We start from the raw sequence: 115,343 nt of genomic DNA on the forward strand, positions 1-115,343 counted from the left end.
GGAGGATACAGGGATCGAACCTGTGACCTCCTGCTTGTAAGGCAGATGCTCTCCCAGCTGAGCTAATCCTCCGTGAAACAATATTAATGTTTGTTGGTAGTAACAGTAACAACACAACTATTAAATTGTATCATTACCACTTAATTGAAGTCAAGACTTTTTTATTAAGCAACACCCCAACAGCTTATGTGCAACGTCATTTTCCGACAAAAAACATTATACCGTATCTTCGAAAACATTACTAGTCCAATTTTGAATTTTTTTGATTTTATTTCTAAAGCGTCGATTTTAACCGATTGTTTCACTAGACATTGAAATTTCCCTTGATTGTCCAACAAATATTATCGAAACACCAGACAGCTAAAAGAAGTATTCCTAATCACTTATTCCTAATGACAGCTTATTTAAGAAGCGACTTTATAATTACTGCTTGGTTCTTTACCACAATTATCAGCCAACAATTCCCCTTCCCCATTAATTTAAGTGATCATACACGCTAGAAACAAGCTGATTTGTATTCAGTCAAATAAAAAAGACGTATCGCAATTGATCTTACCTCGACTCACAATCATGTTTCAAATTGGCCAATTACTTATTTCGATTCCACTTCCATAAAAAAGGATCCAGTCAAAAACTAAAATTAATTAGTTTCCAACTGGATCTTTTACTAGATATAACCCTTATGAGGGGGTTCGGGGGGGTGATTCTGCTAGAGGAGGGGGGCCTCAGCATTATCAATACTGTAACCGCAAGGTCAAAAACAATGACCTTGTTTTTGGTTACACTTATTAACTACGCAAAAAAATGCACTTTTTATCGAACATTTTTAATTTTGTTTTTCAATTTTAGTTTTACCATGCATGTATGGTCGAAGAACTTCAGGAATGGTAACAGATCCATCCTCATTTTGATAATTCTCAAGAATTGCCGCCACAGTTCTGCCCACTGCCAAACCCGATCCATTTAAAGTGTGGACGTACTGTAATTTACCATCTTCATCCCGATACTGAATATGTGACCGACGGGCTTGAAAATCAGTTGTATTTGAGCAGCTAGAAATTTCCCGATACTTATCTTGTGCCGGGAACCAAACTTCCAAATCGTGAGTCATCGCTGCTGTAAAACTCATATCACTCGTTGTTAGCGTAATAACATGATAAGCCAACCCCAATTTTTGCAAGTTAACTTCTGCTTGATGAGTAATTTCTTCCAATGCAGCCCACGAATCCTCAGGCTTGGTAAACTTCACCATCTCAACCTTATTAAACTGGTGAAGTCGAATCAATCCCTTTGTGTCACGGCCGGCACTCCCTGCTTCAGAACGAAAGGCTGGTGATAGTGCTGTAAACGAAACCGGTAATTTCTCTTCAGGAATGACTTCATTTCGGTAATAGTTGACTAATGGGACTTCAGCAGTTGGAATCATTGTTAGGTCTGTGCCAACAAGTTCATAGCCGGCCTTGCTTTCCAAGAACTTAGGGAATTGACCCGTTCCATACATAGAATCATCATTAACCATGTATGGTGGGATTACCTCTTGATAACCAGCTGCAGTGTTTTGGTCCAGATAGAAGTTATAGACCGCCCGTTCCAACAACGCACCGTCACCGATATAATAGACAAACCGACTACCGGATACCTTAGCTGCCCGTTCGAAATCCAAGATGCCAAGATTCTCACCGATATCCCAATGATGCTTTGGCTTGAAACCAAATGACGGAATTTTTCCAATTCGTCGTAGTTCAACAGATCCTTCTTCGGTTAAAGATACTGGCACCCCATCGGCAGGAATATTGGGTAAGTGAGCGGCCAAATCATGTTCCTGCTTTTCAATATCCCGCAATTGCTCATCGAGCTGTTTGATCTGTTGACCAACCTCTTTCATTTGGTTAATTGCTTCGGAAGCATCCTGCTTGTTGCGTTTTGCTTGTGAAATCTGATCAGAAACATCATTTCTGCGAGCCTTTAGTGACTCGGATTGGACAATTAAGTCACGTCGCTTGGTATCATACCCTAACAACTCATCAATTGTCTCCGGTTTAATCCCCCGGGTTGCCAATTTTTCTTTTGTAAAATCCGGATCTTTTCTAATCTTTTTAATATCTAGCATTCGAAATCCTCCTTAGAATATAAAAAAAGACCCTATCGTCACTGGGACGAAGGATCCTTTTCGCGGTACCACCCAAGTTCTTGGTATACAAAGCCAAGCTCTCTAAGTATGGTAACGGCATACGCCCGTGCAGCATTGCCTGCCCGTTTACTTGTGCTGGAATATTCGATGACAATTCACACCAATCATTGTCTCTCTGAAATCTACTAAATAGGCACAAAACGTTTTATCTAAATTGATTATAACCAATTCATTTTTAAATCACAAGCCACTAAATAGCAAGTTGATCAATTTTTTGGTCAATTAAATCGATCACAGCATGCTTATCCGCATCCTTTTCGACAAAGTCATATTTATCGCCATCAATTTGAATCTTGGCTGATTTATCATAGTGTGCATACCAATCTTGATAACGACTGTTTAAGTCCTTGTAATACTGATACAAGCTTGGGTCGTTATTAATTTGTTCGTATGGTCGACCACGCTTTTGAATTCTTTCCAACATCGTTTCAAAGGAAATGTTGATGTGAATCAGCAGATCAGGATTCTTACTATGCGGTGTTTTGGGTAACTCCTGCATCATATTTGCTAACAGAGAATCGTAAATATTAACTTCCGTCTCAGTCGCCCGACCGAGGTCGGCATTAAGATGAAAGAGCAGTGAATCTTCAAATATGGATCGATCCAAAACGCTTTCCCCATTCTTCCAAGCCCGTTTAATATCATCCATTCGGCGATTTAAAAAATCGATTTGTAACAGAAAAGCATACTTCTTCGGGTCTTTATAAAATAATGGTAAGATCCGATTATGCTCAACGGATTCATAATATGCAGGTGTTCCCAAATGGGTCGCCAACATGTGGGTTAAAGACGTTTTTCCGGCACCAATTGTTCCAGCCAATACAAGCATATGTTAAATTCCCCTAACTTTTAAACTAGTACTACATATTGTACTAGTTTTGTCAGGTAGCTTCAACATCTTGTATTGCTTTTATTGAATGTTTGAAATATCAACCACCTGAATATTATCTTTGCCGCCATATGCTTCAAACCAAGGAGTGGCATTATCCGAAAGAATTTGAGTTAATTCGGTTACATTACGAGTCCCTTTGTGTTTCAACCAATCTACCAATCCATCACGCCCGTCACGGGCAAAAATATCAACGCCTTCAAGCCAAGTTGCCCGGCCACTTAAAACACCATTAAATTTAGCACCGGCATCGCCAGCAAGTTTTAATTCACGCTGAAAGACGTTCGTTGGTACCCCGGCACTCAGAAAAATAAATGGCCGAGTTGCTTCATCGCTTAATTGCTTCAAATAATCTTTGGCCTCGGCTTCGGTATAAGCAGAGTCAGAAGCATCTTTATTCCAGCCGGCAACAAACTTTGGATTAAACGGAATTTCCATTTTTAAGACATCAATATGATATTTATCTTGAGTAAATTCCCTCATTGACTTCAAAACAAGTTCCGGCTTTTCCTTGGCAAATTCCAACGAACTGCTATCATACCGATCATCATAGGTGACAATTTCCAAGAAAGTTGGTGTCTCGGCAGCAACACCTTCAATCCCATATCGTTGGGCAAAAGCCTTCTTTTGATCATTAATTTCATCTGGATCATTTGGATTGAAGTAGAGCAACACTTTCAATGCGTCAGCACCACGTTGGACCATAATCTGTGCGGATTGATCGGGAATCAAGCTTGGCAATCGACCAGGTTCGTTAGCATCATACCCGGTTTTTTCATATGACATAATTAGTCCGGTATCAACAGACTTGGCTTCAATTCCTTTGAACCCCATTTGATCATCCAGCAAGATGGCCGAACTATACGGACTCAAGATTTCTGAAACAGTTTGTTTGAAATTATAGACCATATCCATGCTGAAAAGTTTACCGTATTTGGCGGCTGCTGTTTTCATCCCTTTGACAAGTGATCCACGTTGATCCAACGCCAATGCATCAACAATCCCATCATCAGTGGTTAATTTAAGCATCCGCGCGTATTTTCCCTTTGAAAGTAATTTTTTTGACATAATATCCACCTCGTTAAATTAAATATACCAATCGACAAAATTCTACCAAACAATAGTGGTAAATAGCAAGTTTCCAGCCTAAATAAAATAAAAAAGCCTATTCGTTTGAATAGACCAATTCATAATTAATATACTACTTTTCATTTAAATCCGTTAACTTTTGATCCTTATGGGCGGGGGAAACATCAACCTTATCAAGCGGAATGATTTTCGTATGGTGCTTAATTTTGTAAACAATATAAAGAACCAAAACCAACGGCACACTCATGTAGGTCACCAAAATTTGTTTCCAATCAAACGTTGCAAATGACTGAGGGTTTTGACCAACAATGACGATAATACATAAGATCAAACACAATACTGGACCAAATGGAAACAGTTTGGCATGATATTTAAGCTCGCTCAGCTGATGTCCCTGCTTAACGAATGCTCGTCGGAATCGATAATGTGAAATTGCAATCCCAAACCATGCAATAAATCCGGTTAGTCCAGAAGCAGCCACCAGCCACATATAAATTTGTGGACCGGCAATACTAGAGATAAATGTTAATAGTGAAACAACCGTTGTCACAATTAACGAGTAATAAGGAATCCCATTGTGGGCAGTTCTGCCAAGTGCTTTTGGTGCATAGCCACTATTTGATAAGGAGTAAAGCATTCGGGTTGAAGCATACATCCCTGAATTAGCAGACGAAATCACGGAAGTTAAAATGACCGCATTCATAACACTAGCAGCCGCAGCCAAACCAGCTCGCTGAAAGACCAGGGTAAAAGGGCTAATTGCAATATCAGTGGTACTGGAGCCCAATAATGAATGACTTGTGTAAGGAATAAGGGCAGCAATCACAAAAATTGTTAAAATATAGAATAGAATAATTCGCCAAAAGACTTCATTAATTGCCTTAGGAACACTATGTTGTGGGTCCTGAGATTCGCCGGCAGTGATCCCAACCAACTCAGTTCCTTGAAACGAGAACCCTGCAACAACAAAGACACTAATAATCGCCGGAACACCGCCAACAAATGGGGCTTGTTTTAAGGTGAAATTACGCATACCCACAAAATGGCCACCCATAATTCCAAAAATTGTTAGCGCACCAACAATGAGAAAAATAATGATAGTTGTTACTTTAATTGCTGACATCCAGAATTCGGTTTCGCCAAATGTTGAAACTGACATCGCATTAATAAAAAATATCAGAACCAGCGCGATTGCACTCCAAATCCAGGCTGGCACGTTTGGCAGCCAAAATTTCATGACCAGTGCTGCTGTACTAATGTCAACAGCAACCGTAATCGCCCAATTAAACCAGTAATTCCACCCCATTGCAAAACCAAGCGCCGGATCAACGTACTTAGCCGAGTATGCGGCAAACGAGCCTGAAATTGGCATGTTGGTTGCCATTTCACCAAGACTTGTCATTAAAAAGTAGACCATTAATCCCATCAAGCCATAGGCAACCAAGGCCCCACCTGGACCAGCATCACTAATTGTTGATCCACTAGCTACAAACAACCCGGTCCCGATACAGCCACCTAAAGCAATCATCGAAACGTGGCGGGCCTTTAACCCTCTCTTAACCTGTCCAGGCTGTTCACTTGCTTTTTCGCTCATAAATTTCGTCTCCCATATCGTTTATTTCCAAAATCTAATTTGGCCTACAAAAAAGTCTCTTTCAATAACCATATTGAAAGAGACCGCAGGTGTTTCTCAACATCTTGATAGCGCTCCGTAGTATCAAACTACGACAGTCCTTAATCTCTTAAATTAAGACCCAACAACCAACCAGAAAAAGTGGTTACTCATTTCGGCATTCATCCCTTTTTATTTCAGTCATCACTTCTTTTCAAGTTCCTGAAATATACTTTTAATAAATGCGCCTCTACTCGAATATATCGATAAATTAAATTATTTAAATTTCAAACAAGAGAATTGTAACTCAAATCCCCATAATTAACAACCGACACGGACTAGTTACTCAAGCTGATACTCAAAAACGATTTTAGGTTTACCAACAATCGGATCGATTAATTTAGCAACTGGAATAAAGTCCAAGCGCTTTAGCAATGCAATCGAATTGACATTGTTCGCAAAAACTTCCGCAGTTATTTTGTGAATCTTTCGCCGGTATTTTAAATCGTTAATAACTGTTAAACACGCTTCCGTCATAATCCCCTGGTGCCAAAAATGTGGGGCCAGAAAGTAGCTTACCTCAACTTGATTTGGATCAGGCAGCCCATCAAAGCCGACCTTCGCTAACAGCAAAATAGCCCCAATTAGCTTACCATTCAGCTCAATTGCCAACGACCCTGGCGCCTTAATTTGCCGCTTTAGCAACTCTTCAATCATTGCAGGATTGCTCATTAGGCCAAACCCGGCTCCCTGCTGAATTTCTGGATGCGAAACCAAGTCATAATAAGCTTGAAAGTCAGCCATTTGTAGTTTACGAATATGAAGACGCGATGTGTGAAGATCGATATCCATGCTGCCTTCCTCCTCACACTTTGGTATGTCTAATGAATGGCAATTGTGCCACTTGAGTTGCGTAGTTAGCGTACAACATCTCAGATACCAGCAACCAACTATATGCGACTAAGCAGGCGCCAATCGTATCGGTAGGATAATGCGCATTCAAATAAATTCTGGAAAACATCACCACTACTAAGACAACTACCATGAGAACTCTCAAAATGACGCGAATCGAAACGTGCTCAATGATTGGCACAACAACAATCCACAACACAGCAATCACCAAGAAGATACCAAGCACATGGCCACTGGGAAAGCTATAGCCACTATCGGTTCCAAGGTGCAGCGGTGGCCGATGACGTTTAATCAGATTTTTTATCAAAAAACCAACAATATCACCACCAGCTAATGTAAATAATGCCCACAGCGCGGGAACCTTGTATTTAAATCCCCACAGAAAAAAGGCAATTACAAATATCCACAGAATATCCATTTTCGGGCTTGCCAATAATGACACGGTTCCATAAAATTTTTCCATCACTTCACTTGGAGAGGCCCCCTGAATTGCGGTGGTAAAAACTGAATCTAAAAATTGTAAATAGTCAAAATTAAATGCCACTGAAAGAGACAGAATAGCGGTAATACATAGACTAACAATGAATTTAACCACTCGATTAGGATCTCTTTGCATCAGCATGTAATCGTCATTCCCATACATGTTCAACAATCCTCTCTAAATTAAAACTCAGAATTGAGTATATCACATTCTAATTAGTGATTTTTTCATTATGGGAATCTTAGGATTTCTTTTAATCATTAAGATCTTGGGGATAAAGCACATCCAAATTTTAGTTTTAAGCCAAACAAGCATGACTATTTCTGTACAATAATTGTTTAGTCGTAACCAAGCGCCTTATTTCCTACTCAACTGTAATATCACCATCATTTGTATCAAATCGGTACTGAACACCTTTAACATTATCGATCCCATAGCTTCGTCGTGACCGACCAAACAAAGTAACATCCGAATCATCACCCTGAGCAATTACTCGAATTGGTTTTTCACGGTTAATATGACCACTGATATCGCCATCATCGGTTGAGGCCTCAAACCGCTTGTTGATCAATTGATTCCTAAATGTCATATCACCATCACTCGTATTTGTTTTGACACTATCAAATGTATTTGAGCTTAACGTCACATCGCCATCATCAGTTGACAACGAACTTTGACCTTTGTTAAAAGTACTTTCGGTAATTGTAACGTCACCATCATCACTGCTTTGCAAAAGTGCGGGTGCCTTGACGCCTCTGAGAGTGACGTCACCGTCATTTTGTAAGTTAAATGATTTCTTAATATTAGTATCTGTCATTGAGACATCAGCCTCACCAGTTAAATCAACCTTGTTAATCGTTAATCCTTCTACTTCAACAGAATCTTCGGGATTACCGGTTAAGGACGCTAATTTGGCCTTCTCGGGAATGGTGACCGAGATAGGGCTATCATTGTTGTAATCATCCTCAAAGCCGCCAATAATCCAAGAAAAATGCCGGTGATGAGATGCACCACTAATTGTTAATTTCCCGTCAACTTCATTAACCTGATTTCCGTTTAAATAACGAACAGTGACTTTTGAAACGTTACCCCGGCGAATTGAAATATCGTCATCAGCAGTTAAGTCAATTTGGTTAATATTACTGAATGATCGTTGTCGATAGTGACGACCTTGAGCTTTTGAGTCAACTGCTTTAAACCCGTTATCCCAGTAAATTCCTTGATTACCACCGTGGGCAAATCCAAAACCGGCAAAAAGCAATCCAAGAATCATGATTGAAAAACCAATGATAAACATTTTTTTCATTTTTGATCGTCCTTTCTCTGCGCACGATTTTTCGAGGAAATCTTACTGTAAATCCATTTTGAAAACAGAGTAATACCATGAATTAAACCGTCAATTGACCACTTAAAAATCGGTGTCAACATCAGCAAGGCTCCCACCACGGCTAGCCCAATCCCAAAGTAAAAGAGACCAACCCAGAAATGACTAAACAACATACTAATGCCAAGAATGAATGAGCCTAAACCACCAGCGATGATCGAAACAAAAATGGCAATCACGGACACAATTAATGCAAACGTCACAGCAATGGCAACAACAAACATTGCCGCAACACCGACTGCCAATGGTATCGTGACTGGTGTGGAAAGTAGCGCCAAGACAATTATCCAAATGGTCTGAACATCGCTTTTGGAACGCTGGGTTCTTGAATCAGATCGTGATGGATTTTCTAACGTTTTAATCGAATAGTCCGCCAAGACTTTTCTTGCCAGCTGCCGGGGTGTTCCAAGTTCTGCAACGCAATCACTAAACCTCACAAAACCACCATCTTGTAAATACTCGGAATAAAAGTCAACTACTTCGCCACGTTCTTCATCGCTCAATTGGCCAAGCAGGGCTGTAAGCTGTTTAATATAATCATTCATGATCCACACCATCTCCCAACATTTTATCGATACTTCCTTTAAAGACCTGCCAGTCCTGTTTAATCATTTCAAACTGACGTTTTCCTTCCGCTGTTATCTTGTAATACCGCCGATTGCGGCCCTGATAAGGCTCGTCATAAGTCGACAAGAGATCATTCTTTTTTAATCGCCGAAGAACCGGATACATAGTTGATTCTGAAACTGAAATTGACTCCTGAACTTTTTGGGTCAACGAGTAACCGTAGTAATCATCATGCAGGAGAATTCCCAGAACACACCCATCAAGTAATTCGGAACTGATTTGAATCGCCATACTGCCACCTCCACAATACTATATTTCATATAATATAATTTCATTGATATCTTAGACGAAAAAGGAGAGAATGTCAAATGAATAGAGTGTGGAACCAAGTGCTTATATGGCAGGGGTTTGCTTGGTTTCACACATTTCGGCTAGATGGCCAGTCCAATATTCCAGGTAGAAAATGTTGGATTAGAGATGCTTATATGGCCAGTATCTGCTTGATTTCACACGTTTCAGCTAGGCAGCCAGTCCAGTATTCCAAGTAGAAAATATTGGACGAGGGACGCCTACAAGGAGAGGAACTGTTTGGCTTCACACATCTCAAACAAGCGGGCCACCCCCTCGTCTTGGGAACAAGCTTCTGAAGTTAAGCTATTCTGGATTGCACCCACCATACGCCGTGCTTTCAACCACATTTCGATTCACCATCCCAACTAATGGCAACAAAAAAAGAGACCAAGCAAAGATCATTGCCCGAGTCTCACCGTGATAAACCATTAAAATTTCTGGTGTCCCTTAATAAATTCATGTTCAATTCGCAACCGAATTTTATTAACCAATTCCGCTACAATAAACCCTAAAGCAATCGAACCAGCAATCCAAACAACTTCTGACAAGTAACTAAATGCTGATTCATAACTGCCCATCGCAAAACTCTTAATTGCATTATATGCTTGCCCACCGGGAACCAGTGGCACAAGTCCCGGAACATCGAACAGAATGCTGGGCATTTTTTTCCATCGGGCAATTAAAACCGAGACAACCCCGATGCAAAGGCCGCCAAAAAAGTTGGCTGACCCTAAACCACCCCACGCGTTGATAATCACATAGTAGACCAACCAGCCCAGCAAGGCATTAAAGCCAGCAATATTTAATGCTTTATGTGGTAAATTCACAATTAAGCCGAAGCCCACCCCGGAAAGGTACACACAAAAACACTTAATAATAAATAATTCCATAGTTGTTCCCTCTCACATGAAGTGTAGTGCAATTGCCACGCCAAATCCTAGTGCACAGGCACTAATGAGCGCTTCAATTCCCCGAGCCGGTCCACTGATCAAATTACCGGATAAGGCATCCCGAACCGCGTTTGTTAACGGGATCCCCGGAACCAACGGCATCATTCCACCAACAATAATATCATCAGCTTGATGCCCCAAGCCAAATTGAACTGACAGAATGGCTAAAGCAGCAACGGCAGCCGCCGCTAAAAACTCGCTCAAAAATCTGATTTGGACATAAATATTTAAGAAATAGAGGACTGCCCAACCAACCATACCAACTAAAAAGGTGATCCAAAAATCGGCCAAATTATTTCGAAAAACAACCACCAGCGTGCCACTCACAATCCCGGCACCAATTTCTTGAACCCACAGTGGAAAGGTTCCGACGATATCGTCAATATGAATTAATTGATCATAGAAGTTTTGGATATCAATCTGTTTGGCAGCAAACGATCGCGAAAGTTCATTGACTTTGGCAACTTTTTCCAAATCAAAGGACCGCTTATCAATTGATCCAACTTGAGCGCCAACATCCGAAACACCACCCGACATAATAATCCCAGTGACGGTAACATAAACTTTGGCATCTTTTAACCCAGCATTATGGGCAATTCTCAGGATTGTATCGTTGACCCGAGTCATTTCAGATCCAGATTCAATCATAATTGTTCCTGCAAGGATGCAGGTATCAAGTACCATTTGATCGTACTTACGTTGCTGATCAGCCATTCTTTCACCCCATTAAACGCCTCAAACTAACCGATCGGTATCATCCAATACTTCAGATACGGACGGCTTGACTTGAGCATAATTAACGATAAAAAGACTGGGGTATATTACATTATCCCAGCCTCTCATCCATTCTTCCTGCCCCAGCGTTACTTTCTTTCATAAATAGATCAACATTCAATCGTTCAAACCTACTGAAGCTGACACAGCTACTTTACAAATACATAATGCGCTGTTTTGTAACCAATTACTAATTTCTTTTTATCAGTCAAATTTTGAACCGTCACTGATCCCTCAAACGGATCATGAGAAATAATTTTGAGCTTATCACCAATATCAAGCTTAATGTCACCTAACAAAGTTAATAGATCATGATTATCAATAAATCGATTAACCACAACGGTCTCACCGTCTTTAGCCGCCGTTAGAATTTTATCATGGTCCTTCTCATAATTCCCATACCGATCAGGAATAATGCCACCATGTGGGCAGCGCTTGGGGTGACCCAAAAAATCATCAAGATGATCAATCATTTTGTCACTCGTGACATGTTCCAGCAGTTCTGCTTCATCATGAACATCTGGTAGATCAAAATGCAAGGTATTGATTAAAAACGTTTCCCAAATTCGATGTTTTCTAACCAGTTCCTCAGCATATTTTGTTCCTTTGGCTGTTAACTGAACACCCGAATAAGGCTTATGAACAACCAATTTCTCCTCGACCATCTTATTAACCATTTCGGTGACTGAACCAGCTGCAATGTTAAGGCTGATGGCAATTTGCTTATTGGTTACTAATTTGTTAGCACCACCAAGCTCAAAAATAATTTTTAAATAGTCCTCTTTCATTGGAGTCATTTAAACAAAAATCTCCTACTTTCTATGGAATATCATTACCACGATCATAAATAATATCTTCGTGTTCGCCACGCGTTGTTTCCGCTTGAATCGTGACATGACAGATATGATATTTTTCTTTCAACAGTTTAGCAATTTCAGAATAAATTGGTTGCGCTTCACTAATCTTCATATCATGCAGATTCACATGGGCTGAAAAAATAATGTTAGTTTCATCAATCGACCAAGCATGAACATGATGGACGCTAAAGACCCCATCAATTTCAAGCAAATCACGTTTAATTGCTTCATAATCAATATCCGGTGCCCCCTGCATCAAAATTCTGAAGGTCTGTCGAACAAGCGGAATCGACTCATAAATAATGTACAAAGCAACTAACATCGTGACAACGGGATCAGCTAAAGTCCAATTGTATAAATCAATTAGAACCCCACCAATAATGATGGCGATTGAAGACAATGCATCACTCATAATGTGCAGGTAAGTTGCCCGCATATTCAAATTACTCTTGGACCCCGCGTTTAAAAGAAAAGCTGACAATAAGTTTGCAACAAGTCCAATAATCGCAACAATTAACATCAATGTCCCGTTAATTGGCTCAGGATGACTAATCCGCTTAACGGCTTCAACAATTAAAAACACACAAATTAAAACCAACGCAATCGAATTTACAAATGCTGCAATGATCTCTGCACGCTTGTAGCCAAATGTATTACGGGCATTTTGCTTACGTTTACTAATTTGATTGGCTGCGTAACTGAAAACAATTGAAACCGAATCTCCCAAATTATGAAAAGCATCCGAAATCAATGATAAACTTCCTGATAACGCCCCACCAATAAACTCTGCAATCGTAATCACCACATTTAAAATTGTGACCCAAAAGAAGCGGTTGCCTGATAATTCTTCGTGATTATGATCATGTTCTGGCATCAAATCACTCCAATCCACTTTTCATTATGGCATTACTGAAGTGAAATTTCCATAATTGGTTAACAATTTTTTTAGGGATGCAGAAAATAAAGATTCACTTCCGAACGAGTGTTCCCATTTTTAACCGGATCGATTCAATGAAAAACATCCTGACAAATGAAAAGGCCTGATGAAAGCCCAAATTGTTCGGGTTAACGGTTTTAGTGAAGGATGAGCATACAAAAAAGAAGCTGTCACAAAACAAAATGTCATGTTTCAGCTTCTTCGAGGGGAATCGGCCACTCTGTTGGTTTTAATCAAATGTCACTTCGTTTATATTCGAATACTGATCCAATTTGTAATTGGATACTCAAAGTGCTTCTATTCGCACGATGGAACTCTTTAACTGTCACATCACTTATGCAATCCAACATTCATACAAACGACAATCTAATTAATGTCAATTAAGAGTGCCAATAACCCCTCTATGGTTAGAATATCATCAGATTTTAAATATAACAACGACTTTGTTTACAATTGGCAATGTTTAACCAATCTTTTAACATCATCGATTGAGGAACCATTTTCAATAAAACAATGCACCATATCAAGCCAATACATGTCATGATCATCCAGTTCCGTTGATGAATCGTCAAGTTGTGGTTTGGATGGGACTAAGCCATTCTTAATGTAATCAACAATTACGTCCGGACTAACGTTGAATTTTTCTGCAGATTCAACCAAAGTGAGTTTCATAATCATTTCTCCTAGTTCATTTAAATTACAATCAGTCTAACAGTATTCGCAAAGAATGCAAGCGGATTCTTCTAGAGTTGATTAGAAATGCTTAACTATCTTAGTCTGATCAAATTAGTTCAATTTGACAGGTGACTATTCTGAAACAATTCGCCAATTTCCTTCAGCAGCTTTAGAAATTTGGTTTAAGAAGTGCAAAATCGAAGCGGCCCGATCTTTATTGTGTTTAGTCAGCAAATTTAGTCCTTTGCCGGTAATCATCGGATTACTTAAGGAAAATTGCTCATCTTTCTTCTCCCCTGTTGAAAAAGCAACGACCGTATTGCCGTCATCAATTTGTGTGATGATAAAGAACATACTAAAGTCGTCATTATCCTTCATATAAGCCGGCATTGCCCAAATGCCCTCACTAATTTGAATCAGTTCTTCATTTTCGTACCGGTAATCACGATGATTCTGTTCGGTAATTCCTTTATCAAGAACAAACATCATCTTATCAAAAACCGGATTGCCGAGTTTAATATTATCTTCCATGGTAAGCCTCTTTCTATCGATGTTTTTTAGCATTGTTAGTTGTCAACTTTGATATCATGACAGTTGAAACAATTGCGACGATTGTGTTCGCTGCAATGGTTACACTACTAACAACGGCAAGTGCGGTATTCTTTTTCATATGTTATTGTCTCCAAAGTTGATCAATTTAAGATCCGAAATCCAATTATATCAGACCAACTTTGAGATGCAATCAAACTATGAAATTAATTCCGGATTAAGTTGACATAACGAATCAACCGGCTGTTGCCCCGTTCACTTTAAACCAACTCGCAAAATAATTTTTCGATTAGGGGGAGTGGTTTTTTTGCTGAATCGGCCAACCATTAAGTCTCCAGATAGATAATTCACTAAAACGAACAATTCAAAAGCGAGCCGGTACTCATCACTTAATTTTCAGTTTTTCACCATAACTACCTTAGTCGCATTATCAATCTTTGCTCTTGATAAAGAAATTAACCGTATCATCTGAAGAAGGAAATTTAGTAGCCAATTATCATGTCAAAAAACATCGTTATGATTCCCAAGGTTGAGAATGATAGCAATGTTTTTGATAGTTGAAAACAATTGTCAGTGGCAATGGTGATACAATCCTTCAACTTATTCTCGATACTTTTTAATTTTAAACAAGTCATTTAGGAAATGAACAATTCCCATTACGATCCCAGCGCCCGTTGAACGAACAATATAATTCATTGAAGTTGTCGCTGAGGTTAGCTGAATGCCATCGCTCCAATCAAAGATGACATTGATTAGATACATCAGGAGCCCAAATCCAATTCCAAATTCAATTGCGCGCCAAACACTCTTTCTAATTGCATTTGGATAATCCTGGGCCTCGACTTCCCGATCGATTAAGTGAAGTTTAGTTGTGGCGTAAAAAACATAAAGATTAACTAAAACAAATGACCCAAGTAAAACAGCAAAGAACAGGAATATAAAAGCCTTCTCAATGCTTTGATCGGCGATAAAGCCCGCAATGACAGCTGATAATAGATTACATACTAATAAGATGAAATAGGCATTGCTGGCAATTCGCCCAATCTCCTGTCGCTGCCGTTCATCTAAGACACCGGAAACGCCATACAAGTGTTTAATGATCCAAATACTGATGTTTTCCTTATTTTCATAACATTCACCACTCTTAATTAATTCAGTTTGATTTGTGATATTTAATTCGCATTACCCGTGGCCCAACCGTTAACAGACCCATTACCAGGCTCCAGATAGCTGCCAAAATTGGATTGGTCAGATCATATAAAAATACTGATAATGACTCGTGCCCCATTCCGTAATTAATAATAAAATAGGCTAAATATGCACCAGGGAAATAAAAGATCCAGGCTTTAATGAATTGAATCATCTCCCATTTTGCCATTCGAGCAGCTTGACCGATGGGATATTCTGCGTCTAATAAATGATGATGGTCAACGCCGAATTCAATATACAGCAGGATTCCCCAGGTAATAGCGACGCCATTGGCTGCCAACCAGATTAATACGGTCTGTCGAGAACCGCCCAATGCTAGGAAAAAACTGCCGATGCTTGAAAAAAAGGAATATAACGCCAAGACGATAAACGCATTATTTCCAACCCGATTCAACTCAGAAACAACGTGTTCATCGCCGATTCCCGGAACGCCATAAAACCACTTAATTGCTCTGACACCAAACGATTCTTTATTTTTCATCATCCTCGACCTCCCAGAATAACGTATTTAAATCTGTGCCCAATTTTTTGGCAATGCTGATACACAAATTCAACGATGGATTGTACTTATCATTCTCAATCAAATTAATCGTTTGTCTCGCAACACCAATTTTTTCAGCCAAGCTAAACTGCGATAATTTTTGTTTTTTTCGATATTCTCTGACTCGGTTCACAGCATAACCACCTTCTTTCAAGATGTTGGAAATGATTGTCATATATATATGTCATTTCTATATGACTAATATACCCTGATCATTTTATTTTGTCAATTATATGTGACAAAAACTGATCTTATCATCTTGTTAATTACTCAACCTAAAAATCCTTTTTGACATCCTTTTTTCAACTAAACACAATGATGACAACAAAAAAACTGGGACAGCATAATCTGTCCCAGCAATGAATGTAATCTATTCAATTTAAAATTTATTTTAGTAATTAAATGCCAAATTAAACATATAGTAAGCTCTCTTGCTTAGCCGGCTTCTGCATATGATGATACAAATGGTCCCCAATCATTTGGGTTCCCACCGTTTTAAAGCCTTTTCGAGCATATAATTTTTCCGCATTTGGATTTTCATAATCGACGTTCAAACCAACCACTGATTTACCATCATTCAACGCCATTCTTGGGACGGCGTTTAGTAATTTACTACCAATTCCGTGCCCTTGATAGCGTGGATCCACGGCAATCGAATCTAAATACCATTCATCGGTATTGGTTTCGGAATCAGGGATATATGGTTCTTTAAAATCGGCACTCTTTTTGGATAAATTGATCAGCACCTGATTAATTGCGTCCTCATTTTCGCTGGGGTAACCAAACACCACCCCAACAACTTGACCATCGGCCTCGGCCACCACGGTTGATGCTTTACTAGACAAATAGGTATCTGTCTGGTAAGCCCTCGTGATGACCTTGGCTAATCCAGGTTCGGGAACGTCTTCTAATTCATCAAGTTCCATTTCATCAAAAATAATATCAATTAATGGGGCTATCTGGCCCGCATCATCCTGCTGTGCTTCTCTAACGGTTATCAAAAAAATCCTCCTAATAATATTAAACGTATTCTATGTGTTAATTGATATCTTACTGAAATTTTCATAAATTGTCAAAGGACACCGTTAAATTAGCCTTTTTGTTTAGGAGATTTTTCAAAGTGATTTGTATCGCTTTCACGAAGGCTTTCATTTTCTTTGGCAGAATCTAAAAACTGGTTCCGCTCGATCGTATCCAATTCATTTCGAATCTGACCTAAAATTTCAATCTCCAGTTTTTGAATTTCTAATGTATGTGGCAACTGATTTTGTGTAAGATTGTCTAGCTTTGCGTGCAAAATCCGCAACTCGTGTTCTGATTTCAAATTAACATGATAGTCATTTTCTGAGTTCATCCGGTCACGATCAGCAGCTCGGTTTTGACTCATCATAATGATTGGGGCTTGAATTGCAGCAATACAGCTCAGTCCTAAATTAAGTAAAATGAACGGAAACGGGTCGAAGTGAATACCAAATAATTGAGCACCGTTTAAAATCATCCAAGCAACCAGAACCAGTGTAAAAATACCAATGAACCCCCAGCTACCACCAAATCGAGCCACTGCATCCGACACCCGTTGACCAAATGTTAACGTTTTTTCCAAATTGTCGTTCACATCGATGATATCGTAATCATCACTCTGCATGGCTTTGGTTAGCCGTCGGTTAATCTTGCGGGTCTGTTTGACATCGGAATTAACCATCCCATCCACTCGCATTAATTGATATTTCAGTAAATCGTGGTCACAAATAAAATCGGTCACTTTTGCCGATGGATACTCACCCTTAATTAAATTACGAGTTGCTGGTTCCAGATCCTTTAAAAATCGACCATCAAGGACCATATGACGCTGATGGTCAACTAAGCAAATTGCGGTTTTTTCTTGATCCATCTTTTTCATCTCCAATTAATCCCGAATTATCTTCCAAAACATTTCATGTTAATCATAATTAAAACCTCCGATTCAAACAACCATGACAATTGAAAAATAAACGGACATTTTCTGTTTAGCCTCAAAATAGTATGTAACAAAAAAACGCCTCACGATATTATTATATCAGTGAGGCGCCCGAGTCATTCATGATTTAGTTTCCAGTCGATTAAAAACTAGTTGTCTAACCAAATAAAACCGATGTCAAGAGGGTTTATGCTTTGACTAAGTCTTTTTTGGCCTTGGATAAAGCGGCCTTGATCGCACGAATGTGTTCTTGAGCTTCCTTATTATCCTCAGCAGCTTTTATCCATGAAAGAACAGATACGTTGGCTTCCATTTCAGCAATAATTTTTTGGACAGTCTGGTCAGATGATTCCCCATTGGTAGACATATTCTAGTCTCCTCCTTTATTTGATACCGCTATCATAACGTGGTTACTTACTAAACACAACCGGAATACCTCGGTTTTCATCTGATTCTAATGATTGTTTTAAAATAATTGTAGTTCATTGATCTAACAACGTTACGAAGTGAGCAATATGAGTAACTCTCTAATCTATTAATTGGGTTATATCCTTTGCCAGCGGACTTTTAAACCGCATTGATTTTCTTGAAAATGGATCAGCAAAATCTAACATCGTGGCGTGAAGTGCCTGGCGGTCAATCCCACGATTCATTGGCCCATGATAAAGTTGATCACCAAGTAATGGATGGCCAATTTCCGCAAAATGAACTCGGATTTGATGAGTCCGGCCAGTATGCAAAACAACCTCCACCAGCGTCCTGTCAATCATTTCCTTAAGCACCCAATACTCAGTGTCAGCCGGCCTGCCATCTTGAGAAATCAGTTGCCCAAAGCCATCGGGATCTTTGGCAATGGCCTTTTCAATATGTCCATGACTGGGAAGGCCAATTCCAGAAACAACTGCTTGATAACGTTTGTGGAGTTGCTTACCTGCTAACATTTCATTTGCCAAGCTATTAGCCAACCGATGCTTCGCAACGAGGACCAATCCACTGGTAAACCGGTCAAGACGGGTAATAATGTGTGGCACCAAATTTTTGGCGCCCTCTTGAATCAAATGGCCTTTGATTCGATTAACCAGTGTATCCTCTCGATTTGCCGGGCCAGGAACAACGGTCAGCCCCGCCGGTTTGTTAACAACCAGCCAGTTTTCATCTTCAAAAACAACGTTAATCGGCTGGTCACTAACAACCACTTGGGGATCACTTTTTTCGTCCGGCAAAACAACCTCAACTTGATCCCCCGTTTGAATAATGACTTCGCTGGTTGCCGGCTGACCATTAATATTAAAGTGGCCATCCGTTTTTAACGTTTTATACATTCGATGGCTGATCCCATGACCATTCAAAAATTTTTTTAGTGTTTTAGGTTCAGTGGCAGTCTTTTGCCATGTAAATTTCATGTCGATTAATTCTCCAATCTTCTAAATAAAGCCATCCGGCATCGTTACAAATCACGATTGTGTTAAAGCAGCCCATTATTAAATTTCCCGTTCCAATACCAGCATGTCCAATGCCCGAATGCCATTTTCATAAATTGGATTTTGATACTGTCGGAAAAAATTCGGAATAATTTGAACGAATCGAAATCCACTCTTTTGGTAGAAAGCAAAGTTATCAATACTTGAGTTGGCAGTTCCCACCATCATCACCTGGCAATCTTGATCAACACAGTAGTCAATCAACTTCTCCAATGCCTGTGAACCAATTCCTTTTCCCTGCCATTGTTCCTCAAGGCCAATATTTTTAATTTCAGCCACTTTATCGTCAATCAAAATCACTGCGACACCAATCAATTCATCTTCCGAACAAATTTTAAATAATGTACTAATTTCCAAGTAGCTCTTAATCATATGAACATCGGGATCGGCGAGTTCTAATAGTGGTAAATAACGTTGCTTATCTGAATGAACTTCCTCAATTCTGATTGCCATTTACTTGTCCTCATTTTATTCATTAATGCTGTTTTAAAGCCTTTATATTCTAACCCAACTTATTTTAAAAACCAATTCAAATTCTGATGAATGATCTTTTAAACAGAACAATCGGCCAACTCAACCAATTTCTTATACAACGGTAACACCAAATGATTTTGTAACCAATTCTGATCTACGTTATAATAAGTGTGCATGAAGTGATGACGACTCTTCTAAACCACATGAGACGTCTCATAAGTGCATGGGGGAAGGGGTGAGAACATGTTCTTACTACCTCCCCTTTTTTCATTATAACTTTCTGCATATTGGCAATTGCTGGCAGTTAGCTGGTAATTTACGGTATCATTAGGCAAGTAGCAATTAGTTTTGTTGGCTAAAATATGTGGAGGTAATGATAATGGCAGACAATAAATTTATCATCAGCACAACGGAACATATTCCGGGTAAAGAATACGAGGTTCTCGGTGAAGTCTTCGGCCTGACGACTCAATCTAAAAACGTTGTTCGAAATATCGGTGCCGGCTTTAAAAATTTAGTTGGTGGCGAAATTAAAGATTACACAAAAATGCTCGATGAAGCGCGGGACATTTCTGTTCAACGCCTTCGGGAAAACGCTCAAAAAATGGGTGCGGATGCCGTCGTGATGATGCGATTTGATTCAGGCTCAATTGGAACCGACATGCAATCAGTAGCAGCATATGGAACGGCAGTTAAGTTCAAGTAAAACACATAATTATAAGTAAACATCGGCTAATACCCCTGGCCTTTAGGGATATTAGCCGATGTTTACTTATATGGCCGGGGTTGTTTAATGTACCACGTTTTGGCTTGGTTGCCACAAATTATTTAATCATAATTACTTGCTCATAAAGCCGAAATATACAATCACAATCAAACTCAACACAATTCGATACCAGCCAAATACTTTGAAGTTATTATTTTTAATGTAGTTCAATAAGAATCTGATTGCCAAGTAGGCGACCACGAACGAAACGATCATCCCGGTTGCCAAAATCATCGTTTGTAATCCTGTGAATACCCCACCATGGGCAAAGTACTTATAAACTTTTAACAAAGAGGCGCCAAACATCGTCGGAATTGCTAAGAAAAATGAAAATTCAGTTGCGACATATCTCGATGCTCCGATCAAAATTGCACCTAAGATTGTTGCACCTGATCTTGAGGTCCCAGGAACCAATGACAATAGTTGAAACATCCCAATGATCAATGCAGTTTGATACGGAAGCGTATTTAAATCAGTAAATCTGGGACGGCGATTCGCGTTCCAATTTTCAATGACGATAAACAGAACCCCATACACTAGTAGCATAGCGGCAACAACGGCCCAATTCATTAGATGTGCATCCATCCAGTCATTTAATAGTAGCCCCAGAACAACTGAGGGTAATACCGCAACAATCACTTTAAACCACAGAACCCAAGTCCGATTCTTTTCAATCGCTGTTTTTCTCGGCGATAGTGGATTAAGTTTGTGAAAATACAGGACAACCACCGCCATGATGGCACCCAGCTGAATCACAACGTTAAACATATCAGTAAATTGAGTTGACTGCGACATCTTAATAAACTCATTAACCAAGATCAGATGACCAGTCGAGCTAATCGGCAAGAATTCAGTAATACCTTCAACAATTCCTAAAATAATCGCTTTTATCACATCTAACATAGAAAGACTCCTCGTATTGATAAATCATTTAATTTATCATTAGCATGCCATAAAAGATGCCATGAAAGTTACCATTTACCAATAAATTACAGAATAAATACCAAACATTTACATTGGTTACCTGATATTAGTTTCAATTTTGATCAGGAATACGGAGATAATTTCCAGCTGGCTATTCGACATTGTTTTTTAATCAACCATTATGAGCTGGCGAACAAATTCCGACCATATCAGCCCGCCAACCAATATTCAAACTCGAATATTGGTACTGGTTTCGGCTACTAAGCCGAAACGTGGTGAAAGTAGCAGCTTCCGGCCATATAAGCCCGCCAACCAATATTCAAACTCGAATATTGGTTGGCGGGCTTATATTCTGGAAGCTAAGCGCTACTTTCACCACTCTGGTCTGTAAACTTTCCGTAAATCCTCTGTAAAAGTTTTGCCAATGCCCGTTAAATCGTTCCTTTGTACGATATTATAAAACCATGCCGGCAGCAAATTTTACAGAATCTGGAGATGAATTTTCATGACTTTGATATGGAAACAGCCGCTCTTCTTGACCGCCGTTGCCCTCGGAACCGCCGTCAGTTTCAGTGTTTTCACCGCATCTACTGCCCAAGCCAGCAGCAAACCCATTCACATAACATCAAATAAGAAATTGACTAGTAATCCACAAACTCGCAATGTAACGTTCACGGGAAAAAGCGCCCTCTACACAAAACCTGATTTCGAAAATAGTTCAATTATGATCGCTGACAAAAAGCAATTATCCCAACTTGCCAAGTCAAATTCTTCGGCAGATAACTTTATTGCTTCCAAAGTAGCAACCACCAACAAAGGTACTGTTTACTACAAAGTTAAATCATATAGTGGCAGTTACAGTGGTTGGATTTACGGTGGAAAAACGATTGGTAAATTTAATGGTGGTCTCAGCACCTTTCAAACATTTACCACCACTCAACCATCACCCGATCTCACACAATACAACTACACAATTGCTGCACCAGGCTTGAGTAACGACGGCAAAACCATCACTTATCAATCACCTATTAATACACAATATGGGATTGGTAAGGCCATTGGGGATTCTGTTACATACAAAAATGCCAGCTTTAAAATTGATCAAACCGGAACTCGAACCCGTGAAGGCGACACTTGGGTGCATATTACCGCAATTGATCCTGCCAATAGCAAAGCCAACGGATGGATTTCCTACAAAGGATTGGCCCAGGCAGAATCCCCGATTCCTGACAACGCGGTTCGAATTGACCTTGTCAACACTGATGGAAAGCTAATCCGCTACATCAATTACACAAAATCCGGTGCCCAAAAGGGACAGCCCCTTGGTGTTAGTGATAATCTCTCTTATTTACTCAACTTAGACGATCAGGCAAACATTCAAGCTAAAATTAGAGACGCACTAAAGGGAACCGGCTACTCTTTAGAGGCTCTGACAGCCAATCAAACCGGTTACCTAGCAGCAGCAACTTTTGGCAGCAAAACAAGCCTCACGCTGACTAAATCAGATCCAATCGCTAGTGACGCAATTCGGGTAAACATCACCAATGATAACAACGCTGTGGTTGCTTCCTTTGACTACCAAAAAGCCGGTGAGCAACCAGGCCAATCACTTGGAAGCATTACCAGTGGCAGTAATCAGCTTTCTCAGGATGACCAATCTGCCCTACAAACCAATATTAATACCGCCTTAAATAAATCAAATTACCAATTAAGTAAACTTTCAGCTGACCAATTGAGTGACCTCGCTAATGCCAGGTTTGGCGATTCTGTCTATCTAAAAGCAACAACCGGTTCTGGTGCGATTGCCGATAATGCTGTTCGAATCAACTTTGTCGATGCAGCCAGCAAAAAAGTCATCAAATCAGTGGATTATGTGAATACGGATGCCGATGATCCTGCAAAAAAGGGCGCTACTTTAGGCACTCAATCAAATGGTGCTTGGGTGCTTGCTGATGAAGACGTTACCGGGATCACAGCGCTGGCAAAAACCAATTTATCAGGAACGGGTTACGGCCTGACAGGTGATAAATTATCAGCAACGCAACAAGCAACTTTGGGCGCAGCAAAATTTGGTTCTTCTGTTAATATCGATGTCAATAGTACCAATAGTGGCAAAGGAAGTTCACTCGTTCCATACGGTTATAACAGTAATGCTGCCAGCAGTGATTCCCGCCAGATGGCTGCGACAACTGACCAATACGTTAACGCGAGTTGGGAGTTCACCGGTACTGACAACGACGAGCCTTATTACAGTAAGTTAAGTGCAACCCAGATCGCCAACTTAAATGATTCCGACAAAGCCAAACTAACCAGTTCGCTTAGTCAGGCAAGCGATGCTGACCTGACAAAAATCAACGATGAATTTAGATCGGCAGCAACGCTTCAGTATATTAATCCTGGCAGTCTCACGCTCAGTAATGACAGCCAAAATGGCACAAATTTAACAGCCGAAACTATTATGGCTTATCTAAATGGAAAAACTGAACTAGCCACACTTCAATCGCCTAAATACCCAGTCTTCCAAAAGAATAATGACGGCACCGTTACGATTAACTGGCAAACCATTCAATACCACGCTAGTCACGCGGATAATGGCATATCCGGTAACCGGGTAAAGGTTTATTACACGTATAGTGACTAGCTGTTAATTGAATAATCCAGTGATCTGCCGATATAGCTTGGCGATACTTATCATCAAATACCGCAGCCAATATCACAATCATTTTTTATCACAGACGCTTTGCTAAATTGTCAGTTGTATCTTAAAAGATAAACTAAATTTATAGAAAAACGAGGATTTCAGATTATGAAAGGACATTTTAAATTACTATTAACGGCTGGGTTAATCGTGGCAGCCTTATGTTTTACGGTCAGCCCCGGCAATGCTCAGGCTGATGTGATTGAGACGCCGGCTCCTGCAACTAATATCAAACAAATTAATGCCGGCAATGTCTTAACCGATTATACTCAAAAGAAATTGAATGCAGTTGATAACCAGTCCCCCATCGCCAACATGGATCGAAAATATAATCAGACAACGATTGATCCCACCTCAACAAATCCAGGAGATACCTTTTCAACAATCAACGGCAGTACATCATCGAATAGTTTTAAAACCAAATGGTACTTACCCGATGGTTTTAACGTTACCAATTATCAGCATGGTAATTTTCAAAGTGTGGCGGTTGATGATGCCGGCAATGTTTACTTTGTTGAATCCAACGGCAGCGATACCAATCTAGGTGTCATTATTAAATTTAACATCGCCGAACTCCAACAACTCGGTGCTGATAAAGATGTCATGGCTCTCTGGAATGCATTTAACTACTTTAACCCCTATACTGATGAAGGAGTTGCCCACAATCAACAATATGAAAATGACTATCAGCAAATGAAAGGGCCATTTGACCAAATTAAATTACTGAACCAAAGCCTTGATCAAGAAAAGTCATCAATGAACACAGTACTTAATAACGAAAAAAACGCCCAAAAATGGGCCAAGCATTGGAAAAGACGAGCTCAAAAATCAGATAAACCAGCAAAAGCCAAATTGGCTAAATGGCAGGCAGCTTACAAGACTGCTAGCCAAAAAGTAACCGGTTATCAAAAGCTAATTAAACAGACCAGCGCCAAAATTGCCGGTTATGAAAAACAAGTTTCAACCGTTAAACAACAAGATCCTCAACTCTTCAAATATGCGGATATCGCCCAGGCAGCCCAAATCAGTCCACAAGTCGACATTGGTCACGGACAAACCTTAACCTTTAATCCTCAAAATAAACATCTTTACATGGTTGAGGATAATACGCTAACTGATTTGCGAAACCGTGATGAAAATAACACGGTACTTGAACTGGATCCTGAAACGATGAATCCAATTCGTCAATATAACTTTAAAATGTTCCATGGCGATTCAGCCAATTTACAATTGCATACCCTCGCCTTTGATAAAGACGGTAATGCTTATTGGGGTCGAAAAAATGGCATGGGCTACATGTTCTTCTTTGGCCGCCTAGATGAACATTCCGTTCACTTCCAAGCATCCCCATCCTATGTCAAAACCCGCGGAAGTTCACCTAATCAGGGAACCAGTGCCAATCCTGCCAATGATCGACTATACTTTGTCTCTGACGATATCTTAACTTCCATCCCAACTGGAGAAATTCGTGACGGCAGTTTTACGCCAAGCGATATTCATTACTCAGTTTTCAATTCAAAAAAGGAATGGGAAAGCTTATCGTTTGACCAAAATGGTCGCGGCTATCTGTTAGCGTTGTGGCCGGCACAGTTGATGACGTCAACGGGGGAATTAGATTAGAGTGTGAAAACGAGCGCTTAGATCTCAGAATATAACACCTCTAACCCCAATATTCCGGGTTTTGGGATATGGGGTTAGAGGTGTTATATGGCCGAGATCTGCTCGTTTTCACACGTTTTGGCTTAGTAGAATTTACCCACATCTCCAATTACACGGAACCAAAACATTTTGATGCGGCAACGTACCCACCACCAATCATCTCTACCATAAGAATCCCCCAAAAAGTGGCTGCGTAAAGTCAATAAAAGATCCCGTAAAATCAGTTTACAAAAACGCTGATTTTACGGGATCTTCACTTTGGAGCTGAGGCGCTATCATATAAATTTTTGATTATTGCCTCAGCCTCTTTTTTGCATAATTACAATGATTACCGAGTGAAAAAGTGGAGCGAAAGGCAACTTTCTGCCGCCTTCATCCACTCTTTCTTTTTTAATTCCCCAGCAACTACGCTAACGTCTCCACCTTTACCGAAGCAGTTTTCAAAACACTTGCGATCACGTCAATTCCTTTCAGCAAATCTGCCTGACTCATTACAAGCGGTGGCAATAATCGCAACGTATTATGTTCTGCCGGCAACGTCAACATTCCTTGTTCCTGCAATTTTGCAATCACATCGGCAACTTTTACTTTTGAGTCCAAATGGATACCAATCATTAAACCTAGACCGCTGATCTTAGTCACAATTGGTAAATCAGCAATTGTCTGATCAATTTGATGAAACACAGCTTGGCTCTTACTGGCTACCATTTGTAAGAAATCTGGTGTTAATTGCTGTAAAACTGCCTTTGCAGAAGAAAGCGCGATTTTGTTGCCGCCAAAGGTCGTGCCGTGTGAACCAGGGCCAAACGCCTCAGCAAGTTGTTGCTTACCAAGCATCGCTCCAATTGGTAACCCGTTCCCTAATGCTTTAGCACAGGTAATGATGTCTGGATCCATATCAAAATGTTCATAGGCAAATTGAGTGCCCGTTCGGCCAATTCCAGTCTGAACTTCATCGATAATTAGCAGAACACCCTGATCGTGACACTTTTTAGAAATCGCATGTAACCAGTCCCCATGACCAGAATTAACGCCACCTTCACCCTGAATAACTTCTAAAATCACGGCCGCGTAATCACTTGTGATTTGATCGACAGCGCTCGAATCATTATAGTCGGCAAAATCAATTCCTGGCACTAATGGTGCAAATCCAGATTGAATATTAGGATTCCCGGTTAACGACATTGATCCATACGTCCGACCGTGAAACCCATCATTGAAGGCAAGAATTTTCGCTTTGCCTGTATACTTACGGGCTAATTTAAAAGCTGCCTCGTTGGCTTCAGTACCTGAATTACAGAAAAATGCCAACATCCCCTGTGGGCACAACATCTTAGCAACCTCGTCCTGCAAAGCACTTGGATATAAATTGGAAGTGTGCCAAACCTTTCCAAGCTGATTCAGGACACTTTGTTCAATCCAATCATTGCTGTAACCAAAGCTGCAGACACCAATGCCACTTGTAAAATCCAAATATTGCTTGCCATTCTCATCGGTTAGATGCCAATCATGGCCTGAAACGATCTCCATCGGATATTGCTTATATGTTGGAAAAATATGTTTCATTATCTTTTTCTCCTATCTTTTAAAACGCGTTCTGATCATCAACATGCGTTAACAGACAATTTGTTTTGCCATCAAATGTGTTCCGGCGTGTTTAATTTCATTTGTAATTTCAACTTTTTTGACGCCATTTTGAATGGCCTCAAACGCTGCTAAAATTTTGGGCTTCATGCCTGCTTTAATCACATTATTAGCAAGCAACTTTTGTGCCTTATACTGTGTCAAACTGTCAACAATGTGATCGGCAACCATGACACCGGGAACATCAGTCAATAGAATTAATTTATCAGCACCAATTAATCGAGCGATTCCAGCAGCGGCAGCATCACCATTAACATTTAAGAATTTGCCCGCTTTAGTGACAACCAACGGTGCGCAGACGCCAATCTGCTGCTGTAGAACTTCAGTTATGTACTTTTGATTGATGCTGGTGACTTTACCAACCTCACCATAAACATTTTGATCAAGATAATCACCAAAGACCACTGGATGACCAGTTGCGTTTAGGCCCATAACCGGCAGTTCATTAGCAGTGAGATGCTGACACAATGCTGGTTGCACTAACCCAAGGAGAACCGCTTGAGTCACTTTAATTGTTTCTAAATCGGTCACTCGAATTCCGTCAATCTTTTTAACAGGTAAATTTAATTTTGAACTCCAGTTGGAAATTTGGGGACCACCACCATGAACAATCAAAATTTGATCGCCCTTTTGATGCCACTGATGTAGCTGTTGATAAAATTCCGTTGAAAGATGATCGGTTGCGTTACCACCGATTTTGATCACAATCGTCTGACTCATAAAAGGTCACCTCGTTAAATTTAAATAATGGCATAATAGTTATCTATTCAATCGCTGCGACTGAAGAATCGGTCACTATGATCAGTCTAATTTTGAAAAGGACACTAAGTTCCTTCATCAAACCTTTAGCTCCGGTAGGCCGCATTAATTTGAACATATTTATAAGTCAAATCACAACCCCAAGCAGTGCCAAATGCATCACCAACATTCAGATCAACATCAATCGTCACCTTTTTGGCCTTTAAGCTTTCAGCAATCTTATCCTCATTAAAGCCGGTTCCCATACTATTTTTTACGAGTTGGATGCCATTTACTGATACGCTGACCCCATCCACATCCAAATGAACGTTGGTTTGTCCCAATGCTTGCATAATCCGGCCCCAATTGGCATCTTCGCCAAAGATCATTGCTTTCACTAAATTTGAACCAACAATTTCTTTAGCCGCCTGTTGCGCCTCATTGCGATTAGCAGCGCCAGAGACGTTAACCTCAACCAACTTGGAAGCCCCCTCACCATCACCGGCAATGGCCTGTGCTAATTTAGTTAAGACAGTTTTAAAAGCTGAAACAAAGGTTGGATAATCCGGATGATTTGTTGTCAGCGGTTGGTTTTGAGCCATCCCATTAGCCATCACAATCACCATATCATTAGTTGATGTATCGCCATCCACTGTGATTTGATTAAACGTCTGATCAACTGTCGTACTTAATAATGATTGTAGTTGGTCACCGGCAATCGCCGCATCCGTGGTCACAAAGCCCAACATCGTCGCCATATTCGGATGAATCATTCCGGAGCCTTTGCAAAAACCAGTCAATGTGACCGGCTGATTGTCAATTAAACACTTAACGGTAATTGTTTTAGGATGGGTGTCTGTTGTTAAAACTGCCTTCGTCACCGCATCTGTTTTAGTCAAATCCAGTTTGGAAATGCCATTCTCAATCTTGACCATTGGCAGTAATTCACCAATCACACCTGTTGAAGCAACACCAACCAGCTTGGGATTAATGTCTAATTTTTCAGCTGCTAACTGTTGCATCGTTTCTGCATCAGTCATCCCCTGGTCACCATTACATGAATTTGCATTTCCCGCGTTCATTACCATTGCCTGTAAACAGTGGTCAAGATTAATGGTTTGTTTAGTCAAAGTCGTCGGGGCAGCTTGAAATTGATTAGTGGTATAAACCCCAGCGGCTGATGCCGGCACCTTGGAATAAAGCCATCCCAAGTCATCGCCAGTCGCCTTTAAACCCGAGTGAGCCGCGTCCGAATAAAAACCATTTGGCCACTCAAATTTACTAATTTCAATTGAATTTTCACTTTCCATCTGCATGTCAATCTCTTCCTCTCAAAATGAAATGTTAAGGTAAAAACGTTTGTAAGTTCAGGCCACTTGATTCTGGATAGTCAAACAGCTGATTAAAGTTCTGGATTGCCTGGCCGGCTGCCCCCTTTAATAAGTTATCAATCACACTATCAATTGTTACAGTGTTCGTTGCTGGATTATAGATGGCACCAATATCGCAGTTATTAGTCCCAACCACTTGTTTGATATCCGGTAAAGCTTCGCCCAGAAAATGGACAAATGGTTTATCATTATAAGTTTGAGAAAATGCTTTATCGATCATAATTCCGTCAACCCCCGGTTTAGCCTTCGCGTAGATTGTTGCCATGATTCCCCGCGTAATTGGAATTAGCGTCGTCATGAATTGAATGGCCGAAACATTAATATCCCAACTTTGCAGTTCATTGACAATTTCAGGAATATGCTGATGCGTATTAGGTTTATAGATCTGCAAATTATCATTAACTTGAGTGAAATGTGTCAGAGGCGATAAAGCCTTTCCTGCCCCGGATGTTCCTGACTTGGCATCAACAATGATCGAGTTGAGTTCAATTAGATGCTGTTGGATTAAGGGTGCCAATCCCAACAAGGTCGCTGTCGCGTAACATCCCGGATTGGCGATGTATGAATGGCCGCTTGCTAATTCAAACTCCGCCAACCCATATTGGGCTTGATCAAGATCGCGCTGAGACGCTGCCGGCTTATGATACCAGTGTTCATAGTCACTCTGGTTGAGCCGCATATCACCGGATAAATCAATAACCGGAAAGTTTGCTTCTATATAATCAGATGCAATTTTTGAAGTCACACCAGCTGGAGTTGCAAAAAAAGCGACTTGATTATCGTTAACGATATCAGAGTCTTCATATGGAAGAACTTCAGTGTGATCATCGTGGAAAATTGGTAGGATTGTATTTAATTCGGTTGGTTCATTTAAGTTATGATCGTAAATATGAATTTTGGTCACGTTGGGGTGATTTTGCAGTAATTGGTACAGTACCATTCCTGCATATCCCGTAATCCCCACTAATGCTACTTCCATCAAATCGCCTCTGGTTTATTCGTTATTTTCGTATATTAATGAATTGAAAACAGCTTACAACGGGATAGCATAAAATGCAAGTCTTTTTAGATTTATTCATTAATTTATTTTCAAATCAATATTTATACATCTTTATGATGATTATTCACCTAGTTACGTTAAAGACGATTATCGAAATAACGAATATTTATGTACTGATCAGCAACAAAAGGGGCTGGGACAAATGTAATTTTGTCCCAGCCTCTGTTCGTGTAAACACGATTGTTACCGAGCGAAAACGCGGGACAAAAGGCAACTTCCGGCCGTGTAACCGAATTATCCAAATATCCAAGTTCAGAATATCTCGCTTAACTTGTTACTTAGTAAAAACGTGGGCCAGCAAGCAGACCCCAGAATATAAGCCCCCTAACTTAACATTCCAAAATCGGGAATATCAAGTTAGGGGGCTTATATTCTGGGGTCTAACCGCTTGCTGGCCCACTCTGTTTACTAAGAAGGGGTCCAAAATATATCTTTAGCAAAATTAAGGTTGATTTATTCGGTCACTAAGTCTAAATTAAATCGCTTTTATCAATAATATGCACTCAAGCAATGCACATCATTAATCCACAATCGCCATCGCAACAAAACTAATCACGATCTTTTGGTGCCCCCACTTTTTCATCAACTTCTTCGACTGCCGGAATTTTATCTAATGCTTGACTTAAATCAGCGATCAAGTCATCTGCATTTTCAACCCCAACTGAAACCCGAATTAAGTCTGGGGTAATGCCAGCCTCTTTAAGCTCTTCTTCATTAAGTTGCGCGTGAGTCGTTGAAGCCGGGTGAATAATTAATGATTTGGCATCGGCAACGTTAGCCAACAGTGAGAATAATTTCAAGTTCTGAATCAATTCCTTGCCGGCTTTTTCGCCGCCTTTGAGTCCAAGAGTGAAGATTGAACCAACTCCCTTTGGGAAATACTTCTTAGCCAAATCATGATACTTACTATCCTCAAGTCCCGGATAATTAATCCAAGCCACCTTGGGATTGTTATGAAGAAAGTTAACAATCTTCTTAGTATTCTCAACATGGCGTTCAACCCGTAACGATAGTGATTCCAATCCTTGAAGTAATAAGAAGGAATTAAATGGGCTGATGGTTGCCCCAAGATCCCGGAGTGATTCTGCCCGAACCTTGGTCGTAAAGGCAGCCCCGCCAAGATCAGCAAAGACCAATCCATTATATTGGGCATTCGGCTCAGTGAAGCCTGGATATCTGCCACTGGCTTTCCAATCAAATTTACCATTCTCCACAATAACACCACCCATTGTGGTTCCGTGACCACCGATAAATTTAGTTGCGGAGTGAACCACAACATCGGCACCATGGTCAAGTGGCCGAACCAGATAAGGAGTTCCAAATGTATTGTCAACAATCAAGATAATCCCATATTTGTGAGCTACAGCCGCGATGGCTTCAAAGTCAACCAGGTTGATGCCCGGGTTACCAATACTTTCAACGTAAAGTGCCTTAGTATGTTCGTTAATTGGTGCTTCAAAATTCTCCGGGTCATCTGGATCAACAAAGTGAGTCTTAATTCCCAGTTTTGGCAAAGTCACATTAAATAAATTGAACGTCCCGCCATATAAAGTACTTGCCGAAACAATTTCATCACCTTTGCCGGCGATGTTCAAAATTGCGGCAGTGATGGCAGCTGATCCGGTTGCCAAGGTCACACCACCAGTCCCATTCTCAAGTGCAGCAACCCGTTTGTCCACAACATCGGTCGTTGGGTTGGTTAACCGGGTATAAATATTACCGGGATCGGTCAATCCAAAGCGACCGGCAGCTTGTTCCGGACTGTCAAAAACATAGGATGTTGTCTGATAAATCGGCACTGCTCGTGACCCGGTTTCGTCAACGGTTTGACCAGCATGGACTTGTAATGTTTCAAAATGTAAGTTTTTGTCTAAATTTTCTTCTGTCATATTGATAATCTCACTTTCGTATCTACTAAAAGTTGCGTCCAATTTTGATAAAATTGCTGACTGGCATCCTTCCAGGAATATCGAACCTCGGTTGCATCAGAATTTGTAAAGTAATCGATAGGTAGTTGAATTGGCAGATTCTTCTGAAGATCACGATGATATTCCTCGGCAAGGGTCTGTTCCTGATATTCAGGATGACCGGTCACATATGTGGTGTGATATTTCGGTGCTGATAAAATGATTGGCCCGGATTGCGGTGCAGAGGCAATCACGGTTAAACCGGTTGGAACCACCGTTTCATCAAGCACGATTTCAGTATGTCGAGATTGTGGCATTTTTAGAAGCCCCCCTGCCCCAAAGCCGCGTGCCAACGGTGATTCATGGGCGACTTTGGTTGCGGTAAAGATCCCAAATAATTTAGTTGGCAACAATCGTTTTTGAATTCCAAAATCATGATACAAACCTGCTTGAGCAGCCCAGCACTCATCTAATTCTTCGGTCACATGCGTGCGACCCCATTCAATAATTGTTTGAACTTCATCCCAATAATCAACTTGATCAAATGGCAGGGTTTCAACAGGCGCACCGGTGATAATCAAGCCATCAAAATGCTGATCGCGTATCTCATCGAAGCTAGCATAATCTTGCTGAATCTTATTACGCGGAGTGCCATGGAAATGATGGCTGACAGGATACATAAATGTCAGTACAGCATCTGAATCCAATTGATTAAATCGTGATAAAAATTGTCGTTCTGTATTTTTTCTGGTCGGCATTAAATTCAAAATTAAAATTGATAGTGGTTGATGTAAATCCTGATTAGGCCATTCACCGGCCGCATGTAGAAATCCATTTGTTGCATTTGCTGTCATCCAGATCATCTCCTTAATGGGTAACGCGCTAAGAGCAATCTTTTTAATTGCGTCATTAATTAAAAGCAAAAAAGCTTCCGTCCACATAGCGATAACTAAATATCGCTACGGGACGAAAGCTTCGTGATGCCACCCTGATTTGTTGTCATTTCACAATAACAACCTCGACAGGTACTCCCTTTAAGTTGGAATACCCCGCAATGTATCGGTCGCTACCGGACACCCTAGCCTTTGAACCGGATGTCAGACTCAGAGCTCATCTTCACGTCGCTGCAAATTGCTTCTTTCACCAAACAAAGCTCTCTGTCAAATTCGCATAAACGCTACTCTTCTCTTCAACGTCTAATGTTTCTTTAATAATTGTCATTACTTTATCATCGTTAATCCAGGCTGTCAAGCTCTTACCAAAAAAAGTTTTCTATTTTTCTGCTATCAATTTCGCCTATAATAAATAAAAAGAGAGAACCGAGGAGCGAACCATGTCTAATTCAATTTCAGAAGATGAATTAATTGCCGTTTGCGGCAAAATCGGTAAAATTTTACTGACCAGTGGTGCCGAAACGGCCCGGGTTGAAAGCACCGTCGAATATATCGGCCGAGCTGCCCATTTTGAGATTACATGTCATGCCACCATCACAGCCTTGTTTGTCGGCGTTAAAAATCAAACCAAGACGCATTTGGTAAAGGCCCGTTTAGGAGACTTCAATTTACAAAAAGTTGATGAGATCAATACCACCTCTCGCAAATTTGTAACCGGAAAAATCGACTTCACGACCCTTGAAGAAAAGATCGACCAAATTGATCGGAAAGTGATCGACTTCAATTGGCCGTTAAAGATTTTGGGAGCAGGCATGGTGTCGGTTGCGCCGATGCTGCTGTTTAAAGCAACCTGGGCCGATTTATCATTAGCTTTTTTTGTTGGGATCATTGGCTACCTTATTGCTGTTTGGGCGGGCAAACATATCATGACCCCTTACGTTGCAGCCGGTTGTGGGGGATTTATCATTGGCTTCTTGGCAGCATTATTGGAGACACTTAGCATTGCCACGAGCGCCGGTAATATCATTGTCAGCGCACTGATGCCACTTGTCCCGGGAGTAGCCATCACCAATTCGTTTCGCGAAATTATTGATCGGAATACCATTTCTGGACTTGTTCGGGCAGTCGATGCCATCATCATCGCTGGTTCAATTGGCGCCGGCGTCGTCATCGGCATGTCACTATGTTCAATGATCACAGGGATAATTGGAGGTTAGTCATGGACGTTTTAATCGAATTTATCGTGAGCTTTGCGTCTTCAGTTGGATTTGGCCTGATTACAAACGTTCCCCGTCGATCACTCCCGGCAGCCGGGATTACGGGCTCGGTTGCCTGGGTTGCCTATTATTTAGTTTTACAGGTGAACCACGGGCTAATATTACCCAATTTCACGGCCGCAATCGTGATCGGAATTCTTGGCAATATTTCAGCCGTTCTTTTTCGAGTTCCGGTTAATATTATCTATGTTCCCAGCCTCGTTTCACTGGTGCCTGGCGGCATTATGTATTTAGGAATGCGCAGCTTTACGTTGGGAAAAGAATCAAGCACATCACAATACATGTTTAATTCCCTGACAATCGCGATCTCATTAGCTGTCGGGTTTGTAGTAGCGGAAGTTGTTTTTTATCGAATCAAGCCACTACTTACCAGGCTCATCAATCATGCAAAAAAGTTTGAATCTTAAAGGTGAATAGCCCTAAAATTTACTCATCAAGTTGTTGAAGCCATCAGGACCGCTAAAATTTTGGAAATTACCGACTTTGGTCCTCAAGACCCATCCGAAGACTTTGCCTATTTTGCGCAGAAACGACCCAGTTCATTTCTATACGTCGGCTGCGACGTTGCTGACGGTCAAACTCACCCACATCACAGTCCTGACTTTTTGATGGATGAACGTTGTCTTTTAATTGCAGCAAAAGCAATGGGAGCCACTGTCTTACAATATTTGGACAACTAATGTAATGATCCGTGACGACGGCTTAATCACAAATCTTTTCTGTCCGTTTTTTATTAAAAATAATTCTAATTATTCGAATCCAGGGAATATAAATAATTCACAAGAACTTTTTCTCGACGATTGAGATTCATTGCTGAATTGACAGTATTTAAATTCCCGAACAATAACTTTTTATTGATTTTTATGACCATTTAAAATGAATTTTTTCGTCTAATTTAGAATAATTCTAAATTAGTGCCCAATCTTAGCTTGATATATGTTAAAGTAAATACAGAGGAGTCACTCAGATCTTTACCTGGTACTCCCTAACACATATTAGAACTGTCAATTTCAATTCAGTAATTGATACATTATTCGAAAGGTGGAAATAAACATGAAAGTTATTGTTGTTGGTTCATCACACGGGGGATTCGAAACGGTTCGCGGCCTTTTAGCTGAAAAGCCGGACACCGAGATTCAATGGTACGAAAAAGGTGACTTCATTTCTTTTCTGTCATGTGGGATGCAACTTTATCTCGAAGGTGTCGTCAAGAATGTTAACAGTGTTCGTTACGCAACAGCAAAGGGTATGCGAGCTAAAGGCGTTAACGTGTTCGTTCATCAGGAGGTCACCCATGTCGACCCTGATAAACATCAGGTCACCGTTCATAATTTAGATGACGATTCTACCAGGACAGAAAACTACGACAAGTTGGTCTTATCAGCGGGTGCCGTCCCAGCAACCATTCCGGTTCCCGGCAATGATTTGCAAAATGTTTATGCAATGCGTGGCCGTGACTGGGCAATTAAGCTTAAAGCAAAAACAGTTGACCCGGATGTTGAAAATGTCACCGTTATTGGTGCGGGTTACATCGGCGTTGAAGCTGCTGAAGTCTTTGCTAAGGCTGGCAAGCATGTCACTTTGATTGATATGTTGCCACGGCCGCTTGCCCTTTATCTTGACCAGGAATTCACTGATATTTTGACAGAGACGCTTAAAGCTCACAATATCTATCCGGCATCTGGTCAGGCAGTGAAGGAATTTGTTGGCCAAAATGGTAAAGTAACAGCGGTTAAAACCGATCAAGCAGAATACCCAAGTGATTTGGTTATTCAAGCTGCCGGTCTTAAAGCAAATACCGATTGGTTGAAGGGAACCCTTGAATTAGGTAAAAAAGGTCTGGTTAACGTTAACGACCATTTGGAAACCAATCAACCAGATGTTTACGCTGTTGGTGATAGTACCGAGGTGCCGTTTGCCCCAACTGGCAAAAAGCGTCAAATCGCATTAGCCACCAATGCACGTCGTCAAGGCCGGGTTGTTGCCAAAAACATTCTGGGCCACGACATGACAATGCCTGCTATTTCAGGATCATCAGCCCTCTCAGTCTTTGATTATCACTTCGCCTCAACTGGTGTTAAGCAGGGAACTGCTGATGCATTGGGCGTCAAATCTGCCTCAGTCTTTGTTACGGACACGACGCAACCACCATTTGTGCCGGAAACAGCTGGTAATACAAAGGTTTACTTTAAATTAACTTATGATCCAAGTAACAAGCGAATCTTAGGTGCTCAGATCATGTCCAAGCGCGATGTAACGGCCAATATTAATGCCATTAGTCTTGCAATTCAAGGTAAAATGACCTTAAATGACTTGGCATATGCTGACTTCTTCTTCCAACCAGGATTCGATCGTCCTTGGAACATTATGAATGTGGCAGCCCAAAAAGCACTGAAGAATGAACAAGCTAAATAAATTACCATCACTAACCTGGGAGTAATTAAATATAATTGATGTCACAAACGCGTGGCCGAGACAGAAGTAATTTTGTCTCAGCCACGCGTTTTGTATGCTTACAATGATTACCAAGTAAAGGTATGAAAAAAGAACAACTTTCTGCCGCGTAATCACCTTTTGCCCCCCATTGAACTTGATTCATTTGCGACCAGACCAGCGGTTTTCGCCACCAGTTTAAATCGGCGCTTTGACGGCGGCGACCAGATCGAAATGCCATCAAATAATCCCACTGTCGACTAAAATGTAAATGCCTAAAACAATAAAGATAACCGGTATCAAAACATGCTTATACTGATTAAGCCGCTTTTTAATCACTGGGAAATTAGCAATTCTAAAGCCTAAATAACACCATGCAGCCGTCATCAAAGTGAAGATGATGACGGTGACGATTAATTCCGGCACCGTATAGCGGGTAAACAACGGAATATAAACGGTTAAGTTCCCAGCCCCGTTTGAAATGGTGACTAACGAGACCCCCAAGACTTGGGGACGAATTAATTTAGTCACCCATTTTCCTTTTGGCCGGTCATCTTTTTCTCGGCTGATGGTCCGTTTGACCTCGTCCTCTTCAGGATCACGACGGGGCTGCAACCGGTACTGAAGCCAACGTTTAATTCCCAAGAAAATTGGTACAACCCCAAGCCAGCCAACCTTATCCGTTGGAATAAAGCTTAGGCTATAGGCCGCTAAGACACTGACTAAGACTAAAAATTCAAATCCTAAAAATTGCCCCAAAACGATGTCTTTAGTTCTTAATAGGGAGTCAACCTGGGAAAACCAAATTGCCAGTACAAAAGTATCATCAACATTAGTCCCAACAAATGAGACAAATCCGGTAATGATTGTCGTAAAAATGATTATCCGCCCCCTGACTGCCAAATTCGATGCACCCTGCGATCAATGAATTTTAACTCACTTGTTAATCTTTGAACAATTAATGCCAACTTTAGTATAACCCATTTGGCGTCCCGCTTTACGAAAGACTACTTAAGGTCAATATAGAATTATTCAATCCGAATGTTTCAATACCTGTACTGTTTTGCGTTATAGTGTAGTTGGAATCTATTTGCGGATTTATAATGATGAGGAGGAATTTAATTGAAAACAGTCTTAATTCTTGGAGCAGCTGGTCAAATTTCCAGTTATCTCGTTTCCGAACTACTGAAAGAAACTGATTTTAAACTAAAGTTATTTGCTCGAAATGCCACCAAGCGAATCAACGTCACTGATCCCAGTCGTGAAACAGTGATCGATGGTGATTTTAATGATACCCAAACTTTGACTATCGCAATGAAGGGTGTCGATGCCGTTTACTTAAACGAAATGCGTGATCTGCCATCTGTCAAAAAGATCGTCTCGGCAATGGATGATAACGGAGTCAAACAATTTATCGGCGCAACCGTCCTTGGTATTGAAGATGAAGTTAAGGGTGCCTTTGGTAATTGGAACACCAGCATGATTGAAAGTTCCATTACTCGACGTAAAAAAACGGCAGCCGTGATCAAGGATTCCGATTTGGACTACACCATCTTACGACTTGCTTGGTTATTTAACGATGACAAGAACACGGCCTACGAAATCACCGATAGTGGTCAACCCTTTGGTGGGACTGAGGTTAGTCGCCAAGCAGTTGCTAAGTTAATTACCGCCATTCTTAAAGACGAAACCGGTAAGTATGCCCGTCAAAGTTTGGGAGTTAACGAACCAAATACCAACTTTGACAAACCGTCATTTTATTAATTTTGTTTCGTGAAATAACGCTAAAGGATTTGTGTTTAACAATCAGTTACAATAAAATAGCATTAATAACAAGATCCGAATATAAAATGAATTCAACATCTTATTTATTCGGATCTTTACTTATGCGGCAATATTTTTTATGGGAGAAAATATGATGGTTGATAAATTAGCTTTCTTTGACTTGGACGGCACTCTCTGTGATAACGGTCCCCTCTCCGTTACTCAGGCGACCTTTGCTGCCATTCAAAAACTAAAACATGAAAATGTATTACCGGTGATTGCAACTGGTCGCAGTTATTATGAAGTTCACGATTTGCTAAAAATGTTGGACTTGCATACTTTCATTTTGGCTAACGGCTGCTACATTGTTCATGATGACCAAGTAATTCAGAATTACCATTTCCAATTAACCGAATTAAAGAAGTCCTGACACTAGCAGATCAAAATGATGACGTGGTCGGTTATTTTAACCAACAAGGATTTGCAATTTCTGGTATGAATCCAGTCACCCGTGGACATGTCGATCGAATGCGACTCACTCATGTCCCGATCAAGCACGATTTCTTCATTCAGCAACCAGTCAACTTCCTCAATCTATTCATTACGAACACCCATGAAAGAATGTATCAAACTGCATTCAAAAATCAACTCAGTATTTTGCGATATGCGCCCGACGCTGTCGATGTGATGCCAATTGAAATTTCAAAAGCACAAGGCATTCAAAAGATCAAAAAACTAGTCGGTCATTCCAACATTGAAACGTTTGCCTTCGGTGATCAAAACAATGATCTTAGTATGTTTTCGTTGGCTGATTACGGTATCGCAATGAAACAGGCAACGCTGGGATTGAAACAACGGGCTACCTATGTGGCCCAGAGTGATCATGGCGTCCTGGAGGGATTGAAGCATTATGGGTTAATTTAGACTTTGACCTTTGTTTTGTGAATTCCTTAACCAAACATATTACAACAACTAAAAAGATCACTATCTTTTAGCCTACAATGATGATCAGGTTAACAGACAGTGATCTTTTGTTATCATTTAAAAGTTATTCATAAGGGACGTCCAAACGACTGAAAATTACTAACCCTAAAATTCATGGGAAGATTTTCTATTGTTTGCTTGGGTTCTCACTAAATCTTACCAACCAACGCCGTACCTGGTTTCAACGTCTTTTCACCCGGCTTCCAATTGGCTGGACAAACCCGATCGCCATGTTCGGCAACAAATTGGGCAGCTTCAAGGGTTCGTAATACTTCGCTGGCATTACGGCCAATGCTCATGTCATTAATGGTGTATGACCGAACTTTGCCCTCAGGGTCAATAATAAAGACACCACGGTAGGCTTGACCGGCATCTTCATCTAGGACTTCAAAGAACCGAGCAAGTTTGCCTGCAGGATCAGCAATCATCGGATACTGAACCTTGCCAACTTCCTCACTCTTTTCATGCCATGCTTGATGAACGAACTCAGTGTCCTCTGAAACCGAATAGATCTCGGCACCAATCTTCTTGAATGATTGATATAAATCAGCCAAATCACCCAATTCAGTTGGACAAACGAATGAAAAATCGGCGGGGTAAAAGAACATGATTGACCAATGGCCTAATAAATCCTTCTTGGTAACCTGCTTAACGTCACCATCTTGAAATGCGTTTACATTAAAATCTTCAACTTCTTTGCCAATAAAATTTATCATCGATAAGCCTCCAATTAATTTTTAAATCTATATTTAGTGTAAAACAAATTTAGGCTGCTTTCAATAATGATTCTAATTTAATATTCATTATTAATTACATTCCATGTAATTAATATTGGGCAGACGTGTATAATAACTTTATGACATATTTTAAGGGGGCTTTTAGTTGGCAGCATTATTAATATTCTTAGGCTTTTTAGTTGGGGCGTTCATCATTAGTATGGGCGGTGGTGGCGGTGCCTTTTACCTTGGTATTTTGGTCAGCATTGCGCATCTGTCACCTTCAAGCGCTGCGGCAACATCCCTTTTTACCGCACTGCCTGCCCTAATCGTCGGTACATATAGTCATTATCGAACTGGCAATATGAGATTCAGTTACGGCAACAAATTATTAATCACGGCGTTACCAGCAACGATTATTGGGAGTCTGTCATCTCAATATATTCCAGTCATCATTTATACATGGGCAATCGCTATTATTTTATTTATTTTAGGAATCCAGACGATTCGTCAATCATTTTTGAAAGGTTCTAAAAAGAGCCGTTTGAAGCCTTGGACTGTCTATTTGTTTGGCGCGCTGAGCGGCTTAATGGTCGGGATCGCCGGGATGAGTGGCGGCGGCCCAGTTATGGCAGGGTTATTGTTACTGGGATTAAACATGCCCCAATCTGCAGCCACTTCCTCATACGTGCTAATTGCGCTATCAATCATCGGCCTGTTTTTCCACTCCACTCAGGGAAATATTGATTGGCAGGTTGGTCTCCTTGTAATGGCTGGATCACTAGTTGGTGCCGCAATTATGCCACGGATTCTGGCCCACTTTGATCCGCGCAAAGTAACTGCAATTCTCCGCCCAATTATGGGAATTATCATGGTCATCATGGCAATTCAATTCGTCATTTAAAAGTAATCATTCTAAAAAGCGTTATCAACGACTCTAACCCATTCGAGTCATCGATAACGCTTTTTTTAGAATGATTGCATGCTATCCGGGATCGACCACTGCAACGTTAGTTATCTTTGGCTGTTCTCACCTATTTCGTAACTGTTGCTCGGTAACTCAGCTTTTCATTCTCAAATGTCAGCATGTGATCATCAAAATGTTCAATTTTAAAGTTTAAATAATTCAGTGACTTTTGAATTTCCTGTTGCTGTGCTTCAAGCCGTTTCTTTTGTTCCATCAGTAATGATTTTCTGGCAGCTTTAGTGTTCTCGGGCTCACGATACAGTTTAACAAAATCAATTAATGACTCAATTGACATCCCAGCCCTTCGCAATGCTTTAATGTACAACACCCAGTTCATATCACTCTCTGAATAATCACGATAACCGCTGTCATTACGTTGAACTTCGGGGAAGTAGCCCGATCCTTTCCCAATACCGCAATGTATCCTTGGAAACAGCCATTTCTTCACTTACTTTATTAATGTTCATTTATTTTACCTCGCTAATCGATTTGAATTGATTTTGCCTGTTTGGAATCAGTAACAGCCCCGCTAAAGACCATGCCATACCTTTGAGAAACGTGTTCCCAAACATGCGTCACGCTTGGAATAGCATCTTGAGGAGCCGTTCCCGTGATGATTAAATATAATTTTTTCCCATTAAACGGATTAATAGTTAACCTAACATCGGTCATTCGATCAATAAATGCTTTCATGTAACCCGTCATATCCGACCAATAAATCGGTGTCCCCATGACTAACATGTCAGCATCCGCAATCCGATCACAAACCCGTTTGAAATCGTCTTGGCCATCAGTTTCCTGGCCAATTTGCGCAATATGATAATTAACTAAGTTTAACGTTTGGTAGTCTTGATCACCAAACAATTCAGCTGCCAGCCTTGCCGTTTGTCCATCCGGTTCACTGCTGGCATTAATGAATAATCGCTTCATTTGTCTCACCTCTGATGTCTACTATAAACATTGAAGTGCACTTCAACGCAAGCAAAACTAATAAGTACCGAAATAATAGTTTCTTCGACCAAACTGTTATAATTAACATAATCAATTTTCAATTTTTCAAGAGGGATGGGGATTAATATGCGGGGAAAACAAGTCATCATTGCCGCGTTAAGCGGACTACTAGTTATCGGCGCCGGCAGTACCGTTAACGCCAAGTCAAAGGTAAAAAAGCCTGATAACCGAACAACTATTGCCAATGTTGTTTTTAAGCCAACTAATGAAACGGATCTCACAAACTATGTTTATGATACCGTTAATCCATCGGCCGCAGATTATCATAAATACCTAACGCCGAACGAATTTGCATCAAAATTTGGTCAGTCTGACGGTTACATCAATTCGTTTAAACAATATCTATCAAAATATCATCTTAAGACAACCACATTTTCTGGCAATTTGGCTATTCAAGTTAAAGGCCACCGCGTCAATATGAACAAAGCGTTTAAAGCCAAATATATTAAAGAAAAGGGTAAAGAATCCCGAACACAATATCAGTTACCCGGTAAGCTATCCGATCAAGTCGTTGCGGTAATCGGTGTTTACGCTGAAAAGCCGACAACTAAAAAGGTAACTGGCAAGAAAAAGGTAGTAAAAAAATCAACTACTAAGAAACACCTAGTGGCCAGCGCCGACCTGCCAACCAGCGGTGAAAAGCCTGATACTGCTTTGTCTGATAATCAATTTTCCAACAAATATGGTGCCGGTAAGTTTGCCAAACAGTACCAATTGAATCGCCTTTACAATAAAGGATTAACTGGTCAAGGTCAACGAATCGGTATTGTTTCTTACGGTGACTTTAAAACTGGGGATCTGCAAAAATATTGGCAACAAGCCGGGGTTAACGACTCTTTAGACCGAATCCATAAGATTTATACCGTCGACAATGCAAAGACATCAACGAACAATATGAATAAAATGCTAACCGAATACCAAATGGAGGCTTCACTGGATATTCAATCCGCAAGTGCGGTGGCTCCAAATGCCAATATTGATTTCTACATCGGCAATTCCGCAAACAACGCGACGACATCGCCAGCTATTTACTTTTCAACCTTTGCCAAAGCAATTTCTGATAATCTGGATTCGCAAATTTCAACCAGTTTTGCCCCCACCGTTGAATTAACTCGTCAATGGTCCGATCATAGTTCATCACTCAAACAATATAACCATGCCTTTAACCTGCTTCTCCAACAAGCGGCCACTCAAGGGATTACCGTCTTCAAAGCCAGTGGTGATTACGGGCCGCGTGATACCCCTCAAAAACGGGAAAACCATTCCGTAACCTCTTCGCCATATCAAGTCATTGTTGGCGGTACCACCCTTCCTTATCAAAAAATCATTAACAATAAACTTGTCACGGTAAACAAAGAACGGGCCTGGGGCGACACCTACACGGCTTCTGCTGCCGAAATCAAACAGGGTGTCTTTCCAGGAAGTGGCGGTGGTTTTTCCGCTCTTAACCCCACACCTCGCTATCAACAAGGTTTCTCCGGTGTCAACACGTTTAGAGCAGTTGACGTTCTGAAATACGCAAAGGGTAAGATGGTGATTAACAAACATCCCCGAATTATTTTTGGCACTGGGAATTCCAGAAATCTACCAGACATCTCCGGAAATGCCGATATTCGAACCGGCTATGCCACTTATTTTTCAGGTAATCGAATCGCGATCAATATGAAGAAGAAAAAGATCACCCGAATCCCTTCTAAAATTTGGATGATTGGCGGCGGCACAAGTTATACTTCGCCACAAATGGCAGCGGCAAATGCAGTCATGAATAGCGGTCGGCAAACTCGAATTGGGTTCTGGAATCCGCAGATTTATAAATTTGCTGCTCAACCGAATACCCCATTTAACGTCCTCGATGATGCTGATAATAACAACAACTTATACTACACCGGCCAACCTGGCAAGCTTTATAATCAAGCAACCGGATTAGGCACAATTAATTTCGATAAATTATATACTAAGTTTAATAACGAATAATCGATAAAAAAACGATTAGCTTCCAGAATATAAGCGGTTTTAGCCACATTCCTGAACTTGGGAATATTGGCTAAAGCTGCTTTTTTCAGCCGCTTTTGACGAAAAAATCAGGACTAGGTTTAACCGACTGATTAAAACTTGTTTTAGGCGGCCTCGTATCAGAAATCATATTTTTATCAATCCTGCAAGCACCTTAAACAATTTTTTATCCTTATAAACAAAGCTTTAACACTATTTCAGACTGACATCTTCCGTCAACAGATCACAAATTTTCTGTAACCTCATTGAAAAAATGATCGGGTATCATGGCCTTGAATCAAATAAAAATTAATGAGGTGTTCTTTTGAAATTTAGCAAATCACTTTTAGCTTTAGCATTTGCTGGTACCATTTTTGGCATTTCAACAACGAGTACCAACGCCGATACCTATACCAGTCATAACTCCGCTTATTCAGCAAATTACCAAACACCAAAAACTAACCAGACTAATTATAGTCAGAAAACAAATTCCAACCAAACAAACACTAACTATGCAGCTAATAGCGCCAACACTACTGCTGCTCAAGCCGACGCAACATCATCAAAGGCAACCGCAGTCATCAATTTAGCTAAACAGTTAGCTGGGCAAAACATCCCTTATGTGTGGGGTGGCGAATCCCTTAAAGGAATGGATTGCTCCGGCTTAACCGACTATGTTTACCAACAAGCCGCTGGTATTAGTTTGGGACACTACACGGTTACCCAGGAAAGCCATGTCACTAAGGAAACTGTTTCGAATGCCCAACCTGGTGATTTACTTTTCTGGGGTAATCAAGGTGCTAGTTATCACGTTGCTATTTATATTGGAAATAACCAATACGTTGCTGCACCACAACCTGGTCAAAACGTCGAAATCCAAACCATCAATAGCGCATTTATGCCAAGCTTCGCCGGTCATGTTAACGGCTAAAATAACGTTTTTCCAATTGACGTTTCCAAGCACTTTTCTCCCAAGTTGCTCTCAAACAATGTTTCCTGAGTAACTAGCTAAACCAAATCAATTATCAACAATTCAACCCAAAAGGGAATCCACCGCACATTAAGTCGTGAGGTAATGGATTCCCTTTTTTAATCAATTCATTTATCAGCGTAAATTTTTTTAGCAAGCCCAAACGCAGACCATGCTTTTGGCCACCCAGCATAAAATGCAAGATGAGTAATCAACTCAACCATTTCATCCTTGGAAATCCCGTTTTGTTTCGCCATCTTCATATGAGCTTCCAACTGTGGAAACAGCCCTTGCGACATCAAGCTTGCACAAGTAATCATGCTTCGATCCCGAGCTGATAATTCCTTCTCACGTGACCAAACTTCACCAAATAAAACATCATCATTTAATTCCGCAAATTTGGGTGCAAAATCACCCAAATTATTGCGACCAGCAGTTTGTTTTTTTGCCATAATTACTTTACCTCCAATTGATTATAGTCATCGTCAGATACCGGTTCCAACCATTCAGGCGTCCCAGCCGTAATGGCAATGTGTTCAAACCAACTATCTTTAGTGGCACCATGCCAGTTTTTAACCCCATCGTGAGTGACAACAACATCACCGGGTACTAAGTGTTGCGCGGGCTTACCAGCTTCTTGGTACCAGCCTTCACCACCAGTTACCAGCAAGATTTGGTAACCATTATGATGAATATGCCAATTGTTTCGGCAGCCGGGTTCAAAGGTCACGTTACCAACATTGACATTAACGTTAGGATCATTAACCAGTCCTTGTAAATAACTTTGGCCAACAAAATATTTCGCAAATGCGTCATTCTTAGGTCCTGCCGGGAAAATAACCCCGTTTTTTACTGATTCATTTTTTACCATTATTATTTCTCCTCGTTTTTCGTTATCCTTGCTTTGTTGGATACACGGTAAATTCACTGACATCAACATCTTCCGGCTGGTCGACGGCAAAATTAACGACCCGAGCCACGGCATCCGGCCCAACACCAACGGATTGATATAACTGATCCATTCCAGAACGCGTTTGTTGATCACTAATTGTCTTTAATAATTCTGTGTTAATTGCGCCAGGATAAAGCGTGACTGTCCGAATGTTGGTCTTTTCCTGAGCACTCTCCATCCGAATGACTTCCATCAAGTTACGGACGGCAAACTTGGTCGCCCCATAAACACCGGCACCAGGAAATGATTTTAAGCCGGCAACCGACGATGTCGTAATAATCTGACCGTGCTTCTGACTGGTAAAATCAGGCATTACGGCCGCAATCCCGTTCAAAACACCTTTTAAATTAATATCAATCATCGCATTCCACTCATCAATGTGAAGTGCACTGACTGGGGAACTTGGCATAATACCAGCGTTATTGAAAATGACGTCAATGCCGCCAAATTCACTTTTAGCTAACTGAACCAATGCCTTAACCTCAGCAGGGTTGGTAACATCAGTTGTCTGATAGGCTGCTTGACCACCGTTGGCTTTTATTTGCGACACAATTTCTTTTAATCGTGAGTCACGTCGGGCACCTAAAACAACTTTGGCGCCATTTTGAGCTAACAATTTTGCACTGGCTTCCCCAATTCCTGACGAAGCACCAGTAATCACAACAACTTTATTTTTAACTGTCATCAGATTTTTCCTTTCTTTAACGCTATAAATATCTTTACAAAAATCACTGTACATCTTAAAGTGGACTTTAAGTCAATGATAAATTCAAAGAAATGGAGAAAAAATGCAAACCTTAAAGAAAAGAACGACTTATTCAATCGGTGAATTCGCGTCTTTAGTCGGATTAAGCGCCCCAACCATCAGATATTACGAACGCGAGGGCCTTTTAAAAGCCCACCGGGATTCCAGTGAGCGCCGAGTTTTTACTGATGTTGATATTAAATGGGTAAAATTCCTACTACATTTAAAAGGAACTGGAATGAGCATTAACGATCTTAAACAGTACGTGACTTGGCGGGCAATGGGCGACGAAACTATCCCTAACCGACTGGCATTGCTCAAAAATACCAAGACAGATTTTATGAATCAGTATCGCGAGGTCCAACATCACTTACAAATTTTGAATGATAAAATTAATTGGTATGAAGCAAAAGAAACGGGTAATAATCAGGATAGCGAGGCCTTTGCCGATTATTTAAAACGATTGGGACACACGGAATAGGTCGTTGCAATAAATGAGCTAAATTTTTATGCTTGGCAACCACTGGTTAAGTCAAAATAAGCGCGGCGGTTTTTCCCAATGGAAAGAACCGCCGCGCTTATTGAAAGTGGATCACTAATCATTTTGCCAAACCAACTTTTGTATCATCACAAGGATTGCTTCACTCTGTCTTTTTTTGACTACATCTTTTTATGGTTTGCTTCATCGACAGCTCGCATCCCTAAATAGACGATCGCGATCACAGCAGCAACCCCAATAACGATAACCAACCACCAGCCAATACTATACATTGGTGGCGTTACGATAAAAGCAGCTGCTAAATTTACCATCAGAATTACAACTACCAACCAGAACCCATAGGACTTATAGAAATTTTTATTAAATGTCATGCCATCACCCTCTTGAAATTCCAGTAGACAATCATCTTACAGTTTAATTATACCTTGAGGACTAGCGAATGGGGCATCATAAGCTCGCCTTTTCAGACTAGGTTATCGAAAATAAAGCCAGCCAAACAAGCTTAGAGATAAGCCTGATACCCCAGTCCAATTCCCAAGATAATTGCGAAAATTCCCACCGCACCTTCAATTATTTTTGAAGGAATATAACGAACAATAATCGGCCCAATGTAGCCGCCAATCGTGAGTCCCAACAATAAAGGAATGATCGCTGCCCATTCAATTGATAGCATAAAAATGAACATCAATGCCGCACAAATATTATTAATAAATGAAGAAAAGTTACGCATGGCATTATAGGTCGCATAATCTTCATGGACAATTTTGGAAAGAACCGCGACCATTAACAGGCCCGATGCGGCACCAAAATAGCCGTTATAAATACCAACCAGCAAGACGCCACCCCAGCTAAGATACGTTCCCCACTGATAGGTTCTGGCCGGGTTATTTTTTCTTTTTGGCGTTAAAATCATCACACCGGCAAGAAAAATAAAAATTGGCACAACCTTCTTGAATCCAGCATTGGAACTATGAATCAGAATGACTGCCCCGAAGATACTACCAGTCGTACTTAATGCTGCGATCTGCAGCGCCTGCTTCCAATGATGATGGAGTTCTCTTAAAGACGACAAAACAGTGCTGAGGCCAGCGCCAACTTGAGCAACTGTAATGGTGGCATTTGCCGTAATGGGCGGTATGCCAATCGAAAGTAACACCGGGTACAATGTCAGTGAAGCCATTCCGACAATCCCCGTAAGGATGCCAGCAAATAAACTCATTAGGATCAAGTAAATCATTGATAACATCGTTACTATCCTTTCACATCAATGGCACCATTGGACTACACCTGCAATTAACAATCATCGATCATATTATAGCATGGTAGAAAAACGGTGATTTTCATCGTTTGATAATCATATCTTGACTAATCATAAGTCGCTTACGCAAATTTATGTTTCGTAGCGAGTCTTTCTTCAGTCTAAAATAAACCAATGAGGTACAATGATTTGGGGAAGAAAATGCAATCAATTGTCGACTTATCCGGGTAATTATTGAATTGATTTTTTCCATATTCAATTTACCGGAGTTACTAAAAAATTTGAGGCAGCTTTTAAGAGCGTATAAAATCACTTCTAAGATCCAAAGGAAATCGAATTACAGTTTTGATTGAAGCAGATAGTTCATTATAAAGAGGGAGAATATGAATAAAGGACGCGTTGAAGCATTCACAGACGGAGTAGTCGCAATTATCCTCACCATTATGATTCTGGAATTTAAAACACCGGAAACCGCGAAATGGGAGGGAATCATCACCCAATTACCTTACTTTTTTGCTTATGTTGTTAGCTTTCTTTTTGTTGGCGTGGCTTGGTACAATCATCACTACATGTTTGCATTAGCCATTAGAATCTCTAAAAAAGTATACTGGGTGAATAATCTGTGGCTTTTTAGCATGTCTTTATTACCGGTTGCAACTGGTTGGGTCGGAAAATTTTCACAATACTCCGGGCCGGAATATCTATATTTATTTGTATTTGTTTTTTGGAGTTTATCTTATCTGTGGCTTTCAAGTTCAATTAGAAAAATGCCGGAACATATTAATACTTCCGTTAGTAAAAAGATTGGCAGAATGTTTCCTTTTAGATTCTTAGCATCAATCTTTTTCCCATTGTCGGTTGGCGCCACTGCCTTTGGAATCTATTTTTATCCGATACTTGGCATTACAATAACTTTTGTCGGGTTGATAATTCTAAGCTTCTTAACGCCTCCGGATAGTGACAAATTAAACAAATAGAACACACACATTTATCGTGTATATCCAAATACAAAAGAACTGTTGGAAGATGGTTCTACCAATCATTCACAATGAAGTACCAAGAAAAGACCTCACAGTGCCAAGAACATGGCTCTATAAGGTCTTAATATTCTCAAATCATTCAATTATTTATCCAATGTGAGAAGTTAGTGGCAATCCTTATTCCTTCCCCTTCAAAAACAACAGATAATACCCCACTGAAGAAACCGATTGTGCCGTATTGACCTTACCTGTCTTAATCCAATCAACTACCTGATCAATTGGCACCAAGGCACTTGAGACAAATTCATCCTTATCGAAATGTTGGCGGACGCGGTCAACCGGGTCAAATCTAATTAACATCAAATCAGCAAATTGATCCATAAAACCTTCTGATGACGTAATCCGAGTCATCTTTTGGACCGATTTGGCAATATAACCTGTTTCCTCTTTGAGTTCCCGAGCAGCCGCCTGTTCGCTGGTTTCACCAGGATTCACAATTCCGGCAGGTAGTGAAACCGAATCACGATTGACCCCCACCCGATATTCATTGGTCATGACAACCTGGTCATCAGCCGTCATTGCCAAAATGGTAACCGTTGGATCCGTTCGAATTAAATCCCGTTCAACTTTCAAGCCATCCGGTGTTTGCACGTGTAACTGATCAACATCATACACTCTGCCTGAATAAACATTTTTTTGTTCAATAATTTTACCTGGCCGACGCCACGTTTTAAACATGTCAATATCCCCTTCATCCATTCGTTTAAGTCGATGATAGCATATTTACCATGCCAGAAAACGGTTAAAATTAATCATGAATCTTCATCCCTGCCAGCATTTCGATAAACTTAGGATCTTGATGATTCACAATTTCACTATGGCCAATATCCAAAGTGGCAATTTCTTTCATATCATCAGCCGACAATTGAAAATCAAAGACATCCAGGTTTTGAATCAACCGATTTTCATGAGTAGACTTGGGAATCGCAACCACATGCCGCTGTAATAACCATCTCAGTGCCACTTGGGAAGGCGTCTTACCGTATTTATCGCCAATGTTCTTCAATAGTGGCTGAGTAAAAATATGATGTTTGCCTTCCGCAAAAGGCGCCCAGGCTTCTGGTTGAACACCCTTGTTTCGCATATAGTCAATTGCCTCAGGCTTTTGGTTGAAAACGTGAAGCTCAACTTGATTAACGGCTGGGGCCACCTCGTTAAATGCAATCAAGTTTGCCAGTTGCGCTGAATCGAAGTTTGATACCCCAATTGCCCGAATCTTACCGGCTTGATAAAGTTCTTCCAATGCCCGCCAAGCACCAAACGTATCGCCAACCGGTTGATGGAGCAAATACAAATCAATATAATCCAAACCCAAGTTATCTAAGGACGTCTGAAACCCCTGCTTGGCACCTTCATAGCTCATATCTTGAACCCAAAGCTTGGAGGTCACAAATAACTTCTTGCGGTCAATACCACTTTCTTGAATTACGGCACCAACGGCCGATTCATTTCGATAAGCTGCGGCGGTATCAATTAGTCGATAACCATTCTTAATCCCGTCTAAAACCGATTGCTTAGCAACATCGTAATCCGAAATTTGAAAAACGCCCAAGCCTAATTGTGGCATTTTAACGCCATTATTTAATGTGACTGTATCCATATTTTTTCCTCCATTTTTCCTCATCCACGTTATTTCTTAATCCACCTCTACTCTACAACCTTGAAGTGCACTTAAAGCAAGGATTATTCTCAAAAATTTTAACAACAGCCTCAATCAAGTTGGTTTAACAGCGCTCAAGCCTACTCATAATATTGATAATGGCTTAAAATAAAGATAAAAATATCGCTAACTAATATTTCAATCGGAACTAACAAAAGCACAGAAAGCTGGGTGATAGAATGTCAAACGATCAAACCAGTCAGGTCAGCTATCCGATTATTTTACATCCCGAAAGAATTGGATACAGTGTCGAGATTCCTGACATTAATTGCGGTACATGGACCCAGGGCGATATAAAAGCAGAAGCATTAGCGATGGCCAGGGACTTGATTATCACAATGTTAACCGGCGAATTGCAGTATCCATCCCCCACCCCACTCGAACAACTTAAGTTTTCACCAGCCGCTGGTGACATTCCCAAGCTCGTGTCAGTCATGCTGGATCGACATTAATATCAAGCCAAAAGCAATATTAAATTTGAGCACACAAAAAGCACAGCTAGCAAAACAAGATTTACTTGTTTTGCTAGCTGTGCTTTTACTTTGACTTACATTATCGGTTAGCGGCCGTTCGAAAAAACGATCTCAACATTTGAAAACATGCCTTTTAAAATAAGTCCAAATTAGTCCTCTTCTTTATAAACATACTGTCTGGTCATTGGTAGATCAGTACCACTCGGTGCATTTGTCAGTAAGAACTGCATGACATCAATGTTGCCAGCCTCAAACGAAGCTGCGGCGCCTTGGAGATACAATGACCACATTCTTGAGAATGGCTCACCATACTTTTCTTTAACCTGATCGATAACCTTAACATAGTTGGCGTACCAGATTTCCAAAGTTTTTTTGTAATGACGACGCAATGGTTCCAAATCGGTAAGCTGCAAACCAGCGTCCATAATATGAGTCAGGTTTTCAGCCACATTGGGAATATAACCACCCGGGAAAATGTACTTATTCAAGAATGGATCAACCCCAGCACCTTCGTGTTGGCCGGTAATCCCATGAATCAAAGCGCGGCCATCAGGGGCCAGGAACTTCTTGATTTCTTTAAAGTAGAGGCCCAAATTCTCTTTACCAACGTGTTCAAACATCCCCACCGAAGTCACATAGTCAAATTGGTCATTGACTTCACGATAATCAGTCAATAAGACGTCCACTTTATCTTCCAAGTGACGGTCCTTGATTTGCTGCTTAGTGTATTTATATTGTTCCTCACTGAGGGTAATTCCGGTGGCGTGCAGGCCGAACTCTTCAGCAGCCATAATAATTAAGGTTCCCCAGCCACTGCCGACATCAAGAAGTCGTTTGCCGGCCACCGGCTTCAATTTATGCAAAATATGACGATCCTTATTAATCTGGGCCTGCTCCAAAGTGTCAGTATCATGCTCAAAATAAGCGCACGAATAAGTCATTGATTTATCCAGCCATAATTGGTAAAAATCATTACCAATATCATAGTGACTTTGAACATCCTTCTCACTCTCTTTTTCAGAATGAGAAATCTTTGGTAAATGTTTTAGGAAAGGATTGTTGGTCAAAAAACTCCCGGCTTGACGGTAAGCTGATGCCACCAATTCTTGGATACTACCAGTAATTTCGATATCACCGTTCATGTATGCTTCCCCCAAAACAAGCGTTGGTTTGGAAGTCATCTCTTTCAACGGAATTTCTTTTCTGATTTCAATTTTTACTTGTGGCTCTCCGTCACCGTATGTTTCAGTCTTGCCATTCCAATATGTCACCTGTACTGGAATATCAAACGCGCGACTCAATAGTTCACGATAAACCGTTTTCTCTAACATTTCAAAACCTCCATCAATAAATTGGTAATAGTAACAGTTTAACTCTTTTTACCCATTAAAATGCAAGCCTTAATTTCAAAAAAATGAAAAGTAATTGATTAAGGTGCTGGATCAATCAAAACAAAAAGAGACCCACTACAGTCTCATAGCCAATCTCTCGATCATTGTTAAAAGATTAGTTGGTATAGGTGCCAACCTTGGGTAACTTGGCCAACACCGACTTCTTATGCGGTGCCTTGGTAATTGCATCACTCAAATCCTTGCCCGCTACATGGCCATGATGCTTGCCATTAATCCATGCATCGACGTTAGTCACGTCATAAACAATTCCGTCGACGGCGACAAACGCTTTGCGACCGTCTTGACCATCAAACTTTGCTAACTGTGCTTTGGTAAAATGAATTTCTGCCATTATTAATCTCTCCTCATTTATTTAATCAATATTATCCTTCTTGGTTGTTCGGATTACCCGCTGCAACCAATTTAAAATCAGTTTTCTTATCCTTAACAACTGCGTAGAGAATTTGATCATTCTGATCATCAAAATAACCTAAATTAATTGCGGGATAACCATCAATCGTTTCCACTCCTTCAAAGCGATCAAAAATAAATTGTTGGACTAAATGGGCAATTTCCCCTTTCTCCTCAGCTTTTTGAGCGGCAACCGCCAATGTATAACCCTGATCCAACAACATCTTCATTTGATAAACTTTCATCAATGTACTATATTTAAACTTTCGATTTTGGCCCTTGCCTTGGTCACTCGTAATATAGCCCTTGCGTTCCCAATACCTTAACTTTGTTTGGGAAACACCGGTCGCGTTTTCGACATCGCCGATGCCAAGATGCCAGTCATTTTTTTGGAGGATTTTGGCAAGCTTTTGTTGAAATTCCTTGTCCACACTGAGGCCTCGTTTCTCATTTCTTGAATTTTGTAACAGTTTCCATTGCCGATGCAATCACGTTTCAATTATTAAATTGTCTGATATGCGAAGCGCATTTCTTAACATTTAGTATATATTTTTAAATACAGTTGTCAAGATAATTGACAATAATCACAAATGAGTTTATATTAGTCAAGAATCGTTTTTGAAAGACGAAATTATTTAGAGAAAAAGAAGGTAGTAAATCGTGGCTAAAGCGCAAGATATTAACGGGAAAGCTTATAACCGTGGGATGATGATTGTCATTCTTCTGATTGGAACATTTTGTACGGTTTTAAATCAGACCATCCTATCAACTGCATTTCCAACTATTATGAAGGCATTTGATGTTTCAACATCAACGGTCCAATGGCTCACAACCGGATTCATGATGGTAAACGGAATTATGATTCCGATTAGTGCATGGTTAAGTACCCGTTTCAACACAAAAATGTTGTACATCAGTGCAATGTCGATTTTCCTAGCCGGAACAGTTGTCAGCTACATTGCCCCCACATTCGGCGTTTTACTAGCTGGCCGTTTAATTCAGGCTGTTGGTGTTGGAGTGACAATGCCGTTACTTCAAACAATTATGTTATCAATCTTTCCACCCGCTAAACGTGGTACTGCAATGGGACTTGCCGGAATCGTGATTGGTCTGGCACCTGCCATTGGTCCTACCTTATCCGGATGGGTCATTGATAACTGGACTTGGCGTGACTTATTTGGGATGATCGTTCCTTTGATGATCCTAGTCATTGCGGCCAGCTTCTGGTTCGTTAAACCCGTCCTGCCAACCAAGAAGGAAGCAATTGATGTCTTATCAGTTGTTCTCTCAACCGTTGGATTTGGAAGTGCCCTTTATGGGTTCTCATCAGTAGGTGATGACGGTTGGGGCAGTGCCACAGTGATTTCAACCTTAATTATTGGGGCAGTCTTCATTGCCTTATTCATCTGGCGTCAATTAACAATGAAAGAACCTTTCTTGGAATTCCGAGTTTACCGTTCAACACCTTTTACTATCTCAGCTATTTTGAGTTCCGTTACGATGATGGCTATGGTTGGAGTTGAAATGGTTATTCCATTGTATCTCCAGATTGTTAAAGGAATGTCAGCCTTTGAATCCGGATTAACATTATTGGCCGGAGCTGTGATGATGGGAATTATGAGTCCAATTACCGGACGAGCCGTGGATCAGTATGGTGCTAAACGACTTTCGATTATCGGAATGTTCCTGCTTACTCTTGGCTCCATTCCATTTATCTTTATTACTAAAGATACTTCAACCATCTATATTGTCTTCTTCTATGCGGTACGGATGTTCGGAATTTCAATGGCTATGATGCCAGCAACGACAGTGGGAATGAACTCGCTACCAGTTAACTTACTAAGCCACGGAACTGCCGTCAACAACACCCAACGACAGATTGCCAGTTCAGTTGGAACGGCCATCTTAATCAGTATTTTAACAAATGTCACGAATAACAATATGCCGGGTAAGCATCTATTGAAGTCAAATCCTTTGGGATATCAGACAAGTGCCATTAACGCAACCTTAACTGGTTATCATGCTGCTTTCTTAATTTCATTTATCTTCTGTCTACTTGCATTGGTAACGGCCTTCTTCTTGAAGAACCGGGCACAATCAAGAGATTATACGAAAGGACATGGTGAAAAATAATGATTTTACTCACATTAGCAATTAGCGTTGTCCTCTCGTTTATCTTTTTCGTCTATATCGAAAACAAGCCGTTGAGTAACATCTTAACGGTCATTGCCATTCTAGGTGCCGTTGCTTCGACATTCTTCATCGTTAGAAATGACCGGGATCACTTCGGTATGGAAAAGGCTACGACAACAACAAGCCAACAACTTTATTCAGTTGGTAAGTCAAAGCAAATGCAGATGTTATTGTATCAACCAATTGGAACAGCTAATAAGAAACAGGTTTATATTTATCAAACGTCCGCAAATGCTAAGAAAAAGTCGCATACCCAAGCTAAGGATACGACTCATAACAAAGTTATCCGCACAAATGCAACGACCCATATGGTCACGAAAACGACCCGTTGGCAATACAAAAACAATGCCTCTAAGCTATGGTTTGGCATCGCTGATGAAGGTCACAAATTAGTTAAGCGTCAAAACACACTTTACGTTAATAAAAACTGGTTAGTCCTTTCAACTACTCAAGCCAAGGCTTTGCAAAAGAAGATGGCAAATAAAACTTACCAAGCGCAATTAAAGGCTCAAGGTAAAGCATTTGTCACTAAACAAGTCATGGCTGCGATGAAGAAAAACCCAACCATGTCAAAAGCTGCTCAAGCTAAGATTGCTAAACAAGCTCAAGCTGAATTTCAGGCTCAGGCTTTGAAAAAAGTAATTGATGATATTCAAAAATAAACAGAGTGGACCAGCAAGCGTTTAGACTCCAGAATATAAGTCCCCTAACCTTAATGTTCCTGGTTTTGGAATATTAAGGTTAGGGGACTTATATGGCCGGAGTCTGCTTGCTGGGCCACGTTTCAACTATAGAAAAAGTTCAACAAGGTATCCCGGGCTTTAATATTGAATAACTCGGTTACACGACCGGAAGTTGCTTTTTGCCTTCGCTCTGTAGTAAATCGCGTTTACAAAAAAAGACTGGGCAAAATGATTATTATCCCAGCCTCTAAGGATTCAGTCAGGATCGGTATCAGATCTGACTGAATCCTTTTTTGTTATCTTCAAGAACAACTTAATTATTATACTCACTGAATGAGGGCTCTGAATTTCTCCAAGAAGTACTCCAAATCATCATGTTTACCAATTGTAATCCGGATGTACCTTGGAAAACCCCAAGGTGTCCCATCCCGAATAATGACCCCTTGTTCCATCAACCGCTGAGAAACGATCGTGGCATTTGGTGCATCATCCGGTAACTTTGCAAACACAAAGTTCGCTTCTGACGGGGCAACTTGGCAGCCCAACAATCCCAGTGCCTCAACTAACATCGCTCGATCGCCGCGAATCTTAGCCAACGCTTTATCAGATTGTGCCTGATCAAATTTAATCGCTGCTTCAGCACCAGCTAAAACGGTTCGGTTGGTATTAAATGGCTCTGTCACCGTATTATAGGCTTGAATTGCCTGTGGGTCCGCCAAAATATACCCCAGACGGGCACCAGCCAGTCCATAAAACTTGGAAAATGTTCGCATGACAATGACGCGTTTTTTGCCAATGTATGGGACAAAATTAAACAGTTTGTCTTTGTCAGCGAAGTTGGCGTACGCTTCATCAACTACGACCCAAACGTCATCTGGAAGATCATCCATAAACTGCTTTAATTTAGTTTTATCCGTTAACGTTGAAGTCGGATTATTAGGATTACAAATCCAAATTAACTTGGTTTTGCTGGTGAACTTTGCCTTGAAAGTATCCAAATCAAATTGGAAGTCATCAGTCAATGGGATTTCGATCACCTTAGCCCCCATCAACTTTGATACTTCACGATAAAGTCGATATGACTGTTGGGCAATTAAGACCTCATCACCTGTATTTAAAAACATTTTCGAAATGGTTTCAATAATGTTACCAGCACCACTGCCGATCGCAACATTCTCAGGTTTTAATTTAAATTGGTCAGCCAACAACTTTTCCATATTGACAAAGTCATCTTCCGGGTATCGATTTAGTGAATCAATACTGCGGATCATGGCTTTTTTTGCATGGTAATAGGGACCATATGGATTTTCATTAGATCCCAATTTAACCACTTTATTCAAATGATATTTCCGCCGAACCATATCCTCAGTATCGCCCTGAATATATGGTTGGACAATATTAACTTCTTTTCTAAACGTTTGATCAAACTTTGCCAAAACAATCACCGTCCCCAATCAAATAATTAAAATTGACTCACTCATATTATTGTAACGTTCTTATTCGGTTTCCGGTCATTTAATGCCCATTATTGCCGAATCCACTTTGCAACGCTTGGCCAACTACTATTATTAATAATGACCCGGGGCGTAACTTTCAAATCACTCTGATTGGTCACGATGCCATTGTTTAAAGTCAAAATAGCTTTCAAACCAGGCTGCTCAGCTAAAAACTTCTGAACCTGAGGCGTCCCACTCCCATATGGATAAGTAAAAATAGGTGATCGATAGCCAATTTTGCGCTTTAAAACCGTTTGACTGGTTGCATAATCATGCTTAAATCTTACCAAATTGCCTGGCAGATTGAAGACCGGCGTGCCGTTATCAACCAAATAATGCATTCGGTTCGTATGAACAGCAAAGGTTGCCAAACGGCCGGCCTTTTTTTGCATTCGTTGAATTGCCGGCCACGTTGCTAATTTCTCACCAGCTTTGTACCAGCCTGTGTTGCCAGTAATAATTGAATCCGTAAATGGATAATGGTACTTCAGCAGCACTGGGAATGCGTTGTTGATCACCGTACGGTCGATATCGTCAAACGTAATCACAACGTAGCGACCATGAATGGGCTGGCGGTTGGTGACCATATGAATCAATGTTGGCAATGAAATCACCCGAATATGGTGAGTTTGTAAATAGGCCATCTGGTGCTTAAAACTCGATAAATTCACGTTAAAATCGTGAAATTGACTATTAGGTGACACTTCTTCATCAAATTTAACGATATCATTATCGGTATCATCAAGAACCCGGTGATAGCAGAAAACCATCACACCGTTTTTAATCCGTTCATCGTACTTGGAAATGGCATAACTGGGGCGATTGCCGAGTTGATATTTAATGTTGTGACGGACAGTGACCGCCAGTAATGCCAAGAAAACAAGAATAAACGTGGTCAAAATCCACTTTCGTTTTGTTTTACTCATCTTTTTTCGCCTGCCGTTCCAACTTTTTGATCCGCCACCAACCAAAAGTGATCATGATACTGGCAACAACCAAGACGAGAATCGCAAAGACAAAATATGAGTGAAACGACAGGTTGAGCACCAGGTAATCCGAAACTAACGAATCAGAATAAGCATTAAATAAAAAGCAAAAATTAATATAAATAATATAGCCGGTAATTAGCCAAAGACCAATTAAAATCACCGCACGTCGAAACATCGTTAATAATGAAGAATGCTTCCGGATAATCAAATCTGATGGAATTCTTGTCTTTTTCATCTTCAAAGCCCCCGATCCGGACTGCTCCAACTACCAACATGTTTTGGATCCAAGAAAAATGATCCCAAAGCAGTTAGACAGCTAACGAGATTAATAAACCAATAGAAAACAACATACAATGGCAGTAACAGCAAATCCTGCCAGCTAATAAAATCCGACTTCCGCGAATCAGCGAATCCAATTAAGAATTGAACCAGACTGATCAATAATAGTAGGAAAAGAATGACCCCATCCATAATCAAATCACCAGTAAAGGCAACGGTAATCAAATAAAACAGGGTCACGAATGAACAACTGATTGCCCACAAATCACTCAAAATCATGTCTAAGAGCAACCACTGTTCACTCAGTCGACCAGTGATTAACATGCCACGATTTCGAAATAATACTTCAAAACCGCCCCGGGCCCAACGCCGGCGTTGATGAATTAAATCCTTAATGTGTTCAGGAACCAAAATCCAGGCGACCGATTGTGGGCAATAAATGACCCGCCAGTGGTGATGATAAAGTCGCCAAGTGACATCGATATCCTCAGTAATCGCGTCAGCATTCCACCAGCCAACATCGGCCAAAGCTGCCTTGCGATATGCGACAACCACCCCAGAAACAGTCGTAATATGGCCAGTTACAAAAGCTTGACCGCGCTTAATAATATCGATAACGCCAACATATTCCAACAATTCCAGTCGGCCAAAAATACTGGTTCGATTTCTAACAATCGGTTTGCCAGCAACCGCCCCAACTCTGGGATGATCATAAAATCTCGCCAACATCGGCTCAAGAACGTGAGAGTCAACGTAACAATCAGCATCCAAGCAAAGCAAGTAAGTTCCCTGGGCTGCTTTGGCGCCAACATTTAACGCGTTCGCCTTCCCCTGATTAGGTTCAACGTCAATGATTTTAACGGGAAATTGTCCGCTGAATTTAGCGGCTAACTCATGCATGACTGTTAAAGTCTTATCGTCGCTCCCATCATTAATCAAGATAAGTTCAATCTTAGAATAGGTTAAGTTGGCAACTGATTGAACGACTTGATCCAAAGTTTCGGCTTCATTATGAGCTGGAATCAATACTGAAACCAGATCAGCCGGTTGCCCCGCATGTAAATTTCGAAGTGGCACTTTTCGTTGTTGAATGGCAAAGAAAACTGATCCAATAATCCAAACCAGTGAAACAATCACTGGATATAAAATAACAAATGAACTAAGCGTCTGCATCTTAAATCCCCCCTTATGAATCATAAAAATGATCTGTTTTTCCCTTCAGACCTCCAAGATCATTCGCAGCCATCGTCAAAAGAAATAATAATTTCCATTTTCTAAGATAGCGGCTTTTGTGCCAACCTTAAAAAGGTTTCGATAAACTTATTCCCCGCTCGATAGATCTGTTTATCGGTAATTGAACCTGCAGAATCGGCCCAAAACGACACACTGCTGCCAACAATACCATGCAATGATTTTAGTTTGGTAGCAGAATCATTATCCCACAAAGTTGGTTTCCAGTAGCGCTTCATATCGTTACTCATATAGGCCACATCCCTTTTCGAAATTCCCTTTTTCGTAATATTGAAATACAGATAGTAGTCGTTGTAATTCAGCACCTTAAAGTGATTGGCAATCAACCTGGGCATCGATGCCCAAGTCTTACGCCGTTGCTTTCCCAGTGTTCCAAACTGATCGGCGGTCCAATTCCAATACGTCACCTGAATGTGGTGATTAATCGCCTTCAAACTGGTATTCAGGAAGCCATCATTCCAAGCTTCCGGGATGAACCCAAGCTGCTCAACATTCATACTGGTTGCATTTAAGTATTTAATATAAGCAGTATTCTTGGTCATTTTATCCGTAAATTCATCACCGCCCAAATGAAATCTCGCATTCCGTTGGCCAGCAAAGTCATCAGCTACTTCATGATCTATCCGTTTAACAAAGTTGATACTGGCTTGATTAAGATGCAGTTCATCGCCATAACTATTTGAATGCCAACTTAGCTTTTTGGCCAACGCAGCTTTCCCGGACGCTTTGAGTGTGTTAACCAAACCGGTAACATGGGCCGGTGTATCAATCTCTGGAATTAACGTAACTCCCCGCTGCTTCGCTAACCTCAGTAACTGCTGAATTTGCTGATTGCTATAAAAGGCTTGATGCGTCCGATTATTCCGCCAAATACCGTTTTTTTTCGTTGCCCGGCTAATCGTTTGACCAACGACAGCGTTCTCAATTGCAAAGTCCTTATCGTCGGTAAAATGAAGTTGCACGAAACTGCCATGATGATCAGCTACGAATGTGATAAATTTTTCCAATGTACTAACTTGATAATGATGTCTTGATACATCTAATGTGATGCCATTGAACTGACCATTTTTGACACGATCGGCTTTTTGGGCCGTGGTTGCCGTTGAATGACAGCCCATTAATAATAAGATAACTGGTATAACTAGTAACCAACGTTTTCGTAACATTGGCATCCCCTTCTTTAATTCATTATATTTTGAACAATTACAATTGATTTAAAAGCTGAACCTATCGTAACAAAACTAAGTCATAATGCTAGTAACGATATCTAAAACACCGAAATTATTAGAAAGCTTTAAGAAACGTTTTAAAAAGTTTGTAAAATACTCAGATATATATTAACCCACATGACAAAATATAAGCATTTTAACAGCGCGGTATGTTGAACTGAGTCATCAAATAGTAAAAATTGATGTGTGACCAAAAAAGACCTGTCAGCAAAAATTAGATTCTGCTAACAGGTCTTTGATCACATATTTGATTCTAATTATCGGAAATTACTGGTTATTAATTTCAACTGATTCCATCACAACAGCCTTGGTTGGCTTGTCTTGAGAATCACGGTCAACTTTACTAATTTCTTTAACAATATCCATGCCATTAATAACCTGGCCAAAAACCGTATGCCGAAAATCCAACCAAGGAGTTCCACCATTCTTGTAAGTTTCAACAATGTCATCAGGATAACCGGCCGCCTTCATTTGACCAACCATGCCATCATCGACATGCTCGTTAGATACGATGAAGAACTGGCTGCCATTAGTATTCGGACCAGCATTAGCCATGGACAAGGCGCCGTTAATATTAAATAATTCTTGTGAAAATTCATCTTCAAAATTATGACCGAAACTGCTCTCACCACCAGCTCCCGTTCCAGTCGGATCCCCGCCTTGAATCATGAAGTCGGGAATAACCCGATGAAAAGTCACGCCGTTGTAATAGCCTTTTTGAGCTAAGGCCACAAAGTTCTCAACAGTTTTGGGTGCTTGTTCTGGAAATAATTGGACAATGATATCTCCGTAATTTGTTTTGATAGTGGCCTTTGGACCAGTTGCATTTGCTAAATCAAGTTGTGGTAACGTCATTTTATTTTTCTCCTTAACATTCAAGTGTAAAGTGCATCAATTAATTCGGGTTAATCTTCTCAGTTATGATAACAAATATCCCCTAGTTACGACGCTCACGTAAACTTAAGATTACCACACCCAGTGCAAAAAGTCAGCAACAATCCCCGATTGTTAAATCACACAAATTCATTCAAATAAGGTAAAATAGTTGTGATTCTTTTGTTGTGAATCTTCTAACGAGGTATTGAATATGGATAATAATTTGTCTCACTGGCAGAAAAATACGTTTTTATTTCTGACCAGCCAATTTTTAACCGGGATCACTAGTATGATCGTCCAATACGCAATCATCTGGTATTTAACCAAGGCTACGGGTTCGGCAACTGTCCTTAGCTTTGCAACTATTCTGGGAATGCTGCCAATGGTTTTACTTAGCCCATTTGTTGGCCCATTAGTTGACCGCTGGAATAAAAAAGCCCTTTTAATCGTCCCTGATCTCGTGGCGGCCTTATTTGCAATTATCTTATCGATCTCTGGAACGATCTTTCATGAATTTCCACTTTGGCTGATTTTCGTTTCATTACTCATGCGATCAATTGCCCAAACGTTCCAAATGCCGACAATTCAAGCCATTATTCCAACAATGGTTCCTGAAAAACAGTTAACCAAAACCAATGGTCAATTGGGAATGGTTCAATCTGCCAATATGATCATTGCTCCGGCCGTTGGCGCCTTTCTATTTTCAATTATCCCGATGAAAGCCTTAATCTTGCTCGATGTGCTGGGAGCAGCTATCGGGACGATCATGATTTGGTTGTGGGTAACAATTCCCGAACACAAGATTATCGACGGCGCCCTCCATGTTCTGCACAATACTAAATTGGGCGTCCAACAGCTTGTTAACAATAAGGGACTTTGGTACATCACAATCATCGGCGCGGTCTTTACACTACTCTTTATGCCGGCAGCCAGTATGTATCCCTTAATGACAATGTCTTATTTTCACGGAACCGTTGGTCAGGCCGGGCTGATTGAAGTGATTTACTCTGGCGGGATGCTGGCCGGTGGCGCAATTATTGGTATTTGGGGTGATTGGAAAGATCGGATGAAACCGGTTATCATTGCTTTTTTCGCAGTGGGAATTCCAATTGGAATCAGTGGCCTGCTTCCGGGTAATCAAACCGGCTTTTGGTACTTTGTCGTCCTCAATGCAATTGCCGGCTTTGCAACACCTTACTTTAATACCCTGCTAATGGCGATGATTCAGCAAAGCTATCCGCCACATCAATTAGGCCGGGTACTAGGGGTTCTGAATTCACTACTTAGTTTGACCGGTCCACTTGGATTGGTTTTTGCCGGACCACTTGCTGATGCTATCGGTGTTGAACAACTGTTTGTCATTGCGGGAATTGGCACCGTTCTCTGTGGCATTGTCGCCATCTTTATGCCGCTGGTTAGAGGATACGACGTCCAGTTACAGGCTCGACGAAAAACGTTGGAAGAAACTATCAAAGATGACTAACCTTCGTGAGATTGGCTAAACCAACTTTGGGCTCAACCTGATCGCTTCTCAGGTCTAAATCCGAAATCAACCGGTTAGTCAATTTTATCGACAATCTGGTGTAATTCTCGGATATGGCGTTCAGACACCGGACAGGTATTCTTTCCAACTCGATTTAATAACACATGCGGTGGCTTCCCAAATACCCGCCGGACATTGTTGGGATTGACTAAGTAGCTTCGATGACAACGATAAAGGATTTTAAACTTGCGCTCAAAATCAATTAATTGACCGTAGATAGGGATAATCGTTTTATTTGTGTACAAAATTAATTGATTAGCTTTTTTAGGAACTGATTCAATCAGGACAACATCATCAATTGGTATCTCATAATATTTTTCATTTACATGATAGACAAACGTTTCACTTTGAGTCGGTTTGCTAGTTGTTATTTTTCGCAACGCCAATTTAATATCTTGGCGGATAGTCTGTTCAAATTGGCGTGGTCCGACATCTTTAGGGATGAAGTCCATTGGCAAGGTATTATGCGTAACTGCCGGCATGACTAACTCTCGATGCTTCGTCACAAAAACAATCTGAGCGTTGGGCATCCGCCGCCGAATAAAGATCGCTAAATCAATGCCATCGCGAACCTCTCCAGTCAAAATAATATCTAGGAAAAACAGCGCATCCTTACCTCTATTGCGCTCAACATATTCCTTAACCTCGTCAAATTTCTCAGTAGCCAAAGCGACTTTTACCGGCAGCCTTTCAAACTGACTATATCGTTTTACAAAACCAGTTAGATAATCCAATCGATCCAAGTCATCCTCTAATACAATTACGTTCATCATCTATTTCACCAACCATCACAGATTTTTCGACAGTGTCTATAAATTAGATACGAAAAGGAGATTAAAAGTAACGGAAATTTCTAAAAGATAACCAAAATTTATATCAAATTTTTACCTGGAATCTTAAAAGACGCTCTAATCGCAGTCATTGTTGGCAATGCGATTAAAGCGTCTTTTGATTACTCATTAAACCGAAGTTTTCGCCTATTTTGTCGAAGTTTCAGTAAGTGCCCGAATCTGTTCTTCCAATGATGGCACCGGCTTTTGCAAAACATCCGGTAAATCAGTCGTTTCTTCTTCCAAATTATGATTTCGAATCATTTTCTGAATCATTGTCATCATGGCATCAACTTGATCAGGAACGTACTTACGCAAATTAGCCATAAACTCATCATCAGAAACGCTGGCAATTTCAAATTGCTTACCAGTTACTTTTTGAAGGGCATCCGCTAGATCAGTATACGAATGCATTGGACCAGTAAACTCATAGATTTCTTTCGGCTGATCGTTTGTTAGGACCGTAACCGCAGCTTGCGCGTATAGCTCCTCGGGTGCCCAACCAACCTGGCCGTCACCGGCTGAATAGACAAATGGTTCACCATTATGAGTGCCTTCGATAAATGACAGTTCATCTTCCAGATACCAATTATTTCGAAGAAACGAATGGGCAATACCGGATTTATTGATGAGACTCTCAGTGGTCTTATGATCAGCCGCCAAAGGTGCCTCAGTCGTATCAGCATGGGGGAAACTAGTGTAGGCAATAAATTTTACCCCCGCCTTTTTGGCAGCTTCAACAACGTTTTTGTGCTGGTCAATCCGTGACATCGCTGCACCAGGCTGAGACGAAATAAGCAGCAATTTATCAACACCTTTAAGTGATTCAATTAATTGCTCCGAATCTTCATAAGTGCCAGGGCGCACATCGACTCCTTTTGGATATAGTCTTTTAGCTTTTTCAACGTTTCGCGCTAATGCAATGACAGTATCTTGTGGCTTAACAAGTTTTTGTAAATACGGAACGGCATATTTTCCAAAGTGGCCCGTTGAACCCGTAACAGCATAATTCATGGCTAGCAGCCTCCTAAATCATTTAATTAATGTATCCCGTGGATCATTATAAAGCAATCCAGCGGTAATTGTTTATCCAGGGCCTTTAAATTCAGATAGTAGTTGGCACAGTCACAGCTCAGTTTTAGCCAATTTACTTGTGCAGCCACATTCATTTACATAGAATTGGTAAAAGCCGCAATACCAAATCATTATTTATGATAAATCTCTTTTAGACCAGCCAGATCGCCACTTGATAACCTGGTTTCACCCTGATCGACCGGATACATAATTGAATCCCGCTTCGTGCTGTGATCTAATCCCAAGGCATGACCAATCTCATGAAGTGCAACCGGTTTTTGCATACTGGATTGTGGATATTCAGCATTTAATCCGGCTCGCCCACGATTCAAATCGTCATTTCGATTGCCAATCCATGGGTAAATCTGTGGGCCACCGAGCCCTAGTTCAACAGCTCCCGAACCATTTTCAACTCGTTTTTTATAAACATAAAACGTTAATTGATTGGCTTGTGAATCTACTTTACCGGTTTGTGGTTCCAACCTGACAATTCCGGTCTTATTGTAATCACTAACCGCACTCAGAAAAGCCTGTTTAGCTCGATCACCAACACCATTGGCAAAATGATAATAGTACCTGTTAGACAATGTTCGCCCCTGAACGATACTTTCAATTGGCGTCGCGTTGGCATTAGTCTGAGTTGCCTTTTGCTGCGTTTGATTTTCATGGTGATTATCTTTATCAATTTCAACTTTGAGCATCGTTGGTAAATCAATCGCGTTATTCACCCGATGGCCAATTGATTTTAATGAACCCGGCTGGATAAAAATATTCAAGGTTAGCAAGACAATAATCAGTGCAATGAGCCTATTTATCCACTTCATTTATGGTTCCTCCGTCGTAACGATACGTGGTGTCATCTTGAATAAACGACTTATTTTTAATTAAATTCCGGGAAAATTGTCCAGACAATACTGGCGTTTTTTTAACAATTGTTTGCGAAATGTCTGACTGTCGATATTGATCTTGAATCCAATTAATTGGAAAGACAACAAGAATATTTAGAACAAAGAAGATCACCAGATACTGGGTTAACAAGCCAACTGCTGAGCCTAGGATTGCATTACCAATGTGGAAGCCGGGAACTTTGGCAATGCCATTTAAATGATTTCCGAGCATTAAATAAACCGTGTGAGTTAGTCCAAAAAGGAAAACAAACGCGATAATGTCGATAATGTAAATCCATTGAAGATTGGGCTCCGCACCCAGTTTTTTCACAACTGTCATCACCAAATTAGCAGCTGGTTGGAAATAATAGAATGCCACGATAAATGATAAAATCAGCGAGATAATTCGAACTGACTGGGTAATGAGACCAGCTCGATAGCCGCTCATTAAACCACCAACCAACAAAATTAAAATTAATAAATTAAGAACCAATTCTGTTCTCCTTTTTAGTAAATGGTGGCTAACATATCAAAACTATTGCTAAATTTTACCATATTTTAGCCCGTGATGATTGATTTTACCTTGAATGCTTAAGGGAATGTAATTTTGATTAAGAAAGTCTATAGAACAGAGTGTGCCAGAAGGCGGTTAGATTCCAGAACATAAGGCAGCCAACCCTACCATTCCGGTTCTGAATAGTAGGGTTGGCTGCCTTATGTGGCCGGAATTTGCCTTCTGGCACACGTTTCGGCTGGCTAGCCGAAAACCAATCTAATATAAGCCGGGCTGAAACTATCTATATGGCTAAATCTGCTTGTTACGCCACGTTTTTGTTTGATAACGTTTCACCTAATACCAACAAAAAGCATATCCTAGTCCGTCATTAATCGTTCAACTAATTCTGCCACAGTTGGAACATCGTGAATCGTATCAATTCCGGTATTAACTTCAACAATTCCTTCGTCCAAATTGCCCAACCGCATTGCCGGCCGTAAGCCACCTGCTTGGTTAATTTTCGAATCCATATTCATACGCCGGCTTGGTTGCTGAAATGCTTGGGCAAACTGGCGGGCCAATTTAGTGGTGATTGATCGCTGGTCCAGTGAAACCTCTGCAACTTGATCATAGGTACTATCGACAATTAATTGTTTAGCCGATTTAGCAAGTGGTGATTCCCGGGTCACCATAAACCGGGTGCCAACGTATACCCCCTGAGCACCTAACGCGAAGGCTGCCTTCACACCACGCCGATCATTAACGCCACCGGCCGCCAACACCGGGACCGAAACCGCGTCAACAATTGCCGGGACAACGGTAAACGTCCCATATTCGCGAGCGGGCAGTAGCCCACCCTCATCCCGACCTGTTGCCACGATTAGATCAGCTCCAAGTGATTCAGCTTGCTTGGCATCTGCGACTGTCGGCGTCAAAGCCCGATAAATAATCAGTCCATGATGGGCCTTAATCAAGTCAAACAATTCCGCGTTGACGCTTCCCACAACCGCAAAATAATGAACTTGGGCTTCAAAAAGCATTTTTAACATTTCCCGAGTAAAAACGTTATCGGCAATCCTTTCACCAGGCCGCGGAGTTGCTACCATAACACCAAACGGCCGATCAGTTAACTGTCTAACCTTAATGATTTCCTGACGCATCCGTTCTGCTGTTTCAACCGGATCACTTGTCAACTCATCCTGGCCGGCATTGGGGCCAAGGATACCCAAGCCACCGGCTTCACCAACCGCAGCCACGAGTTTCGCGTCAGTCAGCCAAGCCATGGGTGCCTGAATGATCGGATATTGAATCTTCAAAAGATCAGATACCTGTTTTGTCATCATTAATCGCACCATCCTATTTTTAAAGGCTTCCCAAGTAATCGACACTTATTTACATGGTCATTTTACCGCTTACATCGATAATGTAAACGATTTACACATTAGCGTTATTCAATCAAATCAGTCAAATATAATAATATATCAGTGACATTTAATTCGATCTTTATGGACCATACGACACGCAATTCTAGTATAATAATCGTGAATACAGGGATTGGGTTTCGTCCCTTTTCTAAGGAGGCCGACAAGATGGCACTATTATTCTTTCTAATATTCGGTTGGTTTTACCTACTTTTGAAAATTGGCTTCTCAATTATCAGATTTTTCGGTGGTATTCTCGCCCTATTGATTATCGTTGCCATTTTCACCAGAATCATTATCTGGGGATTCTGGCTGGGAGGCATTGCCCTGGTCGCATTTGTGGCTTGGCTGGGTTATGAAATGATCACGAGAAACGCTAGATAAAAGTTTTACCTGACTATTAAAAGACATGGGGTCTGATTAAAATTTAATCAGACCCCATGTCTTTTTAGTCACTGGAAGCTAAGACAGGCATTTCCCATCTTAATCTCGTATTGATTTCAAGATTTATCGAATCAAAATCTAAACTGGACGGTTGATTATTTGATTGCGTCGGCCACAGCTGTATTGACGGCTGCTTTTTCATCTTCAACCAATGCCACTCGGGTTTCAATGACTTTGGTGTCCATCTTAATTTCACGAGTCAAACCTGGTGTGTTCAGTTTTGGTTCAAAGAATGCTTTAAATTCAGCTAATCGAGTTGGGGTATGGAATACCATGGCAATCACCGTAATATAAGTGGCAAATTCCATGTCACCGCCAACCGTATCCTCTAACCACTGCCAATCTTGACGAATCCAATCCCAGGCTGCCTGCTGACCATCATTATTGGCCAGAACGCCACGGAACCATGCACGTAAATCTTGAGGTTTGATCGTATCGGCATCCTCGAATTTACTGATTAATTTCGCAATTAATTCAGGATCCGCCGTCCTGGTCAAAGCGCGGCTGATATCTGACTTATAACTTGCATCCGATGTTTGCCGATAAGCGGATGATAATTTGTCAAACAACGCCTCACTACCAAAGTTTTTAACTTCGTTTTGCAGAACAAAGACCCGAATATCAGCTGACAAACTTTCCAAATGATTCTGGTTTGCTTTAAAGAGTTGATGGGCTGAGGCAACGGCATCCGAGTTTTGCGCGTACAATGCCGCACTCAAAATGTATGGCCGAGTCAGTTGATCATCATTTGATTCGCCAGTTTTAGGTGTCCAGCCCAAACGACCAACCTGAGCGGCACTCAATTTGTCAAACAAGGCCCGCAACTGTCTTTCTTCTTCGGAGCCAGGTGTCGTAAATTTCTTCAAATCGTTGGCAACTTGATACAAAGCCGCGTTAACAACGTTAGAATGGCTATTTGCAAATTGTGATAATAACGGCACAATTTCAGCGTATGATAATTGACGACCCTCGGCTAATAAGCGAAGATCTTGAAGAATTTGAAGCTGTGAAATAGCGTCCAGTGAATCAACATGATCCAGAATATCCTTCAACAATGTTTGATCATATTTAACAATGAAGTGTGAGTTATTACCAACGTTTGCCCGGAACGGTTTAGCATTAGCTTTCCGCAATTGGTCATAATCGCCAAGGGTTAACTGTTTTTGATCGAATATAGCGGGCGCACCATCATAGTTGGCATTCAACGGAATCTGCCATTGGCGGCCGACTTCTTTGCCGTCACCAACAAAGAATTGCTGTTGAGAAATGGTTAATTTGCCGTCAACTACCGCCGCATTCACAACCGGATATCCAGGTTGCTGCAACCACGATTTCATAATGCCGCCAACATCCAAACCAGAAGCCTCACCCAACGCTGACCAGAGATCATCACCGGTCGCATTATGATATTTGTGAGCATTCAGGTAATTCTTCAAACCAGTCCGCAGGTTGTCATCACCTAATAAGGCTCGAACCATCACTAACATTCGAGCGCCCTTAGCGTAAACAATCGCAGCATCAAACAATGAATCAATTTCAGCTGGATCTTCGACTTCAACGTGAACCGATTGAACCCCATCGGTCGCGTCACGCTGCAGAGCTGCCGGAACATCACTTGTTTGGAAAGTCTCCCAAATGTGCCAGTCAGGTTCTAGAGCATCAATAGCAACGTACTCCATCATGTTGGCAAAACTTTCATTTAACCAGAGATCATCCCACCACTTCATTGTGACTAAATCACCAAACCATTGATGAGCTAGTTCGTGAGCAATTACGGTTGCAACTAATTGTTTCATGTCGAGGGCTGTATTATCCGGGTCAAGTAACAGGTAGGCTTCACGGTATGTGACAAGCCCCCAGTTTTCCATCGCACCGGCTGAGAAATCAGGCAGTGCCAGCTGCCAAGAATGTGGCAATGGGTATGGTGTGTGATAAAAGTCTTCGTAGAATTCAATTGAACGCTTAGCAATATCCAAAGCAAAATCCAATTCATTGGCTTTGTGGGCTTTAGTCGCAAAGACCCCCACTTTAACACCACTTTTAGTCGTTGTTTGCTTTCCTTGGAGTTCACCAAAGGCAAAGGCAACCAAATATGTCGACATCCGAACGGTAGTGTCAAAATAATGCACGCCATTTTCTTCACGAGTTTCGGGCATATTACTCAAAACCGTTTCACCTGGATGTTCATCGAACTTAATGGCTAAATCAAAGGTTGCTTTTGCTTCCGGTTCGTCAACACATGGAAATGCCTGGCGAGCAAATGTTGTTTCAAACTGGGTCCCAATAATTTGCTTTTTAACCCCATTAACTTCATAGTACGATGGATAAATTCCCATCATTGTATCCGTTAGCTTGGCATTATACGTAATGGTCAATGTCGTCTGGCCGTCTTTTGGAAGTTTGATTCGAATAGCATCATTCTTGTCATCGGTCGTAAACGGGACGTCTTGCCCGTCTGATTGAACAGTTGTAATGTCTAAATACTTCTGATGAATCGAAATTGCCTGAGATTTTGCATCCCCGGTAATCGTTGTTTTCCCGGTAATTTGTTTCGTTTCCCGATTGATATTCAAAAAAATATCATAATGGGTCGGTTGGAATGTCTGGTAAAAATGTGTTAGTTCTGCCATGAGTATCCTCCTAATTTTATTAGAATACCTATATTATACGACTTTTTATTCAAGAGGTAACGACCTTGAAGTCTGACTAAAGAAATTATTATTGAATCAAAATTAGCTATCTACTTTCAACATTTATCCATTTAAGACTAAGCTATTTGCTTATCACATCAAGCAATTGGTGCATTCCGATCCTTACCTTGGTTTTGTGTAAACATCCAGTTAATAATGTCACCATCCTTAATCGGATAAGAACCGCAAGATAAGTTTGAAAAGCTGCCATTAACGCTATAAAGCCAACCACTCGTTGCTCCAAAGTTTCCCGCATTAAATCCGCCAATTCCTGTCACATAAGCACTTGAGCCGTCATCTAGCGCGTTAAATGGAATATTTTGTTGCGAGCAAGCCCGCTTAATCGCATCATAAACTGTATCCCCCTGCTTAATAGTAACTGATCCATTTAGTAATAGTTGGTTGCCCTTACTAATTGGACCATAAACCATCACCGTCACTTGTTGTGTCGGTGCGGGAGTTGTTGGTGAAGTGCTTATCCCCGGATTTGGCGAAGTACTTACTGCTGGAGCCGTTGGACTTGAAGCATTAATTTCTGAACTTGAACTTTGAGAGGATACTGTAGCTGAACTCGAAGAAACCGTGGGGTTATTGCTAGATGAGGTTGCTGGCAACCCTTGATTACTCTTCGTAGTTGATTGGGGATTCTGCGGCTTGTTGGCATCTCCAGTTTTATCAATCTGATCAGATCCTTTAGTTTTTTTAGAAGTTGGAGATTTCTTTGAAACCTTATTTTTTACAGTCTTTTTGTTCGTTCGCTTCGAACGATTAACTTTTTTTGTATTTGCTTGTTTTTTATTCTGTTTAACCTTCTTCTTTTGTTGAGATTTCTTACTTTGTTTGGCCCTTTTACCATGCTTAGATTTGTGGGTTTTATGATGGCTACTTTGATAATTTGCTCGACCACTCTTCACTTGAATCAGCCGACTGTTTTGGCTTGCGGCTTGTACCGGTGTTGAGGTAATCAGCTCTTGACCAATTGTGCTAAAGAACAGAGTCAATGAGAAAATTAAGGCTACTATTTTTAAGAATCGTTTGAGCAACATAGAATTAAATACTCCTTTTTACTTATTATTCCGATAAACTAACGACTAAAATCATAAATTGATCCTTTATTTAATTTAAAGAAACGATACTGTTCCAAGGCGTAAACGGATTGCTGAGTTGACATGTTCAATGCCCCATCGTGACTTTTCAGAATCCAGTAAAATTGCCCTGATTTCATTTGGTACAGCAGCAATCGGCTAATTGGATTTACATGATTAACACCTTTAAAACTTTTTATTGGATCAATACGGCAAGCTGCCAATCCTGCAACAACACTGGCAATGGCGTTAGCGTTTTCCTTCTTCGTAAAGTGACTTTTTATGAGAAAGCCACCCGTTTTCTTTTCAAAAGCCTCTGTTTTCAACATACGGACTGCCTTGTTAATTGCTGATTGAACCCCTACAACATTTTGGTGCATCCCTAACGCTTGCAAGACCATGCCCGTGATGTCCAAATCACTCTTATTTCCACTAAGCGACCAACCCCCAGATGCATTTTGTGACTTCAATAATTTTGCTATCAGCTCATTTATTTTAACGGAACTTCTTTTACCATAATGATTTGTACTTAAAGCAATTAATCCAAATGCTTGACCGTTAATGCCATCTTTTGTGGCCGTCCGAATGACATCATTCACCAAGCTTTGCCCCTCAAAATGTTTTGGATTACGACCAATTGCAGTTAACCCGATGACAGTTTTTTCAAAGTCCGTAGCTGCATAGTTTCCTTTCAAGCTCTTGAATTGTCGTTTCAGACTGTTATAAAAGAAGGTCTTTTGATTTCTTGATAATCCTTGTGGCGAACGTGAGAGTGCTAATGCATCCCAACTATTCAAAAGAGACTTCTGCGTATGATGCGCAATAAAGTTGACCCCTAGTTTAATCGAACGATCATAGTTGTGATTAACAACCGCAGCGTGAACCGCCACACCTGTATTTGAATAGGTGGGAAGATTTCCCTGACTAAAAGTAAATAATCCAATTGAACTAATCAGCATTAAACTAGAACATAAAATTCTGCAAATACGACTTTTCATTCTGTTTACCTACTCCTTTTAACCAATTAATTTCGAAAAATCCAACTTAGCCTAATCCTTGATTAATAATTTTTTATTTGCGGTCATATATTGACCATTCTTCAATTGAAGTCTTGTCGTTAATCCTCTGTTAACAACCTTTTTAATTTTTATTATGGTTCCTTTTTTTAGGTGATTTTGCTTACGAGTCAAATTACTGCGCCGATACGAATTAATACCATGTGTACCAATTACTTTAATCTTAGATGGATTCTTACGATAATACGCATTTGTCATTTTATTCGCTGAAACATTCAAATATCCTATTTCCCCGTAATAGTTACCATGATTCAAATCTCTCACTTGATATCGGTTCTTGGCGATTTCACGAATAATCAAGAACATCGGTCGATTAACTCGAGATTGTCGTAAGTAACTTTTTATTAAATTATGTTGTGTAAATTGAGATTTACGGTACAAATGAGCCGTTCCCGTTAATAAGATAACTCTCTTGTGCTGCTTAACTGTTTTTGTAGAATGACTATTCTGAGTTGAACCGAGAGTATTGGTCGAATTCACCGGATTGGCACTATTTCCTACATTTCCTGTGTGATTAACAACATTACCGGAACCAGAATTGTTATTATAGCTATCTAGGAGTAATGTCATATTATTAATTGCCAACACACCAGCATTTAAATCACTCTGAACCTGATTCTTTAAAATATCGTTGTTAATTGTGTTGGTATAAGACGTCACAATCTGGTCAATCTGAGTTAACACATTATTGCGACTTGCCAAATTCAGTTTCTGATCATTATTAACAAATTGTTTACTATTCGTTGCAGTTGACAATAAAGCATTAATCGCATTACTTTTGTCTGTCGTTGTCGCAATATCTGAATGGCTTGCCACAACATTATTAATGGCATTAATCCCACTTTGCTTATCTGTAAGAATTTGATTAACAGAACGGTCCTTATTGATTAGATCAGTATACCTTGCGACAATTTGATCAATCGTTGCATTGACCGTTGCCTGATCATCAGCATTAGCACTTTGATCACTGGCAATTGATTGTTTTCTTGCAACAGCGGCACTCTTCAATGCGCTAATAGCATAAGATTTATTCTGATCACTGGCAATTATTTCTTTAGGATTCTTTTGGAAATCATAAATAGATCCTTTACCTGCTTGTTCATATTGATACTGCTCTAACGCGTAAACAGCTTCCGCGGTGGACATTGAGTCTACATCAGCAGTATTTAGCTGCCAGAAAAATCCCCCATCAGATTGCTGATACTTTAATAAACCATTAATAGGTGAGACAGCGCCACTTTGATTTATCAATGGTTTGCCAACATCAACACCACATGCGGCTAATCCAGTTACCAAAAATGCATCTGTATTTGAATTAACTGATACTCCCCAAGGTGAATTTTTATCAACAAATTCACCAGTATCCTTTTGGTAATATTTAGCAGCAACAGCTTTTTCCGCATTTTGAATTGCATCTTTAACACCAGGTAAATCCTGGTGCATTGCCAAAGCCTGCAAAACCATTCCCGTATCATCACAAACACTAAATAAATTCCAAACACCATCTTTTTGCTGTTTTAACAGGTTGGCCACCCAAATTTTAATAATTGCATTGCTCTCATCACCATAATTGTTGGTGCTTAATGCCATGACACCATAACCCAGTCCATAAATATCATTTGGAGAAGACTTTTCCAATGCAGTAACTAAATTCTTACCATCAAAATTCATCGGATCGCCACCTGCAGAGACAACACCAATAATCAATTTTCCATATTCTTTTGCCTGAACATCCGGCTCTTGAGAATTAAGTTCTGCCTTCAGATTTTCTAGAATTTGATCATTTTGCGCACTCGTCATCGGTTGTGAGCAACGGGCCAAATCAAGTGCGTTCCAAGCATCCAATTTGCTTAGATCTTGTTTATTAATATAACCAATTCCATTTGTAATCGCGGTCTGGTAATCGGTCCCCTGGTTAGCAGAATTAATCACACTTACGCCTGTATTTGAGCTATCTGCCTTTACGTTTGGCACCGCTATCCACGAAAAAACAACCATTCCTAAAATCAATACCAAATTACCTACAAATCTTCTAATATTCATTAAAACACCCCTCAATTAGTTTTACTTCTGTGTTAAATACCAACCCATAATGATATCAACACCTTTATAGGTAGACCCAACGCTCATCATAGTTGGATAACTTAAAGAAGTAAATGGACTCTTTTTACCAATTTTACAAGGCCACGAAACGCCACAGAGATAAACACTATTTACATCCAACATGAGATATTAGGAAAATTGCTGTCAACCACTTGTTGTTTCTTGACCGATCGGCATTAATAAACCAATTTTTCTTTTGTTTGCCATGATATATTCGTGGTTAATTACAACAATCTTGTAGTGAAGAATTCGAAATTGGTAATATATTTTTTAACTAGGGATAAATTCACTAACTTGATACCAGATTTATTCATACAAATCATCAAAAAATGGGCTAACATCAAAGTGCGCCACTTTGAGATTAGTCCATCTTTCATTTAGCCATTATAAAATTAATTATTGATTGATCACAATCAACGATTTAATCGCTTTACGCTGATCCATTGCATCATAGGCATCTTGAATGTGATCCAAATCAAACCGCTGGGTAAATACTTTCCCCGGATGAATTTCGCCATCCAAAACTTTCCTTAGCAGAAGCTGCTTATCATCCGTTGTAACCGAAGCAACGCCCCCACGTAACCCAATATTTCGCCAAAAAAGATGATTGGTATTCATTTCCGGCTTTTGAGGAACGCCAACTCGACCAACAACCGCACCCGGTCGGCCGACCTTAGCTGCCGTATCAACGGATTGTTCAGTCCCAACACATTCAAGAACTGCATCGGCACCCGAACCTTGAGTCAAAGACATGACTTTTTTCACCGCTTCATCACCACGTTCCGACACGATATCAGTGGCACCAAACTCACGCGCTAATTGTTGGCGGTCGGCGTGGCGGCTCATGGCAATAATTCGTTTTGCACCACGCAACTTGGCCGCGATCACACCGCAGAGACCAACGGCGCCATCACCCATCACCACAACAGTATCATCCGTTTTAACTTCGGCACTAGCCGCTGCGTGATATCCGGTCGCCATCACATCAGCTAGCGTTACTAATGAATTTAACACATCATCAGAGTAATCACTTGGTTGACCTGGAATTTTCACCAGCGCCCAATTGGCATTGGTAAATCGAAGATATTGACCTTGATAACCGCCATTACCACCTGCTTCTTGATTCAGACAATCACCATCAAAACCGGCAAGACAAGCGGCACAATGACCACAGCCGTGAGTGAATGGTGCGATGACAAAATCCCCAGGCTTAATATCGGTCACATCAGTTCCAACTTCTTCAACAATCCCAATTGCTTCATGACCAACCAACGAATTAGCATCCCGATGAGAAATACCTCGGAACCACCATAAATCAGAACCACAAACGCTTGCCCGGACAATCCGGATAATCGCATCCGTCGGTTTCTGAATGGTTGGCTTTTCAACATCTTGAACATCAACTTCACCTGGCTTGATAAATACTGCTGCTTTCATTCTAAGAGCTCTCCTTCAATTTCATCACAACATTAATCTTAATAAACAGGTCGATCCATACCTTGCGTATCCGGATCAGCAATGCCAACACTGTCATTCTTTAAAAACTCTGGATCAGCAAAAATTCGAAGGACAACATCAGCAATACTCTTTCGTGAACCTGAAACGCCAACGTATTGTTCATCCTTGTGAGTAAGATCGTACTTGACATCCTTGTCGTTTAACCAAGGTAATCGAAGCGTCGTATATGTTAATCCTGATCCTTCAACAATCTTATCGGATTCCAATGCAGTTTTTAAGCCTGTCCCAATTGTCTGCTTATTCCATTCACCAAAAGTACCAGGCACTTCATCATAAATGCCAAGTTCATTCGTATAAATTAACCGTCCAACACCGGCATCCTTCATTGCCGCCACAACATTCTTAGTTTGACGATCATCACTAGTATGATCGACCGTCCCAACAAAGACAATATCCTGGCCCTTAACAGCTTGCTTAACATCCTCTAGATCGTCAAGGCTGCCTTCAACAAGCGTAACCCGATCATTGTTAGCTAAATCAGCTAACCGATCTTTATTTCTCAAAAAGAGCGTTAAGTGAATGTCAGAAAATTGTGCTTCATTTAAAACCCGTTGTTCAACTAGTTGTGAAATTTGTCCGTTCGCCGCCATAATCAGTACATTTGTTGTCATATTTTTCCCCTTGTTTTTCAGTTATTTGAGTCTTGGAAAGTTGCCAAGACCTCTTTATATTCTCAATAATATTTGTTACTGCAGTTACTCATATAAATGATGGTAATTTTTTATAAATGAAAGATCCAGCAGTTGAACCTTTATAAACCAGCCCGCTTTGCTAATTCTGGAGAATAACGGTCACCAGTAACTTTCACCCTTTTTGACAATTGATTAAGTTGTTCCAATTCAGCTTCAGTGAATTGAACCTTAAGTGCACCAAGATTCTCTTGTAATCGACTAAACCTGGTTGTTCCCGGAATTGGGACAATCCATGGCTTTTGAGCTAACAACCACGCAAGTGCGATTTGTGACGGTGTGGCCTGCTTTGCCAAAGCAAATTCGTCAATCACTTTTAATAATGCCTGATTAGCAATTATTGCTTCTTGCGTAAAGCGTGGCAAATTATGACGCCCATCGTCCTCTGTAAATTTAGTATTGGCATTAATTTTTCCGGTTAGGAATCCTTTGCCCAATGGACTGAAGGGGACAAACCCAATTCCCAACTCATCTAAAGTTGGCAATAATTCTGCCTCAGGATCCCGCGTCCATAATGAATATTCACTTTCAACAGCAGCAAGTGGTTCAACCGCATGCGCCTTTCGAATTGTTTTCGGACTAGCTTCAGATAATCCCCAATGCTTGATTTTACCAGCCCGCTTCAACTGTCCCATCGTATCGGCAACTTCTTCAATTGGAACATGTGGATCAACCCGGTGAAGATAATAAAGATCGATTGTATCTACGCCTAATCGTTTAAGGGATCCCTCAACGGAGCGCTGGATACCCTTGGGATTAGCGTCCACAACTTGTTTACCATTCTCAATTCGTAAGCCACATTTAGTTGCAATCGTTACTTTATCTCGATATGGTGCCAGGGCTTTTCCTAATAATGCTTCGTTGGTATAAGGGCCATATATTTCAGCCGTATCAAAAAAAGTTTCACCACTTTCCACAGCCGCTTGAAGTAACTTGACCATTTGGCTTTGATCCGGGATTTCGCCATAGGCAAAGCTCATCCCCATACAACCTAACCCCATCGCATCAACGGTTAGTCCACCCAAGTGTCTTTTTTCCAAAAAATCACATCCTATTCTTGGCCTGTTGGTCTGATGACAATCTCATTTACCGATGCATCTGCCGGCAAATCAATTGCTGCCATAATTGATGACGCAATCCGATCAGGAGAAATGGCGGTTTGCTGATAATACTTTTCAAGTGCTGCTTTTGTTGTTGGATCGGTCACATTCTCAACTAATTCAGTTGCAATGGCACCGGGTGAAACCACCGTCACGCGAACATTACTTTTGGCTGCCGCTTCCTCTTGTCTTAAAGCCTCACTGATCATTAAAACACCAGCCTTAGTGGCACTATAAACCCCACCACCTTGGTGAACCGCATGAGCGGCTACCGATGCCATGTTAATAAACTGACCGGATTTTTGTGCCCGCATACTTGGCAGCGCAGCGTTAATCCCATAAAGAATCCCGCGTAAATTAACATCAATCATCCGGTTCCAATCGTCAACTTTACCCTTAATAAATTCTGAATGTGGCATCAGACCAGCATTATTCATCCAAACATCAATTTTGCCGAATGAATCAAGTGCCAATTTTGCCAACGCTTTAACACTTGATAGATCGGTGACATCTGTGCTCTTATAAACAGCTGTGCCACCTGCCGCCTTAATGTCGGTTACAATTTGCTGTAGTTTAGAATCACGCCGAGCCCCTAAAACTAGTTGATGGCCATTCTTTGCTAATAATTTAGCCGTCGTTTCACCAATTCCACTTGAAGCACCAGTAATAACAATCACTTTACTCATCTAATTTTCCTCCTCGTAAGAGAGCTTTTCTTGTTCATATTTCAACGTATGATCTTCATAATGATCAATTTTGTAATTCAAATAATTAAGCGTTTGATTAATTGCGGCAACCTTATCAACTAAGTCTTGGCGCTGCTCAATCAATAGCGACTTCCGAACATCAGTATTTAGATGATCATCGCGATACAATTTCACGAATTCGATCAATGCTTCAATAGTCATTCCTGCATGACGCAAAGCTTTAATATAAAAGATCCAGTTCATGTCATATTTACTATACTCACGATAACCACTCTGGTTTCGCTTGACAGTCGGTAATATGCCAACACGCTCCCAATAACGCAATGTATCTTTGGTCACATCAAACTTCTTTGCAACTGTATCAATGTTCATGGGGCTAACTTCCTTATGATTTAAATTTAAACTTTACGAACCAAGTTCAGGATTCGTTCAACAGCTGCCGGATCACGGTGATCAAAAAACTGACTTTCATGCTTATCCAAAGATGCAATTTGAGCCATCTCATCATCTGTCAAATGGAAATCAAGACTATTGAGATTTTCTGCCATTCGCTCTTTTCGTGAAGACTTCGAAACCGCAACAATTCCCCGTTGTGTTAACCACCTTAAAATGACTTGACCAACTGATTTACTGTACTTTGAGCCAATTTTTGTCAAAACCTCATTCTTAAAAATGTCGTGTTTACCTTCAGCGAAGGGTGCCCAAGCTTCCGGTTGAATGTCATGAGCCTTCAAGTATGCGACTTCATCTTTTTGTTGCATCCAAGGGTTAGTTTCAATTTGATCTAAAGCTGGTTTAACATCGTTATTTAAAGTTAAATCAATTAGCCGATCGGAAGAAAAGTTTGAGACCCCAATTGCCCGAATCTTACCTTCTTTATATAATTCTTCCATTGCCCGCCAAGAACCATACACATCTCCATACGGCTGATGAATCAAATACAAGTCAAGATAATCCAGTTGAAGCCGTTCCAATGACTTGTCAAATGCTTTCTTGGTTGCTTCGTAACCGGTATCCGACACCCATAATTTAGTGGTAATAAACAAATCTTTTCTGGCAATTCCACTACGTTTGATGGCCTTACCAACAGCTTCTTCATTACCATAAGAAGCCGCTGTATCAATTAATCGATAACCACTGTCAATTGCATCGACAACTGCGTTTTCTGCGACTTGTTGATCTGTGATTTGAAAAACACCGTAACCTAGAACCGGCATTTCAACGCCATTATTTAATTTAATTGTTTCCATTCTTTATTTCTCCCATTCTATTGAATCCCAATTCAAGAGGTTCAACCTGCTTAGTAGTTAATTTATAATTCCAAGGTCATCATAAACCTTGGTGTGAACTCCAATGCAAATCTTTTTCTTAATCAATCTTCATTCAAACACTCAGTTACTGATTTAAATGATGGTTCCTCAGGAAATTATCCAAGTCATCATCATTGTTATCATAGCGAAAACCACTTGTGATCTTTGCACCATCCGCTTGTGTCAACTTTCTCATCTCAGGCATTGAACGGCTGATCGGATCACTTGAACTAGTCGTAAACGGCACAATTATCTTATTTGAAAAATTGTATCTATCAAATAAAGAATGAATAATCATTGGCGGTTGATGCCACCACGTTGGAAACCCAACCAGAATCGTCCGATATCGCTTCAAGTTGGGAATCGTGGTTTTAATAGCAGGATGAATCCCGTTGTCCAACTGATTCTTAGCAACTTTGACTAAATTATTATAGTCATCTGGATACTTTTCCTTTGGTTGCAACCGAACAATATCCGCACCGGTTTTAGACTGAATAACCTCCGCAGCTGCCTTGGTTGTTCCTGACGCCGAAAAGTAAATAATCAATTTTTTATTACCTTGATGTGATTTACCCGTTTCTTGTTTGGTCCTGGATACATCACTTGAGTTCTTTGATGTTGTTGCCGCGTGTGCGAAGTACAATCCTGTCAGCACACCCGCTGCTGCAATAACCCCAACAATGATTAAACTTATTTTACGCATTTGGTCATCTCCTTATCTTTTTGGTTCAGTTGCTTATCCTTTACGTTGAAAAAAGTATAAACCTTGGACTTAACTCCAACGCAAGAGATTATTCAAAATAAAAAATTATGCAGAGTGAGATAAATGGCGGTTGTGCTCTGGAAGGGATTTTACTTCACGTTTTCGCTTGGTAATAATCGTGATTGTACAAAAGGAACGGGACTGGGACAAAATTACTTTTGCACCAGCCCCGATAATCCTTTCGCCCTAATTTCTACCAACAACAGTTAAGGTTTATTCAATACCTGATTAATTTTCCGACGATACCGAATATTAATGACCAGCAATACTAAATTTACCAAGCCTAACATCACTGGTGTCGGCAGGATGATTGTCACAATCAGAATCAAAAACTCAACCGTAAAAAAGCCCAACCCCGCTCGGTGATCCGCAACTTTTTGTGCCGTTATCCGTTGAATCACCCACATCATAAAAAGACTGGCAAATAAAACAATAATAAAAGCCACTTTTATTAACCGACTATTCTCTGCTAAAAGTAGTTGAAGAAATACGGCGTTCAAGATAATCAAGTAAATATCCAACAAAAACAACCAGCGGACCCCCATCACTTGAACAGATGAATGCATTTGAATGTGTAGCTCCCCAATTACCTGATAATAAACAGCACCGATCAAATCAGCTAAAACGACTCCCATAATAAAGTCAAATAATCGAAGTGGCACAATATTATTCAACTTGGCATAAAGGCCTGAAATCATTTCACCTAAAGCAATCATAGTCATCAATCCATATCGTTCAATTAAAGAATCTTTCAAAACATAAGGCATTTTAATGGTGGTATATTCATGTTTCAAAGCCGAGTTCGCAAAAAAGACAGCACTGTAATTGATTATCAATGCCACAATAATCAAAATATATTGAACGGGTTCCCTAACCAATGCACTAGTCAATAAGAATATGAACGCGCCCATATACGTTCGAGACCAAATTTTTGAAGCAGGTCCGTGAGCAGCATCAAAATAACTGATGGCATACCAAACAAAAATGAGCATCAGTTCAATTGGCAGTAAGGCAATAATCAAATACCGAAAGTGGCCTTCAATCGCTTCAGGAATGTAAATCGCGGCTATTCCCGTTAAAATCATCTGAATATTAATAATCCCAATATTAAGTACTGAATCATTTCCATGATTGTCAAAATAACCAGACGTTTCATGCCAGCTCCAGAAGAACCAGCCAAAAATAATAAACGAATTAATCAACGACTGGATTGAAAAATGTTCAACCACGCCATCAGTAATTCGGCCAATAACCACAGCAAAGATCAAATCATAGAAGAGCTCCAACCAGCTGATCTTTCGATTACGAATGACCTCAGTAATATTTCGTGGCTTTCCAAATATTTGAAACATGAATGATATCCCCCTCATCTTTTACAAGTTATTTCTCTTTCACTATAGCAATGATTCATAACAATTTCGTTGCTGGAACCATTTTATTTAATTCATAACATTTCGACTGACCGCAATTAACCATTTAATAATAAAAAAAGCCCAGTAACACAAGTATTTCTGTTTGGAGGAATACCATGATCACTGGGTTCGATGAGTAACTAAACAAATTCATTTAAATGTTACTAAAAAGCAATTCAACTGCTTAATTTAATCAAAGTTAGATTTTTGCAACCGAGGTTTGAACCAATTTTCTGCCGATACAAAAACTCCTCTGGCAGAAATATCGCTGTCATCATCAATCAAGGTTTCAGAAGACCGTCGTGACCTAATTTAATATTTTTAACAAGTTTTTCTTACTCATAACATATTTTCTTTTAAGATGTTTAAGCGACTTAAGATCGGCGCATCTTGATTAACTGTTTTCGTTAACCTGAGTAACCCAGTTGGATACCTGAGAATTTGCTCGGTCAACTTTATTACCATCAACCACTAAAGCACTAGCAAATGTATTTCCTTGATCCCCCTGGTTCCGAATCAATTGTCGTAAACGCTGAACACTGTCACCCTGACCGTAGCCGCCTTGGGTCATAAATGGTGCAAGCCGTTTATTGATAAACTGGTTACCATAAGTATTGATAAATGACACCATTGGGTGGGACAACGTCATCGCCCAAACTTGGTAGCCTAAATAAATTGTTTGATATTGACTTAAATCAGGAACCTGCATATTCAATTCTGGATAATCCTGATTGGTCCGCTCAGAGTTAACCCGTGACAGAGTCTCTTGATAATTACTTGCGTATGGGTCTTTAATAACAATCTCTAAAATATCAGCGTTGGTTTGTTGTTCAATTTTACTGGCCAATAATTCGGTACTACCAGAACGAGAAAAGTAAATGATTAGTTCTTTGGCCGTTGAGGTAATTTTACGAGTTGGCTGATTCTGACTATTGGTATCTTTTCCATCGGAAATGATCCCAGCACCATTTTGCCACTGGGAATCTGTTTTACTGAGTTGCGGGGCAAGGATTAGTTGACCATCGATTTCCCCGCTTGCGTCTCGTTCATTATTCTGTGATGCTTGATTTGCTAGTTTCATTGCAAAGCTGCCTCCAATTTCATAATTCGTTTAAAATGACTTACAAATATTCTTATGATACGTATTCCTTTCTTCCCTCGCACTTCTCATTTACCTTAAACCTTGGAGCTAACTTTAATGCAAGCCTGATTTTGAAATTATCGTAATTTGAGGGTTTTTGAAATCTTGGTCATAAAAAAATACCTCCAGAGTTAAAGTTTTTTACTTTAACTTTGGAGGTATACCTCATCTGAGCCAACTGCTTTTTCAGGAGATACATAATTGAAAAAATGATCAAGTCCCTCACAATAGTGACTATGATCAATTAAGCCTGTCCCAACCATTCAGGAATAAGGGTTTCATACGAATCAATCAATTGTTCCTGTTCGACAAACTGTTGGTTAACCATCAATAAATAACTTTCTTCTTTCCAAAATTGATTATGCGGTTCCACACTGACATGGATTCTATCGGAATCATCCACTTTTCCATAGCCGGCTAGCCACTGAGCCACCTGACTTGGGCTTTGAATGACAGCTAAATTCTGAAAGTCCTCATTTCCAAGATGCGTGGTAAGCTGATCTGCTATCCTAATGCCACTCGTATCCAAATCACCAAGATACGCTAATTTAATCTCGCCTGCCAAAGCTTTCATTACCTTTAGATAAGTCGCATTAAAGTCATTTCCCGATTGTAAAATTAACGGCCACGTTGGATGGCGATGCAGTAACCAGATAAAAACACCATTATTCTCAATAACTACGGCCTTAGCAGTCGCCACTTTCATTTGGAGGATGTCTTTTATTTGCCAAGGGTTAACAGTCACCGGTTGCGGCCAATCCGTTGCAAAAATATTGGCACAGACAAACTCATGGCCAATGATATTAGCAGGTAATTCTGAAATTTCATCAGCGTTAAATTCATTGCTCAACACCCAGTCATAATAGGCATAGATTGCCGGATTAATTTTTCGATCATTAAAGGTATGAGCGACAAATCCACAATCAACCGCCTGTTGTCCTTTCGGTGGCAATAGATGTTTCTGACTAATTTCATCAAATAATCGGTCCAACTGTTCAGCTTGTTTGGGAGCCGGCATTCCAGTCATCCGTTCATATTCATCGCTGTAAATACTCATCTTTAAGCTCCCCAGGTATAGGCTTGTTTGACCTGATTAACATGAAATTTGCCGTCATTTCGATTTTGAGGGGCAATGACTTGATAGGTAATGTTATCAACGCCATCAGACAACAATTTACTTTGAGCACCACTAGGCATGGTTGCGATAAAACTAAACCCGAACTTATTAATGGTCTTAGCAAAAATTCGGGCAGTCTCCGGATCCAGCTTATCAGCAAACTCATCAAACATGACGACGTAGGGGGCATCCGCTTTCGCTGATCGATTAAGAATCATCTTTGGCACTAATAACAACGGTAATACCATGGCCTGGGCTTTCTCAGCTCCCGACCCGCCAGACCTTACGAATCTGTCATCAACAATTTCATAATGATCTTCATCACTCTGACGCCGTTTAATCTTCACAACAAATTCAGACCAGTTTCGAGTATCAAGCAGCTCGTCGGTTTTCTGGACAAACATCGCTTCATCATCAGCCAAGTCTGGATCCGTCGCCAACTTAGCCAACCGACGATCAATTTCCTGATCAAGGGCTGGAAAGGCGTCTAAAGATGGATCCAGTGCTTCTTTAATGACCTGACCGTCAACATCTTTAGATGCCACGAGTTCAATCTTAATTTTAATCCCATCACTATCGGCGGTTCCCTCACTCAGCATCTGGTTAAAATCCTGAACCGAATGATATTGGGCAGTAATCCGCTGAATCACAGCCGTTTTATACGTGTCAACCGCTAAATTTGCGCCACCGTGAATTTGTTGCAGCATCTTTTGAACGTTGGTAAGTTCTGTCTTTAAAATGCCAAACGCTTCATCCACATCAAAAGCTACCAAGACAACATCTTCCATCGTCTCGGTTGTGTGTGGAAACATTTGGTCGGCGATTTGAGAATATCCCAACTCATTAAAAAGGGTATTAACGGCCTGCCTGTCCATCCGATCATCGGTTGAACGATTAATCATGTGGCCGATTCTGTCACTCATTTCACCAATTGGATTATTCCTAATCATTGCCTGGTTTTCAATTAAATAAGCCGTCGCTGTCTCAATTCCGGTCAATTCAGCATCGACAGGTAAATATGGCTGAAGTTGATCCAGTGCTTCAGTCATTCGCTGACCCAGCTGTTGCATTTCCCGTTTCTCATCATCAATTTGTTGATTAAAACTTTCAATTTTTGCATGAGCACCGGTTAATTGAGCTTGGGAACGGTCAATTTGACGTTTCAGTCCATCGTACTCCCTTTGCTTTTGCTGAATCTGATCGTCAATTGTTGGGTCAATTTGTAAAGAGCTTAGCTGTCCTTTAAGGCTTTCAATTTCATGCTGATTATCCTCAAAATTAAACTCTGAATCCATTGCTTCTAATAGTGTCTCCAGTTGCTTTTGAAGCGACACCTTTTCATTTTGAATCGTAACATGTCGTTGACCCAACTGATTTAAGTGTTTACCAATCTTTTCCAAATTAATCGTCTGCTGCTTTAACGTTGGCAGTAATTCGGGCTGACTCAGCATCGCTTTTATTTCAGGATGCTGGGCTAATAAATCAGCTATTTGCTGTTTTAACATTTTGAATTTATCACTAATTTTACCAGCGCCAGTATCGTGAATTGACCGGTTATCGTTATGCAACTGTTCCTTCATTATGCCAGTCCGAAACCCCGTCACATGCCGATCAATACTATCAGACATTTGGTCCTTAGTGTCTGTAAAAACACCCACGGCATCGTTTAAATTGTCACTGTTGCTCACCCATTGTTGATATTGACTAATCAACTGGCTGGCTTGTTGAAAACGGTGAGTTAATGTTTGCGAGATCTCAGTCGGATCAGGATTTTCAAACACTTCCTGCCACTTTAGCTGAATGAGGTTGTCCTTAATTTGAACAATCAATGGCGCCAATTGCGATGTTTTAACATCGTTTAATGATGATTCGAGGTCAGCGGCCGCAACCGCATTTTCCTTCTGTTGCGCTTGAATCTTTTCCTTTTGTGCGGATACTCTTTTATATTGGCGCGCAGTTCGTTCTAAATTTTTAATTTCTCTGGCTAGTTGATCTCGCTGGGATTGAATCAGCTTTTGACGTTCCCGGTTAACTTTAAGTTCAGTCAGTTTGGCCTCGGTTTCATCCAAACTATTTTTCTGGGTCGTAATTGACTTTTCAGCAATCACTGCCGTCTGATTCAATGATTCAATATTGACCTGCTGCCGACGAACATTTCCAGATAATGTACTATAAGGATTAATCAATAATTTATTGAGTTGATTGAAGTTGCCTAAAAAAGTAAGCTGCTTAATTCGGTCAATCCGCTTAAGTGCTTCTTCAATTCTTGCCTGAAGTGATTGCTTATCGTTAACCTGTCGCTGTAATTGGGCTGCTTTCTGAATGATTTCATCATCAATTTTCTCTTGTGAGTTAACCAAGGCTTGACGAATTGGTTCGAATTTGGCATTACCGGCCGTCAACATCGGCGAAGCAATCATTCGATCTGCTTGTGCCAATAATCCCAACTCTTGACCACTTGTAAAGCCAAAAATCTGAAATGCCACAAATTCTCGATAATCGGTCGCTTTTTCAAAGATATGCAGTTGTTTGCCCAGGGACTGGTTTGCCAATCTAAAACCATCTTTATCCAAAGCGTGACCATCATCGGCCGTAGTTGTCACCGTTAAATTAGACTTCGAATCCTCATTAGTTGCCACAAACCACCAAGTCCGACTGCGGGGATCCCCATTAGCCCGATAAGCACCAATCCCCAAAATAACATCACGATACTTTGATGAAAGCTTTTCGTAAGCATAACCAGTTCTGACCTTCATGGCACTACTTCCCCATCCTAATAACATGGCATCAAAGGTTCGACTGTCTTGAGAACTGTTCCGGGGATTAATACTATTACTGAGTTTACCGGTATCCGTTGTCGGATTAAATGACGGAGTTGCGATTGACCCATCAACCAACATTGGAAAGAAACAATTAGCCAACGTGGTCTTTCCCACGCCGTTTTCACCCACCAACGCCAAATTACCATTGTTTGAGACTGGCAAATCAAGTTTGCGGTACAGATTGAAATTTCGCAAATGAAATGAAACCGGGATTAATTTTTTGCTTTTATTCATAAAAAGTCCTTTCAGTAATCCATTTGAGGAATATCGGCAATGTTACTAGCCCTAAATCGCTTTGCAACCGGGGTCCGTTCAAAATAATCTCCTTTGTCCAGCACCAACGCATTCTCCAACAAACCTTTTTTGACGTCCGAGGCGTTGATTGTCCGACCAGGGAAAAGATCCTTGACAACTTGCCGAACCTGTTTTGGAAAGGTTGTTTTGGCCAATGTTGCCCCCATTTTATTCGCTAGGGCGATTGCCACAATAAATGGTTTGGCTTCCCGTTTGTGCTGTTGGCTATCCAGCAAGACTGCATAGTCGTTACCAACCTCTAGTCTAAAGCGATTAAGCGGCTGCCAATCCTTGCTCAACCGCGTTTTATTTTCAATCAATTGTGACCAAAGCTTGGACGATTGTTTGGGTATTAGAAATCGTTGTTGTAACAGGATCCGATTAAGCTGTTGGACAGTGGTTAAAGATTCCGTATCCGATTGATGAGTCAAATAATGAATGAATTCATGCGTAATGCTAATAAAATTGGGGTCAATGTCCCAAAACGGATCCATAATTTCTGTCTGTACGGTGGTGACTGATCCTTCAGGATAATCCGGGGTCAATAGACCAAATCGTTTAACAAAAATTCCATCAATAATTTCATAAATCCGCTGCTCATCCAATTCGGTGACCTCGCTTTGGACCTGATGAATGACACTGGGAGAATCAATGACCATGTCGGATTCGAGTCCATCCATTTGCGGTGAACTGATGATTACTTTTAAAGTTGCCAATAAAACGTGTTTGACTTGATCATCAAGCTCATTGGGGCCAATCATTAACACCAGATTATTGCCAAAATTTAATGGGGATGTCCCAATAAGTGTTTGAAAAAAGTTGGCCACTCGCCGTTGTTTATAACCGTTCTGAAAGGTATGAACCGCGTTTATTTGAAGCTTGGTTGCTTTGGGACCGGGAATAGCTGTGAACAGTTCCCGATCAATCAACTGATTCACAATATATCGATCGGTATTATCTAATTCGATCATCGATTTCACTCCTTCTTAGCGGGTTTCGGCAAACTTGATTGCAAATCCGCTGGGTAAATAGACGCTGAACTTTTCACTCCGGCAATGCAGTCGAACCCGACCAGTATTAGGCAGTGCCCATGCGGCAGTTACTTGACGGCCAAACGGTGCAAAACTTGTAAATTTCGAATAGGCGGTTGCCGTGTAAAGCCGGGCGACCTCATCCCTTGCTAATTGACTTGAAAATTCCAGATCATCATTAACCACGGCTTGGCCAGTCGCATCGGGTTTCATAACCTGTTTGAATTCACGTAGCCCCTGCTGCCAATCCGAATTTTCGTAAGTATCAACCCCAATTTCAGGATTATCAGCTTCGGTAGCGACCTCGCGGGTTGAATTATCAATCACATAATTAACCGGTCTCAGCAGAGAAGCATCCAACAAATTATCTGTTTCTTCATTGCCACGGTCATCTGCTAAATGATTTGGCAAAGCATGAGGAAAGTGAATTGTTGGGTAATGAGCCAGCAGGTCATCAAGCTGATCGACCATTTTTCTTAAATCTAATTGCTGCTGGTGACTGTGCTCATATTCACGGATCAATAAATCAATGGTTTGCTCAATCGTGTTGTACAGCATGTAAACAGAATCAACACTATTATCAATGGCACTGGTTGTCGTTTCCAAACTATTGTTCAACTGGCTCAAACCAGATTGAATAGTCCGTTTGGTTGCATGATAATCGAGCATGAGTTTCTTCTGATCAGATAGTAGATTGCTTAAATCCAAACTGTCTCGCCCTTGCTTACTCCTGGCAATTCGATCGGCATATTTGTCATCCAGCACCATTGCCTGAACTAAGTTACTGGTCCTGATCATTTTAGAAAAAGCCGGAATTGCCCGTTGCTTTAACAGCTGTTGTAATAATTCGGCTTTATCACTGCCGTGGTTAAACGAAATATCATCTGCCAAGTCCGATAAATCTGCATCTAGTTTGTGCATCCCTCTCAAAACATCCTGAGAAGCATCAATCATCTCTTCAAAACGGTTGAACAACTTACTGGTTTCAGTTCCATTAACCTGCCGAAAAATTTCACCAACCAATTGAACATATTCATCAATTCGATTGACGTTTGCTGTCGCAAGTACCTGCGCATCGGCGGCTTTCTGCATGCCATTCATAAACGACAGGCCAGTTGCCCCAATCCGATAGACTTTGGTTTGCTTGATATGTCGAGTACCGTTATGCATCTGTTCACGTACTTTATGACTACTACGCTCAATTAAATTTGCACTTACCAGTCGATCAAGAATTCTCTTAAAAACTTCATTGGTCAATGGCGCTTCATTTGGTTCCAAATAGGCCATGTTGAAATGCTGCAGTAAAAAATCCGGCGTTAATGGTGAATCAATATTTTGCGTGTTGTGCCGCAAAATCGTTAAAATTGACCAGCCAGCTAATGGATGATTGGGATTCCCACCCAAAATAGTGGCTGTTAATAATCGTCGTAAACGGTTTGGAAGTTTATCTGTCATGTAAAAAATCCTTTATTTCGAAATTTTCGATCATTAAATTACTCTTGATAAAACTTACTGTTGTTATTTATCAGATTTTTTCTTAGCCATTGTTAAGTCCTTGGTGTCGATTCGAAATTCCGGGATGACTGGTGACGCATTAATTTCGGTTGAAAATAGTGCCACGGCTATATTTCATTTATCGGTTCTGGTATCCGAATGCCATCCTGAAGACACTTTTTAAGCCAAATCTCTTTGGCACCTTCTAAATCAGCCATTGCTTCTTCAATCGTCGCTCCAAAGGCGATGACACCTGGAAGCAGCGGAATCGTCAGCTTGTAGTAGGATTCCCCCTCGTCTTCTATAAAATTCATAACAACTTCGTACGACAAATTCATATAATACTTTAGACCATTCATTTTTACGCCTCGCTTTCTAATTCTTGAAAATTTTAACAGCCGCCCGGAATACTGTCTCTTGAAAATGCCATGATTAGAAAATGAAGTCGAAAATTTCCGTTTCAAAATTAATATTTGTTAGTAGAACCGCCATTATCGTTATAAAAAAATAAACATGATATTCTCATTCCTTGAAAAAAGGTCTTTACGCAATGGATATTCCTTAAAAATTACTCTCGAGCTTTGTTAGTCTACTTGCCGCACCGTATGCAGTGTCATGCTATCATAATTTATTAATGAGGAAAGAGCATAAAGATTTTGGCTAATACCACTAAATACATAAAAAAATTAATTTGTTTTCAATTAAAAATAATTGGATTACCGAACAATTTAAAAAATAACAGAAAAAAATGAGTTAATCAAGGACTTGATCACTGACCTTTGTTGCTTTAGGCAAAAAAGAAGCGATACCGATTAGCGGCACCACTTCTTTATTTAATGACAGTTACCCAAGTAAAAAATCATTCTATATACGGCACTAACTCCAATTACTATTATCTCTTTACGGTTTTATAATGTGGTGCATACGGATAATGAAGGACATGGAAGTGCCCACCATGAAGCGTTCCAAATATAGCATGAATTTTAACATAATGTTTTCCTATAGGTCGTAAAGAAATCTTATCCATTCCTTGAGCCCCTGGATATGTCCAAATAAGCGTCCGCTTACTTGTTCTTGCTTTTAATTTCGGTAAAGAAACTTCAGAACCATATCCATTTCTTTTAAGAATATGTATGCTTTCTTTAAGTGAAATAGATCTAGTATTGGCAGATACAGCAATGCCCCCAAAATTAGGTGTTGAGAGTGCTGCCAGTGAAAGCAACGTAGCAACAGAAATCTTTAACAAACTTTTCATATTTTGATCTCCTTATTTTAACTTTAATTTTACGCATTACTGTCAGAGCTTTAAACAACAATTGTTAAGTCATTTTACTTCTAATCTCTCTTTTAAGGTTTCTACTAGTATTTGAGATACATCAAGATTACTTGCTTTAGCCATCTCATTAAGATATTCTGGAACCATTACCATACATCAAACAGTCTTGTTGCCTACTAAAAACTTAATCATATTGACCGAAATTAAATAAAAGTGGTACCACAAAGGGTACCACTTTTGCTTTAACTTATTTACTTTTGAGTGAGCATTTTCAATATCGTTTACCGGTATGTTTGCAGTAATAGCGCGCATCTAAACTCATGCAAATCCATACAGCAAACGTATGTTCTATTCCCACTCAATTGTCGAAGGCGGCTTGCTCGTAACGTCATACACAATTCGATTAACCCCATCAACTTCGTTTACAATCCGTGTCGAGATTTTTTGCAAGACTTCCCATGGCAACCGAGCAAAGTCGGCAGTCATCCCGTCGACTGAATTAACGGCTCGAATGGCAACGGTATAATCATAAGTTCGACCGTCACCCATAACACCAACACTCTTGAAACCTGGTAATACAGTAAAATATTGCCAAACTTTGCGTTGCAGACCCGCTTTAGCAATTTCATCCCGTAAGATTGCATCACTATCACGAACGATCCGGATCTTGTTAGGTGTCACTTCACCGAGCACTCGAATTCCTAAACCAGGGCCTGGGAATGGTTGACGCCAAACCAATGAATCGGGCATCCCTAATTTTTCACCAATCTCACGTGCTTCGTCTTTGAAAAGCTTGTTCAATGGTTCGATCAACTTGAATTTCATGTCCTCAGGAAGGCCACCCACGTTATGATGCGACTTAATCGTTTGAGCGGTATCAGTTCCACTTTCAACAACGTCAGTGTATAACGTTCCTTGAGCCAGGAATTCAATGCCATCTAATTTTCTAGCTTCGTCATTAAAGACTTCGATAAATTCTTTACCGATAATCTTTCGTTTCTTTTCAGGATCTGTGACACCCTTAAGCTTGGATAAGAATCGGTCCTGCGCGTCAACTTTGACCACGTTTAAACCAAACTTCCCAACCAAGCTGTCCATAACCTGATCAGCTTCATTTTTTCTCAACAAACCATGATCAACAAAAATACTGGTTAGCTGCTTACCAATTGCTTTGTGTAACAGCACGCCGACAACGGATGAATCAACCCCGCCGGAAAGGCCAAGTAAGACCTTCTTATCGCCAACTTCTTTGCGGATATGTTCAATCTGCAAATCGATGAAATCATTCATCGTCCAGTTAGCTTCTGCATGACAAACGTTAAATGCAAAGTTTTTTAAAATTTCATTTCCATGCTGGGTATTACGAACTTCAGCATGAAATTGAATGCCATAAAAGTTCCGTTCAACATCCTGCATGGCAGAAATTGGGCAGTTCTGACTGGTTGCAACCGTCTTAAAACCATCTGGCACTTTGGTTACTAAATCACCGTGGCTCATCCAAACGGTTTGCTTCTTGGGTGTCCCTTCGAACAGAACCGCATCATCAGAAGTAATCTCGATGTCAGCATGACCATACTCAGCATCGTCGGCTTTTTCAACTTCACCGCCAGCAAGCGTGTATGCCATAATCTGCATGCCGTAACAAATTCCTAAAATTGGAATGCCTAACTTAAAAATATCTGGATCAACCTTTAGCGCGCCATCATCGTACACACTATTTGGACCCCCGGAAAAAATAATTCCCTTGGGATGCATTGCTTTGATCTCATTTGCGGACAATGAATGTGATTTAAGCTCTGAATATACGCCTAAATCACGAATTCGTCTTGTAATCAATTGGTTGTATTGACTACCGAAATCGAGCACTAAAATCTTATCGAAGCTTGATAAGTCCACGTTTGCCAATTCTTCCACCCTTTCAAAGTTGCGTCTTAAATGCTACATAAATAATAAACGATTAGAACCCGTTTGGTCAACTTTATTTTGAAAATCCAAACATTCAATATTTTCTAAGGTACAATCGATCAATAATATGATGTTCGGTCTTGTGCATTATCATATCAGCTCGCGACCGGGTTGGGAGAATATTTGCCTTAAGGTTCGGCAGGTCAATTGTATCCCACACCCGCCGTGCCATCTTAAAGGCTTCCTGGCGGTCACCAATCGCATAATCATAGTAATAATTATCCGGATCCTGAAACGCGGTATCCATTAGACGACCAAATCGATCCAAATACCATTTCTCAATTAACTTTTCATCTGCATCCATGTAAATCGAAAAATCGGTAAAGTCACTAATGTAAATTTGTTCATTGCTTGGCAATTGCAGGGTATTAATTCCCTCGACGATTAAAACATCGGGACGGTCAACCAATTCAAAACGATTGGGAATAATGTCGTAACTTTGGTGTGAGTAGACTGGCGACTTCGTAACCGGCACCCCGGCTTTAACCTCGTTCAAAAAGGTAATCAACTGACGCATGTCGTAACTTTCCGGAAACCCTTTTTTATCGTAAATTCCCCGTTTTCTCAACTCAGCGTTGGAATACAAAAAACCATCGGTGGTAATCAGCTTCACGTGCTCACCGGTGAAATAGTTGCTGAGTAGTTCTTCCAAGACTCGGGCAGTGGTCGATTTACCAACCGCCACGCTACCGGAAATCCCAATAATAAACGGTACCGTCCGCACCCGCTTATGTAAAAAGCGGGCTTTAGTTGTCTGCCACTTATCAAAGTTATTTTTCTGCAGCCGAATCATGTGCACCAACGGTTTGTAAATATCGGCAACATCTTCAATTGAAATTTGGTCGTTAAAAGCCTTGATGTGCTTCAACTCACTAGGGGTCAGTGGCAAATTACGTTCATTTTCATCATAAAAGTGTTTCCACTCAGACTTGGTAAATGAGTAATAATTAATTAAATCATCCATATCTGCTTAATCTCCGAATGTTCTTATATCGTTTCATTATAACATGTCAACGAGGTTGGAACTTCTGCTAAAACACATTCATCAAAAAAAGCCGGAACAGAATTTAACTGCCCCGACTTTTGATATTAGTGTTGTCCCTTTAAAATCGATGTTACAAGGCGTCATCGTACATAATGACGGTTTCTATTACATGTGAAACAAGGCTTATGTCGCTTTCACCTCGCTACGACCGAGCCGTCGACTTCTCCATTACATATTCACTTTCAGGAACTCGATCAAACAATGGTGACAAGTCGTGAGTAGCAATAATTGTCAACCGATGCATGGCTCGGGTACAAATGGTGTAAACCAATTGTCGGTCACGTTCATTGCCGTAACAATCACTTGACGCATCCCACATAATGACACTATCAAATTCCAATCCTTTGGCAAGGTAGGATGGTACGACAATAATTCCTTTAACCAACCGTTGATTCTCAGTCCTAATCAAGGTCGCCCGAACACCAGTCTCGGCTAATTTATTAGTTAACATCTCACACTCTTTCAATGTCTTACCAATAATTGCCGTTGTTTCGTGATCGTTCAAGTTAATCTCAGCCTGTCTCTTGACGGTTTCAACGGCTGCGTCTACCCCGTCTTCAACATAAATGTGGGGTAATTCGCCTTCTCGATTAAACGGCACAATTTCCTCACCATTGGTTAATAAGTGCTTGGTAAAGTTAGTAATTTGTTCAGTTGAACGATATGACTTGGTTAATTGAACAACCCGCGTCTTATCAGCTGGGAACATGGTACTTAATTCATCCAGCAACTTGCGGCTATTTTCATGAGTAAAAATGGCTTGATTCAGATCACCCAGCAGGGTAAATTTAGCTCGTGGAAAACTAAATTTCAAAAAGGCGAGCTGAAAGGCTGAATAATCTTGAACTTCATCGATAAACAGGTAACGAATATCCTTATCGCCCCGTTTACCCGTCATCAGATCATAAAGATAAAGGTAGGCCGATGCATCAGCCAATGATAGCCGCCCCTGTTTCAAGCGACCAATCGTTGCCTTAATATCTTCCTTCCACTGCGTTTCATCAAGACCATAGTGGCCTAAATCAACAATTTGCGGACAACTCCGCAGCATATGAACAAATTGATTGTTGATACTCAAGAAATGGTTACGGATAATTTGCCGATGTAGCTTACTGAAAGCTTTCACCACAATTTGTCGCGCTAAGAACTTAAATTCCTTGTCAGAATCCAGAATTTCCTCTTGTTCACCCTTTTGATGCATCTGTTGAATTTCTTCCCGTGATAAGGTCTGCACGGCGTCTTCAACCCATTTCTTCCGCATTTCAACGTGAATCTTTCGGTTTAACATTTTCAGCAACTTTTCCTTAGTCGCATCCAGCCGATTTCGTAAATTATAGTTCTCATTAAAACTATAGTAGATTTCTTCGACTTTTTCTTTGGGGAACATCACTGACCCGTTGAACATCAAGTTTCTAAACCGCATGTCTTCTTTGTTCAAATGATTAGCATAGGCACTGACCGCTTTAAAGTAATCCAAGCTACCTTTGATATCATTAATTTTTTGAGCGCGTTCCTCAATTTGTTCATCAAATCGTTGCGCCAGTGTTTCAACTTTCAAACTTGGCAATCGATACGAACTATATTGATAAAACGTCATCTGGACCATGTTTTGTTCACCCAATTCAGGTAGCACCTGATTAATGTAATCATTAAACAATTGATTAGGTGAGAACAAAATAATCTGACCAGAATGAAGATTACCACGGTATTGATAAAGTAAATAGGCGACCCGTTGCAAAACCGCCGCCGTTTTACCGGATCCGGCAGCACCTTGAACAAATAGTAATTCTGAATTTGTGTCCCGGATAATCTGGTTTTGTTCCTTTTGAATGGTCGTCACGATACTCTTCATCTTAGTATCAGAACGATTACTCAACGCATCGAGAAGCATCTGATCACCGACAACTTCTTCGGTGTCAAAGACTGTCTTAATTTTTGAATTTTCAATTTGAAATTGTCGCTTTAATTTAACGTTAACGGTTTGTTCACCATCAGGTGTCATGTAGGTGACATCCCCAATCCCACCATTGTAATAAATGCTGGAAATCGGAGCCCGCCAATCATAAATTAAATAATGGTCGGGTTTATCGGTAAATGACGCCATCCCGATGTAAATCGTTTCGGAACGTTTCTCACCAGTTTCATGAAAGTCAATCCGAGCAAAGTATGGATTACCTTCAAGTTTGTTAAGCGTCCCAAGTTCGCGGGCAGCATGTTCTTGGCGGTTTTCACGTTCAGAAAGCATCTGTTGTTGTTGTCGAATCGACATCGCGGTATCCATCATGCCGCTGTAAGTTGAAGTTTTAAGTCGAACATCATTGTTAAAGTTGGCGTAAATGTCTTTGACGTCTTTTTTAGTTGATTTAATCTTCTTTTCAAGACTAGTCTCGGCGACTTTAATCTTGTAAATGACGCCGTCTAAGTGTTGTTGTTCTTGTTGTTTAATATTATCTGCCATAATATGCCTCCCCTAGCAATTTGACTAACTAGTTTATCATATTTATCTAATGAATTCAAAGATTTGTAGCAGAGTGTGATCACCAGCGGTTAGCTCCCAGAATATAAGCGTCCCTAACTAAATATTCCGAACCTGAATATTTAGTTAGGGACGCTTATATGGCCGGGGGCTGCTGGTGGTCGCACGTTTCGACTCGGTTGCCTTTATCACACAGAATATTTGGGCTTGAATATTTGATTAGGAGAGGTTATATGGCCGGAAGTTGCTGCTTGGATCACGTTTCAGCTTGGCTGCCTAGACATTCCTCAAATATTCCGAACTTGAATATTTAGTTAGGGACGCTTATATGGCCGGGAGCTGCTGGTGATCGCACGTTTCCACTCGCTGGCCTTTATACTGCAGAATATTAGATTCTTAATATCTAATAAGGAATGATCAAACCCTTACTGACTATTTCAGAGGCACAGACTGGCATCCTCACTTTGTTGAAACAAATGGTGACGTGACTTATCCATCATTGAACATCATAGACATTTTTCACGCATTCCATCAGATCCAGGTAACTGGGGTCACTTGGCAGAAAAGGACCACAAGTTGGTCAACGAAGCCAGTAATTTAGTTGGTAATATGGATCAAATGTTAGCCAAACATCATGGCTTTATCCGCCATTATGGGACAGATATACCAGAGGTCACGAATTGGAAATGGTCCGGTAACTTGAAAAATAAGTATTGATCGTTAATGAATGTGGGAGAAAGGCACATCGGTCGTAAACTGCCTTTGCAAATTCATTAATCATCTATAAGCCACAATCAAGCGTTAATCGAGTAACGTCTTTAACTCCTTAAATGCAATGGGTAACTGTTTATCCTTACCGTTATCCGTAAAGTGGTGCCCCGTTGGCATCAAGACAAATTTGGCATGCAGATGTCTGGCCAATGTTAACGTGTAGGGATATGGCACACTGGGATCATTTAACGCGGAAATCACCGTCACTTGGTTAATCTTTGGCAAAATTTGAGTATAATCAACGGGATGTTCTGTGAAGGAATCCAGTTCGGGGAGTGTCCAAATCGGTTCGTCAAAGCCCGAAACCAGTAATACATTAACATTTTTGACATCCTGTTTAGCTAAGTAATGGAGCACCTGAATGCAACCCAGACTATGACCAATCAAGGTCATCCCATCTTTAGCCTCAATTGTCCTGTCGCAATATTGATCCCAAGCCTGGACATCCGGGTGATTGGAATCAGGAAAATTCAGTTTCTTAAACGGTATCTTTAATTTTTGTTCAACTTCCCTTTCAAGCCACGGAAACCAATGATCCGTACCAAAGGATGTGTACCCATGAAACATATAAATCATTTCTGTCATCATTATTCACCTTCATTAAAGTTGTAATTAGTTACTCATTATAAGATAATTTACAATCATAATCAGCTGCTTTTTATTCTGACGGATTAATGTAAATTCTCGATGACAACTTTGTAAATAGATTGCAAAAATCATTTTGTGATTGGTACGGTTTTATTAATCCTTATAACGTATGATATAATTTAGATGTTTTAAGTAAATGTATACTTATGACTATTTCAATAAACCATCATCTCAACCTAAATGACGAGATGATGAATATTCCAAATAGTCACTATATTTAGGAGGATTTCAGATGACAATTTCACTTTATTTTGTTCGCCATGGTCAAACATATTTAAATAAATATCACCGAATCCAAGGATGGGCGGACTCTCCGTTAACTGACAAAGGAATCGCTGATGCAGTGGACGCGGGTAAACGACTTAGTCAAATTCATTTCGACGCGGCATATAGTAGTGATGCGCCGCGAGCCATTCAAACCGGCGAATTGATTTTGAAAGAAAACCCGTCAACGTTAACGACCACAATTGCTACCGCAGCCTTTCGTGAATTGAATTTTGGCTATTACGAAGGTGAAGATGACGTGAAAACATGGCACACAATTGGCGGCCCAATTGGCATCAACTCATTCCATGGTCTAATCGCTGAATTTGGCATCGACAAGGCCGAAGACATGATCGCTAAGGGTGATCCTTATGGTGATGCTGAAAGTAGTGACACTTTCTGGGCGCGCCTGCAGCCGGGAATTGACCAAGTCATCCAAGACGCTAAAGACGGCGATAAAATCTTGCTGGCTACCCATGGGACCTTAATCCGAAACGTTGTGAGCAAATGGAGTGATATTCCCGTTGACGTTTCAACCAAAAACGGCAGTGTCACAAAAGTTAACTGGGATGGCAAACAACTATCAGTTGAATATTTTAACAATGTTGGTACTCAACTATAATCACAATCTTCAACGCTAAAAATAGCTACTAAAAAAGTCGTTGTCCACAAATCTGGACAACGACTTTTTTAGTAGCTATTTTTGTAATCGTGAAGGTTCGGTTAACCGTTTCTTATAGATCGGAATTTCGTCTTCACTTGCTCTAATCCAGTGATGAGGCGCAATTTCGACTAACTTACGATCCTTACCGTCAAATTCTTGGCTGGCATCATACGGAATCTGAGTTCGGGCCCGTTCATACTCAGGGTCGGGAACTGGGACAGCCGACAAAAGACTAGCAGTGTAATCATGCAATGGATGGGCGTAAATTTCATCGGAAGTTGCAATCTCCAACATTCTGCCGTAATGCATAACGCCAATTCGATCACTAATATACTTAACCATCGAAAGGTCATGGGCAATAAAGAGATAGGTCAAATTACGTTCTCGCTGCAACTTCTTTAACAAGTTGACAACTTGAGCTTGAATTGAAACATCCAAAGCAGAAATTGGCTCATCAGCAATAATAAACTGCGGTTGAACGGCTAACGCTCTGGCAATTCCGATTCGTTGCCGCTGACCACCTGAAAATTCATGTGGGTATCGGCTGGAATGGTCTCGGTTTAAACCAACGGTCTCGAGCAAATCTTCAACCTGCTTGGATCGATCGGCATCATCCTTTGCCAAATGATTAATGTCAATCCCTTCAGCAACAATATCCTTAACCTTCATTCGTGGGTTCAACGAAGCATATGGATCTTGGAAGATCATCTGCATTTCACGACGGAAGTGTTTCTTCTGCTGCTTGGTTCTTAGCTTTGAAACATCTTGACCGTCAAAAACGATTTTACCAGAAGTTGGCTCATATAAATGGATGATTGCCCGACCGGTCGTTGTTTTACCAGAACCGGATTCACCAACCAACCCAAACGTTTCACCACGATAAACATCAAACGAAATATCATCAACCGCTTTAACTTCATCTGGTTTACCAACATTAAAATACTGTTTTAGATGTTCAACCTGTAAAATTTTATTTTCGTCTGAATAGTCAATCACAGTTGCTCCTCCTGTTCTTCAATGTGTTTGCCACGACTTTTATCAATCGCTTCATGCGTTAATTGCGCATAATGCTTTTGACGTTCAATAATCGGATCAGGTGGTGTTACTTTAGGAGCTCTTGGATCCAAAAGCCAAGTTGCAGCATAGTGCGTATCCGAAACTTTGAAGAACGGTGGTTGCTGCTTTGTATCAATTTCCAGTGCATATTGATTTCTGGCTGCAAAGGCATCACCCTTGGGCGGATCAAGTAAATCAGGGGGTGTCCCGGGAATTGAAGGCAATTCAGTTCCTGATGTATCCATTGTTGGCATTGAATTAAGCAAGCCCCAAGTATATGGATGCTTAGGATTGTAAAAGATTTCATCAACAGTCCCATATTCAACGATTTTACCAGCATACATAACAGCAACCCGATCAGCCATTCCAGCCACAACGCCCAAATCATGAGTAATGAAAATAATGGAGGTATTGGTCTTCGCCTGTAATTCTTTCATCAAATCAAGGATCTGAGCTTGAATTGTCACATCCAAGGCAGTGGTTGGCTCATCAGCAATTAGAATTTCTGGATAATTGACCAACGCAATCGCAATCACAATCCGTTGACGCATTCCGCCTGAAAATTGATGAGGGTAATCGTTAATCCGTTCTTTAGCATTATCAATCCCAACCAGTTTCATCATTTCCAAGGCTTGGGCATATGCTTTTTCACGTTTCATCCCTTTATGAATAATCAGTGGTTCAGCAATTTGCTTACCAATCTTCATTGTCGGATCCAGAGACGTCATTGGATCCTGAAAGATTTCAGCAATGTCACGGCCACGAATTTGATCCATTTGTTTACGGGTTTTCTTCAACAAATCTTGGTCTTTATACATAATCGTGCCGCCGTCAATGACCGCATTTTCTGCATTTAATCCCATAATACTTCGCGTGGTAACCGATTTACCAGAACCGGATTCACCAACGATTGCAAGAGTTTCCCCTTTTCGCAGATCAAAACTAATATCTCGAATGGCTTTGACAGTACCGGCATAAGTTTTGAAGTTGATTTTGAGATTTCGGACCTCAAGAATATCATTCGCGTTTTCCATCTCAAATCACCTACTCTCTACTCTTTGGGTCAAAGGCATCACGCATACCATCACCCAAGATGTTAAATGCAATCATTAATAAGGACAAGACAATTGCTGGATACCACATTTGATATGGCAGGAATTGGAAGTTCTTTTGTCCATCATTAATTAACGTACCAAGTGAAGCTTGTGGTGCCGAAACACCAATTCCGATATACGATAAGAAGGCCTCAAAGAAAATAGCCGTTGGAATCGTAAACATTAAATTAATGATAATAATACTACTCAAGTTGGGCAATAAGTGTTTAAATCCAATTTTAATCGAACTCTCACCCAACGTTCTCGCGGCTAACACAAACTCTTGGTTCTTTAATTCCAGCGTTTGCGCTCGAATCAGTCGGGCCATGTTAATCCAACTAGTTAACGCGATCGCAATAATAATTGATTCCATTCCTGGTTTCAAGATCACCATCAACAAAATAATAACAACCAAGTTAGGAATCGACAGCAAAATTTCAATGATTCGTTGCATGAAAGTATCAACCCAGCCACCAATCCAGCCGGAAATCACACCATAAACAACCCCAACTGCCAAATCAAAGAAACTGGCAACCAACGCAATTGTTAATGAAATCCGGGTTCCATAAAGGATCCGGGAAAATAAATCACGGCCTAAATAATCAGTTCCTAAAATGAAGTACTTAGATCCGGCATGAGCTTGCGCATAAGCATTAATCCGTTGACCGGACTGATCAAGTGTCCCGTTAAATCCATTGATATCAATACCAGGGATCTTTGGTGGTAAATTAGCTAAATTCGGATTGGTTGCATTAGGCGCATGAGTTTCAAAGAGATTGGAACCAAATGCCAAAATGAACAGAATGATCAAAATAATCAATGCAATCATTGCTGCTTTATTTTTTCTGAATCGACGCCACGAATCTTGTAAGAAAGTTAATGAGGGCGCCGAAATTTTTTCACTATCTAAATTTCCGCGATCTTCAGCAGAAATTGGCTTAAAATCGCCAGCTGAGATATGTTTTGCATTATCTGCCATTATTATATAGTCCCTCCTACTTATTAATTCTAATTCGTGGATCAATGATGCCGTAAACGATATCAGTGATCAGCAGCACAACACAAAGCATCGCACAATAAACAATTGTTAGTCCCATAATCGTTGGATAATCGTTCGTCAGAACTGACTTCACAAATTGCTCACCAATTCCTGGGATCGAAAAGATGTTTTCAACAACCATTGATCCGGTCATAATTCCAACGGCCAACGGGCCAACAATGGTTACAACCGGAATTAAACTATTTCGGAGAGCATGATGATAAATAATGCCAACTTTGCCCATTCCTTTAGCCTTGGCAAGTTCAATATAATCGGAACTTAACACATCCACCATTTGCGTTCGCATAAATCGCGCGGTTTCAGCTAATGGCGACGCGGCCAGCGCCAAAGTTGGTAGGACGGTATACATGAAGCCACCCCAGTCAGCAATCGGGAACCATCTTAGTTTTAAACCTAAATAATATTGAAGCAAGACAGCCAAAACAAATGATGGAATTGAAACACCCAAGATTGAAATGATTGTTGCTGTCGTATCAACCCAAGTGTTCGCTTTAATAGCACCAATTGCTCCAACAACTAAGCCTGCCAATACACCAACAACCATTGCTTCACCACCAATAGTCAGTGAAGGTCCCATTCGACTGCCAATCAGGTACGAAACTGGTTGGTTACTAAACTGGAAGGATGTTCCAAAATTACCATGAACAACCCCGCCCAGATAAACCAAATACTGCTGCCAAAGTGGCTTATCCAGTCCATATTGCTTATAAATCTGATGAATCTGGCCTGGCGTTAACTTAGCTTGGTTAGTCAACGGCGTCCCGGGCATAAATTTCATCAGAAAGAAGGTAGCTGTCGTAACAATAAACAAGGTCAGAATAATGTAGAATATTCTTTTCGCCAAGTACTTTGCCATAGAAATTCCTCTCATTTCTAATTATCTTAGTAACTATTTCTAATAAGTCCAAATAATGTAAAAGAGACTGGACACACAATCACCAGCCTCAATTGCATCGAACTGTTAACTTATGATACTACATTTTGACTACTTAATTGAAGCTTTATCCCAAGCCCATTGTGGAGATGTTGGGAAGAATTGAACACCTTTGACTTTGGATTGCATCAAAGTTGATTGAGCTTGCTGATATAATGGCACAATCCCTTGATCATTCATTAAGATCTTTTCAGCTTGAACCATATCGTTCCAACGAGCTGTTTCATTGTTAGCATCGGTACTTTCAGACTTTTTAATCAAAGCATCATATTGAGCGTTCTTCCATTTACCATTGTTTTGTGAATTAGTTGATGTAAAGAGATCCAAGAAGTTCGATGGATCTGGATAATCAGCAATCCATGCAGTGATAACAAGATCAAATTGACCATTTTGTGAACGTGAGAGACGCGTCTTAAATGGCACATTTTGGTTAGTAATCTTTAGACCAGGTAATTTAGTTAATTGGCTTTGAACAAATTCTGTGTTCTTCTTTGCACCATCCGTATCATCAGATAATAAGGTAAGGGAAACAGATTTCTTGCCAGTTTCTTTCAATCCCTTAGCCCAGTACTTCTTAGCTTGAGCTAAATTATATTCAACTGCATCTTTAACATATGCTTGATCGGCAAAATCTTTACCATTATGCGACGACATCTTTGCGGGTACATATCCTTTAGGAGCAATTGAACCATCAGCTAACACTTTGTCAACAAACTGCTTCTTATCAATTGCAAGGGAAAGTGCTCTTCGAATATTCTTATTCTTAAACATTGGATCTTTCTTTTCGTTCATTTCCAAATAGAACGAGGAAGCTTCAAGATAATCATGATAATCTTTGTTATTCTTGTATTGCTTAACTTGAGTCCCATTTAACGTTGTAAAGTCAAGCTTATTACTTTGATAACTATTCAAAGCAGTTGAGGGATCCTTAATTGTCTGGAAGTTAACCGTTGACAGCTTAACCTTCTTAGCATCCCAGTATTTCGGATTCTTAACTAACTTGAATGTATCGTTGGTACCATTCCATCCCTTAAGAATAAATGGTCCGTTATACCCATTCTTAGTTGCATTGGTAGCATAATTAGAACCATACTTCTGAACAATAGATTTCTCTTGTGGGAAGTAGTAGCCCTGCGCAACCATGTATTTAAAGAAACTTTGTGGCTTGTTCAAAGTAACAACTAATTTATAATTGCCATCTGCCTTAACCCCTAACTTAGAGGGTGACATTTTGCCAGCTGAAATTTGAGTGGCGTTCTTAACGTTACCAAATATGTATGCATATTGTGAAGCAGTCTTGGGGCTGACTGTTCTCTGCCATGCAAAGACAAAATCTTCCGCAGTAACTGGTTTGCCATCATTCCATTTTGAATGACGCAAATTAAATGTCCATGTTTTACCACCATTAGAAATCTTGTAACTCTTTGCAACTCCGGGAGTTACCTTACTGTTCCCCATGCGAAGAAGACCCTCATTGGTCGCATTAGCAACTTGTGATGAATAAAGATCAGTCATCTTTGATGTATCCATGGTTGAAATACTTGATGGAACCATCCAATTTAACGTTTGTTTCTTAGTACCTGTGGATGAGGATTTGCTCCCACATCCCGCGAGAACTAACGCTGATAATAGCGCTACCCCACTTAGTTTCGCGAATGAATTTAATTTCATATTGCGATACTTCCCTTCCAAATTTTCTTAACTAATTTTGTAATGCATCTATTTTAAATTAAAATTTGATTAAAAGCAATGCGATGATTAACTTTTTTTAATTTTTAATCTTTTCGTTATGATTAGATGCTTGATCTGTGAAACCTTCATTGCTAGTCGCACTTAGTTTAGATGCCCTTTTCGTATTAATGATCATACAAATCACCGATCTCATTTTAACAATAAAAACTCATCAACAGAATAATCCTCCTTCGAAAAAACCGTTTAAATCATTTGTTAACATTGTGTTCACATATTCGGTTAACAAAATAAGATTGTCCACAATTTTTTTATAGGTGAAAATATACATCATTTAGAGATAAAATGCAAAAAGCGTGCCGTCCCTCTGATCACATCTTAGGTTAGACTACTTTCTTATTTCGAGCAGATGAAACAGTGTTCGCAAACGCAAAAAAGGCCGAGGCAAATGAAAAATCGCCTCAGCCTTCACCTATTTACTTATCTATGTTTAAAACTTATTTGACTGTTACTTTGCTCCAGTCCCAAATTGGCGCCGTTGGGAAATACTGAATCCCTTTAATACCGGATTTAACCAGTTGTGGGGTTGCTTGTTGGTATAGCGGCACAATTCCCTCATCGTTTGCCAATACCTTTTCTGCCTTCACCATGTCATCCCAACGCTTATTAGCATTATTCGCATCCTTACCTTCAGCATCAGCAACCAACTTATCATACTGGGCATTCTGCCATTTTCCATTGTTGTATGAGTTATCAGATGTCAACAACGATAAGAATGTGATTGGATCTGGGAAATCGGCAATCCAAGCGGTCACTACCATGTCAAACTGACCATCGGCCGATCGTTGTAGTCGTGTCTTATATGGTAGGTTTTGATTGGTTACTTTAAAACCGGGCAGCTTTGTCAGCTGACTTTGGACAAATTCAGTCGTTCGCTTACCAGCTTCAGTATCATCAGCCATTAGGTTAAAGGAAACTGACTTCTTACCAGTTTCTTTTAATCCCTTCGCCCATAACTTTTTAGCTTCCACCAAATTTTGAGATGTCGCACCTTTAACTTCTGCTTGGTCAGCAAAATCCTTACCATTATGAAGTGACATATTGGCGGCAACCAGTCCCTTTGCCGGAACCGAACCGTCAGCGAGGACTTTATCGGTTAATTGTTGGCGATTGATCGTTAAAGAAATTGCTTTACGAATGTTCTGATTTCTAAAGAAGGCGTATTTCTTCTGATTCATTTCCAAATAGAAGGTTGCCGCGTTCTTTCGTAACACAAAGTCTTTATTAGTCTTATACTGCTTAACTTGTTGACCAACCAGTGGTGTTACTTGCACTTTACCGCTTTGATACTGATTCAAAGCAGTGGCCGGGTCTTTGGCAACCTGGAACTTAATCTTATCCAGGGTGACCTTCTTGGCATTCCAGTAATGCTTATTTTTAACCAGACTCCAAGTATCATTGGTTCCAGTCCATCCCGTTAATTTGAAAGGTCCATTATAAATCATGTCCTTGCTGGTCGTCCCATATTTACCACCGTCTTTTTTAACGACTGATTCCTTTTGTGGGAAGAAATACGACTGGGCAACGAGGTATTTAAAATAACTTTGTGGTCGAGCCAACGTGACAACCAATTTGTAATTGCCATCCGCCTTAACCCCTAACTTGGATAATGGTAATTTACCTTCATTAACTTTAGTTGCATTGGCAACATGGTCAAAGATGTAAGCATATTGTGATGCTGTTTTAGGATCCAAGGTCCGCCGCCACGAATAAACAAAATCCTTAGCTGTTACGGCAGTCCCATCACTCCATTTAGAATGTCGTAAATTAAATGTCCACGTTTTTCCATCTTTAGAGATCGTATAACTCTTGGCCACTCCCGGAACAACCTCATTATTCTCTGCCATTCTCAGTAGTCCTTCATTAGAACCATTTAAGGTTTGACCGGAAATTTGATCAGTTGCTTTTGATAAATCCATTGTTGGCATGTTACTACTTTGAACCCACGTCAACTCATTCTTGCCGCTTTTAGTTGCTGATGACTGACCACAACCAGCAAGAATTAACGCCGAAAGTGCAGCAATCCCGCTAATCTTTGCAAATGAACCTAGCTTCATAAAAAATACATCCCTTCGATTATGTCTTTGATTAATGAACAAGTTTAAATTTTAAATGAAAATTCGATTAAACGCAACATGAATTTGTAATGTATTCCAAAGATTCTATTTTAAATTCATCATAATTACTTGTGCGCATGCTGTAAACAAGCCACCAATCGATTAAGAAAAAATGAGGCTAAACTTCTCCAACAACTCACTTTGATCGCAAAAATTAGGTTGAATTCGGACATCCTATAATAGGTTGAATTTTTTAATCACCAAATAGATTAGTTACGTTTTACAATTAACCATCATTTATGACAAAATATTTGAAGTTAACCTTGGGGTTTGATAAAGTAACAGCCTGATTATTAATCATCATTGTCCCAAATCCTAGATTCACTATGAGAATTATTTTTAAGCAGTATCAAAGAAACATCAACAACTGCATCTCGCAAAACTCGTCCTAGAGACAAAAATACGATCCCGTTCCACAATAAGGTTAATAGATCCAATCATACGACTCTATTAGCCTTATTATCACAGAAACGTAACAAAAGTGATTTGTCTACGATTTTCTTACACTTGTGTGTTATACTTGAACAGAAAAATTTCTTAGGAGGACTTCATGGACTTAACAGATAACTTAACACCAGTCGTTACGATTGGCCTAAATCGAAATTCAAACAGCTTTGACTATTCAATGACCGAATTAAACAACCTAGTTGAAGCAAATAATATGAAGGTCGTTGAAAGCTTGGTTCAAAAATTGGATAAGCCAGACCCAGCTACTTATTTTGGCAAGGGAAAAATCGAAGAGTTAACCCAAGTGGTCATCGATGATGGTGTTAACACCATTGTGGCAAATGATGAATTATCACCCAGCCAAATTCGAAATATTGAAAAGAATACAAAGGCCCGGATTATTGACCGAACTGGCTTGATTCTTGAAATCTTTGCCAACCGGGCACAGTCCCGGGAAGCTAAATTGCAAGTTGAATTAGCCAAGCTAAAGTACCAGCTTCCCCGTCTGCACACCAGCGCCAGTCAACGGCTTGATCAGCAAACCGGTACTAGTAGTGGCGGCGGCTTCACCAACCGTGGTGCCGGTGAATCACAATATGAATTAAACCGACGAACGCTGGAGAAACGGATTACCCACGTTAACGCAGAATTGAAAGAATCCTCCAAAGCTGATTTAACCAAACGCAAACAGCGTGACCGCAGCGAAACGCCAACGGTTGCCTTAGTCGGTTACACTAACGCGGGCAAGTCAACCGTCATGAACGGCATGATTAACTTATATGGTGAAAACGAAGATAAACAAGTGATGGTCAAAAATATGTTATTTGCGACTTTGGACACCTCCGTAAGAAAGCTGACCTTACCGGATCAAAAACGGTTTTTACTGAGTGATACGGTTGGTTTTGTCAGCCAGTTACCCCACCAATTGGTCCAAGCCTTCAAATCAACGTTGGCTGAGGCTGCCAGTGCCGATTTACTGATTCAAGTGGTTGATTATTCCGATCCCCACCGTGAGTTGATGATGAAGACAACTGAAGAAACATTGGCCGAAATCGGCATCACCAACGTACCAATGATCGTTGCTTTAAACAAAGCTGACAAATTAGAAGTTCAATATCCTAATCGTGAGGGAGATAACCTCATCATGTCAGCAAACGATGAGGACTCACTAAAAGAATTAACCACCATGATTAAGGAAAAGATTTTTAAAGATTATCAGACCTTGTCGTTATTAATTCCGTTTGATAAGGGCGACGTCGTTTCCTATTTAAATGACAACACTAATATTTTAAAAACTGACTACCGTGATGATGGGACAGTCATCAAAGCGGAGCTAAAAGATGTTGATGCAAAACGGTTTGCTAAGTATGTTTTAACAACCGACTAATCACTAATCGTTAATAACAGAGAGGAAGAAATTCGTTATGAAACAACAAAAGGAAGTGTCGCTTGACCGGGACCTTGGCCTCTGGTCAGCGTTATCGCTAGTAATCGGAACGATTATCGGTGCCGGTGTCTTTGTTCGCCAATCAGCCGTCTTGGATGATGCCGGCTCAACCACAATGGGGTTACTTGCATGGCTGGCGGGTGGTATTTTGACCATCACTGCCGGCTTGACGATCGCCGAAATTGCATCGCAAATGCCAGAGACCGGCGGCTTGTACGTTTATATGGAAAAGATCTACGGAAAAGTCTGGGGGTTCTTATCCGGCTGGATGCAGATCATCATTTATGGCCCGGCCATGATTGCTTCACTAGGAGCTTATTTAGCAATTTTACTTTCTGATTTTTTTGGCTTCCCAAGCAAATATAATGCATTAATTGCCATTGGCACCATCATTTTAGTCGGCATTTTAAATCTATTCTCTAATCGCTACGGCGCAACGTTTGCCATTATTACCACAGTTTGTAAATTAGTTCCGGTCGCCGCCTTGATTATTTTTGGCCTCTTTTTTGGTAACAAAAGTGCCTTTGGCCAAAGTATTTCTGAAGTTCATCAATCAGCCGGCAACTTTGGTGTTGCTATTTTGGCAACCTTATTTGCGTTCGATGGCTGGATTTTAGTTGCCAATCTGGGAGGCGAAATTAAGAATCCGCGTAAACGGCTTCCCCAAGCAATCACATTTGGAATTTTAGCTGTTTTAGTCATTTATATGTTGGTTTCATACGGTGTTTACCGTGCCGTCCCTGCTGAACAAATTCATAAATTAGGTACCGGAGCGATCCCTTACCTCGCCAATCAAGCTTTCGGAGAGATTGGCGGTAAGATCCTCAGTATCGGAATTATTATTTCAATTGTCGGTTGTATGAATGGTAAAATTATGACCTTCCCACGAATTATGTACGCAATGGCTAAGCGTAAGCAGCTGCCATTTTCAAAAACGTTAGCTTACTTACATCCAAAATCGCATACCCCAATTTTTTCAACCATTGCCGAATTAATCATCGTCGCCATTATGATTATCTTTTCAAACGCTGATCGGTTGTCAGAATTATGTATCTTTACCGTTTATTGCTTCTACGTAATGGCATTTGTAGGTGTTTTCCTTCTTCGGAAACGGAATCCCAACACAAAGCGCGTTTTCTCAACACCATTATTCCCACTCACACCGATTGTCGCAATTTTTGGTTCACTATTTGTCATTGGCAGTGAAATCATGTCAGACTTGCCGGGTGTCCTCACATCATTTATCTTTGTTGCTGTCGGCGTCCCTGTTTTCTATTATGAAGTTAAGAAAAACGGTATTGTCGACATTAAAAATGAAGATGCCCCAATCGACGAAGATGATCAAGATAATTCAGTAAAGAGTCAAAACTAAATCTGAGTGCATCAATTAGCATTCATCCCAGAACGTAACAAAATAAAATCAATATTTCTTAAACAAAAACCAGTTAGTGACTGACTTCAATCAGTCCTGACTGGTTTTTGCTGTCTCCAAGGAACCTATTCCTTTATTATTTGCTGCCACAGCTTCCGGCCGTATAAGCCACTCAAACTAATCTTCCAAAATCGGGAATATTGATGTTGGTTTGGGCCTCCGAGTTGAAACGTGCAAAAGTGCCACAGCTTCCGGCCATATAAGCCGCTCAAACTAATATTCCAAAATCGGGAATATTAGTTTGAGCGGCTTATATTCTGGAAGCTAACCGTGGCTTTTTGCACTCTCCCTCTCTGTAATCCCAATCCCCGTATACAGCAAGTCAAACTGATCCAGCTTCCCCCCTAACAGCGTCTGCATTCCCTTGATGCCCATTTCTCGAAACGACTGCGTGACACTTGTTATTCTCGGTCGGACAATGTTACACAAATAAGTGCCATCGATGCTGACCACTGATAGATCGTTTGGTACCTTAACATTAAAGGCCTGAGCTTGATTAAGGATCCCAATTGCTGCCAAGTCACTTGAGGCAATTACTGCCGTTAGCTGAGTCTCTTCACCATATTGTTTCATTGCCAGCACGCCATCTTCATACGCAAAATCGCCATCACTGACCCAATCAGGGCTTGTGGGAAGTTGGTACTCATCCATCGCACGCCGATACCCCGCTAACCTTAACTGGCCGGTAAACGATTCCAAATCAGCTGCCGCAAAGCCAATTTTGACGTGACCTTTCTCAATTAGATAAGTTGTTGCTTGATAACCGATTTTAAAATCATCTGACGAAATAAACGGAAAGCGATGGTTGCGAAAACAAATTGATAGAAATAAAAATGGAATATTCGCCGACCTTAGCAAATTATCGTTGCTGGGATCCAAATCAATCGCTACCAATAAAATTCCTAGAACAGACCGTTCAATTACGGTTTCAAGGGCTCGCTTCTGTAATTTGGCATTCTTCTCGCCAGCATACAAAATGATCACATTCAAATCTTTTTGCATGGCTTGCTCCTGAATGCCATCAATGATCTGATCCGCAAAATTCGTTTGGGTTGAACTCACAATCACGGCAATGGTTTTGCTGGTCTTGGTAACCAGTTCAACTGCACTTGTATTCTTCTGATATCCAAGTTTTTTAGCCGCCCGATGAACCCTTCTGGCGGTCTTTTCTGAATAAAAATCGCTTTGTCCGGATAAGACACGCGAAACAGTTGCCGGTGACACCCCCGCTAACTCAGCAATATCCTTAATTGTGGCTCCCATGATAACCGCTTCCTTTCCCGTAATCTCGGACACTTCGGCTCTTATCTTACCACAATAAACTTGTATATTTCCACAAACGTTTGTGTTGGTGATATAAAAGAGTTGCAAGCGATTGCAATTGATGATATTATCATCACTGTAGAAATGAATGAAACCGTTTTCTAACAATTCATGAATTGGCCAAGTTGTTAGGAATCATTCATTCAAAGTTGTTTTTAGAACTGTTTGAAGGGGATTGTTTCTTCATTAGATTGTCCCAGCTCAATTAACATGTTTAATTTCAGTCAGGTCAACACACTGATCAACGAACCTTCAACGTTCAATCATTTATAAGAACCATTTACTAGGGAGGAATTTTCATGATTGCTAAAGAACAAATTGGTAAGGCCGCCAACACAGCCTCTGCCCAATCTGAAACTAAAACGCAACATAAAGGATTACCAACATTAAAATTAAGCACCATATTCGCAATGACATTTGGCTTCTTCGGTGTCAATATGGCCTTCTCACTCCAATCCTCACAAATGGGACGGATTTTTCAGACCATTGGTGCCGACCCAACTAAACTGGGATTCTTCTTTATTCTTCCGCCACTTGCGGGAATGGTCGTTCAGCCTTTAATTGGAAAATATTCAGACCAAACTTGGAATCGATTTGGCCGACGGATGCCTTACTTAATGATTGGTGCACCAATTGCTGCACTTGTCATGATTCTGTTACCCAATGCCGGTTCATTCGGCTTTGGGTACGCCTCATTAGCAGCACTAATGTTTGGTGCAATTACGATTCTCTTCATGGATCTCTCATCAAACGTCTGCATGCAGCCATTCAAGATGATTATCGGTGATATGGTTAATGAGAGCCAAAAAGACAAAGCATGGTCTTGGCAACAATCATTTTCAAACCTTGGTGGCGTGCTTGCAACCATCTTTCCATTTCTGTTAACCTGGATTGGTGTTTCTAATGTTGCCCCTAAAGGTGAAGTACCGCTGTCAGTTAAGATGGCCTTTTACATTGGTGCTGGTGTCCTATTATTGACATCACTCTACACAATCTGGTCAGTTAAAGAGTACGATCCAATGACTTATGCCCGTTATCATGGGATTCCAGAAGATAAAAAGAAAGAAAAGCAACCGAGTCTTTGGCACTTAGTTAAAACAGCTCCTCGTTCCTTCTGGGAAGTATCATTTGTTCAATTATTCGACTGGTTCGCATTTCAATATATCTGGACATACGGAACCGGTGCAATTGCCAAAAACGTTTGGAATACAAGTAATCCAGCATCTGCCGGTTATCAGGCTGCCGGAAACTGGTTTGGCATTTTAACCTGTGTTGAATCATTAGCTGCCGTTATCTGGGGCTTCATGGTTCTGTCACACACAAAGCCCACTCAACGTAAGTTCTGGTTCAGAATTGGTTTAATCATGGGTGGTGCCGGTATGGTTTGGGTTTTCTTCGTTCATTCACAGATGCTGCTCATCGTGCCGTT

The 115,343-nt window shown here is 40.5% G+C and carries 107 protein-coding genes, 1 tRNA gene, 3 pseudogenes and 1 riboswitch (1 of these 112 running past the window's edge); of the genes and pseudogenes, 24 read left to right on the forward strand and 87 right to left on the reverse strand.

Going from position 1 to position 115,343, the window contains the following annotated elements; all coding sequences use genetic code 11:
* From FC85_RS06650 to FC85_RS06770, 25 genes are all read right to left on the reverse strand, one after another.
* A tRNA-Val gene (locus FC85_RS06650) sits at positions 1–72 on the reverse strand.
* 754 nt (positions 73–826) lie between these two features.
* Positions 827–2,110, reverse strand: coding sequence for a serine--tRNA ligase (serS, locus tag FC85_RS06655; protein ID WP_057864754.1), 1,284 nt, complete (start codon positions 2,108–2,110; stop codon positions 827–829).
* A gap of 271 nt (positions 2,111–2,381) precedes the next feature.
* Positions 2,382–3,020: a deoxynucleoside kinase gene (locus FC85_RS06660; protein ID WP_057864755.1), complete on the reverse strand. Its 639-nt coding sequence runs from the start codon at positions 3,018–3,020 to the stop codon at positions 2,382–2,384.
* A gap of 81 nt (positions 3,021–3,101) precedes the next feature.
* Positions 3,102–4,148, reverse strand: coding sequence for a tagatose 1,6-diphosphate aldolase (locus tag FC85_RS06665; protein ID WP_057864756.1), 1,047 nt, complete (start codon positions 4,146–4,148; stop codon positions 3,102–3,104).
* Positions 4,149–4,281: 133 nt separating this feature from the next.
* On the reverse strand, positions 4,282–5,763 hold the full coding sequence (locus tag FC85_RS06670) for an amino acid permease (protein ID WP_057864757.1): 1,482 nt from the start codon (positions 5,761–5,763) through the stop codon (positions 4,282–4,284).
* A 100-nt stretch (positions 5,764–5,863) separates the two neighbouring features.
* Positions 5,864–6,042, reverse strand: a riboswitch (Lysine riboswitch).
* 81 nt (positions 6,043–6,123) lie between these two features.
* A complete protein-coding gene (locus tag FC85_RS06675; protein ID WP_057864758.1) occupies positions 6,124–6,633 on the reverse strand; it encodes a GNAT family N-acetyltransferase in 510 nt (169 codons plus the stop codon).
* A gap of 13 nt (positions 6,634–6,646) precedes the next feature.
* Positions 6,647–7,336, reverse strand: coding sequence for a phosphatase PAP2 family protein (locus FC85_RS06680; RefSeq protein WP_057864759.1), 690 nt, complete (start codon positions 7,334–7,336; stop codon positions 6,647–6,649).
* A gap of 202 nt (positions 7,337–7,538) precedes the next feature.
* Positions 7,539–8,480, reverse strand: coding sequence for a DUF4097 family beta strand repeat-containing protein (locus FC85_RS06685; protein WP_057864760.1), 942 nt, complete (start codon positions 8,478–8,480; stop codon positions 7,539–7,541).
* Complete coding sequence (locus FC85_RS06690; RefSeq protein WP_057864761.1) at positions 8,477–9,103, reverse strand: DUF1700 domain-containing protein; 627 nt, start codon at positions 9,101–9,103, stop codon at positions 8,477–8,479. Before FC85_RS06690 ends, FC85_RS06685 begins: the two co-directional genes overlap by 4 nt.
* The gene (locus FC85_RS06695; RefSeq protein WP_057864762.1) at positions 9,096–9,416 is read right to left on the reverse strand and encodes a PadR family transcriptional regulator; all 321 of its coding nucleotides are present in this window, start codon (positions 9,414–9,416) and stop codon (positions 9,096–9,098) included. The genes FC85_RS06690 and FC85_RS06695 overlap by 8 nt, the downstream gene beginning before the upstream one ends.
* 488 nt (positions 9,417–9,904) lie before the next feature.
* Positions 9,905–10,366, reverse strand: a complete 462-nt coding sequence (locus FC85_RS06705; RefSeq protein WP_057864764.1) for a threonine/serine exporter family protein — start codon at positions 10,364–10,366, stop codon at positions 9,905–9,907.
* Between the two features lie 12 nt (positions 10,367–10,378).
* On the reverse strand, positions 10,379–11,140 hold the full coding sequence (locus tag FC85_RS06710; RefSeq protein ID WP_057864765.1) for a threonine/serine exporter family protein: 762 nt from the start codon (positions 11,138–11,140) through the stop codon (positions 10,379–10,381).
* Between the two features lie 209 nt (positions 11,141–11,349).
* Positions 11,350–11,997, reverse strand: coding sequence for a metal-dependent transcriptional regulator (locus FC85_RS06715; RefSeq protein ID WP_057864766.1), 648 nt, complete (start codon positions 11,995–11,997; stop codon positions 11,350–11,352).
* A 22-nt stretch (positions 11,998–12,019) separates the two neighbouring features.
* On the reverse strand, positions 12,020–12,931 hold the full coding sequence (locus FC85_RS06720; RefSeq protein ID WP_057864767.1) for a cation diffusion facilitator family transporter: 912 nt from the start codon (positions 12,929–12,931) through the stop codon (positions 12,020–12,022).
* Between the two features lie 510 nt (positions 12,932–13,441).
* Positions 13,442–13,666 carry a helix-turn-helix domain-containing protein gene (locus FC85_RS06725; RefSeq protein ID WP_057864768.1) on the reverse strand — a complete coding sequence of 75 codons (225 nt, stop codon included), beginning with the start codon at positions 13,664–13,666 and terminating at the stop codon, positions 13,442–13,444.
* 135 nt (positions 13,667–13,801) lie between these two features.
* Positions 13,802–14,200 carry a hypothetical protein gene (locus FC85_RS06730; RefSeq protein ID WP_057864769.1) on the reverse strand — a complete coding sequence of 133 codons (399 nt, stop codon included), beginning with the start codon at positions 14,198–14,200 and terminating at the stop codon, positions 13,802–13,804.
* 13 nt (positions 14,201–14,213) lie between these two features.
* Entirely contained in the window at positions 14,214–14,339 is a 126-nt protein-coding gene (locus FC85_RS16200) for a hypothetical protein (protein ID WP_263862681.1), read from the reverse strand.
* Between the two features lie 479 nt (positions 14,340–14,818).
* Entirely contained in the window at positions 14,819–15,388 is a 570-nt protein-coding gene (locus FC85_RS06735) for a DUF3278 domain-containing protein (protein WP_083485018.1), read from the reverse strand.
* Complete coding sequence (locus tag FC85_RS06740) at positions 15,372–15,911, reverse strand: DUF3278 domain-containing protein (RefSeq protein ID WP_083485020.1); 540 nt, start codon at positions 15,909–15,911, stop codon at positions 15,372–15,374. The genes FC85_RS06735 and FC85_RS06740 overlap by 17 nt, the downstream gene beginning before the upstream one ends.
* The gene (locus tag FC85_RS06745) at positions 15,898–16,101 is read right to left on the reverse strand and encodes a helix-turn-helix transcriptional regulator (RefSeq protein WP_057864883.1); all 204 of its coding nucleotides are present in this window, start codon (positions 16,099–16,101) and stop codon (positions 15,898–15,900) included. The genes FC85_RS06740 and FC85_RS06745 overlap by 14 nt, the downstream gene beginning before the upstream one ends.
* A gap of 277 nt (positions 16,102–16,378) precedes the next feature.
* Positions 16,379–16,969: a GNAT family N-acetyltransferase gene (locus FC85_RS06750; RefSeq protein WP_057864772.1), complete on the reverse strand. Its 591-nt coding sequence runs from the start codon at positions 16,967–16,969 to the stop codon at positions 16,379–16,381.
* A gap of 89 nt (positions 16,970–17,058) precedes the next feature.
* The gene (locus FC85_RS06755) at positions 17,059–17,859 is read right to left on the reverse strand and encodes a DUF1003 domain-containing protein (protein ID WP_057864773.1); all 801 of its coding nucleotides are present in this window, start codon (positions 17,857–17,859) and stop codon (positions 17,059–17,061) included.
* Between the two features lie 253 nt (positions 17,860–18,112).
* A complete protein-coding gene (locus tag FC85_RS06760) occupies positions 18,113–18,292 on the reverse strand; it encodes a hypothetical protein (protein ID WP_057864774.1) in 180 nt (59 codons plus the stop codon).
* 160 nt (positions 18,293–18,452) lie between these two features.
* Positions 18,453–19,328 carry an RluA family pseudouridine synthase gene (locus FC85_RS06765; protein WP_057864775.1) on the reverse strand — a complete coding sequence of 292 codons (876 nt, stop codon included), beginning with the start codon at positions 19,326–19,328 and terminating at the stop codon, positions 18,453–18,455.
* A 78-nt stretch (positions 19,329–19,406) separates the two neighbouring features.
* Positions 19,407–19,859 (reverse strand): GNAT family N-acetyltransferase, encoded by a 453-nt coding sequence (locus FC85_RS06770; RefSeq protein ID WP_057864776.1) that lies wholly within the window; start codon positions 19,857–19,859, stop codon positions 19,407–19,409.
* Positions 19,860–20,259: 400 nt separating this feature from the next.
* Between FC85_RS06770 and FC85_RS06775 the strand changes: the two genes are divergently transcribed.
* Positions 20,260–20,586, forward strand: coding sequence for a heavy metal-binding domain-containing protein (locus FC85_RS06775; protein WP_057864777.1), 327 nt, complete (start codon positions 20,260–20,262; stop codon positions 20,584–20,586).
* Positions 20,587–20,718: 132 nt separating this feature from the next.
* Here FC85_RS06775 and FC85_RS06780 read toward each other — a convergent pair whose 3' ends face one another.
* On the reverse strand, positions 20,719–21,549 hold the full coding sequence (locus FC85_RS06780; protein ID WP_057864778.1) for an undecaprenyl-diphosphate phosphatase: 831 nt from the start codon (positions 21,547–21,549) through the stop codon (positions 20,719–20,721).
* Positions 21,550–22,075: 526 nt separating this feature from the next.
* Here FC85_RS06780 and FC85_RS06785 point away from each other — a divergent pair.
* A complete protein-coding gene (locus FC85_RS06785; protein WP_057864779.1) occupies positions 22,076–24,211 on the forward strand; it encodes a hypothetical protein in 2,136 nt (711 codons plus the stop codon).
* A 165-nt stretch (positions 24,212–24,376) separates the two neighbouring features.
* On the forward strand, positions 24,377–25,888 hold the full coding sequence (locus FC85_RS06790; protein WP_057864780.1) for a hypothetical protein: 1,512 nt from the start codon (positions 24,377–24,379) through the stop codon (positions 25,886–25,888).
* 444 nt (positions 25,889–26,332) lie between these two features.
* Here the strand turns inward: FC85_RS06790 and FC85_RS06795 are convergent, their stop codons facing one another.
* From FC85_RS06795 to FC85_RS06825, 6 genes are all read right to left on the reverse strand, one after another.
* Entirely contained in the window at positions 26,333–27,493 is a 1,161-nt protein-coding gene (locus FC85_RS06795; protein WP_057864781.1) for an acetylornithine transaminase, read from the reverse strand.
* 48 nt (positions 27,494–27,541) lie between these two features.
* Positions 27,542–28,291: an acetylglutamate kinase gene (gene argB / locus FC85_RS06800; RefSeq protein ID WP_057864782.1), complete on the reverse strand. Its 750-nt coding sequence runs from the start codon at positions 28,289–28,291 to the stop codon at positions 27,542–27,544.
* Between the two features lie 125 nt (positions 28,292–28,416).
* On the reverse strand, positions 28,417–29,625 hold the full coding sequence (gene argJ / locus FC85_RS06805) for a bifunctional glutamate N-acetyltransferase/amino-acid acetyltransferase ArgJ (protein ID WP_057864783.1): 1,209 nt from the start codon (positions 29,623–29,625) through the stop codon (positions 28,417–28,419).
* Positions 29,626–29,653: 28 nt separating this feature from the next.
* Positions 29,654–30,679 carry an N-acetyl-gamma-glutamyl-phosphate reductase gene (argC, locus tag FC85_RS06810; RefSeq protein ID WP_057864784.1) on the reverse strand — a complete coding sequence of 342 codons (1,026 nt, stop codon included), beginning with the start codon at positions 30,677–30,679 and terminating at the stop codon, positions 29,654–29,656.
* 629 nt (positions 30,680–31,308) lie between these two features.
* Positions 31,309–32,649 carry an O-acetylhomoserine aminocarboxypropyltransferase/cysteine synthase family protein gene (locus FC85_RS06820; RefSeq protein ID WP_057864786.1) on the reverse strand — a complete coding sequence of 447 codons (1,341 nt, stop codon included), beginning with the start codon at positions 32,647–32,649 and terminating at the stop codon, positions 31,309–31,311.
* Positions 32,646–33,521 (reverse strand): homoserine O-acetyltransferase/O-succinyltransferase family protein, encoded by an 876-nt coding sequence (locus FC85_RS06825; protein ID WP_057864884.1) that lies wholly within the window; start codon positions 33,519–33,521, stop codon positions 32,646–32,648. The genes FC85_RS06820 and FC85_RS06825 overlap by 4 nt, the downstream gene beginning before the upstream one ends.
* Before the next feature lie 479 nt (positions 33,522–34,000).
* Here FC85_RS06825 and FC85_RS06830 point away from each other — a divergent pair, with 479 nt between their 5' ends.
* The 4 genes and pseudogenes from FC85_RS06830 to FC85_RS06845 all read left to right on the forward strand — a co-directional run bounded on the left by FC85_RS06830 (position 34,001) and on the right by FC85_RS06845 (position 37,252).
* Positions 34,001–34,777: a threonine/serine exporter family protein gene (locus FC85_RS06830; protein WP_057864787.1), complete on the forward strand. Its 777-nt coding sequence runs from the start codon at positions 34,001–34,003 to the stop codon at positions 34,775–34,777.
* 2 nt (positions 34,778–34,779) lie between these two features.
* On the forward strand, positions 34,780–35,244 hold the full coding sequence (locus FC85_RS06835; RefSeq protein WP_057864788.1) for a threonine/serine exporter family protein: 465 nt from the start codon (positions 34,780–34,782) through the stop codon (positions 35,242–35,244).
* A 21-nt stretch (positions 35,245–35,265) separates the two neighbouring features.
* Positions 35,266–35,517 (forward strand): annotated as a pseudogene (locus FC85_RS06840) (amidohydrolase); the annotation flags it as partial.
* 373 nt (positions 35,518–35,890) lie between these two features.
* Positions 35,891–37,252: an FAD-dependent oxidoreductase gene (locus tag FC85_RS06845; RefSeq protein ID WP_057864790.1), complete on the forward strand. Its 1,362-nt coding sequence runs from the start codon at positions 35,891–35,893 to the stop codon at positions 37,250–37,252.
* 258 nt (positions 37,253–37,510) lie between these two features.
* Here FC85_RS06845 and FC85_RS06855 read toward each other — a convergent pair whose 3' ends face one another.
* Positions 37,511–38,173 carry a cadmium resistance transporter gene (locus FC85_RS06855; RefSeq protein WP_225427557.1) on the reverse strand — a complete coding sequence of 221 codons (663 nt, stop codon included), beginning with the start codon at positions 38,171–38,173 and terminating at the stop codon, positions 37,511–37,513.
* A 219-nt stretch (positions 38,174–38,392) separates the two neighbouring features.
* On the opposite strand from FC85_RS06855, the gene FC85_RS06860 reads away from it, so the two are divergent.
* Both FC85_RS06860 and FC85_RS06865 read left to right on the forward strand, forming a co-directional pair.
* Positions 38,393–39,034, forward strand: coding sequence for an NAD(P)H-binding protein (locus tag FC85_RS06860; protein ID WP_057864792.1), 642 nt, complete (start codon positions 38,393–38,395; stop codon positions 39,032–39,034).
* Positions 39,035–39,260: 226 nt separating this feature from the next.
* Positions 39,261–39,958, forward strand: a pseudogene (locus FC85_RS06865) (HAD-IIB family hydrolase); the annotation flags it as partial.
* 209 nt (positions 39,959–40,167) lie between these two features.
* Here FC85_RS06865 and ahpC read toward each other — a convergent pair.
* A complete protein-coding gene (ahpC, locus tag FC85_RS06870) occupies positions 40,168–40,731 on the reverse strand; it encodes an alkyl hydroperoxide reductase subunit C (protein WP_057864886.1) in 564 nt (187 codons plus the stop codon).
* A gap of 169 nt (positions 40,732–40,900) precedes the next feature.
* Between ahpC and FC85_RS06875 the strand changes: the two genes are divergently transcribed.
* On the forward strand, positions 40,901–41,638 hold the full coding sequence (locus FC85_RS06875) for a sulfite exporter TauE/SafE family protein (protein WP_083485024.1): 738 nt from the start codon (positions 40,901–40,903) through the stop codon (positions 41,636–41,638).
* Positions 41,639–41,768: 130 nt separating this feature from the next.
* On the opposite strand, the pseudogene FC85_RS06880 reads toward FC85_RS06875, so the two are convergent.
* Positions 41,769–42,168: pseudogene (locus FC85_RS06880) on the reverse strand (MerR family transcriptional regulator).
* A gap of 13 nt (positions 42,169–42,181) precedes the next feature.
* Positions 42,182–42,631: a flavodoxin family protein gene (locus FC85_RS06885; protein WP_057864793.1), complete on the reverse strand. Its 450-nt coding sequence runs from the start codon at positions 42,629–42,631 to the stop codon at positions 42,182–42,184.
* Positions 42,632–42,778: 147 nt separating this feature from the next.
* Here FC85_RS06885 and FC85_RS06890 point away from each other — a divergent pair, with 147 nt between their 5' ends.
* A complete protein-coding gene (locus FC85_RS06890; RefSeq protein WP_225427556.1) occupies positions 42,779–44,686 on the forward strand; it encodes a S53 family peptidase in 1,908 nt (635 codons plus the stop codon).
* 343 nt (positions 44,687–45,029) lie between these two features.
* Positions 45,030–45,635: a C40 family peptidase gene (locus FC85_RS06895; RefSeq protein ID WP_057864795.1), complete on the forward strand. Its 606-nt coding sequence runs from the start codon at positions 45,030–45,032 to the stop codon at positions 45,633–45,635.
* Positions 45,636–45,802: 167 nt separating this feature from the next.
* Here the strand turns inward: FC85_RS06895 and FC85_RS06900 are convergent, their stop codons facing one another.
* Genes FC85_RS06900 through FC85_RS06910 form a run of 3 tightly spaced genes read right to left on the reverse strand, consistent with a single transcriptional unit; the run spans position 45,803 to position 47,311 of the window.
* Positions 45,803–46,126 (reverse strand): carboxymuconolactone decarboxylase family protein, encoded by a 324-nt coding sequence (locus FC85_RS06900; protein ID WP_057864796.1) that lies wholly within the window; start codon positions 46,124–46,126, stop codon positions 45,803–45,805.
* Between the two features lie 2 nt (positions 46,127–46,128).
* Positions 46,129–46,545 carry a cupin domain-containing protein gene (locus FC85_RS06905; RefSeq protein ID WP_057864797.1) on the reverse strand — a complete coding sequence of 139 codons (417 nt, stop codon included), beginning with the start codon at positions 46,543–46,545 and terminating at the stop codon, positions 46,129–46,131.
* Positions 46,546–46,567: 22 nt separating this feature from the next.
* Entirely contained in the window at positions 46,568–47,311 is a 744-nt protein-coding gene (locus FC85_RS06910; protein ID WP_057864798.1) for an SDR family oxidoreductase, read from the reverse strand.
* A gap of 103 nt (positions 47,312–47,414) precedes the next feature.
* Here FC85_RS06910 and FC85_RS06915 point away from each other — a divergent pair, with 103 nt between their 5' ends.
* A complete protein-coding gene (locus tag FC85_RS06915; protein WP_057864799.1) occupies positions 47,415–47,852 on the forward strand; it encodes a MerR family transcriptional regulator in 438 nt (145 codons plus the stop codon).
* A 179-nt stretch (positions 47,853–48,031) separates the two neighbouring features.
* Here FC85_RS06915 and FC85_RS06920 read toward each other — a convergent pair whose 3' ends face one another.
* Together FC85_RS06920 and FC85_RS06925 are read right to left on the reverse strand one after the other, a co-directional pair.
* Positions 48,032–48,241, reverse strand: coding sequence for a hypothetical protein (locus FC85_RS06920; RefSeq protein ID WP_057864800.1), 210 nt, complete (start codon positions 48,239–48,241; stop codon positions 48,032–48,034).
* Between the two features lie 131 nt (positions 48,242–48,372).
* Positions 48,373–49,116, reverse strand: a complete 744-nt coding sequence (locus FC85_RS06925) for a sulfite exporter TauE/SafE family protein (protein WP_057864801.1) — start codon at positions 49,114–49,116, stop codon at positions 48,373–48,375.
* A 395-nt stretch (positions 49,117–49,511) separates the two neighbouring features.
* Between FC85_RS06925 and FC85_RS06930 the strand changes: the two genes are divergently transcribed.
* The gene (locus FC85_RS06930) at positions 49,512–50,105 is read left to right on the forward strand and encodes a TMEM175 family protein (RefSeq protein ID WP_057864802.1); all 594 of its coding nucleotides are present in this window, start codon (positions 49,512–49,514) and stop codon (positions 50,103–50,105) included.
* Between the two features lie 180 nt (positions 50,106–50,285).
* On the opposite strand, the gene FC85_RS06935 is transcribed toward FC85_RS06930, so the two are convergent.
* Together FC85_RS06935 and FC85_RS06940 are read right to left on the reverse strand one after the other, a co-directional pair.
* Positions 50,286–50,846: an NUDIX hydrolase gene (locus FC85_RS06935; protein WP_057864803.1), complete on the reverse strand. Its 561-nt coding sequence runs from the start codon at positions 50,844–50,846 to the stop codon at positions 50,286–50,288.
* Positions 50,847–50,916: 70 nt separating this feature from the next.
* A complete protein-coding gene (locus FC85_RS06940) occupies positions 50,917–51,768 on the reverse strand; it encodes an aldo/keto reductase (protein ID WP_057864804.1) in 852 nt (283 codons plus the stop codon).
* A gap of 239 nt (positions 51,769–52,007) precedes the next feature.
* On the opposite strand from FC85_RS06940, the gene FC85_RS06945 reads away from it, so the two are divergent.
* Positions 52,008–52,280: a type II toxin-antitoxin system HicB family antitoxin gene (locus FC85_RS06945; protein WP_057864805.1), complete on the forward strand. Its 273-nt coding sequence runs from the start codon at positions 52,008–52,010 to the stop codon at positions 52,278–52,280.
* A gap of 170 nt (positions 52,281–52,450) precedes the next feature.
* On the opposite strand, the gene FC85_RS06950 is transcribed toward FC85_RS06945, so the two are convergent.
* The 3 genes from FC85_RS06950 to FC85_RS06960 all read right to left on the reverse strand — a co-directional run bounded on the left by FC85_RS06950 (position 52,451) and on the right by FC85_RS06960 (position 54,534).
* Positions 52,451–53,632 carry an SAM-dependent methyltransferase gene (locus tag FC85_RS06950; RefSeq protein ID WP_057864806.1) on the reverse strand — a complete coding sequence of 394 codons (1,182 nt, stop codon included), beginning with the start codon at positions 53,630–53,632 and terminating at the stop codon, positions 52,451–52,453.
* 175 nt (positions 53,633–53,807) lie between these two features.
* Positions 53,808–54,044 (reverse strand): cytochrome b5 domain-containing protein, encoded by a 237-nt coding sequence (locus FC85_RS06955; RefSeq protein WP_057864807.1) that lies wholly within the window; start codon positions 54,042–54,044, stop codon positions 53,808–53,810.
* 31 nt (positions 54,045–54,075) lie between these two features.
* On the reverse strand, positions 54,076–54,534 hold the full coding sequence (locus tag FC85_RS06960; RefSeq protein ID WP_057864808.1) for a MerR family transcriptional regulator: 459 nt from the start codon (positions 54,532–54,534) through the stop codon (positions 54,076–54,078).
* Between the two features lie 229 nt (positions 54,535–54,763).
* Here FC85_RS06960 and FC85_RS06965 point away from each other — a divergent pair, with 229 nt between their 5' ends.
* Together FC85_RS06965 and FC85_RS06970 are read left to right on the forward strand one after the other, a co-directional pair.
* Complete coding sequence (locus FC85_RS06965; RefSeq protein WP_057864809.1) at positions 54,764–56,236, forward strand: MDR family MFS transporter; 1,473 nt, start codon at positions 54,764–54,766, stop codon at positions 56,234–56,236.
* A complete protein-coding gene (locus tag FC85_RS06970) occupies positions 56,236–56,958 on the forward strand; it encodes a DUF4811 domain-containing protein (RefSeq protein ID WP_057864810.1) in 723 nt (240 codons plus the stop codon). Before FC85_RS06965 ends, FC85_RS06970 begins: the two co-directional genes overlap by 1 nt.
* 347 nt (positions 56,959–57,305) lie before the next feature.
* Here the strand turns inward: FC85_RS06970 and hisC are convergent, their stop codons facing one another.
* The 6 genes from hisC to FC85_RS07000 all read right to left on the reverse strand — a co-directional run bounded on the left by hisC (position 57,306) and on the right by FC85_RS07000 (position 63,078).
* Positions 57,306–58,415 (reverse strand): histidinol-phosphate transaminase, encoded by a 1,110-nt coding sequence (gene hisC / locus FC85_RS06975; RefSeq protein ID WP_057864811.1) that lies wholly within the window; start codon positions 58,413–58,415, stop codon positions 57,306–57,308.
* 89 nt (positions 58,416–58,504) lie between these two features.
* Complete coding sequence (locus FC85_RS06980) at positions 58,505–59,401, reverse strand: polysaccharide deacetylase family protein (RefSeq protein ID WP_057864812.1); 897 nt, start codon at positions 59,399–59,401, stop codon at positions 58,505–58,507.
* Positions 59,394–59,699, reverse strand: a complete 306-nt coding sequence (locus FC85_RS06985; protein WP_057864813.1) for a hypothetical protein — start codon at positions 59,697–59,699, stop codon at positions 59,394–59,396. The genes FC85_RS06980 and FC85_RS06985 overlap by 8 nt, the downstream gene beginning before the upstream one ends.
* Positions 59,700–59,701: 2 nt before the next feature.
* Positions 59,702–60,916 carry a glycosyltransferase family 2 protein gene (locus FC85_RS06990; RefSeq protein ID WP_057864814.1) on the reverse strand — a complete coding sequence of 405 codons (1,215 nt, stop codon included), beginning with the start codon at positions 60,914–60,916 and terminating at the stop codon, positions 59,702–59,704.
* 101 nt (positions 60,917–61,017) lie between these two features.
* Positions 61,018–62,160, reverse strand: coding sequence for a family 20 glycosylhydrolase (locus FC85_RS06995; protein ID WP_186825066.1), 1,143 nt, complete (start codon positions 62,158–62,160; stop codon positions 61,018–61,020).
* 330 nt (positions 62,161–62,490) lie between these two features.
* On the reverse strand, positions 62,491–63,078 hold the full coding sequence (locus FC85_RS07000) for a peptidylprolyl isomerase (protein ID WP_057864815.1): 588 nt from the start codon (positions 63,076–63,078) through the stop codon (positions 62,491–62,493).
* A gap of 232 nt (positions 63,079–63,310) precedes the next feature.
* On the opposite strand from FC85_RS07000, the gene FC85_RS07005 reads away from it, so the two are divergent.
* Positions 63,311–64,582 (forward strand): MFS transporter, encoded by a 1,272-nt coding sequence (locus tag FC85_RS07005; RefSeq protein ID WP_057864816.1) that lies wholly within the window; start codon positions 63,311–63,313, stop codon positions 64,580–64,582.
* A 74-nt stretch (positions 64,583–64,656) separates the two neighbouring features.
* Here FC85_RS07005 and FC85_RS07010 read toward each other — a convergent pair whose 3' ends face one another.
* The 5 genes from FC85_RS07010 to FC85_RS07030 form a co-directional block, all read right to left on the reverse strand.
* Positions 64,657–65,415 (reverse strand): LytR/AlgR family response regulator transcription factor, encoded by a 759-nt coding sequence (locus FC85_RS07010; protein WP_083485026.1) that lies wholly within the window; start codon positions 65,413–65,415, stop codon positions 64,657–64,659.
* 204 nt (positions 65,416–65,619) lie between these two features.
* On the reverse strand, positions 65,620–66,486 hold the full coding sequence (locus tag FC85_RS07015) for an SDR family oxidoreductase (protein ID WP_057864818.1): 867 nt from the start codon (positions 66,484–66,486) through the stop codon (positions 65,620–65,622).
* Positions 66,487–66,677: 191 nt separating this feature from the next.
* Positions 66,678–67,370 (reverse strand): matrixin family metalloprotease, encoded by a 693-nt coding sequence (locus FC85_RS07020; protein WP_057864819.1) that lies wholly within the window; start codon positions 67,368–67,370, stop codon positions 66,678–66,680.
* Positions 67,354–67,926 (reverse strand): CvpA family protein, encoded by a 573-nt coding sequence (locus FC85_RS07025; RefSeq protein WP_057864820.1) that lies wholly within the window; start codon positions 67,924–67,926, stop codon positions 67,354–67,356. The genes FC85_RS07020 and FC85_RS07025 overlap by 17 nt, the downstream gene beginning before the upstream one ends.
* 380 nt (positions 67,927–68,306) lie before the next feature.
* A complete protein-coding gene (locus FC85_RS07030) occupies positions 68,307–69,272 on the reverse strand; it encodes an NAD(P)H-dependent flavin oxidoreductase (protein ID WP_057864821.1) in 966 nt (321 codons plus the stop codon).
* A 246-nt stretch (positions 69,273–69,518) separates the two neighbouring features.
* Here FC85_RS07030 and FC85_RS07035 point away from each other — a divergent pair, with 246 nt between their 5' ends.
* Complete coding sequence (locus FC85_RS07035) at positions 69,519–69,734, forward strand: hypothetical protein (RefSeq protein ID WP_057864822.1); 216 nt, start codon at positions 69,519–69,521, stop codon at positions 69,732–69,734.
* 155 nt (positions 69,735–69,889) lie between these two features.
* Here FC85_RS07035 and FC85_RS07040 read toward each other — a convergent pair whose 3' ends face one another.
* The 22 genes from FC85_RS07040 to helD form a co-directional block, all read right to left on the reverse strand.
* On the reverse strand, positions 69,890–72,424 hold the full coding sequence (locus FC85_RS07040) for a M1 family metallopeptidase (RefSeq protein WP_057864823.1): 2,535 nt from the start codon (positions 72,422–72,424) through the stop codon (positions 69,890–69,892).
* A 158-nt stretch (positions 72,425–72,582) separates the two neighbouring features.
* A complete protein-coding gene (locus FC85_RS07045; protein ID WP_057864824.1) occupies positions 72,583–73,530 on the reverse strand; it encodes a DUF4430 domain-containing protein in 948 nt (315 codons plus the stop codon).
* Between the two features lie 38 nt (positions 73,531–73,568).
* Positions 73,569–74,567 carry a prenyltransferase/squalene oxidase repeat-containing protein gene (locus tag FC85_RS07050; RefSeq protein WP_057864825.1) on the reverse strand — a complete coding sequence of 333 codons (999 nt, stop codon included), beginning with the start codon at positions 74,565–74,567 and terminating at the stop codon, positions 73,569–73,571.
* Between the two features lie 51 nt (positions 74,568–74,618).
* Entirely contained in the window at positions 74,619–76,688 is a 2,070-nt protein-coding gene (locus FC85_RS07055) for a DUF5776 domain-containing protein (RefSeq protein WP_057864826.1), read from the reverse strand.
* Positions 76,689–77,144: 456 nt separating this feature from the next.
* Positions 77,145–78,185 carry a zinc-binding dehydrogenase gene (locus tag FC85_RS07060; RefSeq protein ID WP_057864827.1) on the reverse strand — a complete coding sequence of 347 codons (1,041 nt, stop codon included), beginning with the start codon at positions 78,183–78,185 and terminating at the stop codon, positions 77,145–77,147.
* A 38-nt stretch (positions 78,186–78,223) separates the two neighbouring features.
* Entirely contained in the window at positions 78,224–78,877 is a 654-nt protein-coding gene (locus tag FC85_RS07065; RefSeq protein WP_057864828.1) for an NAD(P)H-binding protein, read from the reverse strand.
* A 140-nt stretch (positions 78,878–79,017) separates the two neighbouring features.
* Entirely contained in the window at positions 79,018–79,995 is a 978-nt protein-coding gene (locus tag FC85_RS07070) for an aldo/keto reductase (RefSeq protein WP_057864829.1), read from the reverse strand.
* An 11-nt stretch (positions 79,996–80,006) separates the two neighbouring features.
* A complete protein-coding gene (locus tag FC85_RS07075) occupies positions 80,007–80,741 on the reverse strand; it encodes an SDR family oxidoreductase (RefSeq protein ID WP_057864830.1) in 735 nt (244 codons plus the stop codon).
* Positions 80,742–81,134 (reverse strand): MerR family transcriptional regulator, encoded by a 393-nt coding sequence (locus FC85_RS07080; protein ID WP_057864831.1) that lies wholly within the window; start codon positions 81,132–81,134, stop codon positions 80,742–80,744.
* Positions 81,135–81,160: 26 nt separating this feature from the next.
* Entirely contained in the window at positions 81,161–82,012 is an 852-nt protein-coding gene (locus FC85_RS07085) for an aldo/keto reductase (protein ID WP_057864832.1), read from the reverse strand.
* Between the two features lie 145 nt (positions 82,013–82,157).
* On the reverse strand, positions 82,158–82,775 hold the full coding sequence (locus tag FC85_RS07090; protein WP_057864833.1) for a flavodoxin: 618 nt from the start codon (positions 82,773–82,775) through the stop codon (positions 82,158–82,160).
* 266 nt (positions 82,776–83,041) lie between these two features.
* On the reverse strand, positions 83,042–84,187 hold the full coding sequence (locus tag FC85_RS07095) for a low temperature requirement protein A (RefSeq protein ID WP_057864834.1): 1,146 nt from the start codon (positions 84,185–84,187) through the stop codon (positions 83,042–83,044).
* Positions 84,188–84,641: 454 nt separating this feature from the next.
* Entirely contained in the window at positions 84,642–85,328 is a 687-nt protein-coding gene (locus FC85_RS07100) for a flavodoxin (protein WP_057864835.1), read from the reverse strand.
* 304 nt (positions 85,329–85,632) lie between these two features.
* The gene (locus FC85_RS07105) at positions 85,633–86,445 is read right to left on the reverse strand and encodes a DUF2399 domain-containing protein (protein ID WP_057864836.1); all 813 of its coding nucleotides are present in this window, start codon (positions 86,443–86,445) and stop codon (positions 85,633–85,635) included.
* Between the two features lie 2 nt (positions 86,446–86,447).
* Positions 86,448–89,561, reverse strand: coding sequence for an SbcC/MukB-like Walker B domain-containing protein (locus FC85_RS07110; protein WP_057864837.1), 3,114 nt, complete (start codon positions 89,559–89,561; stop codon positions 86,448–86,450).
* A gap of 11 nt (positions 89,562–89,572) precedes the next feature.
* Positions 89,573–90,592 (reverse strand): hypothetical protein, encoded by a 1,020-nt coding sequence (locus FC85_RS07115; RefSeq protein WP_057864838.1) that lies wholly within the window; start codon positions 90,590–90,592, stop codon positions 89,573–89,575.
* A gap of 15 nt (positions 90,593–90,607) precedes the next feature.
* The gene (locus FC85_RS07120; protein WP_057864839.1) at positions 90,608–92,107 is read right to left on the reverse strand and encodes a hypothetical protein; all 1,500 of its coding nucleotides are present in this window, start codon (positions 92,105–92,107) and stop codon (positions 90,608–90,610) included.
* Positions 92,108–92,274: 167 nt separating this feature from the next.
* Positions 92,275–92,505 (reverse strand): type II toxin-antitoxin system HicB family antitoxin, encoded by a 231-nt coding sequence (locus FC85_RS07125; protein WP_057864840.1) that lies wholly within the window; start codon positions 92,503–92,505, stop codon positions 92,275–92,277.
* A gap of 533 nt (positions 92,506–93,038) precedes the next feature.
* Positions 93,039–93,401 (reverse strand): hypothetical protein, encoded by a 363-nt coding sequence (locus tag FC85_RS07130; protein ID WP_057864841.1) that lies wholly within the window; start codon positions 93,399–93,401, stop codon positions 93,039–93,041.
* Between the two features lie 369 nt (positions 93,402–93,770).
* A complete protein-coding gene (guaA, locus tag FC85_RS07135; protein WP_057864842.1) occupies positions 93,771–95,327 on the reverse strand; it encodes a glutamine-hydrolyzing GMP synthase in 1,557 nt (518 codons plus the stop codon).
* 94 nt (positions 95,328–95,421) lie between these two features.
* On the reverse strand, positions 95,422–96,351 hold the full coding sequence (gene coaA / locus FC85_RS07140) for a type I pantothenate kinase (RefSeq protein ID WP_057864843.1): 930 nt from the start codon (positions 96,349–96,351) through the stop codon (positions 95,422–95,424).
* A gap of 223 nt (positions 96,352–96,574) precedes the next feature.
* Positions 96,575–98,890, reverse strand: a complete 2,316-nt coding sequence (gene helD, locus FC85_RS07145) for an RNA polymerase recycling motor HelD (RefSeq protein ID WP_057864844.1) — start codon at positions 98,888–98,890, stop codon at positions 96,575–96,577.
* Between the two features lie 573 nt (positions 98,891–99,463).
* Here helD and FC85_RS15710 point away from each other — a divergent pair.
* A complete protein-coding gene (locus FC85_RS15710; protein ID WP_157051280.1) occupies positions 99,464–99,625 on the forward strand; it encodes a phosphoketolase family protein in 162 nt (53 codons plus the stop codon).
* Between the two features lie 84 nt (positions 99,626–99,709).
* Here the strand turns inward: FC85_RS15710 and FC85_RS07150 are convergent, their stop codons facing one another.
* A complete protein-coding gene (locus FC85_RS07150; protein ID WP_186825065.1) occupies positions 99,710–100,267 on the reverse strand; it encodes an RBBP9/YdeN family alpha/beta hydrolase in 558 nt (185 codons plus the stop codon).
* Between the two features lie 292 nt (positions 100,268–100,559).
* On the opposite strand from FC85_RS07150, the gene FC85_RS07155 reads away from it, so the two are divergent.
* Positions 100,560–101,213 carry a histidine phosphatase family protein gene (locus FC85_RS07155; RefSeq protein ID WP_057864845.1) on the forward strand — a complete coding sequence of 218 codons (654 nt, stop codon included), beginning with the start codon at positions 100,560–100,562 and terminating at the stop codon, positions 101,211–101,213.
* A 75-nt stretch (positions 101,214–101,288) separates the two neighbouring features.
* Here the strand turns inward: FC85_RS07155 and FC85_RS07160 are convergent, their stop codons facing one another.
* The 6 genes from FC85_RS07160 to FC85_RS07185 all read right to left on the reverse strand — a co-directional run bounded on the left by FC85_RS07160 (position 101,289) and on the right by FC85_RS07185 (position 109,205).
* Positions 101,289–102,251: an ABC transporter ATP-binding protein gene (locus FC85_RS07160; protein ID WP_057864846.1), complete on the reverse strand. Its 963-nt coding sequence runs from the start codon at positions 102,249–102,251 to the stop codon at positions 101,289–101,291.
* The gene (locus FC85_RS07165; RefSeq protein WP_057864847.1) at positions 102,248–103,345 is read right to left on the reverse strand and encodes an ABC transporter ATP-binding protein; all 1,098 of its coding nucleotides are present in this window, start codon (positions 103,343–103,345) and stop codon (positions 102,248–102,250) included. Before FC85_RS07165 ends, FC85_RS07160 begins: the two co-directional genes overlap by 4 nt.
* 10 nt (positions 103,346–103,355) lie before the next feature.
* Complete coding sequence (locus FC85_RS07170; RefSeq protein ID WP_057864848.1) at positions 103,356–104,384, reverse strand: ABC transporter permease; 1,029 nt, start codon at positions 104,382–104,384, stop codon at positions 103,356–103,358.
* Between the two features lie 16 nt (positions 104,385–104,400).
* Positions 104,401–105,321 (reverse strand): oligopeptide ABC transporter permease, encoded by a 921-nt coding sequence (gene opp3b / locus FC85_RS07175; protein WP_057864849.1) that lies wholly within the window; start codon positions 105,319–105,321, stop codon positions 104,401–104,403.
* Positions 105,322–105,450: 129 nt separating this feature from the next.
* Positions 105,451–107,070 (reverse strand): peptide ABC transporter substrate-binding protein, encoded by a 1,620-nt coding sequence (locus FC85_RS07180; RefSeq protein ID WP_057864850.1) that lies wholly within the window; start codon positions 107,068–107,070, stop codon positions 105,451–105,453.
* Between the two features lie 515 nt (positions 107,071–107,585).
* The gene (locus tag FC85_RS07185; protein ID WP_057864851.1) at positions 107,586–109,205 is read right to left on the reverse strand and encodes a peptide ABC transporter substrate-binding protein; all 1,620 of its coding nucleotides are present in this window, start codon (positions 109,203–109,205) and stop codon (positions 107,586–107,588) included.
* 610 nt (positions 109,206–109,815) lie between these two features.
* Here FC85_RS07185 and hflX point away from each other — a divergent pair.
* Complete coding sequence (gene hflX / locus FC85_RS07190; protein ID WP_057864852.1) at positions 109,816–111,099, forward strand: GTPase HflX; 1,284 nt, start codon at positions 109,816–109,818, stop codon at positions 111,097–111,099.
* 37 nt (positions 111,100–111,136) lie between these two features.
* Positions 111,137–112,531 (forward strand): APC family permease, encoded by a 1,395-nt coding sequence (locus tag FC85_RS07195; protein ID WP_057864853.1) that lies wholly within the window; start codon positions 111,137–111,139, stop codon positions 112,529–112,531.
* Between the two features lie 324 nt (positions 112,532–112,855).
* On the opposite strand, the gene FC85_RS07200 is transcribed toward FC85_RS07195, so the two are convergent.
* On the reverse strand, positions 112,856–113,854 hold the full coding sequence (locus FC85_RS07200) for a LacI family DNA-binding transcriptional regulator (protein ID WP_057864854.1): 999 nt from the start codon (positions 113,852–113,854) through the stop codon (positions 112,856–112,858).
* Positions 113,855–114,213: 359 nt separating this feature from the next.
* Here FC85_RS07200 and FC85_RS07205 point away from each other — a divergent pair, with 359 nt between their 5' ends.
* Positions 114,214–115,343, forward strand: partial view of an SLC45 family MFS transporter gene (locus FC85_RS07205; protein ID WP_147008478.1) — the 5' portion only. 280 nt of this gene lie beyond the right edge of the window; only the first 1,130 of its 1,410 coding nucleotides appear in the window; the start codon lies at positions 114,214–114,216; the stop codon falls past the right edge of the window.

It is taken from the genome of Lentilactobacillus diolivorans DSM 14421 (genome assembly GCF_001434255.1).
GTDB classification, from domain to species: Bacteria; Bacillota; Bacilli; order Lactobacillales; family Lactobacillaceae; genus Lentilactobacillus; species Lentilactobacillus diolivorans.

Coding starts and splice junctions, on each gene's coding strand:
- serS (WP_057864754.1), bottom strand. CDS start 2,110: ATGCTAGATATTAAAAAGATTAGAAAAGATCCGGATTTTACAAAAGAA.
- FC85_RS06660 (WP_057864755.1), bottom strand. CDS start 3,020: ATGCTTGTATTGGCTGGAACAATTGGTGCCGGAAAAACGTCTTTAACC.
- FC85_RS06665 (WP_057864756.1), bottom strand. CDS start 4,148: ATGTCAAAAAAATTACTTTCAAAGGGAAAATACGCGCGGATGCTTAAA.
- FC85_RS06670 (WP_057864757.1), bottom strand. CDS start 5,763: ATGAGCGAAAAAGCAAGTGAACAGCCTGGACAGGTTAAGAGAGGGTTA.
- FC85_RS06675 (WP_057864758.1), bottom strand. CDS start 6,633: ATGGATATCGATCTTCACACATCGCGTCTTCATATTCGTAAACTACAA.
- FC85_RS06680 (WP_057864759.1), bottom strand. CDS start 7,336: ATGTATGGGAATGACGATTACATGCTGATGCAAAGAGATCCTAATCGA.
- FC85_RS06685 (WP_057864760.1), bottom strand. CDS start 8,480: ATGAAAAAAATGTTTATCATTGGTTTTTCAATCATGATTCTTGGATTG.
- FC85_RS06690 (WP_057864761.1), bottom strand. CDS start 9,103: ATGAATGATTATATTAAACAGCTTACAGCCCTGCTTGGCCAATTGAGC.
- FC85_RS06695 (WP_057864762.1), bottom strand. CDS start 9,416: ATGGCGATTCAAATCAGTTCCGAATTACTTGATGGGTGTGTTCTGGGA.
- FC85_RS06705 (WP_057864764.1), bottom strand. CDS start 10,366: ATGGAATTATTTATTATTAAGTGTTTTTGTGTGTACCTTTCCGGGGTG.
- FC85_RS06710 (WP_057864765.1), bottom strand. CDS start 11,140: ATGGCTGATCAGCAACGTAAGTACGATCAAATGGTACTTGATACCTGC.
- FC85_RS06715 (WP_057864766.1), bottom strand. CDS start 11,997: ATGACTCCAATGAAAGAGGACTATTTAAAAATTATTTTTGAGCTTGGT.
- FC85_RS06720 (WP_057864767.1), bottom strand. CDS start 12,931: ATGCCAGAACATGATCATAATCACGAAGAATTATCAGGCAACCGCTTC.
- FC85_RS06725 (WP_057864768.1), bottom strand. CDS start 13,666: ATGAAACTCACTTTGGTTGAATCTGCAGAAAAATTCAACGTTAGTCCG.
- FC85_RS06730 (WP_057864769.1), bottom strand. CDS start 14,200: ATGGAAGATAATATTAAACTCGGCAATCCGGTTTTTGATAAGATGATG.
- FC85_RS16200 (WP_263862681.1), bottom strand. CDS start 14,339: ATGAAAAAGAATACCGCACTTGCCGTTGTTAGTAGTGTAACCATTGCA.
- FC85_RS06740 (WP_083485020.1), bottom strand. CDS start 15,911: ATGATGAAAAATAAAGAATCGTTTGGTGTCAGAGCAATTAAGTGGTTT.
- FC85_RS06755 (WP_057864773.1), bottom strand. CDS start 17,859: ATGGATCAAGAAAAAACCGCAATTTGCTTAGTTGACCATCAGCGTCAT.
- FC85_RS06760 (WP_057864774.1), bottom strand. CDS start 18,292: ATGTCTACCAATGGGGAATCATCTGACCAGACTGTCCAAAAAATTATT.
- FC85_RS06765 (WP_057864775.1), bottom strand. CDS start 19,328: ATGAAATTTACATGGCAAAAGACTGCCACTGAACCTAAAACACTAAAA.
- FC85_RS06770 (WP_057864776.1), bottom strand. CDS start 19,859: ATGGCAATCAGAATTGAGGAAGTTCATTCAGATAAGCAACGTTATTTA.
- FC85_RS06775 (WP_057864777.1), top strand. CDS start 20,260: ATGGCAGACAATAAATTTATCATCAGCACAACGGAACATATTCCGGGT.
- FC85_RS06780 (WP_057864778.1), bottom strand. CDS start 21,549: ATGTTAGATGTGATAAAAGCGATTATTTTAGGAATTGTTGAAGGTATT.
- FC85_RS06785 (WP_057864779.1), top strand. CDS start 22,076: ATGACTTTGATATGGAAACAGCCGCTCTTCTTGACCGCCGTTGCCCTC.
- FC85_RS06790 (WP_057864780.1), top strand. CDS start 24,377: ATGAAAGGACATTTTAAATTACTATTAACGGCTGGGTTAATCGTGGCA.
- FC85_RS06795 (WP_057864781.1), bottom strand. CDS start 27,493: ATGAAACATATTTTTCCAACATATAAGCAATATCCGATGGAGATCGTT.
- argB (WP_057864782.1), bottom strand. CDS start 28,291: ATGAGTCAGACGATTGTGATCAAAATCGGTGGTAACGCAACCGATCAT.
- argJ (WP_057864783.1), bottom strand. CDS start 29,625: ATGCAGATGGAAAGTGAAAATTCAATTGAAATTAGTAAATTTGAGTGG.
- argC (WP_057864784.1), bottom strand. CDS start 30,679: ATGGAAGTAGCATTAGTGGGGATTACGGGATATGCAGGAATGGTACTG.
- FC85_RS06820 (WP_057864786.1), bottom strand. CDS start 32,649: ATGACAGAAGAAAATTTAGACAAAAACTTACATTTTGAAACATTACAA.
- FC85_RS06825 (WP_057864884.1), bottom strand. CDS start 33,521: ATGACAGCAAATGCAACAAATGGATTTCTACATGCGGCCGGTGAATGG.
- FC85_RS06830 (WP_057864787.1), top strand. CDS start 34,001: ATGTCTAATTCAATTTCAGAAGATGAATTAATTGCCGTTTGCGGCAAA.
- FC85_RS06835 (WP_057864788.1), top strand. CDS start 34,780: ATGGACGTTTTAATCGAATTTATCGTGAGCTTTGCGTCTTCAGTTGGA.
- FC85_RS06845 (WP_057864790.1), top strand. CDS start 35,891: ATGAAAGTTATTGTTGTTGGTTCATCACACGGGGGATTCGAAACGGTT.
- FC85_RS06885 (WP_057864793.1), bottom strand. CDS start 42,631: ATGAAGCGATTATTCATTAATGCCAGCAGTGAACCGGATGGACAAACG.
- FC85_RS06890 (WP_225427556.1), top strand. CDS start 42,779: ATGCGGGGAAAACAAGTCATCATTGCCGCGTTAAGCGGACTACTAGTT.
- FC85_RS06900 (WP_057864796.1), bottom strand. CDS start 46,126: ATGGCAAAAAAACAAACTGCTGGTCGCAATAATTTGGGTGATTTTGCA.
- FC85_RS06905 (WP_057864797.1), bottom strand. CDS start 46,545: ATGGTAAAAAATGAATCAGTAAAAAACGGGGTTATTTTCCCGGCAGGA.
- FC85_RS06910 (WP_057864798.1), bottom strand. CDS start 47,311: ATGACAGTTAAAAATAAAGTTGTTGTGATTACTGGTGCTTCGTCAGGA.
- FC85_RS06915 (WP_057864799.1), top strand. CDS start 47,415: ATGCAAACCTTAAAGAAAAGAACGACTTATTCAATCGGTGAATTCGCG.
- FC85_RS06920 (WP_057864800.1), bottom strand. CDS start 48,241: ATGACATTTAATAAAAATTTCTATAAGTCCTATGGGTTCTGGTTGGTA.
- FC85_RS06925 (WP_057864801.1), bottom strand. CDS start 49,116: ATGTTATCAATGATTTACTTGATCCTAATGAGTTTATTTGCTGGCATC.
- FC85_RS06930 (WP_057864802.1), top strand. CDS start 49,512: ATGAATAAAGGACGCGTTGAAGCATTCACAGACGGAGTAGTCGCAATT.
- FC85_RS06935 (WP_057864803.1), bottom strand. CDS start 50,846: ATGTTTAAAACGTGGCGTCGGCCAGGTAAAATTATTGAACAAAAAAAT.
- FC85_RS06940 (WP_057864804.1), bottom strand. CDS start 51,768: ATGGATACAGTCACATTAAATAATGGCGTTAAAATGCCACAATTAGGC.
- FC85_RS06945 (WP_057864805.1), top strand. CDS start 52,008: ATGTCAAACGATCAAACCAGTCAGGTCAGCTATCCGATTATTTTACAT.
- FC85_RS06950 (WP_057864806.1), bottom strand. CDS start 53,632: ATGTTAGAGAAAACGGTTTATCGTGAACTATTGAGTCGCGCGTTTGAT.
- FC85_RS06955 (WP_057864807.1), bottom strand. CDS start 54,044: ATGGCAGAAATTCATTTTACCAAAGCACAGTTAGCAAAGTTTGATGGT.
- FC85_RS06970 (WP_057864810.1), top strand. CDS start 56,236: ATGATTTTACTCACATTAGCAATTAGCGTTGTCCTCTCGTTTATCTTT.
- FC85_RS06980 (WP_057864812.1), bottom strand. CDS start 59,401: ATGAGTAAAACAAAACGAAAGTGGATTTTGACCACGTTTATTCTTGTT.
- FC85_RS06985 (WP_057864813.1), bottom strand. CDS start 59,699: ATGAAAAAGACAAGAATTCCATCAGATTTGATTATCCGGAAGCATTCT.
- FC85_RS06990 (WP_057864814.1), bottom strand. CDS start 60,916: ATGCAGACGCTTAGTTCATTTGTTATTTTATATCCAGTGATTGTTTCA.
- FC85_RS06995 (WP_186825066.1), bottom strand. CDS start 62,160: ATGTTACGAAAACGTTGGTTACTAGTTATACCAGTTATCTTATTATTA.
- FC85_RS07000 (WP_057864815.1), bottom strand. CDS start 63,078: ATGACGTTACCACAACTTGATTTAGCAAATGCAACTGGTCCAAAGGCC.
- FC85_RS07005 (WP_057864816.1), top strand. CDS start 63,311: ATGGATAATAATTTGTCTCACTGGCAGAAAAATACGTTTTTATTTCTG.
- FC85_RS07010 (WP_083485026.1), bottom strand. CDS start 65,415: ATGATGAACGTAATTGTATTAGAGGATGACTTGGATCGATTGGATTAT.
- FC85_RS07015 (WP_057864818.1), bottom strand. CDS start 66,486: ATGAATTATGCTGTTACGGGTTCAACGGGCCACTTTGGAAAATATGCC.
- FC85_RS07020 (WP_057864819.1), bottom strand. CDS start 67,370: ATGAAGTGGATAAATAGGCTCATTGCACTGATTATTGTCTTGCTAACC.
- FC85_RS07030 (WP_057864821.1), bottom strand. CDS start 69,272: ATGATGACAAAACAGGTATCTGATCTTTTGAAGATTCAATATCCGATC.
- FC85_RS07035 (WP_057864822.1), top strand. CDS start 69,519: ATGGCACTATTATTCTTTCTAATATTCGGTTGGTTTTACCTACTTTTG.
- FC85_RS07040 (WP_057864823.1), bottom strand. CDS start 72,424: ATGGCAGAACTAACACATTTTTACCAGACATTCCAACCGACCCATTAT.
- FC85_RS07045 (WP_057864824.1), bottom strand. CDS start 73,530: ATGTTGCTCAAACGATTCTTAAAAATAGTAGCCTTAATTTTCTCATTG.
- FC85_RS07050 (WP_057864825.1), bottom strand. CDS start 74,567: ATGAAAAGTCGTATTTGCAGAATTTTATGTTCTAGTTTAATGCTGATT.
- FC85_RS07055 (WP_057864826.1), bottom strand. CDS start 76,688: ATGAATATTAGAAGATTTGTAGGTAATTTGGTATTGATTTTAGGAATG.
- FC85_RS07060 (WP_057864827.1), bottom strand. CDS start 78,185: ATGAAAGCAGCAGTATTTATCAAGCCAGGTGAAGTTGATGTTCAAGAT.
- FC85_RS07065 (WP_057864828.1), bottom strand. CDS start 78,877: ATGACAACAAATGTACTGATTATGGCGGCGAACGGACAAATTTCACAA.
- FC85_RS07075 (WP_057864830.1), bottom strand. CDS start 80,741: ATGAGTAAAGTGATTGTTATTACTGGTGCTTCAAGTGGAATTGGTGAA.
- FC85_RS07080 (WP_057864831.1), bottom strand. CDS start 81,134: ATGAACATTGATACAGTTGCAAAGAAGTTTGATGTGACCAAAGATACA.
- FC85_RS07085 (WP_057864832.1), bottom strand. CDS start 82,012: ATGGAAACAATTAAATTAAATAATGGCGTTGAAATGCCGGTTCTAGGT.
- FC85_RS07090 (WP_057864833.1), bottom strand. CDS start 82,775: ATGCGTAAAATAAGTTTAATCATTGTTGGGGTTATTGCAGCAGCGGGT.
- FC85_RS07095 (WP_057864834.1), bottom strand. CDS start 84,187: ATGTTTCAAATATTTGGAAAGCCACGAAATATTACTGAGGTCATTCGT.
- FC85_RS07100 (WP_057864835.1), bottom strand. CDS start 85,328: ATGAAACTAGCAAATCAAGCATCACAGAATAATGAACGAGACGCAAGC.
- FC85_RS07105 (WP_057864836.1), bottom strand. CDS start 86,445: ATGAGTATTTACAGCGATGAATATGAACGGATGACTGGAATGCCGGCT.
- FC85_RS07110 (WP_057864837.1), bottom strand. CDS start 89,561: ATGAATAAAAGCAAAAAATTAATCCCGGTTTCATTTCATTTGCGAAAT.
- FC85_RS07115 (WP_057864838.1), bottom strand. CDS start 90,592: ATGATCGAATTAGATAATACCGATCGATATATTGTGAATCAGTTGATT.
- FC85_RS07120 (WP_057864839.1), bottom strand. CDS start 92,107: ATGACAGATAAACTTCCAAACCGTTTACGACGATTATTAACAGCCACT.
- FC85_RS07125 (WP_057864840.1), bottom strand. CDS start 92,505: ATGAATGGTCTAAAGTATTATATGAATTTGTCGTACGAAGTTGTTATG.
- FC85_RS07130 (WP_057864841.1), bottom strand. CDS start 93,401: ATGAAAAGTTTGTTAAAGATTTCTGTTGCTACGTTGCTTTCACTGGCA.
- coaA (WP_057864843.1), bottom strand. CDS start 96,351: ATGGATGATTTAATTAATTATTACTCATTTACCAAGTCTGAGTGGAAA.
- helD (WP_057864844.1), bottom strand. CDS start 98,890: ATGGCAGATAATATTAAACAACAAGAACAACAACACTTAGACGGCGTC.
- FC85_RS07150 (WP_186825065.1), bottom strand. CDS start 100,267: ATGATGACAGAAATGATTTATATGTTTCATGGGTACACATCCTTTGGT.
- FC85_RS07155 (WP_057864845.1), top strand. CDS start 100,560: ATGACAATTTCACTTTATTTTGTTCGCCATGGTCAAACATATTTAAAT.
- FC85_RS07165 (WP_057864847.1), bottom strand. CDS start 103,345: ATGGAAAACGCGAATGATATTCTTGAGGTCCGAAATCTCAAAATCAAC.
- FC85_RS07170 (WP_057864848.1), bottom strand. CDS start 104,384: ATGGCAGATAATGCAAAACATATCTCAGCTGGCGATTTTAAGCCAATT.
- opp3b (WP_057864849.1), bottom strand. CDS start 105,321: ATGGCAAAGTACTTGGCGAAAAGAATATTCTACATTATTCTGACCTTG.
- FC85_RS07180 (WP_057864850.1), bottom strand. CDS start 107,070: ATGAAATTAAATTCATTCGCGAAACTAAGTGGGGTAGCGCTATTATCA.
- FC85_RS07185 (WP_057864851.1), bottom strand. CDS start 109,205: ATGAAGCTAGGTTCATTTGCAAAGATTAGCGGGATTGCTGCACTTTCG.
- hflX (WP_057864852.1), top strand. CDS start 109,816: ATGGACTTAACAGATAACTTAACACCAGTCGTTACGATTGGCCTAAAT.
- FC85_RS07195 (WP_057864853.1), top strand. CDS start 111,137: ATGAAACAACAAAAGGAAGTGTCGCTTGACCGGGACCTTGGCCTCTGG.
- FC85_RS07200 (WP_057864854.1), bottom strand. CDS start 113,854: ATGGGAGCCACAATTAAGGATATTGCTGAGTTAGCGGGGGTGTCACCG.